The sequence below is a fragment of the Saccharibacillus sp. O23 genome (genome assembly GCF_002205895.1).
In the GTDB taxonomy this organism is placed as follows: domain Bacteria; phylum Bacillota; class Bacilli; order Paenibacillales; family Paenibacillaceae; genus Saccharibacillus.
Genome location: NZ_NJDE01000001.1, coordinates 1 through 115,343, shown reverse-complemented (window position 1 = coordinate 115,343; position 115,343 = coordinate 1). Strand labels below are relative to the sequence as shown.

General features: G+C 57.5%; 92 protein-coding genes and 6 tRNA genes. 73 read left to right on the top strand and 25 right to left on the bottom strand.

The features are described 5' to 3' along the window. Positions 1-33: 33 nt before the first annotated feature. Positions 34-996, bottom strand: a complete 963-nt coding sequence (locus CDO73_RS00495; RefSeq protein WP_088486523.1) for a D-2-hydroxyacid dehydrogenase — start codon at positions 994-996, stop codon at positions 34-36. A gap of 193 nt (positions 997-1,189) precedes the next feature. On the opposite strand from CDO73_RS00495, the gene CDO73_RS00490 reads away from it, so the two are divergent. Further along, positions 1,190-2,056 (top strand): YihY/virulence factor BrkB family protein, encoded by an 867-nt coding sequence (locus CDO73_RS00490; RefSeq protein WP_088486522.1) that lies wholly within the window; start codon positions 1,190-1,192, stop codon positions 2,054-2,056. A gap of 90 nt (positions 2,057-2,146) precedes the next feature. After that, positions 2,147-2,788, top strand: a complete 642-nt coding sequence (thpR, locus tag CDO73_RS00485; RefSeq protein WP_088486521.1) for an RNA 2',3'-cyclic phosphodiesterase — start codon at positions 2,147-2,149, stop codon at positions 2,786-2,788. 134 nt (positions 2,789-2,922) lie between these two features. Here thpR and CDO73_RS00480 read toward each other — a convergent pair whose 3' ends face one another. From CDO73_RS00480 to CDO73_RS00470, 3 genes are all read right to left on the bottom strand, one after another. Then, positions 2,923-3,381 carry an AraC family transcriptional regulator gene (locus CDO73_RS00480; RefSeq protein ID WP_088486520.1) on the bottom strand — a complete coding sequence of 153 codons (459 nt, stop codon included), beginning with the start codon at positions 3,379-3,381 and terminating at the stop codon, positions 2,923-2,925. A 533-nt stretch (positions 3,382-3,914) separates the two neighbouring features. Continuing rightward, entirely contained in the window at positions 3,915-5,045 is a 1,131-nt protein-coding gene (locus CDO73_RS00475; RefSeq protein WP_088486519.1) for an anti-sigma factor, read from the bottom strand. Next, positions 5,042-5,620 carry an RNA polymerase sigma factor gene (locus CDO73_RS00470; protein WP_088486518.1) on the bottom strand — a complete coding sequence of 193 codons (579 nt, stop codon included), beginning with the start codon at positions 5,618-5,620 and terminating at the stop codon, positions 5,042-5,044. The genes CDO73_RS00475 and CDO73_RS00470 overlap by 4 nt, the downstream gene beginning before the upstream one ends. A gap of 574 nt (positions 5,621-6,194) precedes the next feature. Between CDO73_RS00470 and CDO73_RS27035 the strand changes: the two genes are divergently transcribed. The 13 genes from CDO73_RS27035 (at position 6,195) to CDO73_RS00405 (ending at position 23,109) form a co-directional block, all read left to right on the top strand. After that, positions 6,195-7,121 (top strand): cell wall hydrolase, encoded by a 927-nt coding sequence (locus CDO73_RS27035; RefSeq protein WP_088486517.1) that lies wholly within the window; start codon positions 6,195-6,197, stop codon positions 7,119-7,121. Positions 7,122-7,341: 220 nt separating this feature from the next. Further along, on the top strand, positions 7,342-8,025 hold the full coding sequence (locus CDO73_RS00460; RefSeq protein ID WP_088486516.1) for a metal-dependent hydrolase: 684 nt from the start codon (positions 7,342-7,344) through the stop codon (positions 8,023-8,025). A 205-nt stretch (positions 8,026-8,230) separates the two neighbouring features. Further along, entirely contained in the window at positions 8,231-8,812 is a 582-nt protein-coding gene (locus tag CDO73_RS00455; RefSeq protein ID WP_088486515.1) for a TetR/AcrR family transcriptional regulator, read from the top strand. 137 nt (positions 8,813-8,949) lie between these two features. Further along, entirely contained in the window at positions 8,950-11,391 is a 2,442-nt protein-coding gene (locus tag CDO73_RS00450) for a YhgE/Pip domain-containing protein (protein ID WP_088486514.1), read from the top strand. A gap of 939 nt (positions 11,392-12,330) precedes the next feature. Beyond that, positions 12,331-16,923 carry a glutamate synthase large subunit gene (gltB, locus tag CDO73_RS00445; protein ID WP_088486513.1) on the top strand — a complete coding sequence of 1,531 codons (4,593 nt, stop codon included), beginning with the start codon at positions 12,331-12,333 and terminating at the stop codon, positions 16,921-16,923. Between the two features lie 176 nt (positions 16,924-17,099). Next, a complete protein-coding gene (locus CDO73_RS00440; protein WP_088486512.1) occupies positions 17,100-18,053 on the top strand; it encodes an ABC transporter ATP-binding protein in 954 nt (317 codons plus the stop codon). Further along, positions 18,046-18,837: an ABC transporter permease gene (locus CDO73_RS00435; RefSeq protein ID WP_088486511.1), complete on the top strand. Its 792-nt coding sequence runs from the start codon at positions 18,046-18,048 to the stop codon at positions 18,835-18,837. Before CDO73_RS00440 ends, CDO73_RS00435 begins: the two co-directional genes overlap by 8 nt. Positions 18,838-19,118: 281 nt before the next feature. Continuing rightward, positions 19,119-19,328, top strand: coding sequence for a DUF6199 family natural product biosynthesis protein (locus CDO73_RS00430; RefSeq protein WP_088486510.1), 210 nt, complete (start codon positions 19,119-19,121; stop codon positions 19,326-19,328). Positions 19,329-19,442: 114 nt separating this feature from the next. Beyond that, positions 19,443-19,961 (top strand): tRNA (adenosine(37)-N6)-threonylcarbamoyltransferase complex ATPase subunit type 1 TsaE, encoded by a 519-nt coding sequence (gene tsaE / locus CDO73_RS00425; protein ID WP_088486702.1) that lies wholly within the window; start codon positions 19,443-19,445, stop codon positions 19,959-19,961. Further along, on the top strand, positions 19,948-20,835 hold the full coding sequence (gene tsaB / locus CDO73_RS00420; protein WP_088486509.1) for a tRNA (adenosine(37)-N6)-threonylcarbamoyltransferase complex dimerization subunit type 1 TsaB: 888 nt from the start codon (positions 19,948-19,950) through the stop codon (positions 20,833-20,835). Before tsaE ends, tsaB begins: the two co-directional genes overlap by 14 nt. 108 nt (positions 20,836-20,943) lie before the next feature. Next, positions 20,944-21,471, top strand: a complete 528-nt coding sequence (gene rimI, locus CDO73_RS00415) for a ribosomal protein S18-alanine N-acetyltransferase (RefSeq protein ID WP_088486508.1) — start codon at positions 20,944-20,946, stop codon at positions 21,469-21,471. 5 nt (positions 21,472-21,476) lie between these two features. Beyond that, a complete protein-coding gene (gene tsaD, locus CDO73_RS00410) occupies positions 21,477-22,556 on the top strand; it encodes a tRNA (adenosine(37)-N6)-threonylcarbamoyltransferase complex transferase subunit TsaD (protein ID WP_088486507.1) in 1,080 nt (359 codons plus the stop codon). Positions 22,557-22,623: 67 nt separating this feature from the next. Further along, complete coding sequence (locus CDO73_RS00405) at positions 22,624-23,109, top strand: hypothetical protein (protein ID WP_088486506.1); 486 nt, start codon at positions 22,624-22,626, stop codon at positions 23,107-23,109. A 447-nt stretch (positions 23,110-23,556) separates the two neighbouring features. On the opposite strand, the gene CDO73_RS00400 is transcribed toward CDO73_RS00405, so the two are convergent. Beyond that, positions 23,557-25,515 carry an ABC-F family ATP-binding cassette domain-containing protein gene (locus tag CDO73_RS00400; RefSeq protein ID WP_088486505.1) on the bottom strand — a complete coding sequence of 653 codons (1,959 nt, stop codon included), beginning with the start codon at positions 25,513-25,515 and terminating at the stop codon, positions 23,557-23,559. Between the two features lie 218 nt (positions 25,516-25,733). Between CDO73_RS00400 and CDO73_RS00395 the strand changes: the two genes are divergently transcribed. The 6 genes from CDO73_RS00395 (at position 25,734) to CDO73_RS00370 (ending at position 31,562) form a co-directional block, all read left to right on the top strand. Continuing rightward, the gene (locus CDO73_RS00395) at positions 25,734-26,354 is read left to right on the top strand and encodes a 5-formyltetrahydrofolate cyclo-ligase (RefSeq protein ID WP_306437500.1); all 621 of its coding nucleotides are present in this window, start codon (positions 25,734-25,736) and stop codon (positions 26,352-26,354) included. 188 nt (positions 26,355-26,542) lie between these two features. Beyond that, on the top strand, positions 26,543-27,028 hold the full coding sequence (locus tag CDO73_RS00390; RefSeq protein WP_088486503.1) for a MogA/MoaB family molybdenum cofactor biosynthesis protein: 486 nt from the start codon (positions 26,543-26,545) through the stop codon (positions 27,026-27,028). A 280-nt stretch (positions 27,029-27,308) separates the two neighbouring features. After that, positions 27,309-27,590 carry a co-chaperone GroES gene (gene groES, locus CDO73_RS00385; RefSeq protein ID WP_088486502.1) on the top strand — a complete coding sequence of 94 codons (282 nt, stop codon included), beginning with the start codon at positions 27,309-27,311 and terminating at the stop codon, positions 27,588-27,590. Between the two features lie 68 nt (positions 27,591-27,658). After that, a complete protein-coding gene (gene groL / locus CDO73_RS00380; protein WP_088486501.1) occupies positions 27,659-29,287 on the top strand; it encodes a chaperonin GroEL in 1,629 nt (542 codons plus the stop codon). Between the two features lie 192 nt (positions 29,288-29,479). Continuing rightward, positions 29,480-30,418 (top strand): AraC family transcriptional regulator, encoded by a 939-nt coding sequence (locus CDO73_RS00375; RefSeq protein WP_088486500.1) that lies wholly within the window; start codon positions 29,480-29,482, stop codon positions 30,416-30,418. Positions 30,419-30,596: 178 nt separating this feature from the next. After that, complete coding sequence (locus tag CDO73_RS00370; protein ID WP_088486499.1) at positions 30,597-31,562, top strand: SDR family oxidoreductase; 966 nt, start codon at positions 30,597-30,599, stop codon at positions 31,560-31,562. Positions 31,563-31,722: 160 nt separating this feature from the next. Here CDO73_RS00370 and CDO73_RS00365 read toward each other — a convergent pair whose 3' ends face one another. After that, entirely contained in the window at positions 31,723-34,029 is a 2,307-nt protein-coding gene (locus CDO73_RS00365) for an Ig-like domain repeat protein (RefSeq protein WP_088486498.1), read from the bottom strand. Between the two features lie 180 nt (positions 34,030-34,209). Then, entirely contained in the window at positions 34,210-35,058 is an 849-nt protein-coding gene (locus CDO73_RS00360) for an AraC family transcriptional regulator (RefSeq protein ID WP_088486497.1), read from the bottom strand. 217 nt (positions 35,059-35,275) lie between these two features. Between CDO73_RS00360 and CDO73_RS00355 the strand changes: the two genes are divergently transcribed. From CDO73_RS00355 to CDO73_RS00345, 3 genes are all read left to right on the top strand, one after another. After that, positions 35,276-37,348, top strand: a complete 2,073-nt coding sequence (locus tag CDO73_RS00355) for a beta-galactosidase (RefSeq protein ID WP_088486701.1) — start codon at positions 35,276-35,278, stop codon at positions 37,346-37,348. 276 nt (positions 37,349-37,624) lie between these two features. Continuing rightward, positions 37,625-39,955, top strand: a complete 2,331-nt coding sequence (locus CDO73_RS00350; RefSeq protein WP_088486496.1) for an EAL domain-containing protein — start codon at positions 37,625-37,627, stop codon at positions 39,953-39,955. Positions 39,956-40,182: 227 nt separating this feature from the next. Continuing rightward, positions 40,183-40,782, top strand: a complete 600-nt coding sequence (locus CDO73_RS00345; RefSeq protein ID WP_256972496.1) for a restriction endonuclease — start codon at positions 40,183-40,185, stop codon at positions 40,780-40,782. Between the two features lie 142 nt (positions 40,783-40,924). Here CDO73_RS00345 and CDO73_RS00340 read toward each other — a convergent pair whose 3' ends face one another. From CDO73_RS00340 to CDO73_RS00325, 4 genes are all read right to left on the bottom strand, one after another. Beyond that, the gene (locus tag CDO73_RS00340; RefSeq protein ID WP_088486494.1) at positions 40,925-42,892 is read right to left on the bottom strand and encodes a beta-glucoside-specific PTS transporter subunit IIABC; all 1,968 of its coding nucleotides are present in this window, start codon (positions 42,890-42,892) and stop codon (positions 40,925-40,927) included. 258 nt (positions 42,893-43,150) lie between these two features. Then, positions 43,151-43,981, bottom strand: coding sequence for a BglG family transcription antiterminator LicT (gene licT, locus CDO73_RS00335; RefSeq protein ID WP_088486493.1), 831 nt, complete (start codon positions 43,979-43,981; stop codon positions 43,151-43,153). 275 nt (positions 43,982-44,256) lie between these two features. Further along, entirely contained in the window at positions 44,257-45,696 is a 1,440-nt protein-coding gene (locus CDO73_RS00330) for a 6-phospho-beta-glucosidase (protein ID WP_088486492.1), read from the bottom strand. A gap of 181 nt (positions 45,697-45,877) precedes the next feature. Continuing rightward, positions 45,878-46,414, bottom strand: a complete 537-nt coding sequence (locus tag CDO73_RS00325) for a CGNR zinc finger domain-containing protein (RefSeq protein WP_088486491.1) — start codon at positions 46,412-46,414, stop codon at positions 45,878-45,880. A 160-nt stretch (positions 46,415-46,574) separates the two neighbouring features. On the opposite strand from CDO73_RS00325, the gene CDO73_RS00320 reads away from it, so the two are divergent. Both CDO73_RS00320 and CDO73_RS00315 read left to right on the top strand, forming a co-directional pair. Then, positions 46,575-47,867 (top strand): MFS transporter, encoded by a 1,293-nt coding sequence (locus tag CDO73_RS00320; RefSeq protein WP_088486490.1) that lies wholly within the window; start codon positions 46,575-46,577, stop codon positions 47,865-47,867. Positions 47,868-47,958: 91 nt separating this feature from the next. Continuing rightward, positions 47,959-49,020: a Gfo/Idh/MocA family protein gene (locus CDO73_RS00315; RefSeq protein WP_088486489.1), complete on the top strand. Its 1,062-nt coding sequence runs from the start codon at positions 47,959-47,961 to the stop codon at positions 49,018-49,020. A 228-nt stretch (positions 49,021-49,248) separates the two neighbouring features. Here CDO73_RS00315 and CDO73_RS00310 read toward each other — a convergent pair whose 3' ends face one another. Continuing rightward, positions 49,249-49,929: a GntR family transcriptional regulator gene (locus CDO73_RS00310; RefSeq protein ID WP_088486488.1), complete on the bottom strand. Its 681-nt coding sequence runs from the start codon at positions 49,927-49,929 to the stop codon at positions 49,249-49,251. A 214-nt stretch (positions 49,930-50,143) separates the two neighbouring features. Here CDO73_RS00310 and CDO73_RS00305 point away from each other — a divergent pair, with 214 nt between their 5' ends. Next, the gene (locus CDO73_RS00305; protein WP_088486487.1) at positions 50,144-50,491 is read left to right on the top strand and encodes a thioredoxin family protein; all 348 of its coding nucleotides are present in this window, start codon (positions 50,144-50,146) and stop codon (positions 50,489-50,491) included. 34 nt (positions 50,492-50,525) lie between these two features. After that, positions 50,526-50,840 carry a thioredoxin gene (gene trxA / locus CDO73_RS00300; RefSeq protein WP_088486486.1) on the top strand — a complete coding sequence of 105 codons (315 nt, stop codon included), beginning with the start codon at positions 50,526-50,528 and terminating at the stop codon, positions 50,838-50,840. 95 nt (positions 50,841-50,935) lie between these two features. On the opposite strand, the gene CDO73_RS00295 is transcribed toward trxA, so the two are convergent. The 3 genes from CDO73_RS00295 to CDO73_RS00285 form a co-directional block, all read right to left on the bottom strand. Then, positions 50,936-53,821, bottom strand: a complete 2,886-nt coding sequence (locus CDO73_RS00295) for an S-layer homology domain-containing protein (protein ID WP_088486485.1) — start codon at positions 53,819-53,821, stop codon at positions 50,936-50,938. Between the two features lie 399 nt (positions 53,822-54,220). Beyond that, positions 54,221-56,809: a DsrE/DsrF/DrsH-like family protein gene (locus tag CDO73_RS00290; protein WP_088486484.1), complete on the bottom strand. Its 2,589-nt coding sequence runs from the start codon at positions 56,807-56,809 to the stop codon at positions 54,221-54,223. Continuing rightward, positions 56,806-57,120 carry an ArsR/SmtB family transcription factor gene (locus CDO73_RS00285; protein ID WP_088486483.1) on the bottom strand — a complete coding sequence of 105 codons (315 nt, stop codon included), beginning with the start codon at positions 57,118-57,120 and terminating at the stop codon, positions 56,806-56,808. The genes CDO73_RS00290 and CDO73_RS00285 overlap by 4 nt, the downstream gene beginning before the upstream one ends. A gap of 245 nt (positions 57,121-57,365) precedes the next feature. On the opposite strand from CDO73_RS00285, the gene CDO73_RS00280 reads away from it, so the two are divergent. From CDO73_RS00280 to CDO73_RS00265, 4 genes are all read left to right on the top strand, one after another. Then, complete coding sequence (locus tag CDO73_RS00280; RefSeq protein ID WP_088486482.1) at positions 57,366-59,735, top strand: glycoside hydrolase family 31 protein; 2,370 nt, start codon at positions 57,366-57,368, stop codon at positions 59,733-59,735. A 124-nt stretch (positions 59,736-59,859) separates the two neighbouring features. Then, positions 59,860-60,096 carry a YkuS family protein gene (locus CDO73_RS00275; RefSeq protein ID WP_088486481.1) on the top strand — a complete coding sequence of 79 codons (237 nt, stop codon included), beginning with the start codon at positions 59,860-59,862 and terminating at the stop codon, positions 60,094-60,096. 173 nt (positions 60,097-60,269) lie between these two features. Then, on the top strand, positions 60,270-61,235 hold the full coding sequence (locus CDO73_RS00270) for a 3'-5' exoribonuclease YhaM family protein (protein WP_088486480.1): 966 nt from the start codon (positions 60,270-60,272) through the stop codon (positions 61,233-61,235). Positions 61,236-61,427: 192 nt separating this feature from the next. Further along, positions 61,428-62,069, top strand: a complete 642-nt coding sequence (locus tag CDO73_RS00265; RefSeq protein ID WP_088486479.1) for an NAD(P)-dependent oxidoreductase — start codon at positions 61,428-61,430, stop codon at positions 62,067-62,069. A gap of 542 nt (positions 62,070-62,611) precedes the next feature. On the opposite strand, the gene CDO73_RS00260 is transcribed toward CDO73_RS00265, so the two are convergent. Genes CDO73_RS00260 through CDO73_RS00250 form a run of 3 tightly spaced genes read right to left on the bottom strand, consistent with a single transcriptional unit; the run spans position 62,612 to position 65,596 of the window. Beyond that, positions 62,612-63,535, bottom strand: a complete 924-nt coding sequence (locus CDO73_RS00260) for a glycine betaine ABC transporter substrate-binding protein (RefSeq protein WP_088486478.1) — start codon at positions 63,533-63,535, stop codon at positions 62,612-62,614. Next, on the bottom strand, positions 63,535-64,401 hold the full coding sequence (locus CDO73_RS00255; RefSeq protein WP_306437495.1) for an ABC transporter permease: 867 nt from the start codon (positions 64,399-64,401) through the stop codon (positions 63,535-63,537). Before CDO73_RS00255 ends, CDO73_RS00260 begins: the two co-directional genes overlap by 1 nt. Further along, positions 64,376-65,596, bottom strand: a complete 1,221-nt coding sequence (locus CDO73_RS00250) for a quaternary amine ABC transporter ATP-binding protein (protein ID WP_088486477.1) — start codon at positions 65,594-65,596, stop codon at positions 64,376-64,378. The genes CDO73_RS00255 and CDO73_RS00250 overlap by 26 nt, the downstream gene beginning before the upstream one ends. A 431-nt stretch (positions 65,597-66,027) precedes the next feature. Here CDO73_RS00250 and CDO73_RS00245 point away from each other — a divergent pair, with 431 nt between their 5' ends. The 8 genes from CDO73_RS00245 (at position 66,028) to CDO73_RS00210 (ending at position 74,269) form a co-directional block, all read left to right on the top strand. After that, entirely contained in the window at positions 66,028-66,588 is a 561-nt protein-coding gene (locus CDO73_RS00245) for a GbsR/MarR family transcriptional regulator (RefSeq protein WP_088486476.1), read from the top strand. Positions 66,589-66,810: 222 nt separating this feature from the next. Continuing rightward, positions 66,811-68,019 carry an alanine racemase gene (gene alr, locus CDO73_RS00240; protein WP_373446875.1) on the top strand — a complete coding sequence of 403 codons (1,209 nt, stop codon included), beginning with the start codon at positions 66,811-66,813 and terminating at the stop codon, positions 68,017-68,019. Positions 68,020-68,183: 164 nt separating this feature from the next. Next, positions 68,184-68,465 (top strand): CopG family ribbon-helix-helix protein, encoded by a 282-nt coding sequence (locus tag CDO73_RS00235; protein WP_018975910.1) that lies wholly within the window; start codon positions 68,184-68,186, stop codon positions 68,463-68,465. A 3-nt stretch (positions 68,466-68,468) separates the two neighbouring features. Further along, on the top strand, positions 68,469-68,819 hold the full coding sequence (locus CDO73_RS00230) for a type II toxin-antitoxin system PemK/MazF family toxin (RefSeq protein WP_088486474.1): 351 nt from the start codon (positions 68,469-68,471) through the stop codon (positions 68,817-68,819). A 327-nt stretch (positions 68,820-69,146) separates the two neighbouring features. Then, positions 69,147-69,836, top strand: a complete 690-nt coding sequence (sdaAB, locus tag CDO73_RS00225) for an L-serine ammonia-lyase, iron-sulfur-dependent subunit beta (RefSeq protein ID WP_088486473.1) — start codon at positions 69,147-69,149, stop codon at positions 69,834-69,836. Next, a complete protein-coding gene (sdaAA, locus tag CDO73_RS00220; RefSeq protein ID WP_088486472.1) occupies positions 69,833-70,771 on the top strand; it encodes an L-serine ammonia-lyase, iron-sulfur-dependent, subunit alpha in 939 nt (312 codons plus the stop codon). Before sdaAB ends, sdaAA begins: the two co-directional genes overlap by 4 nt. Before the next feature lie 164 nt (positions 70,772-70,935). After that, positions 70,936-71,895: a TRM11 family SAM-dependent methyltransferase gene (locus CDO73_RS00215; protein WP_088486471.1), complete on the top strand. Its 960-nt coding sequence runs from the start codon at positions 70,936-70,938 to the stop codon at positions 71,893-71,895. 160 nt (positions 71,896-72,055) lie between these two features. Continuing rightward, entirely contained in the window at positions 72,056-74,269 is a 2,214-nt protein-coding gene (locus CDO73_RS00210; RefSeq protein WP_373446872.1) for a Tex family protein, read from the top strand. A gap of 164 nt (positions 74,270-74,433) precedes the next feature. Here CDO73_RS00210 and CDO73_RS00205 read toward each other — a convergent pair whose 3' ends face one another. Together CDO73_RS00205 and CDO73_RS00200 are read right to left on the bottom strand one after the other, a co-directional pair. Beyond that, positions 74,434-74,910: a hypothetical protein gene (locus CDO73_RS00205; RefSeq protein WP_088486470.1), complete on the bottom strand. Its 477-nt coding sequence runs from the start codon at positions 74,908-74,910 to the stop codon at positions 74,434-74,436. A gap of 153 nt (positions 74,911-75,063) precedes the next feature. Continuing rightward, a complete protein-coding gene (locus tag CDO73_RS00200) occupies positions 75,064-76,563 on the bottom strand; it encodes a serine hydrolase domain-containing protein (protein ID WP_088486469.1) in 1,500 nt (499 codons plus the stop codon). Between the two features lie 161 nt (positions 76,564-76,724). Here CDO73_RS00200 and CDO73_RS00195 point away from each other — a divergent pair, with 161 nt between their 5' ends. The 6 genes from CDO73_RS00195 (at position 76,725) to CDO73_RS00165 (ending at position 78,301) form a co-directional block, all read left to right on the top strand. Next, positions 76,725-77,195: a SprT family protein gene (locus CDO73_RS00195; protein ID WP_088486698.1), complete on the top strand. Its 471-nt coding sequence runs from the start codon at positions 76,725-76,727 to the stop codon at positions 77,193-77,195. Between the two features lie 431 nt (positions 77,196-77,626). Then, positions 77,627-77,702, top strand: a tRNA-Asn gene (locus CDO73_RS00185). Between the two features lie 7 nt (positions 77,703-77,709). Next, positions 77,710-77,801: transfer RNA gene (locus CDO73_RS00180), tRNA-Ser, on the top strand. A 204-nt stretch (positions 77,802-78,005) separates the two neighbouring features. Then, positions 78,006-78,077, top strand: a tRNA-Glu gene (locus CDO73_RS00175). Positions 78,078-78,080: 3 nt separating this feature from the next. Beyond that, positions 78,081-78,156: transfer RNA gene (locus tag CDO73_RS00170), tRNA-Lys, on the top strand. A gap of 62 nt (positions 78,157-78,218) precedes the next feature. Then, positions 78,219-78,301 (top strand) — tRNA-Leu (locus CDO73_RS00165). Positions 78,302-78,321: 20 nt separating this feature from the next. Here CDO73_RS00165 and CDO73_RS00160 read toward each other — a convergent pair. Together CDO73_RS00160 and CDO73_RS00155 are read right to left on the bottom strand one after the other, a co-directional pair. Then, positions 78,322-78,585 (bottom strand): hypothetical protein, encoded by a 264-nt coding sequence (locus tag CDO73_RS00160; protein ID WP_088486467.1) that lies wholly within the window; start codon positions 78,583-78,585, stop codon positions 78,322-78,324. A gap of 4 nt (positions 78,586-78,589) precedes the next feature. Continuing rightward, positions 78,590-78,847, bottom strand: a complete 258-nt coding sequence (locus CDO73_RS00155) for a hypothetical protein (RefSeq protein ID WP_088486466.1) — start codon at positions 78,845-78,847, stop codon at positions 78,590-78,592. Positions 78,848-79,022: 175 nt separating this feature from the next. On the opposite strand from CDO73_RS00155, the gene CDO73_RS00150 reads away from it, so the two are divergent. Beyond that, entirely contained in the window at positions 79,023-79,406 is a 384-nt protein-coding gene (locus CDO73_RS00150; RefSeq protein ID WP_088486465.1) for a helix-turn-helix domain-containing protein, read from the top strand. A 61-nt stretch (positions 79,407-79,467) separates the two neighbouring features. Here the strand turns inward: CDO73_RS00150 and CDO73_RS00145 are convergent, their stop codons facing one another. Next, positions 79,468-80,121, bottom strand: a complete 654-nt coding sequence (locus tag CDO73_RS00145; RefSeq protein WP_088486464.1) for an urease accessory UreF family protein — start codon at positions 80,119-80,121, stop codon at positions 79,468-79,470. Between the two features lie 290 nt (positions 80,122-80,411). On the opposite strand from CDO73_RS00145, the gene CDO73_RS00140 reads away from it, so the two are divergent. Both CDO73_RS00140 and uvrA read left to right on the top strand, forming a co-directional pair. Continuing rightward, positions 80,412-80,494 (top strand) — tRNA-Leu (locus CDO73_RS00140). Between the two features lie 270 nt (positions 80,495-80,764). Next, positions 80,765-84,619 carry an excinuclease ABC subunit UvrA gene (uvrA, locus tag CDO73_RS00135; RefSeq protein ID WP_143536038.1) on the top strand — a complete coding sequence of 1,285 codons (3,855 nt, stop codon included), beginning with the start codon at positions 80,765-80,767 and terminating at the stop codon, positions 84,617-84,619. Positions 84,620-84,707: 88 nt separating this feature from the next. Here the strand turns inward: uvrA and CDO73_RS00130 are convergent, their stop codons facing one another. Beyond that, a complete protein-coding gene (locus CDO73_RS00130; protein ID WP_088486463.1) occupies positions 84,708-85,187 on the bottom strand; it encodes a glutathione peroxidase in 480 nt (159 codons plus the stop codon). 168 nt (positions 85,188-85,355) lie between these two features. On the opposite strand from CDO73_RS00130, the gene CDO73_RS00125 reads away from it, so the two are divergent. The 14 genes from CDO73_RS00125 to CDO73_RS00060 all read left to right on the top strand — a co-directional run bounded on the left by CDO73_RS00125 (position 85,356) and on the right by CDO73_RS00060 (position 98,707). After that, positions 85,356-85,778 (top strand): organic hydroperoxide resistance protein, encoded by a 423-nt coding sequence (locus tag CDO73_RS00125; RefSeq protein ID WP_088486462.1) that lies wholly within the window; start codon positions 85,356-85,358, stop codon positions 85,776-85,778. Between the two features lie 182 nt (positions 85,779-85,960). Further along, positions 85,961-86,233, top strand: coding sequence for a hypothetical protein (locus CDO73_RS00120; RefSeq protein WP_088486461.1), 273 nt, complete (start codon positions 85,961-85,963; stop codon positions 86,231-86,233). A 160-nt stretch (positions 86,234-86,393) separates the two neighbouring features. Further along, positions 86,394-86,876 carry a thiol-disulfide oxidoreductase DCC family protein gene (locus tag CDO73_RS00115; RefSeq protein WP_256972493.1) on the top strand — a complete coding sequence of 161 codons (483 nt, stop codon included), beginning with the start codon at positions 86,394-86,396 and terminating at the stop codon, positions 86,874-86,876. A 27-nt stretch (positions 86,877-86,903) separates the two neighbouring features. Then, positions 86,904-87,515 (top strand): suppressor of fused domain protein, encoded by a 612-nt coding sequence (locus CDO73_RS00110; RefSeq protein ID WP_088486460.1) that lies wholly within the window; start codon positions 86,904-86,906, stop codon positions 87,513-87,515. 165 nt (positions 87,516-87,680) lie between these two features. After that, entirely contained in the window at positions 87,681-88,856 is a 1,176-nt protein-coding gene (locus CDO73_RS00105) for a P-loop NTPase family protein (RefSeq protein ID WP_088486459.1), read from the top strand. Continuing rightward, positions 88,853-90,130 (top strand): TadA family conjugal transfer-associated ATPase, encoded by a 1,278-nt coding sequence (locus tag CDO73_RS00100; RefSeq protein ID WP_088486458.1) that lies wholly within the window; start codon positions 88,853-88,855, stop codon positions 90,128-90,130. Before CDO73_RS00105 ends, CDO73_RS00100 begins: the two co-directional genes overlap by 4 nt. Before the next feature lie 14 nt (positions 90,131-90,144). After that, on the top strand, positions 90,145-91,005 hold the full coding sequence (locus CDO73_RS00095) for a type II secretion system F family protein (RefSeq protein WP_306437498.1): 861 nt from the start codon (positions 90,145-90,147) through the stop codon (positions 91,003-91,005). 14 nt (positions 91,006-91,019) lie between these two features. Further along, positions 91,020-91,898, top strand: a complete 879-nt coding sequence (locus tag CDO73_RS00090) for a type II secretion system F family protein (RefSeq protein ID WP_179218421.1) — start codon at positions 91,020-91,022, stop codon at positions 91,896-91,898. Between the two features lie 39 nt (positions 91,899-91,937). Then, positions 91,938-92,156, top strand: a complete 219-nt coding sequence (locus CDO73_RS00085) for a Flp1 family type IVb pilin (RefSeq protein ID WP_088486456.1) — start codon at positions 91,938-91,940, stop codon at positions 92,154-92,156. Between the two features lie 14 nt (positions 92,157-92,170). Then, positions 92,171-92,887: a TadE/TadG family type IV pilus assembly protein gene (locus CDO73_RS00080; RefSeq protein ID WP_088486455.1), complete on the top strand. Its 717-nt coding sequence runs from the start codon at positions 92,171-92,173 to the stop codon at positions 92,885-92,887. 105 nt (positions 92,888-92,992) lie between these two features. Continuing rightward, positions 92,993-95,239 carry a hypothetical protein gene (locus tag CDO73_RS00075; RefSeq protein WP_143536037.1) on the top strand — a complete coding sequence of 749 codons (2,247 nt, stop codon included), beginning with the start codon at positions 92,993-92,995 and terminating at the stop codon, positions 95,237-95,239. 19 nt (positions 95,240-95,258) lie between these two features. Then, the gene (locus tag CDO73_RS00070; protein ID WP_088486453.1) at positions 95,259-96,215 is read left to right on the top strand and encodes a TadE/TadG family type IV pilus assembly protein; all 957 of its coding nucleotides are present in this window, start codon (positions 95,259-95,261) and stop codon (positions 96,213-96,215) included. A gap of 67 nt (positions 96,216-96,282) precedes the next feature. Continuing rightward, entirely contained in the window at positions 96,283-96,798 is a 516-nt protein-coding gene (locus CDO73_RS00065) for an A24 family peptidase (RefSeq protein ID WP_088486452.1), read from the top strand. Between the two features lie 13 nt (positions 96,799-96,811). Further along, the gene (locus CDO73_RS00060) at positions 96,812-98,707 is read left to right on the top strand and encodes a DUF6382 and FHA domain-containing protein (RefSeq protein ID WP_088486451.1); all 1,896 of its coding nucleotides are present in this window, start codon (positions 96,812-96,814) and stop codon (positions 98,705-98,707) included. A 106-nt stretch (positions 98,708-98,813) separates the two neighbouring features. Here CDO73_RS00060 and CDO73_RS00055 read toward each other — a convergent pair whose 3' ends face one another. After that, positions 98,814-99,710 carry a TIGR01777 family oxidoreductase gene (locus CDO73_RS00055; protein WP_088486450.1) on the bottom strand — a complete coding sequence of 299 codons (897 nt, stop codon included), beginning with the start codon at positions 99,708-99,710 and terminating at the stop codon, positions 98,814-98,816. Positions 99,711-99,954: 244 nt separating this feature from the next. Here CDO73_RS00055 and CDO73_RS00050 point away from each other — a divergent pair, with 244 nt between their 5' ends. From CDO73_RS00050 to CDO73_RS00005, 10 genes are all read left to right on the top strand, one after another. After that, entirely contained in the window at positions 99,955-101,082 is a 1,128-nt protein-coding gene (locus CDO73_RS00050) for a deoxyribonuclease IV (RefSeq protein ID WP_088486449.1), read from the top strand. A gap of 96 nt (positions 101,083-101,178) precedes the next feature. Continuing rightward, the gene (gene purU, locus CDO73_RS00045; RefSeq protein ID WP_088486448.1) at positions 101,179-102,078 is read left to right on the top strand and encodes a formyltetrahydrofolate deformylase; all 900 of its coding nucleotides are present in this window, start codon (positions 101,179-101,181) and stop codon (positions 102,076-102,078) included. 347 nt (positions 102,079-102,425) lie between these two features. Beyond that, on the top strand, positions 102,426-104,843 hold the full coding sequence (locus CDO73_RS00040; RefSeq protein WP_088486447.1) for a DUF7408 domain-containing protein: 2,418 nt from the start codon (positions 102,426-102,428) through the stop codon (positions 104,841-104,843). Beyond that, positions 104,840-105,769: an ABC transporter ATP-binding protein gene (locus tag CDO73_RS00035; RefSeq protein ID WP_088486446.1), complete on the top strand. Its 930-nt coding sequence runs from the start codon at positions 104,840-104,842 to the stop codon at positions 105,767-105,769. Before CDO73_RS00040 ends, CDO73_RS00035 begins: the two co-directional genes overlap by 4 nt. Next, positions 105,766-106,764, top strand: a complete 999-nt coding sequence (locus CDO73_RS00030; protein ID WP_088486445.1) for an ABC transporter permease — start codon at positions 105,766-105,768, stop codon at positions 106,762-106,764. Before CDO73_RS00035 ends, CDO73_RS00030 begins: the two co-directional genes overlap by 4 nt. Before the next feature lie 110 nt (positions 106,765-106,874). Next, positions 106,875-108,566, top strand: a complete 1,692-nt coding sequence (locus CDO73_RS00025) for a phage tail tape measure protein (RefSeq protein ID WP_088486444.1) — start codon at positions 106,875-106,877, stop codon at positions 108,564-108,566. Positions 108,567-108,605: 39 nt separating this feature from the next. Continuing rightward, positions 108,606-109,595, top strand: coding sequence for an AAA family ATPase (locus tag CDO73_RS00020; protein WP_088486694.1), 990 nt, complete (start codon positions 108,606-108,608; stop codon positions 109,593-109,595). Then, positions 109,592-110,494, top strand: a complete 903-nt coding sequence (locus CDO73_RS00015) for a DUF58 domain-containing protein (protein ID WP_088486443.1) — start codon at positions 109,592-109,594, stop codon at positions 110,492-110,494. Before CDO73_RS00020 ends, CDO73_RS00015 begins: the two co-directional genes overlap by 4 nt. A gap of 64 nt (positions 110,495-110,558) precedes the next feature. After that, positions 110,559-112,526, top strand: coding sequence for a vWA domain-containing protein (locus CDO73_RS00010; RefSeq protein WP_088486442.1), 1,968 nt, complete (start codon positions 110,559-110,561; stop codon positions 112,524-112,526). Continuing rightward, on the top strand, positions 112,510-115,302 hold the full coding sequence (locus CDO73_RS00005) for a VWA domain-containing protein (protein WP_256972492.1): 2,793 nt from the start codon (positions 112,510-112,512) through the stop codon (positions 115,300-115,302). Before CDO73_RS00010 ends, CDO73_RS00005 begins: the two co-directional genes overlap by 17 nt. Positions 115,303-115,343: the final 41 nt, after the last annotated feature.

Sequence of the window (115,343 nt, the reverse complement as noted above, 5' to 3'; positions counted from 1 at the left end):
TATAATATAGGCCGTGAATCCCGCGTCTTCGTTTCAGTATTTCTTGGAGTAGTCGACCAAGTTGCGCGGCAGCGTCTCGCCCCGTACGTAAGCTCTCAGGTTGTCGACGAAAATCTCCGCCGCCCGCTCGTCGTAATGGTCGGTGTTGCCCGCCACGTGCGGGGTCAAGATTACGTCTTCGCGTTTCCACAGCGGATGGTCTTCCGGCAGCGGTTCTTGTTCGAAGACGTCCAGCGCGGCGCCGGACAAGCGGCCGGAATCGAGCGCTTCGATCAACGCGTCGGTGTCGGTGCTCGGTCCGCGTCCCACGGTAATGTAGATCGCGCCGCGTTTCATGTAAGCGAAGCTGTCGCGATTGAAGAAATGGCGCGTCTCGTCCGTCAGCGGCAGGATATTCACGATCACGTCGCCTTTGGCGAACGCTTCTTCGATGCCGTCCGTCTTGTACATCTCGTCGAAATGTTCTTCGGAACGTCCCGAATGGCGCACGCCGATCGTGGTCATGCCGAACGCTTTCGCGACGCGCGCCGTGGCCCGTCCGATATGTCCGGTTCCGACGACCACCAGCGTGCGGCCGTGAATCTCGCCGTAGAGGCCGTTATGCGCTTCGCCTTTTTCCCATTTGCCGCGTACTTGACTGCGAATGTTGCCGTCCAGATTGCGCGTCATCGCCAGCAGCACCGCGAAGATATGCTCGGAGATCGGAATCGCGTGCACGCCGCCGGAAGTGGTGAGCGATACGCTTTTTTCTTCGAAACGGTCCATCGGGAAATAATCGACGCCGGCCGACCAAGACTGCACCCATTTGAGGTTGTCGCTGCCTACGGCTTCTTGTTCCAGATCGCGGTTCCAACCGACCAGAATCTCGGCTTCGCGAATCTGCTTCGCGGTCGCTTCTTTCGCCTTTACGGTCTTCAATTCGTAGTCCGGAGCGATCTCGCGGATCTGCTGCTTGTACTTCTCGTCAAATTCGTAGAACGTCAATATCGTCGGCATGTCCGCTGTTCCTCCTTCGTTTTCGAAAAAGCTCTCCTTCTTATCTTAGCAAAGTTTGTTCCGTAAATCTTCCGAACCCGGGCAAAGGACAGAGCGAGCAGGCAGAAAACGGGTATAATACGCATAGAGCGGGCCGAACGCGATAGAGGAATAAATGCAGGCTTCGGACTCGAATATCCGGAAGGAGCGGTTTATGATCGCAAAATATATCGTGTACGCCGTCGACTTCGGATACCGGATGTACATTCGGATTCGCGACGACGAGGTGAGCGGGATCGGCGCGCAGCTCGCGTATTATCTGCTGCTGTCGTTTTTCCCGTTTCTCATCTTTCTCGTTACGCTGGTCGGCTACGTCGACTTGTCGATCGACGAGATGATGGAGCTGGCGCGCCAAGTCGTGCCGGGAGCGGCGATGGACACCGTGGAAAATATTCTCGGCGAAGTCACGCAGGGGAACGGCACGCTGCTGTCGATCGGGATGATCGCCACGCTGTGGACCGCTTCGCGAGGCATCAACGCCGTGATCAAAGGCCTCAACAAAGCGTACGACGTCGAAGAAAGCCGCAAATTCTGGCAGATTCGCCTCGTTTCGCTGCTGTCCACGCTGGTACTCGGAGTCGTGCTGCTGGTCAGCGTGCTGCTGCTTGTCTTCGGACGGTGGATCGGCGATCAGCTCGACCGGCTGCTCAGTTATCCGCCGGGTTTCCGGCAGACGTGGGATCTGCTGCAATACGTCACGCCGCTGGTCGTGCTGATCGCGGTGTTCACCGCTTTGTATTGGATCGCGCCCAATCGGCAGATCAAGATTCGGGAAGCGCTGCCGGGCGCGGTCTGCGCGACGATCGGCTGGGTTTTGACTTCGCTGGCTTTTTCGTTCTACGTCAACAACTTCGGCAACTTCACCAAGACGTACGGCAGCCTCGGCGGGATCATTATCCTGCTGACTTGGCTGTATCTCAGCTCGATCATCGTGATGGTGGGCGGAGAGATCAATGCCACGCTGAAAGCGGGCAAGAACGATCGGCGAAGAGGCCTCGCGGCGCAGGAGCCGAAATCTTGAGCGGAAGAATGATGTGCGCAGGAAACGGACAAGATCTTCGGCTCGGGGAAAAAGGAAAGAAAACGAGGAACAGGGAGGAGGCAAGCGGCGATGGCGGAAAAAGAAGAGCATTCGAAAAAGCGCGGCGATTCGCAGGCGGATAAGCCGATTATCCGATCGGACGCGAACGAACCGAAACCGCGAATCTTCGTCGCGGTTCCGGTCGGAGAAACGGCGGCCGCCGCGCTCTACGATTGGGCGCGGACCGCTTTCGGCGAAGCGGCGTTTCGCCGCTGGACGGATGTGCGCGATTATCATTTCACGCTCAAGTTCTTGGGCGATGTCGAAGCCGATCGCATTCCGGCGATCGCGGACGCGCTGCGCGCGGCGCTGGCGGGCGAGACGCCGTTCGCCCTGAACCTGCTCGGCGCGGGCACCTTCGGCCTGCCCGAAGCGCCGCGCGTGCTGTTCGCCGAGCCGGACGAGGGCTCGGCGGACCGGCTCGGCCGCTTGGCTGCGGCGGCCGAAGCGGCGCTCGCGCCGCTGGGGTTCGGCCCGGAAAAGCGCGGCTTCCGGGCGCATTTGACCCTGGCCCGCAAATATGCGGCGGGCCGCGAATTCGAGCCGTCGAAGCTGGCGGCGGCTCCGGCCCTGACCGCCGGGACCGCGGACCGGGCGGTGCTGTACCGGACGCGCATGCACGAGCGTCCCATGTACGAGCGGATCGCGGAGTTCCCGCTCGGCGGAAGCTGAGCCGTCGGGCGGGAACTTCTGAGGCGCTCGCTGTCTTTGCGCGAGCAACCGTCTCGCGCGATTAAAACGCGCCTCGGACTATGCCCTGTCCGGCAGAAATATTCAGCCCGCTCCGCTTTTTTCGAAACGGGCGTTCATATCCGGATCGGCACGCAAAGCTCGCACCAATCTTCGCGCAGCAATTTTTCCGCATAACGCTCGACGGTCGGCTTGTTTGCGATCTCGCAGCCGCCCGCCTGCAAAGCCGGCAGAATCTCGTTCCAAGCCTGCCGGACGCCTTCTGCCGTGTGGGCGATCCGGAATACGGCATACGTTCCGCCTTCGAATATTCCCGATTGAAGAGGATCGGTTTCATCCTGCTCAAGAACCAGATCGGTCGCGATGCAGGCGTCGTAACGGCACGCTTCGGGCGCCGTCGTGCGCGGATCGTCCTGCGGAATGCCGAACAGAACGGCGTTTCCTTCGAGCAGCCCGCGTTTTTTCGCCCACTCCTTCAACCGCTCCATCGTTTGTTTGTTCTCCGGCCCGTAAGGGCCTGTTCGGCGTACATAGACGATCGGAGTCTCTCCCCATGTTTCTACTGCAAATTCCATTCGTTTCTTCCTTTCCGCAGCCTTAGTGCGCCGCAGATCAAGCCTAACATGCTATAAAATGATTTGCTTATTTGATTGCCCATGAATAAAAAGATTCGAAATATGTATGCAAACGAAGAAGGCGGGCGAGAGGCGGCGGCAGTTTGCAAGGCTAACGGATCGTCATTCCTTTAGAAGCGGGATTCGCGTCCCGATAAATTTCTAACGGAATCAGATGACGCTTAGCGGGGCAGAAGAAGCGAAATTTCCGCAAAAAAGCGGATTTTCGAACGTTAAGCGTTCTCTCGTTCCGTTAGGAATCGAAGAGCGCCGATTCGGCACGCTAAGCGTCGCTGATTTCCGTTAGCGCGAGTTCGTTTCGCTCGCCAAGCTGCTGCTTGCGTTCGCAAAAGCGTATGCCTATGCAAAAAAGTTTATTTTTTAGCAGGCCGACCGCGTTCCTCCTTGCAAACAGCAAAAGCCCCGAGTCGCTTCTCCATAAGAGAAACGACTCGGGGCTTTCCGTATTCGAACTTCGAAGCGGCTGCGGGCGGTTACCCGTTCAGCGCTCCGACCAAGACTTTGCGTCCGCGCGGTTGATCGCCTTCGGCGTCCGGCTCCAACGTGATCGCGACCATTTCGTAATCGCCCGGCTGCATCGTGTAAGACAGCGCGCCGCTGCCGCTTTTGGACATGAACGTTCCGGCATTGATCGGGTTGCCTTCCTTATCGATCAACCAGACCTGATACGCTTGGCTGCCGCTAAGCTCCGGCAGTTCGGCGGCCTGCACGAGCAGATGCGTACCCGTATCGTCGCGAACCATGGAAGCCGTTCCCCAAGCCTGCGGATCGTCTTCCATGCCGGCCAGCGCAACGGTGCGATCGACTTCCGCTCCGACCGTCGGCTCTTTGACCGAATCCAACTGCTGCTGCATCGCGGTCATGTCGGCATGCATATCGTTCAGCTCGCCGCGCAGTTGGGCCGAATACACGCCCAGCAGGATCGCCGCCGCGGCCATTACCGCCGCCGCGCCTGCCCAGAGCGCGCGTCCGCTTCTTGCGCGGGTCGCCGCGCGCGCTTGCCGAACATCTTCTATGCCCGCGTCGGTTCCGCGAGCCTCCGCGCCGCTCTGCGTTTGAGCGAAATCTCCGGCCGGGCTGCCGTTCGCCTCGCTGCGCCGCGGTACTTCTTCGTTCGCGGCTTCCGCCGCGTTTCCGATCGCTTCCGCCGCGCGGCGAGCTTCGCCGGCTTCGATGCCCTGCCGTGCTTGTTCCAGCAGCAGCTCGGTTCCGCCGTCTTCAAGACGCGGATCGCCGCTTTGCGCCGTGCCGCCTGTTTCGATCTCGCCCTGCCGCTTGGCAGGTTCCCCCGAGACGTCCGCCGGCTTCGGCTCTTCGATCGGCTGCCCGACCGGTGTATCCGGATTCCCCTTGCTTGCGTCGCTCGTCGACTCGCTCCCTTTCAGCACGTTAGCCAAGATTCGGCTTTTCATGCCGGTAGGGGGGGAGACCGGCGCCGCGGTCGAAGCCAGCAGGCCGACCGTGTCGCGCAGAGCGGCGACGCGCAGTCGTTCGTCGATGTCTTCTTGCAGATAAGCTTCGTATTCGGCGATTTCCGCTTCTTCAAGCCCGCCGAGCGCGTAAGCTTCGGCCATTTCCTGCATTAATTCTTTGCGTTCGCTCATGCCCGAGATTCCCCCCTTTCCATTCCCGATAACCGTTTATGCAGCTGCTTCAAGGCCAACCTCACGCGGCTCTTGACCGTTCCGAGCGGAATGCCGTATCGCTCGGACACCTCCTGCTGCGTCAAACCGTTGAAATAAATCCATTCGATGACTTGACGTTGTTCGTTTCCGATTTCGCCGAGCGCGGCCCAGACCGATTCGCCTTCCAACGTTTGCTGAACCAGCTTCTCCGTGTCGGACTCGGTGTCCGCGATGGCGTTCAAATGTTCGTCTTCTACCGGAACGGCCGAAGCCCGCACGCTGCGTCGGCGAATCATATCGATCGAAATATTGCGCGCGAGCGCGAACATCCAACTCGACAGTTTGCCGTGCGACGAGTCGTAACGCGCCGCGTTGTTCCAAATGCGCAGGAACAGTTCTTGCACCGCTTCTTCGGCGGCCATCGCATCGTTCAGCAGCCGATACGCGAGCGCGTATACGGGCCGTTCGTAGAGATCGTACAATTGTTCGAGTGCTCCCGCGTCCCGATCCGCGATAAGCCGAATCAGACGCAGGTCTTCCGATTGTTCGTTCATCCAGGAGCTCCTCTCGATATTCATGCTCCTATTATACCGTTCGCAAAATCTTTTGCTATGGATGACTCTAAAAGTAAACAAATTTCGAACGAAACAAAATAAAGCGGGGGTTTTACAGATAAACCCATAGCAGACAGTCGAGCAGAGCGAACGTAAGGGATCGGACCCGGCATTGCTTTGGATGAAATTGGATATTTTCGGCACTGAAAGACGTTCCGGTTCATCGATGTTTCAAAAAAAGATTACAGCTGTTCCAAACAGAAATCCAAAAAAAGGAAAACGGTCGAAGAAAGCCCGTCATTACGCGAAAAAAGGCGTTTTCTTCGCTTGCGAAAACGTCGATTCGGCCGGATGCGGGAGAGGGTCGAAGGGAAGAATCGAAGAGGGCTTTCCTGAAAAAAGATGAAAATGCTCATGATTTGCGTTATAATAGCGTTTGTGCATTTTTTCAGTTGGTACTTTCACGTATTAGGATTGCCAAAAAAAAGCGAACATGCTTTCGGACAAAAGAGGATTCAAACTCTTTTGGAACGGTTACATAGGAATGAAGTATGCCGAAAGCTAGGAGGACACTATGGAACAACTCAAAAACAATCGTTGGGTCGCGCTGCTGGTCGGCGTGATCTTGATATTCATTTGCGCAGGGACGGTATGGGCGTCGAACGGAGGCGTGTCGTCTCATGCGGAAGCGGCAGGCGCGAGCTTGGGGACTTGCGAACTGACCGAAGTCGTCTTCGACGACGCGCTTCACCCGGAAAATATATTAAGGACCGCCGCTTGGACGCAGCAGGAAGAGCAGAAATCCGACTCTTCGGCGGACAAGCAGAGCGGCAAGAACACCGCCGGCGAAGAAAAAGCGACCGTTTCTTCGAAGTCCGCTCCATCCGTAGTTTCTTCATCCGCAGCATCTTCGAAAGCTCCCGACAGCGGCGTTTCGGACACGAAATCCGTCGCTCGGAAACAGGCTGCGCCCACGTCTGGTTCCGCTCAAAAAAATAAAGCCGCAGCCGCTGCCGATCAGAAGGCAGCCGTCAAAAAAGCGGCAACATCCCATACTCCCCCAAACCGATTGTTTTTCACGAAGACCGCGATGCTCAGCCAAGCTCAAGCTTCCAAAGCGACTTGGACGTATACGCTGTCCGATCAAGACCTCATTCTGCTGCAGCGTATCGTTATGGCGGAAGCGGAAGGCGAGCCTTATGCAGGCAAAGTAGCCGTCGCCAACGTCGTCTTGAACCGGCTTCGGTCTGCCAATTATCCCGATACCATTCGAGACGTCATCTATCAGCGGTACCAGTTCTCGCCTGTGCAGAACGGCCGTTTCGACCGCGTAAAGCCGTCCGCGGACTCGATCAAAGCAGTAGCCGAAGCGCTTAACGGACGCAAAGAAGTCACGGACGATACGTATTATTTCGTGTCTCTGGAACTCGCGACCGACATGACGATTCCGAATACCCGGACGCCGGTCAAGAAGATCGGTCACCATACGTTCTTCAAGTAAGCGAAGAACCGGAGAACCGCGAAACGACAAGAAAACAGAGCCGGACCTCGAAGCGTTCAGCCCCCGATCTCGAATCAACGAATCATGGCGAATTTGGTATACATACTCTCGCGCGTTATAATGAAACGGAAGAAGAGGTATCCAGAATCGACGCCTGCGACCGACGGGACTTCCATGTCTTGCGGCAGGACAATTCGAACGGGAAGGGAGCATTTCGTTTATGAAAATTACGTATCTCGGACATTCCGCGCTGCTCGTAGAAGGCGGAGGCAAATCGGTCATTATCGATCCGTTCTTGACCGGCAACCCGAATTCCGGCGTCAAACCGGCCGACATCAAAGTCGACGCGGTGCTGCTGACTCATGCGCACGGCGATCATTTCGGCGACTGCATCGGTATTGCCCAAGCGAACGATTGTCCCGTAATCGCTCCGGTGGAACTGGCGAATTATTGCATGGAACACGGCGTGAAGACGGTGGGCATGAATATCGGCGGTTCGCATCAATTCGACGGTTTCAAAGTCAAATACACGCTGGCGTTCCACAGTTCTTCGCTGACGGTAGGCGACCGCGTGATCTACGGCGGCGAGCCGGCGGGAATCCTGCTGACGATGGGCGACAAGACGCTTTATCATGCCGGAGATACGGCGCTGTTCGGCGACATGAAGATCATCGGCGAATTGAACAAGATCGATCTGGCGGCGCTGCCGATCGGAGACTTCTTCACGATGGGACCGGAAGATGCGGCGATCGCGGCTCAATGGGTGCAAGCGCCTAAAGTGCTGCCGCTGCATTACAATACATTCCCTGCGATCGAACAAGACGTGGACGCTTTTTGCGCCAAACTTCAAGAAGCAGGCATCGAAGGCATTGCGCTCAAGAATCGGGAAAGCGTCGAGATCTAGTAGCTTTAGGCTTGACAAGGTACTGATCGGCGTCTGCCCAATCGGCAAACGGTCCTTTCCGTTCTAGCGGGAAGGACCGTTTTTCAATGAATCCGCATTTGTTGCACAAAAGTATTGCTATCCGGAAAACAGTGTGATAGATTAAAATTGACCGAATGACCATATTATATTTTTAGTCAATTTTAGTAGAAAAAGGAGGGGGAATATGGCTGTCGTCGACCGCCGCGAGCAAGTGCTTCATGCGGCTGCCCAGTCGTTTTCGCTGTTCGGTTACAAAGCGACCACGATGGACCAGGTTGCGAAGATTGCCAACGTGGGCAAAGGGACCATTTACACGTTTTTCGAAAACAAAGAAGAACTGTTCGACGAGATTCTGCTCGGCGCGATCCGCGAGCTGCGTCACAGGGCCGAAGCGGAAATTCATGCGGAACGTCCGTTTTTCGAAAATGTCTATCACGCGCTCGATACGATCGTGGAATTCCGCGAAGAACACGAATTGTTCCTGAAGTTGTCCCAAGAGCTGAGAGACATCGGGACGCCGCAGGCGAAGGCCGCTTTGTTCAAAGTCGAGAGCGTCGTTCTGCAATTCCTCGAACGTCTGATCCGCGAGTCCATGGACAAAGGCGCGATCCGCGAAGGGAACGCCGAGGTGATCGCTTTCGGAATCTTGAAGCTGTTTATCGCGATGACTGTGGAATGGGAAATGCACCATCCGCCGATGAGCAAAAAAGAGCTGAAAGAACATGTCTTCACTTTTTTAACACAAGGCTTCACCGCCGCCCCTTAAGATTCGTCGAGGGCGACGTGCCTGCTGGAGAGGCGGGCCGTTTTTTTGTTCTAAAATGACTATTTGATCAAATTAGTCATTCGGTTCTGTTGATGCTTGCGCAAAAAGAGAAGAATGAACTCAAGGAGAGAAACGAAGTGAAATCTTTAGCCGTATTTTTCAGCGATTTGAAAACGCATCTGAAGAATCCCAAAATTCTGATCCCGATCATCGTGGTGCTGTTCATCCCCGTGCTGTACAGCGGCTTGTTCCTGACGGCATTCTGGGACCCGTACGGCAAGATGGACGAGATTCCGGTCGCGGTCGTCAATCTCGACAAAGGCGCCGAGTATGACGGCGAGAAACTGCAAGCCGGACAAGATCTGGTCGACGAACTCAAGAAGGACGGATCGTTCGATTGGAAGTTCGTCAGCGCGGACGACGCCGCTCGCGGAATGGAAGACGAGACGTATTACATGCGGATTACCGTTCCCGAAGATTTCTCGCAAAAAGCGACCACCGTGCTCGACAAGCAGCCGGAAACGGCCAAGATCGAGTTCTCGCCGAACAAAGGCTATAACTTCCTGGCCGGCCAGATCGGCGAGACGGCGGTCAAAGAAATCAAATCCAAAGTCTCCGAAGCCGTCACCAAGACCTATACGGAGAAACTGTTCGCCAAGCTCGATACGATCTCCACGGGCTTCAGCGATGCCGGCGAAGGCGCGGGCAAACTGAAAAACGGAGCCGGCGATCTGGGCAGCGGAGCCGGCGAACTCAAAGACGGCGCGGGCAAGCTCAAAGACGGGCTCGTCCAAGCCGGCGACGGAGCGGTCGCGCTCAAAGACGGCGCGGGCAAGCTCGAAGACGGGACGCTGCAGTTGAAAGCCGGAGCGGCGACGCTCCAAGAGAACCTCGACAAATTGGCGGTCGGCGCGGTCAGCCTGCAAAACGGGCAGGGCAAATTGAAAGCCGGCGCCGCTCAATTGACGACGGGAGCCGGAGCGCTGAATACCGGCGCGCAGAAGCTCGCGGGCGGTCTGAAGCAATTGTCCGGCGCGAACGGCACGATCGAGCAAGGCGCCGCGCAGCTGTCGCAGGGCGCGAGCCGGCTTAGCGCGGGCATCGGCCAAGCTTCCGAAGGCGCGGGCAGCCTGCGCGACGGATTGAAACAAAGCGCGGCAGGCAGCGCGCAATTGAAAGACGGGTTGGCCGCTTCCAGCGCGGCCAGCCAACAAGTGACGACCGGCGCGAAAGGCGTGGCCGATGGATTGGAACAGCTTCTTCAAGCCGCTCCGCAGTTGGCGCAAAGTCCCGATGCGCAAAAGCTGCTGGCGACGGCCAAAGCGGTTGCCGCGGGCAGCGAGCAGTTGAGCGAAGGTCAAACGAAGCTCAGCGCGGGCGCGCAGCAGCTCGACGGCGCGCAGCAGAAACTGCTTGCCGGAGCGGAACAGCTTGCCGCGGGCGGCAGCAAGCTTCAAGCCGGCGCGGACAGTCTGACTGCCGGCGGACAGAAGTTGGATGCCGGAATCAAGCAGTTCGGCAGCAAGCTGAACGAAGCCGCCGCAGGCGGCAAAGCACTGAGCGACGGTGCGGCCAAGCTTACCGCAGGCGGCAAGCAGCTCGAAACCGGCCTCGGCCAAGCGCAAACCGGCGCGGCCCAGTTGGCTTCCGGCGCGCAGCAGCTGAGCGCGGGAGCCGGCAAACTCGGCAGCGGCGCAGGCGAGCTCGCTTCGGGAGCCGCCAAGCTCGGCGCGGGAACCGAGACGCTCGCTTCGGGCGCGGTCCGACTGCAGGACGGAGCCGGCAAGCTCGAAGACGGCGCAGGCAAACTGCAGGACGGAGCCGGTAAACTGCAAGACGGTTCCGGCGAACTGCAAAGCAAGCTGACTGACGCGGCAGCCGAAACGTCGGACGTCAACAAAGGCGATGCGAACGCGCAGATGTTCGCCGCTCCGGTCGAACTGAACGAGACCGTCTACCACGACGTGCCGAACTACGGTACGGGGTTCGCGCCGTACTTCTTGTCGCTGGGCTTGTTCGTAGGGGCGCTGATCTCTACGCTGGTCGTTCCGCTGCGCGGATCTTCCGTCGCCAAAGCGACGGGGTGGAACCGTTTCGTCAGCCGTTTCCTGTCGTTCTTCGGCATGAGCGTGCTGCAATCCGCGCTCGCGATCTTGGTTACGCTGTTCATGTTGAAGCTCGAAGTGCAGAGCGTGCCTCTGTTCGTCTTGTTCACGTGGGTGACCAGCTTCTCGTTCACGATGATGATCCAAGCTTTCGTGACTTGGCTGGATAACCCGGGCCGATTCATGATGCTTCTGCTGCTGATCTTCCAACTGACGACCAGCGCGGGCACCTTCCCTCTGGAACTGATTCCGGATTGGATGAAAGGCTTCAACCCTTGGATGCCGATGACCCACACCGTAATCGGCTACAAAGCCGCGATCTCTACCGGCGTATCCGACGTCGTCTGGCATCAGACGATCCTGATGGGCGCGATCGGCGTCGTCTTCCTGCTGCTGACGCTGTTCTACTTCGTCCGCGGACGCGACGTGCGGACCCCGGAAACGAGCGTGAGCACAAAGGCCGTTCAAGCTTAAGCTTGACGGCTTGATGCACATTCGATGTATAACGAATGTCCAATGCTCGATGCAAGCAGCCCCTGCGAAGAAATCTCGCAGGGGCTTTTTTTGTTTCTATAATAGCTTTCGCTGCCGCCTTCGGCGTAGCCCTCTTTTGAACTTCCCCTCCTTCCCTAAAGCGGGAGATTTCTCGCCCGCCTTACGGAGAAAAGTTCTTTTTGCCAAGAAAAGCGACAGGTCCCGTAGGGGAGGTCTGTGGAGGAATGGAATGTTCGCCTTTGAAATCGGGAAATCTCATCATAAAAGTCCAATCCAATTTCCCGATTTCAACAAGCGACCGAAACAGACCTCCCCGAAAGGGACCGCCCGAGCTTTTCCCAAACCGAACAGGAACTTCCTCCCCGCCGAAACCCAAAGAGAAACCTCCCGCCGCCCCGTAACGTTTGCATATTTTGCATCATTCATTGGACAAATCGTCTCAGGCATAGGCAAAGCGTAAATTTTGTCGTATAATGACTCAAAATCATGCTGGCCTCGTTCGGAATTCAAGGCGAATGGCGGTTCAGTCTAATTCGATGCATCAATGCGCTAATGCTTCTCCGCGAAATAAATTTTTATAGGGCGGATAAAAGATTTAAATTGCACGCCGTGGAAGCTGAATGTTACAATGGGGGAACTAAAATCCAACTGCGAACCCGCGGAAGGAATGGCTTGCAGGCCGAACGACGTTCGGAAAACCTTGGAATGATAAGGTTTTCGAAGACGGTTCGGCCGCCTTGTCGGCTGATTCCGGGCGGGATGTGGAAGACTGCTTTTCGAGCCCCAGGTAACCCCGCCGGGTGCGAAAAGCAGTCTGTTCTCTTATATCTGCGGCTTTTCGGTGGCCTGCCTCGCGCAAGCACCTTTTATCTCTTGTCGGGATGAACGAATTTCATTATGGAAAGGTTGTTTGATGAAATGACTGGATTGCCTCCGAAACAGGGTCTATACGATCCGCAGTTCGAAAAAGACGCCTGCGGCATGGGCTTTATCGCCAATATCAAGGGAACGCCTGCGCACGATATCGTCAGCAACGCTCTGACGATGCTCGAAAACATGGAACACCGGGGCGGCCAAGGCGCCGAACCGAACTCCGGCGACGGAGCGGGCATCATGCTCCAACTGCCTCATTCGTTCTTCGCGTCCCAAGATCTGGGCTTCGAACTGCCGAACGAAGGAGAATACGGCGTCGGCATGCTCTTCTTGTCGACCGACGATAAGATCCGCGCGCGTCACGAATACCTGCTCGGCGAGATCATTCAAGCCGAAGGTCAGAAGCTGCTGGGATTCCGCACCGTACCGACCGACGACAGCACGCTGGGTTACTCCGCGAAGGCCGCCAAGCCTTGCGTACGCCAAGTGTTCATCGGACGCGGCGAAGTGATCGGAACCGACGATCTGGCGTTCGAACGCAAGCTGTACATCATCCGCCGCCAAGCCGAGATGTCGATCCGCTACGCGGAAGGCGAAGGCGCGGAATCGTTCTACATTCCGAGCTTGTCGAGCCGCAAGATCGTCTACAAAGGCATGTTGACCACGGCTCAAGTCGGACTATTCTACCCGGACCTGCGCGACGAGAACATGAGCTCGGCCATCGCGCTGATCCACTCCCGCTTCAGCACCAACACGTTCCCGAGCTGGGACCGTGCCCACCCTTACCGTTTCATGATCCACAACGGCGAGATCAACACCATGCGCGGCAACGTCAACTGGATGCATGCCCGCCAAGCGCTGTTCGAGAGCGAAGTGTTCGGATCGGACCTCGACAAAGTAAAACCGGTCATCAACCCGGACGGTTCCGATACCGCGATGTTCGACAACACGTTCGAATTCCTGTACTTGAGCGGCCGCTCGCTGCCTCACGTCGCCATGATGATGGTGCCGGAGCCGTGGAGCAAGCACGAGACGATGGACGATACCAAGAAAGCCTTTTACGAATACCATAGCTGTCTGATGGAACCGTGGGACGGACCGGCGGCGATGGCGTTCACGGACGGCGTGCAGATCGGCGCGATCCTCGACCGCAACGGCCTGCGTCCGGCGCGTTACTACGTGACCAAAGACGATCTCATCATCCTGTCTTCCGAAGCCGGCGTACTCGATGTTGCACCGGAAAACATTCTCTACAAAGACCGCCTGCGTCCGGGACGTATGCTGCTGATCGACACGAAGGAAGGCCGCATCATTTCCGACGAAGAAGTGAAAGCGCAGATCGCGTCCGAGCAGCCGTACCGCGAATGGCTCGACGAACATATGATTAACCTCGACGAACTGCCGGAAGCGCCCGAAGCTCTTGCGCCGAAGCACGAGAACGTGACGCAGCTGCAACTGTCGTTCGGCTATACGTTCGAAGAACTGCGCAAGACGCTCGAACCGCTGGCGTCGACCGGCATCGAAGCGACCGGCTCGATGGGTTACGACGCGCCGATCGCCGTGCTGTCCGACAAGCCGCAGCGTTTGTTCAACTACTTCAAGCAGATGTTCGCGCAGGTCACCAACCCGCCGATCGACGCGATCCGCGAAGAGATCGTCACTTCGGCTTCCACGGCGATCGGAGCGGAACGCAACCTGCTGCTGCCGGAACCGGAAAGCTGCCGGATGATCGCGCTCGATACGCCGGTACTCTCGAACGAAGATTTCGCGAAGATCCGCCATGTGCACCGTCACCGTCCGGGCTTCCGCGCGATGACCATCCCGATCTTCTTCGAAGCCGCTCGCGGAGCCGAAGGCCTGCGCGACGCGCTGGACGAGATGTGCAGAGCCGCCGACCGCGTCATCGAGAAAGGGCATAACATCCTGATCCTGTCCGACAAAGGCGTGGACCGCGAGAATGCCGCGATCCCGGCGCTGCTGGCCGTTTCGACCATGCATCACCATTTGATTCGTCTGGGCACGCGGACCAAAGTGACGCTGCTGCTCGAATCCGGCGAACCTCGCGACGTGCACCATTACGCGCTGCTGCTCGGCTACGGCATCAGTGCGGTCAATCCGTATCTGGCGTTCGAGACGCTGAAAGATATGATCGCGCAGGGCATGCTGAGAGGCATCTCGCACGAGAAAGCGGTCAAGAACTATATCAAAGGCACCACAAAAGGCGTCGTGAAGATCCTGTCCAAGATGGGCATCTCCACGATCCAATCGTACCGCGGCGCGCAGATCTTCGAAGCGGTCGGCTTGAAATCCGAATTCGTGGACCGTTACTTCACTTGGACCCCGTCGCGGATCGGCGGCATCGGCCTCGAAGAGATCGCGTTCGATACGCTGCTTCAGCATAACCGCGCGTTCGCCGACAAAGAAGGTCTGGACAAAGTGCTGGATTCCGGCGGCGAATACCAATGGAGAAGCGACGGCGAAGAACATTTGTTCAATCCGCAGACGATCCACCTGCTTCAGCAGGCGGTTCGCACGGGCGATTACGAAGTGTACAAGAAATACGCGCGCCTCGTCGAAGGCGAGTCGAAGAAGCATCTGACGCTCAGAGCCCTGCTGAACCTGAAGCCGGTCGGCGAGCCGGTACCTCTGGAAGAAGTGGAACCGATCGAGAGCATCATGCGCCGCTTCAAGACGGGCGCCATGTCGTTCGGTTCGATCAGCAAAGAAGCGCACGAAGCGCTGGCGATCGGCATGAACCGCGTCGGCGGCAAGAGCAACACGGGCGAAGGCGGCGAAGATCCGGCGCGCTTCGTTACGGACGAGAACGGCGATTCCCGCCGCAGCGCGATCAAGCAGGTCGCTTCGGGACGCTTCGGCGTCACGTCGAACTATTTGGTCAATGCCGACGAGATTCAGATCAAGATGGCGCAGGGCGCGAAGCCGGGCGAAGGCGGACAGCTTCCGGGCCGCAAAGTGTATCCGTGGGTCGCGGAAGTCCGCGGTTCGACGCCGGGCGTAGGCCTGATCTCGCCGCCGCCGCACCACGACATCTATTCGATCGAAGACTTGGCCGAGCTCATCTATGATCTCAAAAACGCCAACCCGCGCGCGGATATCAACGTCAAGCTGGTCTCCGAGGTGGGCGTCGGCACGATCGCGGCCGGCGTAGCCAAAGGCCGCGCGGACATTATCCTCGTCAGCGGCTACGACGGCGGTACGGGCGCTTCGCCGCAAGGTTCGATCCGTCACGCGGGCATGCCGTGGGAACTGGGTCTGGCCGAAACGCATCAGACGCTGATCCTCAACAACCTGCGCGACCGCGTCGTGCTGGAGACGGACGGCAAGATGCTGTCGGGACGCGACCTCGCGGTCGCCGCGCTGCTCGGAGCCGAAGAATACGGCTTCTCGACCGCTCCGCTGATCGCGGTAGGCTGCATCATGATGCGGGTCTGCCAACTGGATACGTGTCCGGTCGGCGTGGCGACGCAGAATCCGGAACTGCGCAAGAACTTCATGGGCGATCCGGAACATGTCGTCAACTTCATGAAATTCGTCGCTCAAGACGTGCGCGAGCTGATGGCTTCCTTGGGCTTCCGCACCATTCAAGAGATGGTCGGACGCACGGACTGTCTCGACGCCGTGGACGCTTCGCACCATTGGAAGAAGAAAGGTCTGGATCTGACGCCGCTGCTGCACGTGCCGCAGCTTCCGGAAGGAAGCGCGCCGTTCCGCACGCAGACGCAGAACCACGGTCTGGAACAGACGCTCGATATGCGCGAACTGCTCGCCGCCGCCGCTCCGGCGCTGGAAAACGGCGAGAAGGTCGAAGCTTCGTTCAAGATCACGAACGTGGACCGCGCGACCGGCACGATCCTCGGCAGCGAAGTGACGCGCAAATACGGCGCGGCCGGCCTGCCGGACGATACGATCAAGCTGCATTTCACCGGCTCCGCGGGTCAAAGCTTCGGCGCGTTCGTGCCTAAGGGCATCACGCTCGAAGTCACCGGCGATTCCAACGACTATGTCGGCAAAGGCCTGTCGGGCGGCAAGATCATCGTCAAGCCGGACCCTCGTTCGACCTTCAAGTCGGAAGAGAACATCATCATCGGCAATACGGCGTTCTACGGCGCGACCGGCGGCGAAGCCTATATCAGCGGCATCGCGGGCGAGCGCTTCGCGGTTCGGAACTCCGGCGTGAAAGTCGTCGTCGAAGGTACGGGCGACCACGGCTGCGAGTACATGACCGGCGGACGCGTGGTGGTACTGGGCGAGACGGGACGCAACTTCGCGGCCGGCATGTCCGGCGGCGTGGCTTACGTCTATGACGGTTCGGGCGATTTCGTCAGCCGCTGCAACTTGGAGATGGTGCTGCTCGAGACGCTGGAAGACGCGGCCGAGAAAGAAGAAGTGCGCGGCATGATTCAACGTCACGCCGAACTGACCGGCAGCAGCGTAGCCAAGCTGATCCTCGACGGATGGGAACAAACGTCGAGCCGCTTCGTCCGCGTCATTCCGAAAGACTACAAGCGGATGCTCGAGCAGATCGAGAAAGCGGAATCGACCGGCCTGACCGGCGAAGCCGCGCTGCTCGCCGCTTTCGAAGCCAATATGCGCGAGCTGGCGCGTACGGGCGGCTGATTGCGGGACTCCTTCGCCGCCAGCAAGACCGATTTCACAACCAGCTTTTCATGATCGATGAAGCCCGTTCGTTTCTTTTCGGAGAAGCGGACGGGCTTTTTTGCCGTAAAAATAAGGATGAAGCCGTCGACTTATGTTACATTGGAATGAAGTTCAGCGATTGAGGAGGCGATAGCATGGAAGCGATCGATAAGCTCGGGAAACATCCGGAGCCGAAACGCGCAGGCGAAGAACCTGTCGTCCGTTTCGAAAACGCGGTCAAAAAAATCGGCAGAAAAACGATTATCGAAGGATTGACGCTTAACGTGCCGGCAGGGCAGGTGTTCGGCTTTCTCGGACCGAACGGCTCGGGCAAAACGACGACCATTCGCATGATGACGGGGTTGATGGCGCCGACGGCCGGAGACATCAAAATCTGCGGGCGAAGCATTACGCGGGAATTCGAAGCGGCGATCTCGCAGGTCGGAGCCATCGTGGAAAATCCCGAGATGTACGCTTATTTGAGCGGCTACCGCAATCTGCTGCAGTATGCTCGGATGCGCTCGGACGTAACGAAGCAGCGGGTTGACGAAGTCGTGCGCTTTATGGGCTTGCAGAACCGGATTCACGATAAAGTATCGACGTATTCGCTCGGCATGCGTCAGCGTCTCGGCGTCGCGCAGGCGATCCTGCACAAGCCCAAACTGCTGATCCTCGACGAGCCGACCAACGGTCTCGATCCGCAGGGGATTCGCGAGCTGCGGGATTATTTGCGGACGTTGGCGCAAAACGACGGCACGACCGTATTCGTGTCCAGCCACCTGCTCAGCGAAATGGAGCTGATGTGCGATTCGGTCGCGATCATTCAAGCGGGCAAACTGATCGACGTGCGCGATCTGCATGCCGAAACGGATACGGAAACGGCGATCGAGACCGAATTCGACGTGGCGCGGATCGAAGAAGCGATCGGCCTGCTCGGCGGCGGAGAAATTCGCGGCGGTCGTCTGGTCATCCGCACGAACCGCGAAGGGATCGCCGAGACGAATATGCGCTTGGTGCAGGCGGGGATTCCGGTGTACGGCATTCGCCCGTTGACCCGCTCGTTGGAAGATCAATTCCTGGAAATGACGGGAGGCGGACAGATTGTTTGATTTTTTCCGGTTGGTACATAACGAAAACATCAAGATTTATTCGCGCGTGCGGACTTGGGTCATGTTCGGCATCGTGCTGCTCACGTCGCTGCTCATGCCGACCTTGTTCTACTATATAGGCAGCGGCCTCAGTATGTGGTCGGCGATGAACGCGCTCCAACAGTTCTGGTTCCTGCCGACGGTCTTCGCGATCGCGATCGCCGGAGACTCGGTCGCGGGAGAGTTCTCGCGCGGGACGATCAAGCTGCTGCTGATCCGGCCGTGGAGCCGCATCAAGATCCTGCTGTCCAAATACGTCGCGGTCGTCTTGTTCCTGCTGGCCGTATACGCGGTGTTCATCCTGCCGGCTCTGCCGCTGTCGGCGCTCATATTCGGAACTTCTTCGGCATCGGATATGTCCGACAGCCTGCTCGGCGGATTGGCAAGCAGCATGGCCGACGAGTTCTGGCTTTCGCTGCTGCTGCGGATGATCTCCGGCCTGATGTACGCGACGATCGCGTTCTTGTTCTCGGCGGTATTCCGCAGCAATTCGCTGGCGCTGTCGCTGACCATGGTCATGATGTTCGTCGGTGGTCTGATCACCCTGATCATCAGCCCGGCCAAATACGTGATCGGCCGCTACGTGCTGTTCGCGAACCTGAATTTGACCCAATACGTCTATGCGCCTTCGGGCGAGTACGGCGTCATGTCGCTCGGCTTCTCGCTGAGCGTGCTGGCCGTCTATTATGTCGTATTTCTGGTCATCGCGTTCTGGGTCTTCCGGAAACGGGACGTGGCGGCTTAACCGGAAGCGCGTAAGGTCCGGTCCTATTGGAAACGAAAATCCCGATCGGGCGCTGCGAGTACCCTTTCAACTCTTAATCGCAGGTTTGCCATTTCCTGAAATGCACGCGCTTCTTGTGCGATTCAGGGGAGCGTATTCCTCCCTTTAATGTTGATAAGGTACGTGGCGCTTTCCGATCGGGATTTTGTTCGAGTTCGCTGCGGAGCGTGACCGAAATCATGCTCGCGGCTCGGCAAAAACGTTATGCTGCTTTTGCAAGACACATGAAGGAGGAAAAAGAAATGCCTACCGGGTTTATGATTGTCGTCAACGCGTTTATGATCGTCTGGATTCTGTTGACCGTCTGGGTGATCGTAGCGCCCAAATCGTTCTGGAAAATCACGCAGAGCTGGAAAGCCACCCGAGAGCCGAAGCCTGCTTATTTCGCGATGATGCGGGTATTGGCCGCTCTCCTGCTGGTAGGCGCCGTTACGCTGTGGAACGGAATCTGATTCCGGCGAAGTGTTGGCGTCGATTCCTTTGCGCGCTATAATGAAGAAATCAACAAATCCGCAAGGCCGCCCGGAGCGGCCGCAGCCGGACAGGAAGCGAAGGTGGAACGAAGCGTGCAAGCACAAGAAAGCTCCCGCCGGGAGTGGATCTCTCGCGGCGAAGCGGATACGGTGGAACTGGCCGGATATTTCGCCGAACTGTCGCAGCCGGGAACGGTCATTACGCTTGACGGCGATCTCGGCGCGGGCAAGACCCGTTTCTCGCAAGGCTTTGCCGCCGCGCTGGGCGTCAAAGGCGTGGTGAACAGCCCGACTTTTACCCTGATCAAAGAATATCAAGGCAGACTGCCTCTCTACCATATGGACGTCTATCGGATCACGCAGGACGAGGCGGAAGATCTGGGCCTGGACGAATATTTCGAAGGGGCCGGCGTGTCGCTGGTCGAATGGGCTTCGCTTATCCCCGATCTGCTGCCGCCCGCAAGGTTGAGCCTGCGGATCGAACATGCGGGCGAAAACGGACGAATCGTCCATTGCGAAGGCATCGGCGCGCCGTATGCCCGATGGGTAGCGGATCTGCCGCGGCAGCAAGAATCGAATCAGAATGGAGAACCTGAAGATGGAAAAGCATAACCGGCCGCAGGGCCGGATTCTGGCGCTCGATACTTCGAGCGCCGCGCAAGCGGTAGCGGTAATCGACGAGAACGGCGTCTTGTTCGAAAGCAATAGTCCGGCCGAACGCAACCATTCGGTGAATCTGATGCCGGAGATCGAACGCGCGCTGCGCGAATCCGGCACGGACAAGCGCGAACTGGGCGGAATCGCCGTAGGCATCGGCCCCGGCTCGTACACCGGCGTGCGTATCGCCGTCACGACGGCCAAGACGCTGGCTTGGGCGCTGAAGCTGCCGGTGGCGGTGGTATCGAGCCTCGAAGCGCAGGCGGCTTCCGGGTTGGAGACGGCCGCTCCGCAAGGGCGGGGTTGGATCGTGCCGCTGGTGGACGCGCGGCGAGGGCAAGCCTATACGGCGCTGTTCGCGTCGCCGGCCGCAGGCGGAGAGCATGCGGCGGCTTCGCCGGACCCAGCCGCCGAAGAACGGCAAGAAGCGGCCGCGACTACGTCCGCGCCGGCCGCTCCGCCAGCCGGGCCATTCGCCCGGCCCGCGCTGGAGCGGCTGGCCGACGACGCGATCCTGCTCGTCGGCGATTGGACGGCCGCGATCGCCGGCCGCCTGCAAGAACTTCCGGCGGCGGAGCGGCCGGATTACGTCTTGTTCACCGGCGAGACGGCGAAGCACGCCGAGACCGTGCGCGGGCTCGCCGAGCTGGCGGGACTCCCGCAAGAGCGGGTGCTGCTGCAGGACTGCGCGGCGGAAGGCCGCTGGATCGGCGCGATCGGCGCGCGCAAGCTCGCCGCCGGCGAGACCGCCGAACCGCACGGCCTGCTGCCGAACTACACGCAGGTGACCGAAGCGGAAGCGAATTTGCTTCGCCGCGACAAAGCCTGAGCGGACACGCCGTCTGCGCGATTTGACAGAAAGTCCGACGCCGCCTCCGGCGAGGCGGCGCTTTGCCTAACTCAACGATCAATCCTACAGGAGAGGGGGCCGCGCTCCATGCAGCACCAAGAAACCGACCCGTCGCAGCCTTCGGGCCGACCGTCCGTGACGTTCCGTGCCATGCGGCTCGAAGACATTCCCGACGTGATGGTCATCGAACACGAATCGTTTTCGCTTCCGTGGACGGAGCAGGCGTTCCGCAGCGAGATGACGCTGAATCATTTCGCCCGTTATCTGATGATGGACGCGGACGGCGTTCCGGCCGGCTATGCGGGCATGTGGACGGTCGTCGACGAAGCCCATATCACCAATATCGCCGTGCGTACGGCGTATCGCGGGCGCAAGCTCGGCCAACGCTTATTGTGCGAACTGCTCGATCAGGCTCGGGAGTTGGGACTCGAACGCGCGACGCTCGAAGTGCGCGTCAGCAATCGGGTCGCCCGGAATCTGTATACGAAGATGGGATTCCGCGAAGTCGGAATCCGCAAAGGCTATTACTCCGACAACAACGAAGATGCCGTCATCATGTGGGTCGATCTGCATGAACGTACGTGGACGGACGGAACTACGGAAGGATGCGTATAACAACCATGAGTATCGCAACGCAAAAGAATACGGAAGGCACCGACGGCGAAGCCGTATATATATTGGCCGTAGAGACGAGCTGCGACGAGACTTCGGTCGCGATCGTAAAGAACGGCCGCGAAGTGCTGGTCAATCTGGTCGCGAGCCAGATCGAGACGCACAAAGCGTTCGGCGGAGTCGTGCCCGAGGTCGCTTCGCGCCAGCACGTCGAATGCATCACGCTGCTGATGGAGCAGGCGATCGCGGAATCGGGCCTTGCGCCGGACGAATTGACGGCGATCGCCGTGACCGAAGGGCCGGGGTTGGTCGGCGCGCTGCTGGTCGGCATCATGGCGGCCAAAGCGCTGGCGTTCGCGCTGGACAAACCGCTGATCGGCACGCATCATATCGCGGGACATATCTATGCCAATCGATTGATCGGCGAGATCCGATATCCGGCGATCGCGCTGGTCGTCTCCGGCGGTCATACGGAAATCGTGCGGATGGAGAGCGAAGGGTGCTTCGAAGTGATGGGGCAGACGCGCGACGACGCGGTCGGCGAAGCTTACGACAAAGTAGCGCGTTCGCTCGGATTCCCGTATCCGGGCGGTCCTCACGTCGACAAGGCGGCGCAAGCGGCCGAGTCGGCCGTTCCGCTGCCGCGGGTATGGCTGGAAGAAGGCTCGTACGATTTCAGCCTCAGCGGACTCAAATCCGCGGTGCTGAATCTGGTCAATCAGAGCAAGATGAAAAGCGAAGAGATCGACGCGGGCGGCATCGCGCGCGGGTTCCAAGAATCCGTCGTGGAAGTGCTGGTCGGCAAAGCCGTCCGCGCCGCGCGCGAATTCGGCGCGAAGCAGCTGCTGCTGTGCGGCGGCGTCGCGGCCAACGGCGGATTGCGGAGCGCGCTGGCGGCGCGCTGCGAAGCCGAAGACATTCCGCTCGCGATTCCTCCGCTGAAATACTGCACCGACAACGCCGCCATGATCGGCGCGGCGGCTTACGTCAAATGGAAGCACGGCGAGATCAGCGACCTGTATATCAAAGGCGAACCGGGCATGTCGCTGGAAGCATGGTCCGTCGGACAAACGGCGGCGCTTTCGTAAAGCGATACGTTCGGCATCGCTTTTGAGAAGCGGCGCGGACGGACGGAAACGCGGGAGGCATGGAAGCATGGATATCAAAGCCAGGATCGGACGGATCGACGCCGGGACTTACGCGGAAGCCGGAACTTTGGCAGAATGCGCCGAAACGGCAGGGCGGTTGACGTTCGACGCGCTGCAAGCGGAAGCGGACGAGTCTTGGAACGGGGGATCGACGCTGACGTTCACGTTCGATTATCCGGCCCATGTCGTTAACGTCTCGTTTTCGTCGGAAGGCCGTTATTTATTCGACAGCATGGTTTTCGAACCGGAAGCGGCTTCCGACCTGCCTCCGTTTCCCCGCACGAGCGGCGAGATGGACGAAGCGCTGTCGCGGGGAGAGCGGAGCGCCGAATGTTTCCGGTTGACCGACGAAACGGTATATTTGCTGCCGAGCGGCGCAACCGTCCATTACGCGGGCGAAGAAGCGCAAGCGCCGCTCGTCCGAATCGCAGGCATCTTCCTCGATGTCGAAAAGACGCGCGCTTATCTGCAAAAGCTGGCGTCGGCCGTTTGAGCGTGGTACGAAAATAAAAGAAGCGTCCGAAAAAGCGCATGCTGCTTGCGCTTCTTCGGGCGCTTTTTTGCTGCCGTTTTGCGTAAATCGCAAGTAAAAAGCTGTCCTTTTCCGCATAGCGAGTTAACGCATATTTTACCTTCGCTTGTCAATCCCTGAATAATCTTATCCACATATCCCCTGCGAATTGTGGGTAAACGCTTCAAGTCCTTGCCTGGTGCTCTTTCTTGTTTGTCTGCAAAAGGGGATATGTTTTTCAAATCGAGGGTTACAAATCTGTGGATAATGTGGATAGAAAAGTGGATAAAATTGGTTCGAAGTCGGAAAAGGCGTTTTAGAGCGCAAAAAACCGGCCGAAACGGCCGGTTAGCAAGCAAATCATCCTGCTCGAATGTGGATAAGACGGTGGATAAAGGGGATAGCTCGAAAAGGTCCTTGACAAAAAAATTATTCGGCCGCCAAAGTCTCCCATTCGTCGTAAGCCGCCGCAAGTTCCGTTTTATGCGTATCGATCGCGGACTGGCGTTCTTGGATCGCCATATAATCTTCGTAAATCTCCGGAAGTGTAAGCTCCAGTTCAAGAGCGGCTACGGCGCTCTCCAGCTCGGCGATCGTCGTCTCCAGCTGTTCCATCCGGCGCTGACGGTTCCGTTCTTCGCGTTTGGCCTGTTTGCTTTCTTCGAACGAAGCCTGCGCATTCTTGGATTCGTCGGCCGAAGCGGCTTGAGCCGAAACGGACTTGGATTTGTCGGCGGACAAAATCAACGCTTCGCGCGCGATCTCTTCCAGCTCCTGCTTTTTCTCCACGTAGTCGTCGTAGTTGCCCAGATAGCCGGTAATGCCGTTCGGACTCAGTTCGATCACGCGCTCGGCCATCTTATTGAGGAAGTACCGGTCGTGGGAGATGAACAGCAGCGTGCCATCGAAATCCAGCAGCGCCGATTCGAGCACTTCTTTGCTGAACAAATCCAGATGGTTGGTCGGTTCGTCCAGAATGAGCGTATTGGCTTCGAGCAGCATCAGCTTCGCGAGCAGAACGCGCGCTTTCTCGCCGCCGCTGAGCGCCGCGACCCGCTTGAGCACGTCTTCGCCGCTGAACAGGAAGTTGCCGAGCACCGTGCGGATCCGGGCTTCTTCCATATGCGGATAGGTGCCCCACAGTTCTTCCAGCACGGTATTCTTCGGGTTGAGCGTATCTTGATCCTGATCGTAGTAACCGATCTGGACTTTCGCTCCCCAGTTGATGCGGCCTTCGTCCGGTTTGAGCTTGCCGATCAGCGTCTTGAGCAGCGTCGATTTGCCGACGCCGTTCGGACCGATCAAGGCGACCGTCTCGCCGCGGCCGAGCGCGAACGAAGCGTGGCGGAACAGCGGGTCTTCTCCGTCGTAGGAGGCGGACAGCCGATCGACTTGCAGGACGTCTTTGCCGGACGTATAGGCGCTCTGGAACGAGAAGTTCGCTCGTTTGAGGTCGCCGGCCGGGCGGTCGAGCCGATCCATTTTCTCCAACGCTTTGCGGCGGCTCTGCGCCCGTTTGGTGGTCGAAGCGCGGACGATGTTTTGCTGAATGAACGCTTCCATCTTCGCGATCTCGCCCTGCTGTTTCTCGTACTGTTTGAGATCCGCTTCGTATTCGGCGGCTTTCAGTTCGGTATAACGGCTGTAGTTGCCCGTATAGCGGCGCGCCCGGTGGCGTTCGATCTCCACGATCGCGGTGACCGTCTTGTCGAGGAAATAACGGTCGTGGGAAACGATCAGAAGACCGCCTTCGTAGCTTCGCAAATAATCTTCCAGCCATGTCAACGTTTCGATATCCAAGTGGTTGGTCGGTTCGTCGAGCATGAGCAGGTCGGGCGCTTGAAGCAGCATTTTCGCCAGCGCGAGCCGAGTCCGTTGTCCGCCGCTCAGCGTCGAAACGACCGTGTCCGGTTCGAAGTCGCCGAAGCCCATGCCGTGCAGCACGCTGCGGATCTTCGTTCCGATCTCGTAGCCGCCGCGGTCGCGGAACCAGTCGGAGCGCATGGCGTAACGGTTCAGCAGATCCTGATATTCCTTGCTTTCTTCGGAATGCGAAGAACCCTGCGTGATCTCCAGTTCCATATCGCGGATTTCCCGTTCGGCGTCGAGCAGGTCGGCGAAGACGTCCAGCATTTCTTCCTGAATCGTCCGGTCCGACTGCAAGCCGCTGTTCTGGGCGAGATAACCGATCGTCGTTTCTTTGTTTTTGAAGATCTGGCCTTCGTCGTAAGACATCTCGCCGGCCAAGATCTTGAGCAGCGTCGATTTGCCCGCGCCGTTCACGCCGACGAGACCGATGCGTTCGCGCTCCAATACTTGAAATGTAATGCCTTCCAGAATGCTCTGGACGCCGTATCTTTTGGCGATTCCCGTTGCTTGCAGCAGCATGATTTTCGAGTCCTCCGTGCTTTTGATTAATAGGGGTCAGTGTTTTTATTCTACATTAATGCCGAGTAAAAACCAAAACGGCGGCGTCATTTTTCGCGAAAAAAGCGTCGATACGGTTTCGGCATGCCCGGAGCGGTGGTTATTTGCGTTAAACAATGATAAACTTGTGCATGTGAGAACAAAAAAGAGAACAACAGACATAACGGGAGGCGAGCGGCATCGAACCGATACCGAATAAGGCGGCGCTTCGACTCCTTATGGAACAAGCGAGAGCGGGTCTGTCCGAAGAAATTCGGAATTCGGCATCCTCCGAAGTCTGCCGCTCGGCAGCCGATCGGCTGGATACGCTGAGAGAACGCAAAGGCCGGCCGCTCGTCGTGCTCGGCTATCTGCCTTATCGGGGAGAACTCGAGATTCGGCCGCTGCTCGAAGAATGCCGGCGGCGGGGCGACGTCGTGCTTGCGCCGCGCATCGAGCGGGGAACCCGCTTTATGCGGCTGCTCGAGATGCGCCGCGCGGAAGACGAGGAACCGGGCAGCTGGGGCATTCCCGAACCGAAAGCCGAGCTGCCGGAGTGGCCGGAAGAACGGCTTGCCGAGATCGACGTCGCGTTCATTCCGGGTCTGGCTTTCGATCGCAAAGGCGGACGAATCGGCTACGGCGGCGGATTCTACGATCGGCTGACTGAACGTCTCGAAGCGTGCCGGGCGAAACCGCTGCTCTGGGCGTTGGCTTACGACGAGCAGATCGTCGAAGAAGTCCCGATGGAACCGCATGATTTTCGCTCGGAGCTGTTGATCGTTCCGAGCGGGACGACGAACACGACGGACCGCATCTGATTCGTTTCCGGTCAAGCTCGCGCGAATCCGGAGGATGACACATAGATAGGGCAGGACGCCGTTCGGAAGGCGGAAGATTGTCGCGAACGCGAAGGAAGAGGGAGGTCGGCGCAGGCCGAACCTCTCGCGCAAGCAAACGGCCGGAGGGCCGGGAGCAAGAAGAGCGATGGACGAGAAGAGGTGACCTCATGCTGTGGAAAGTGGCAATCTTGACGGCCAGCGATAAGGGAGCACGAGGCGAGCGGGAAGATACGAGCGCGCAGGTGATCCGTGAGCTGGTGGAAGAAGAAGTGGGCGGGGAAATTATCGAATACCGGATCGTGCCGGACGAATCGGACGAGATCGTGGCGGCTTTGATCGAAATGACGGATTATTTTCAAGCGGACTTGGTCCTGACGACCGGAGGAACGGAGCTGGCCAACCGCGACGTGACGCCGGAAGCGACCAAGCGGGTCCTCGAGCGCGAGGTTCCCGGGATGGCGGAAGCGATGCGCATGACCGTTATGCAGAAAAATCGTTCGGCGATGCTGTTCCGCGGAATCTGCGGAATTCGCGGCCGTTCGCTGATCGTCAATCTTCCGGGGACGCCAAAAGGCGTGCACGAACATCTGGCGGCGATCATGGACCAACTGCCGGAAGCGCTGCTCATGGTAACGGGGCAGTATCGGCAGTAAGCGGATTCTTCGGTTCGGCCTTAGCGGCCGTCCGAAGAGGCGTACAGGATCGGCTCGGGCGGGCGGAATGCCCGGCATAGCCGGAATGCAGCTTCCGATATAGGCGCCGCACAAGAAGGACGACCCGCGCCGCGGGGGTGTCTTTTTTTGTGAGAAGGGACTTGAAATTTTGCGCGGAGACTAGTAATATAAGACTTGGCTGTTAGCACTAGACGCTGTCGAGTGCTAACAATGAAGAACCACCTTACATCATTAACATTTTACAAGGAGGCTATTTTTCATGATCAAACCGTTGGGTGAACGCGTACTCGTAGAACCGATCCAGCAGGAGGAAACGACTTCGTTCGGCATCGTGCTTCCGGATGCTTCCAAGGAGAAACCGCAGGAAGGCAAAGTCGTTGCCGTAGGCAGCGGCACGCTGAAAGACGGCGTTCGTACTCCGCTCGAAGTTCAAGAAGGCGACCGCGTCCTGTTCTCCAAATACGCCGGCACCGAAGTGAAATACGAAGGCAAAGAATACCTGATTATGAAAGAAAGCGACATCCACGCCATTCTGGCTTAAGTGTCACCCTTACACATAACCGTTTTACCGAATCCGATCATTCATATTACCAGGGAGGTTATTCGATAATGGCTAAAGATATTCTGTTCAGCGAAGAAGCTCGCCGTTCGATGCTTCGCGGCGTCGACGCACTGGCTAACGCGGTAAAAGTAACGCTCGGACCTAAAGGACGCAACGTGGTGCTGGAGAAAAAATTCGGCAGCCCGCTGATCACGAACGACGGCGTAACGATCGCGAAAGAAATCGAACTGGAAGACGCGTTCGAAAACATGGGCGCGCAGCTGGTTAAAGAAGTCGCGACCAAAACGAACGACGTTGCCGGCGACGGCACGACGACCGCTACGGTTCTGGCTCAAGCGATGATCCGCGAAGGCCTGAAGAACGTAACGGCCGGCGCTAACCCGATGGTCGTGCGCAAAGGCATCGACAAAGCGGTCAAAGCAGCCGTTCAAGAACTGCAAGCGATCGCGAAACCGATCGAAGGCAAACAGTCCATCGCTCAGGTTGCGGCAATCTCCGCGGCTGACGAAGAAGTTGGACAACTGATCGCGGAAGCGATGGAAAAAGTGGGCAAAGACGGCGTTATCACCGTCGAAGAATCCCGCGGATTCGCTACGGAAATGGAAGTCGTGGAAGGCATGCAGTTCGACCGAGGTTACATCTCCCCGTACATGATTACCGACACCGACAAGATGGAAGCGGTTCTCGATAACCCTTACATCCTGATCACCGATAAGAAGATCAACACGACGCAGGAAATCCTGCCGCTGCTGGAGAAAATCGTGCAGCAAGGACGCGCCCTCGTCATCATCGCGGAAGACGTGGAAGGCGAAGCGCTGCCGATGCTCGTGCTGAACAAACTGCGCGGCACGTTCAACGCGGTTGCGGTCAAAGCTCCGGGCTTCGGCGACCGTCGCGAAGCGATGCTGCAAGACATCGCGGCTCTGACGGGCGGCCAAGTGATCACCGAGAAGCTGGGTTTGGAACTGAAGGCGGCAACGCTGGATCAACTGGGTACGGCTCGTCAAGTGCGCGTAACCAAAGAAAACACGACGATCGTGGACGGTTCGGGCGACAAAGCCGATATCGATGCGCGCGTCAACCAAATCCGTTCGCAGCTGGAAGAAACCACTTCCGAGTTCGACAAAGAAAAACTGCAAGAGCGTCTGGCTAAACTGGCCGGCGGCGTAGCGGTTGTCAAAGTCGGCGCGGCTACGGAAACCGAGCTGAAAGAACGCAAACTGCGTATCGAAGACGCGCTGAACGCGACTCGCGCAGCCGTTGAAGAAGGCATCGTATCCGGCGGCGGTACCGCTCTGGTTAACGTCTACAACGCCGTTGCGGCCGTAGAAGTGACAGGCGACGAAAAAACCGGCGTGAACATCGTTCTGCGCGCTCTGGAAGAGCCGATCCGCACCATCGCGGCGAACGCGGGCGAAGAAGGTTCCGTCATCGTGGACCGTCTGAAAAAAGAACAAGTCGGCATCGGCTACAACGCCGCTACCGGCGAATGGGTGAACATGTTCGACGCGGGTATCGTGGACCCTGCGAAAGTAACGCGTTCCGCTCTGCAAAACGCGGCTTCCGTAGCGGCTATGTTCCTGACGACCGAAGCTGTCATCGCCGACAAGCCGGAACCGGCAGCACCAGCTGGCCCGGATATGGGCGGCATGGGCGGTATGGGCGGCATGATGTAAGACGGGTTTTACGAACCCGGAATCGTTTCGGGCAGCTCTGATCGGGCTGCCTTGACCGATCCCATAACCGGCCTCGATCGGGGAGGCCGGTTTTTTGGCGTTTCAAGACAGACGGGGTCCGTTGTATACTAAAGACGAACGCTTCTCTTCAAGTTTGTACCCAATCGATTCTATAGGAGCTGCTGCCGAACCATGTTGAAATCGGACGAAGAGAAAACGAAAGCCGAGCAGGCTTCGGCCGCCACGAAGCGATTGGCCCGTCTGCTCGAACGCCATGCCCGGCAGGAAGGCACGACCGAAGCGCCGATTCCCGGATTGTATTTCAATCGGTATTCGAGAAACCAACCTTCCGATTACAAACATACGATGTATTGGCCGACCGTCGGCATTGCCGCGCAGGGCAAAAAGGTGATCAAGATCGGCGATAAAGTCGCCGAATACAGCGGTTCGCGCATTCTGGTCGCGCCCGTCGCGCTGCCTGTCGGCATTCAGACGATTCAAGCCAGTCCCACGGAGCCTTTTCTCGGCATAGGCGTCTATCTGGACCCGCAAAAAATCGCCGCTTTGGTTCCGCAGGTGTATCCGGACGGACTGCCTTCGATCGGCCGACGCAGCGCCAACTACGTCTTGGACGGCGAGCCTGCTTTGATCGACGCCGTCGCCCGGCTGGTGGCATGTCTCGACGAACCCGGCGACGGCAGATTGCTCGCTTCGCTGGCGGAGAACGAGATTTTTATCCGCCTGCTGCGCAGCCCGATCGGCGTCTACGTCGCCGAGACCGTGCTGAACGGATCGGACGCGCAGCGCGTCGCCAAAGCGATCGATTGGCTGCGCGACCATTTCGCCGAATCGCCGAAAATGTCCGAACTCGCGGATATGGTGCATCTCAGCGAGTCCTCGTTCCGCGAATATTTCAAGTCGGTCACGTCGATGAGTCCGCTGCAATATCAGAAAGCGCTGCGCCTTCAAGAAGCGCGTCGGTTGATGCTGGCCGGCGAACGGGATGCCGCTTCGGCGTCCCGGCTCGTCGGATATATCAGCGATTCGCAGTTCAGCCGCGATTACAGCCGGTTCTTCGGCAGTCCGCCGAGCCGGGATATCGCCAAATGGAGAACGGGACGTTCTTCGTGAATCTTAAGCGCAAGGTTCGACGAACCGTTTGACCCGAAGATCGGCCGCCAGAGCCGCAGCTTTCGAGCTGCGGCTTTTCGCGTTGTTTTTTCGTCGAATCGGACAATAAGCGGCGCGAAACGGTCAATGATTCGGTCGTCCGGCCGTCTATACTGGAGCGTATAAGGAGGATGATGAAATGCGTGTTTGGGTAACGGGAGCAAGCGGTTTTATCGGATCGGCGGTCATTCGCGAATTAGTGGAGAACGGGCATCAAGCGAGCGGGCTGGTGCGTTCGGCGGAAGCGGCCGAACGGTTGGAAGCGTCGGGCGCGAGAGCGGTACGCGGGTCGATCGAGCAGACGGATCTACTGCGCAAGGAAGCGGGCGAAGCGGACGCGGTGGTGCATACCGCTTTTTATCATAAGTTCTCGCATGCCGGGCTTTCCGCCAAACTGCGGATCATGCTGGGCGGCAGCCCTGCGCGAATCCCTGCCCGCTTTATGCAGACCGCGATCGAGACGGACCGGCGGGCGATCGAAGCCATGGGTACGGCACTGTCCCGGCGCAGCGGCGCGCTGACGATCGCCATGCCGACGATGACGCTCTCGCCGGGCCTACTTGCGACTGAAGATGCGGCGGGAGACGTCTCGTCGGTCGGAGGCGGCCGGGTGGTGTCGGAGAAAACGCTGCTGGCGCTGGCCGATCGGGGCGTGCGCGCTTCGTTGGTACGGCTGCCGCCGATCGTGTACGGAGCGGGCGACTCCGGCGGACTGCTGCCTTCCTTGATCGCGATCGCGAAGAAGAAAGGAACAGCGGCCTATGTCGGCGAAGGACTCAACCGCTGGTCCAGCGTTCATCGGCTCGATGCGGCGCGATTGTTCCGAATGGCCGTCGAGCAGGCCGAAGCCGGAACGAAACTTCATGCCGCGGCCGAGGAAGGCATGGCGTTCAAGGAGATCGCGGAAAATATCTCGAGACACGCGAACCTGCCGCTCAAACGGCTGGAATCCGCGGAAGCCGACGCTTATTTCGGTTGGTTGTCTGCGTTCGCGGCGGCCGACAATCCCGTTTCGTCCGCGTTGACCCGGCAAAGATTGGGCTGGGAACCGACGGAGCGCGATCTTAGGCAGGAGATGGAGCGGGGGCATTACTTTTCGAAATAACATCTCGCAGCCTGCAAACGAGAACAAGAAAACAGCCTGCCGAAGATAAACATCGGCAGGCTGTTTCGCGTTCAAGCAGGTGAAGCGGAGGCGGAACAAGTTCGGCGGTTTTCGTTTCGGCCTACTTGTTCATATGGGGCGAAAAATGCGCTTTTCGCGCTTAGTTCAGCTTCTCGAGCGCGGCCTTGATCGACGGGCTCAAGCTGTACGTCTTGATAATGGTCTCGATCGCTTCGGCGCGCGTCGCGCCGCTGTTCGGATCGAAGTTTCCTTCGGTTTTGCCTTCGAAGATGCCGAGCGCCGTCGTTTTCTTGATCACATCGGCCGCATAGACGCCGTCGAGATCGGAGAACTCGACTTTCGACGTATCGACGCTCAGAATGTTCGCGTTCAGAACGCGCGTGATGATCAGCGCCATTTCCTGACGGGAAATCGTCTGATTCGGACGGATCGTACCGTCTTCGTAACCGGTCAGTACGCCGACCGCTACGAGTTTCTTGAGATTGTTCGAAGACCAATGGCCTTGAATATCGCTGAACTTCGCGAAATCGGCGTCGTTCATGTCAACTTGGCGCGAAGCCATGCCGACGAATCCGCGTTCGATCATGGCGGCGAATTCGGCGCGCGTGATCGCTTCGTTCGGTTCGAATCCGCCGTTCGGATAACCGTTGATTACGCCGAGCTTGGTTAACTTTTCGATCGAAGGAAAAGCCCAATGCTGAGCGACGTCTCCGTAAGTCACGGATGCGAAAGAACTGCCTTTCGACAGAATATCCGCAGTACGGACTTCGACGCCGGCGATAACGTTGCTATCCGCGCTGACGACCCGACTTCTGAAAATATCGTCCGGATTTTGACCTTCTTCTATTGTTTTAGGCGATTCCGCCGCAGGTTTTTCTTCCTGAACCGGAACGGCCGGAGCCGTGGGAACCGGAGGTTGAGCAGGAACGTCAGGAGTCGTATACGGCGGATCGTAAGACGGGATCGGGTTCGGAGTCGGAACCGGGACTTCCGGAGCCGGACTGCCGCCGCTAGCCTGAACGACTTGAATCATCGCCTCGGAGGTACTGTCGGCGATTTCGTATCTGCGGTCGCCTGTATACTTGGCCGTGATCGGATGATCGCCGACGCTGAGATCGCTGGTCGTGAACGAGCCTTGCGCGACCCCGTTAGCCACGCCGCCCGGCGTCATGGCGATCGTAGCCAATTCTTTCGTTCCGTCCATGAGGATCACGCTGCCCGCGATATCCCGAGTGAACTGCGGATCGGTCTTGACGCGAATATCGAACGTGACCGACTCGCCGAACTTGGACGGATTGCGGTAACTCGTCACTTTGGTTACGGTCGGATGTTCCGTCGGCGCTTCCGCAAGTTCCCGTACCGATTGCGTCAGCGGAGCGGAAAGACTTTTGCCGAATTTGGCGTCTCCGTTATATTCGGCGGTAATCGGATGATCGCCGATTTCGAGGCTGCGCACGGCCAGATAAGCGAAATCAGGATGAACGGGATCTTCGCCGACTTCCGCCGTTCCGAGCACTGTAGTGCCGTCTTTGAACGTTACCGTACCCGACGGATAAGAATAATCGCCGTTTACCGAATCTCTGGAGACTCGAGCGACGAACGTGACAGGCTCCCCTTCGGAAGCCGGGTTGCGCGTGCTCGCGACGCTGGTCGTCGTTTGACGAAGCGAAGGATTGGCGCCCCCGCCGTTTGCGGGAGCGTTAACGACTTGAGTCAAAGTTTCCGAAATCATATCGTTCAAGTCGTAACGCGTATCGCCGTAATATTTGGCAGTGATAGGATGGCTGCCGACGCTTAATTTATCGGTCGTAAAACTAGCCTTGGCATCCCCGTTGGAGACGCCATCCGGCCACATTGCAAGCCGGGCCAATTCCGTTTCTCCGTCCATCAAGATTACGCTGCCCGAAGGATTGCCGCTCCGGTCTCGGTCTAAACGAATATTGAAGGTAACCGAGTTGCCGTAATTGGAAGGGTTAAGAAGGCTGGTAACCGTAAGCTGAGCGGAAGTTTGGAAAGAAGGTTCTGCCGAATCCCGGACGCTTTGCGCGAACGGCGCCGTCTCGGAAGGGGCATAAGTCGTGCTGCCGCTGTACTTCGCGACAATCTGGTGATCTCCTTTGTCCAAATTCGGCACCATGATAAAAACTTCACGCGGACGGGTTACATCGGTTCCGAGCCTTCCGCTTCCTAGTTCGACCCCGTTTTCCGTGAGAGTTACCGTTCCGGAAGGCATGCCCGAAGAACCTTCTACGGTCGCCATGAACGTGATCGGTTCGCCGGCTGCCGCCGGATTACGCGTGCTCGACAAGGTTACGTTTGCGGTAGCGAGCGTCGTGTTTCCGTCTGTCGGGGACGTACTTTCGTCTGCATAAACGGTAGAGGTCGATACGACCATCAATACCGCAGTAAGCAGAATGCTGACTTTCTTTTTGAGCGATAATAACATCTGCGTACATTCCCCTTTATCTGGTTGTAGGTTGCTTGCCTGCCGCCGTATCGAATCGTCGGCAAGCAAGCAGCAAGAGATATTATCGTCAAAATTGCTTGCTTAGTAAATACTAAATATCGATAAAAGGTAACTTTTTTCTGTTTACGAGCAAAATTTATTCGCTCGCACGACTGGCGTTCAAGTTCGTCTGCTCACCCGAAACTGCTCCGGCGTCATCTGCTCCACTTTTCGGAAGCATTGGATGAAGTAGCTGCTCTGCGAAAAGCCGGAAGCCGCGGCGATCTCGCGCACGGTCAGCGTAGTCGAGACGAGCAGCTGTTTGGCATGCAGCACGCGGGCTTCCAGCAGATAGGCGCTGGGCGTGCGGTTCATGAGCTGGTGAAACTTGCGGCTGAAATAAGGGACGCTGTATCCCGCCAAAGCGGCGACTTCGGCCAGCGACAGCGCCTGGTCCGTGCAGCGTCCGCGAATATAGTCGGCGGCCGCAAGGATGCCCGGCACCGACGGGTCGCGAGACTCGGCCAGCGGCGTCGCGTCGGCCGCGAGACGCAGCAGCAGTTCGTACAGCAAAGCGGAAGCTTCGGCTTCGCGTCCCGGATCGAAGCCGCGCCCGAGCTGCAAAAGCCGTTCCATGCAAGCGGAGACGAGGGAAAGATCTTTCAAGCGGAACAGCCACGGTTCGCCGAGTCCTCGCGAGCCTAACAGCCGATCCGCGGCGGCACAAGAGAAATGCACCCAACGAATATTCCACGGATCGTTCCGGTCGGCGGCATAACGCTGCTCCGTAGCCGGCCCGTACAGAAAGCCCTCGCCTTCGCGAAGCTGGAACGAACGGCTGCCGCAGCGAACCGTGCCTCGGCCGCCGAGCACCAGATGCAGATTATACAAACGGTTCAATTGAAGATCGTCGCTGCGCGCCGGGCGATCCACGGCATGCTCCGGACGATCGCTGTAGCCGCCGACGAAGTCGGGATAACAGACGTAACGCTCCGAGGACGGAGCGGGGAAAAAGAGATGTTCCTGCATGACTGCACTCCTTTTTGCATGAGAAGGAATTGGTATTTGCTAGCTCCAGCGTATCAAATAAACAAGCCTCACGGATCGATTCGATCGCAAAAAAATGATATCGGCGCAAGAATTCGTTATATCCTGCCGAAGCGAAGCCGCTTACAATCGAAGAGAAGATCGCGCAGCCGGAAGCGGCGCGCGACGCAGACCGACGAAGAAAACGGAGGCTTCCAGCATGGTTAAAACGCTTGCGATCGAGACGCTGAAACTGGGCGTTTGTTATTATCCCGAACATTGGTCCGAAGAATTATGGGAAGACGATTTCCGCCGCATGCGGGAGATGAACATCTCGACGATCCGCGTCGGCGAATTCGCTTGGGCGCTGTTCGAGCCGGAAGAAGGAAGGTTCGATTTCGCGTTATTCGACCGCGCTCTGGACGCCGCGCATCGGCACGGATTGCAGGTCATTATGGGCACGCCTACGGCGACTCCGCCGGCTTGGCTGACGCATCGTTATCCGGAGGCGTTGAACGCGGCGCAGGACGGCACTTTATACCGTCACGGCATGCGCCGCCATTATAACTACAACAGCCCGAAATATCGGGAACTCTGCGCGATCATTACCCGGGAAATGGCCGAACATTACAAAGATCACCCGGCGATCGTAGGTTGGCAGCTCGACAACGAATTCAACTGCGAAACGAACGTCTTCTATTCCGAAGCGGATCATGCCGCGTTCCGCGAATGGGCCAAACGCAAATACGGCACGCTGCAAGCGCTGAACGAAGCTTGGGGAACGGTCGTCTGGAGCCAGATCTACAGCGATTGGGAGCAGGTCCATCTGCCGCGCCCGACCGTCGCCGATTCGCCGAATCCGCATCTGGCGCTCGACGAGAAGCGGTTCATCTCGGACAGCGTGATCGAATTCGCGCGGATTCAGGCAGAGATTCTGCGCGAGGTCGCGCCGAATCATTGGATCACCACCAACGGCTTGTTCGGCCATCTGAACAGTCATGCGCTGACGAACGAACTGCTGGACTTTTTCTCGTACGACTCGTATCCGCAGTTCTCGACGATTTTCCCCGGCGAAGAGAAGCAGCCGCTGCTCGACCGCAAATGGAGCTTGAATCTCAGCGCGGTACGCGATATCTCGCCGAACTTCTGCATCATGGAACAGCAGGCGGGACCGGGCGGCTGGGTCAACCGGATCGAGATGGCTTCGCCGCGTCCGGGACAGCTTCGATTGTGGACGTACCAGTCCGTGCTGCACGGAGCGGATCTGGTCCTGTACTTCCGCTGGCGTACGGCGACGGTCGGCACGGAAATCTATTGGCACGGGCTGAACGATTACCATAACCGGCCGAACCGGAGAGTGCGCGAAGCGGCGAGCGTGGGACGCGAATTCGCAGAGATCGGAAGCCGGATCGCGGGAACCGCTTATAAAGCCGAAGTCGGGATTCTGCGCGATTACGACAACGAATGGGACGGCGAACTGGATGTCTGGCACGGTCCGCTGACCTCGCGCAGCGTCAATGCTTGGTTCAAGCGGCTGCAATACCGGCATATTCCGACGGATTACGTCTCCGTGCAGGAAGCCGATCCGGAGAAGTTGCAAAGTTACAAACTGCTCGTTTACCCTCATGCGGCCATCTTGAGCGAAAAGACCGCCGAGCTGCTGCGAGCTTATGTCGAAGGCGGAGGCAAGCTGGTCTTCGGAGCGCGTACCGGATACAAAAACGATCACGGGCAATGCCGGATGCAGCCGCTCCCGGGCCCTGTCGCCGAGTTATGCGGCATCACGGTGGAGGATTTTACGTTAATCAAAGGAACCGTTAAAGCCCCGCTGCTCCGTTGGAGCGACGGAGATCCTGCCGAGGCGCAAGAAGAGATGTTCGCCGAAGCGTTTAACGATATTTTGCAGGTCGAAGATCCGTCTGCGGAGGTCGTAGCGGAATATGCGAGCGACTACTACGCGGGAAGTCCGGCCTTGACCCGTCGTCGGCACGGAGCGGGGGAAGCCTGGTATTACGGGGCGGCGTTCGGCGAAGCGGGCGTCGACGGTCTGCTGGACCGGCTTGCGGTGAACTCGCCTGCGGATTCGTGGCTTCGTCTTCCGCAGCAGGTCGAATTCGGGATTCGCGAAGGCTCGGACGGCGAACGTTACGCGTTTCTGCTGAATTACGGAGCCGAACCGGCATCGATCCGGATCGAAACGCCTTGCGCCGAACTGCTGAGCGGCGAAACGATCGAAGGCGATACGGAACTGCCGGCTTACGGCGTGATGATCTTGCGGCGTCAAGGCGACTGAGTTCGCTGTACACCGGAATCCCGGTTAAGAACGTATCTGGATTCGATCGGCTGAACGGTAATCTTAGACTTTTCCCGAGTTCGCGTTCGCGATGCCGGGAAAAGTTTTTTGTCATGAATGCAAAGCTAACTCTCCCCGCTGCGCCGGTCGATTTTGCTTGCCTTATCTTTCATTTGCGTGCATCCGATAAAAAAAATACCTGGTTTTCGGTAAGCCTTTGCATCGACAGGCGGAAATTATGGTATTTTGAGGAGAGAACAGCAAAGCGAAAGGTAGATGACCATGGCCGAGGGAAAAGGCAAAGCGAAACGGCAAGAAGAGGCCTCTCGCAGCAGCAAGGTTACGAGAAAGACGGACGCGAACGGCGCAACGATATGCCGGGAAGACTCTTTTGCTTCGGATCCGAACGAGCTTCCGTCTTCATCCGTTGCTCTCCTTGCGGAGGAGCAGCAAATTTATCGTTCCCTGTACGCATACAGTACCGATGCGGTTTTTCTTCTGGACGCCGAAGGCCGCTTTCTGGACGTCAATCCGAGCGGGGAACGCATGAGCGGCTACAGTCGGGAAGAGTTGTACGCAACGGATTTCAATACATTCATTTTGCCTTCCGATACGGAGAAAGCCGACGTCAATTTGGAGAAGGCGCTTGCGCAGCGGTGCATGGCGAGGACGGAATTTTCTTTTCTCGCGAAAACGGGAAGAACGGTTACGGTGGACTCTACCGTCATTCCGATTCTCAAAAACGACGAAGTGGTCGGCCTTCTCGGCATCTCGCGGGATATCACCGAGAAGGTGCGGTCGGTCCGGGTTCTGGACGGACAGAATCTGGTGCTCGAGATGATCGCGAAAGACACTCCGCTCGAACAAACGTTGGACAGCCTGCTGCGTTTGGCGGAATATCAGACGGGCTCGATGTGCTCCATCCACAGATACAACCACGAGAGCGGGACGCTGACCAATCTGGCAGCGCCGAGCCTTCCGGAAGATTACGTGCGCGAGGTCGAAGACGTGCAGGCCGGCGAACGGGGCGGCTCTTGCGGGGCTTCCGTCCTGCGCAGGGAGATCGTGATCGTGGACGATATCGAGCAGAGCGAATTATGGGGAGAATATCGGACGGTCGCGCTTCAGAACGGGCTTCGGGCCTGCTGGTCGCTGCCGCTGATCGACGGGCGAAACGAAGTCATCGGCACGTTCGCCATGTATTACGAAGAAAAGAGACTGCCGACCGAGCGGGAAATGGAGCTGATTCGCAAGACGGGATATCTCGCCCGGCTGGCGATCGAACAAGACCGGGCCAACGCGCTGATTTACCGGATGGCTTACCACGATATCCTGACCGGACTGCCGAACCGCCGAGCGTTCCAAGAAAAGTTAAGCGAATCGATCCGGATCGCGAAAGCGAAAGAACGGAAGCTGTCCATTCTCTATTTCGATCTTGACCGGTTCAAGACGGTAAACGATTCGCTCGGACACGGCGCGGGCGATCTGCTGCTGGCCGAAGTCGCGGAACGGCTAAGACGTTCGCTCGGTCAAGAGACTTTTATCGCGCGGCACGGAGGCGACGAGTTCGTCGTGCTGTTCGAACACGATCGCGTGCCGGAGACCGAAGCGGCGGCGCAGCGAGTGCTGGATACGTTCGTCGAACCGTTCGAAGTCGAAGGATACGAGTTGTTTATGACCCCCAGCGTAGGGATCAGTCTATACCCCGAGCACGCGGAAGACGCCTCGATGCTGCTGCACCATGCGGATTCCGCCATGTACAAAGCCAAAGAAGCCGGAAAAAGTACGTATGCCGTCTATGAACCGCAGGGAGAAAGTCGCGAAGGCGCGCGCATTCTATTGGAGAACGATCTGCGCAAGTCGCTGGAGAAAGGCGAACTCGAATTGTACTATCAGCCGCAGCTTTCGTTGTTCCCGAACCGGCGGATCGGGGCGGAAGCCCTGCTTCGCTGGCATCGCGGGCAATCCGAATGGGTGCCTCCGAGCGAGTTCATTCCGCTTGCCGAAGAAACCGGTCTGATTCTGCCGATCGGGGAATGGGTGCTGCGAACGGCCTGCCGGCAGGGCAAACGTTGGATCGACGACGGATACGAACCGTTCGTCATGGCGGTCAACTTGTCGCCGAGACAGTTCAGGCAGCGCAATCTCGTCGAGATGGTTCGCGGCATTATAAGCGAGACCGGTTATCCGCCGGAATATCTGGAATTGGAAATTACCGAAGGCATGACGCTCGACGTGGAAGCGGCTTCAGAGAAAATGCGGCAGCTGCGCGAGCTGGGCGTGCAGATCTCGATCGACGACTTCGGCACGGGATACAGCTCGCTCAATTATCTCAAACAGCTTCCGATTAGCCGCTTGAAGGTCGATCGTTCTTTCGTCAGCGATATCGAGAGCGATCCGAGCAACCGCGACATCGTCAAAGCCATTATCTCGATGGCGCATAATCTGAAGATCACGGTCATCGCGGAAGGCGTAGAGAGCGCCGAACAACTGCATTTTCTGGAGGATAACGGCTGCGACGAAGTGCAAGGTTATTTGTTCGGACGCCCTGTTCCGGCCGACGAATTCGAGCGGGGCATGGACCGGCAGGCAGCGCCGAAACGGTAGAGGAACGTATAGGAAAATACGAAGAAAAGGACCGCTTTGACAGGGTTCTTTTTTTGTTTTGCTCGGAAAGAAAGCCGTGATCGCAGATAAGCTCGATGATCTGGACGATTCATACATTCTAGTATTTTAATTTCTTCAAAAGGGATATAAGGAAGGAAATTCTTTCCTTGCGCCGAATAAAGATGAAGGTACAGCAAGTCAGCATTCGAGACGGCGGAGGGGTTCAAGTGGCGAGAAGAAAAAGCAAAGCCAAACAGCAGGAAGAATTTTTGCAGGGCGTGACAGGGTTAGCGGCCGTGGTGCCGGGATTGGCGGTGCTGCATTTTACGAAATCATGGCAGATCGCCGCTGTGGCAGCGGGTATCGGATTGGTTGCAGCGATCGTGATCTTGATCAATATCGCCGCGGCAAGAAACGCGCGGCTTAAACGTTCGGGCATTGCCGAGATCGACGAGATGGACGGCGTGAAGTTCGAGCAGTACCTCGGTCACCTGTTTCGCTCTCAAGGCTACAAAGCCGAAGTTACGCAGGCCGTCGGCGATTACGGCGCGGATCTGGTATTAACGAAAGAGAATCGCCGTATCGTCGTACAGGCCAAACGCTACAAGAAAAACGTAGGTCTTAAAGCGGTGCAGGAAGTCCAAAGCGCCAAAGCGCATTATCGGGCGAACGAAGCTTGGGTGATCACGAACAGCCAGTATACGGAACAAGCCCGCAAGTTGGCCCGTTCCAACGGCGTTCGGTTGATCGCGCGCGACGAACTGATCGAGATGCTGTTGGCAATGAAAGCCCGAAGCCAGACGGCAAACCGGAAAACGAGCGCTTGAGTCCGAATCCGGCGCTTCCCGAATAAAAAGATGGGTATTCCTTGTTCGTTCGATATGAAAAAAGCCGCTTCCTCGTAGGAAGCGGCTTTTGATATGGCCGGAATGAACAGCCGGTCGAGACGGATTCGGGCGGGAGCGCGAGTTAAGCGCTCTGCTTCGAACCGCCCGTGCCGTCTCCGTCCGCATCGCGGTTCGGAATCGTCTCCAGCAGCTCGTCGCCGGCTTGAACCGGCCCCTGCTGAAGCGCGAGCACGTCCTCGTAATCGAACGTATTGGTCACGATGACCGGCGTGACGGTCGGATAACCGGCGGCGCGGATCTGCTCGATATCGAACTCGAGCAGCAGTTGTCCCGCTTTGACGCGGTCGCCTTCTTGGATATGCGACGTGAAATGCTGCCCGTCCAGTTTGACGGTGTCCACGCCGACATGGACCAGAATTTCCGCTCCCGTGTCGGAGACCACGGCCAGCGCGTGCTTTTTCTTGAACGCGACGGTTACGGTACCGTCGAACGGCGCTACCACGCGACCGACGCTCGGCTCGATCGCCACGCCTTTGCCCATCGCTTCGGCCGCGAAGGCCGGGTCGGGCACGTCGGCCAGAGGCACGACCGTGCCGCTCAGCGGGCTCAGCGCCGTCTCGCCGGCCGCGCGGGCCGTTACCGGCGCGGAAGCCGCAGTTCCGGCCGATGCGCCGGCACTTCCTTTAACCGGCTGATCCGCCGACACTTTGCCGCCGTCGCCTTCTTCGACCGGATCTTTGAAGCCCAGAATGTAAGTCAGCGTCGCGGAGATGACGAACGAAGCAACGATCCCGATGATCAGGGCCGGGAAACCTTGTCCGCCCGGTCCGTAGAAAATCGGCAGCGTCAGCAGGCCGGGAGCGCCGGAAGCGAAAGCTTGCGTGCCGCCTTGCCCGATGATCGCGCCGCCGACCGCGCCGCCGATAATGCCGGCGATAAATGGACGTTTCAGCGGAAGGGTTACGCCGTATACGGCCGGTTCGGTGATGCCGAACAGCGCGGACAGCGTCGCGGAAGCGGACAGCGTTTTGAGCTTTTTGTTTTTGGTCTTCAGCATGACGCCGAACGCCGCGCCGGTCTGCGCGAAGACGGAAGCCGTCGCCGCAGGTTTGATGCCGTCGCGGCCGTAGACCGCGATGTTATTGATGAACACCGGCACCAGCCCCCAGTGAACGCCGAAGATGACGAGCAGCTGCCAGCCTGCGCCGAGGATCGCGCCTGCGATCAGCGGGCTGAACGAGAACGCCGCGAGCAGGGCATCGGCGATGCCGTTGCCGACATAGACGCCGAACGGTCCGAAGATCAGCAGCGTCAGCGGCACCATGATCGCCAGCGACAGCATCGGCGTGATGAAGTTCTTGACGCTTTCATGGATCACGCGGTTGAAGAACTTTTCGAGCTTGCTCATGACGATGACGGCCAGAATGATCGGAATGACCGTCGAAGAATAGCTCATCATGACGACCGGAATGCCGAAGAACGTGACCGGCGTCTCCGCGCCGTTCAGCGCCGTGATCGAAGGGATCAAGAGCGCGCCGGCGACGGTCATCGCGGTGAAAATATTGCCGCCGAACTTGCGGGCCGTCGTGACGGCGAGCAGCACCGGCAGGAAGTAGAACAAGCTGTCGGCCGCGCCGAACAGGATGATATACGTCGAAGAAGTCTTGGGCAGCCAGCCGAGGTTATCGGCGATCAGCAGCAGGCCTTTGAGAATACCCGCGCCGGCCATGACGCCGAGCAGCGGCGCGAAGATGCTGGAGATGACGTCGATCACGGCGCCGAAGCCTTTTTTGCCCGCCGAAGCTTTGTCGTTCGACTTTTCGCCGTCTTTGGATTCGCTCAGGATGCCGGATACTTCGCCGATCGCGGCGTAGACTTCCGGAACCTTGTTGCCGACGACGACTTGGAACTGCCCGCCGCTTTCTTTGACCGTGATGATCCCGTCGGTTCTGCCCAGCAGTTCTTTGTCCGCTTTGGCATTGTCTTTCAGCGTGAAACGAAGCCGCGTCGCGCAGTGGACGAGCGAGACCACGTTGTTTTCTCCGCCGACACCTTGCACGATGTCCCGAGCCAACTTTTTGTAACTCATAACCTGCACCCCCAAATATTTTCTCGATATGAACATTTTGGATGATTTTGACAAACAAAAAACCTAAGCCATGAGAAAGAACAGGGACAGATCCCGTCTTTTCTCATAACTTAGGTTTTGCCTGCATCACCAGTAACAATCCCGATTGACGTGTATGCAATTTGGATGTGTCTAGAATATAACGCTTTCAAACGCTTGTCAACGCATACATCGCAAAATTTTAACTTTTTTTTCGCTCGACCGGATGTCTCGATAGGTTTAACGATTGACGACCCGCTCCAGATGGACGGTCAAATACAGCATTTCTTCGTTCGTCAATTCGTGATCGTATTCTTTCGACACGAAATTGCGGATTTTCTCCGTGCATCTTGCCGCTTCGGGATGTTTTTCGCGGATCGCGTCGTAGAGATGGTCGTAGTTGTTCTCGTAATGCGCGCCTTTGAATACCCGCTGCGCGAAAAATTTGAGGTGGGTGATAAAACGGAAATAGCTCAGCGATTCTTCGTCGAATTCCGTTTTGAAATGGTATTTGACGATATTGATGATCTGCTGCATAAATTTCGTAATGTTCATCGTCGTCGAGACTTCTTCGTTCATCTCCGCGTTGACGATATGGATCGCGATAAACGCCGCCTCGTCTTCGGGCAGTTCCAACTCCAACTTCTCGCGAATCTGATCCAGCATGCGCAGGCCGATCCGAAATTCGTCTTTGTAGAGCTGCTTGACCTCCCACAGCAAAGCGTTCTTGATCTCGATCCCTTCGCGGTGGCGCTCGATCGCGAAATTGACGTGGTCGGTCAGCGAGACGTAGAGATTCTCGTTCAGCTTGCGGCCGAGCGTTTTCTTGGCGTAGTCGATGATTTCTTCCACGATGACGATCAGTTCGATCGGCACTTCGCGCAGCAGCATCTTGAAATTGTCGGTCGTCTGCTGATTCTTCAAAGCAAACACTTTCTGCACGTTGCGTTCGTCTACCGTATCCCCCGGTTTCTTTTTGAACGCGATGCCTCGCCCCATCACGACAAGTTCCGTTCCGTCATTCTGATACACGCTGATCACGTTATTGTTGATCACTTTGGCGATTTTCACGCGGCATCCCCCTCGCTCTCTGTCTGTTCCCCTATTGTAAAATACAAAAAACCCGAGACACAACAAAAGATGCAAGACCCGATGTCCGTATCATGAGGGGCTCGCTTGTGGCGTCTCAGGTTTTGCCTGCATTATCGGCAGTAACAATCCTGTGCAAGTGATTTGGTTACAACCAGTTTAAGGCGGCAGGGTAGGTTTGTCAACGCTTTCAGCACGGGAAAAAGCAGCTTCGAAAATCGAAGCCGCTTCTTTGTCGCGTCTGTATGCTCGCCAGTTTACCCTTCCAGATCCGCGCCGCGCGAAGCGATCGTTTTTTTGTACCAATCGAAGCTCTTTTTCTTGGAACGTTCGAGCGTGCCGGCGCCCGAGTTGTCGCGATCGACGTAGATGTAGCCGTAACGTTTGCGCATCTCGCCGGAAGACGCGCTGACGATATCGATCGGGCCCCAGCAGGTGTAGCCGAGAATGTTCACGCCGTCTTGAATGGCTTCGCCCATCGCGGCCACGTGGCGTTTGAGATAGTCGATCCGGTAATCGTCGTTGATCGTCCCGTCTTCTTGCGGCTCGTCGTGCGCGCCGAAGCCGTTCTCCACGACGAACAGCGGTTTCTGGTAGCGGTCGTGAAGCTGATTCGCGGTAATGCGCATGCCCAGCGGATCGATCGTCCAGCCCCATTCGGACTTCGCCAGATACGGGTTGGCCACGGAGCCGAACACGTTGCCGCTCGTTTGATTTTTGTTGACTTCCGGATCGGTGCTGGTCGTGCGGCTGGAGTAATAGCTGAAGCCGATATAGTCGACCGTATGATTTTTCAGAATCTCGGCGTCGCCGTCTTCCATGACGATGTCCAAGTTGTTGTCGCGGAAGAACCGTTTGGCGTAACCCGGATATTCGCCGCGCGACTGCACGTCGATGAAGAAGTAGGATTCGCGGTCTTTTTCCAGACCTTGATGCACGTCTTCCGGATTGCAGGTGTACGGATAGAAGCTGCCCGCGGCCAGCATGCAGCCGATCATGGCGTCCGGCGCGATCTCGTGGCAGGCTTTGACGGCCAACGCGCTCGCGACCAATTGATGGTGCGCCGCTTGGTATTTGATCTGCTCGACGTTGTCGCCTTCTTCGAACGTCAGGCCCGCGCCGAGGAACGGCAGATGCAGCAGCATATTGATCTCGTTGAACGTCATCCAGTATTTGACCTTGTTTTTGTAGCGTTCCAGCACGGTCTTGGCATACGTCTCGAACAGGCCGACCAGTTTGCGGTGGCGCCAGCTTCCGTATTTGTCGACCAGATGGATCGGCACGTCGAAGTGGGCGAGCGTCACGACCGGCTCGATGCCGTATTTGAGCAGCTCGTCGAACAGATCGTCATAGAATCGCAGGCCCGCTTCGTTCGGAGCCGCGTCTTCGCCGGTCGGGAAGATGCGCGCCCAAGCGATCGAGACCCGCAGGCATTTGAAGCCCATTTCGGCGAACAGCGCGATGTCTTCTTTGTAGCGGTGGTAGAAATCGATCGCTTCGTGCGACGGATAGAATTCGCCTTCGAGCGGCGTCAGCGAAGGGACGCTGCCTTTCATGATCGCGCGGCGTTTGTCGCCGGTCGGCAGCAGATCGACGACGCTGAGGCCTTTGCCGTCTTCGAGATAAGCGCCTTCGGCCTGATTGGCCGCGATCGCGCCTCCCCACAGGAAGTTTTCCGGAAATGCGTAGTTGGTCATATCGGTTCCCCTTTCGGATTTCGGATTCGGGCAAATAAAAAACCTGAACGGACCCGGCTGCGCGTGTACGCGAAACGAGTCGGTTCAGGTTATGCCCATAAGGTAACATCCCTAAGAAATGATTCGATTGATATTCAAACTGTAGCAAGGAAACCAAGCGCTGTCAATTTGCCGCCTCTATTCAGTGTTTATCGCGATGCCGTCTGACCCGCGCCACGTTTCCGCAGGTGTCGCTGCTGCACCACTGTCGGCGGCCGTTTTTCGTTTCGTCGTAGAATACCCATTTGCATACGCTGTTGCGGCAGATTTTGACTCGGCCGATCCGCCGATCCGCCAGCAAATCCGCGAAAGACAAAGCCGCTTCGGCCAAAAAAGCTTCCCAATCCGCCGCGGCAGGGGTATAAGCCAGCTCGTAACCGTCGCCGCTGCGAACCAGATCCGGCGTTCTCGGCGAACCGGCCATATAAGCGTTAAGCCGCGCCAGTTGATCGTCCGCGACCGGTTCGCCCGCCGTGGTACGGTCTAGCATTTCCCGCAGCAGCGCGCGCAGCGTTTTGAGGCTTTCGATGCCGCGTTCGTCCGGAGAAACGGAGACCGACCAATCCGACAAGAACCTTCCGAGCCGATCGGGACGGTCCAATCGGTCTTCGGATCGTTTGCCCAGATGGTCGTACCACATCGAATTGACCAGTTCGACGGCCAATATGCGCCCGTTCATTTCGTTTCGCCTCCCGAATGTTATCGTTGCTTTTGTTCAGTTTAGCATGTAATGTGTAAAAAACAAATAATGCGTTACATGATCGGTTTATTTTTTTGCGTTCATGTAATGCTTAAATATAATTTAGAACATTACTTTATTTCGAGAACGGAGGACAGCCATGAACACGAAAAAGAGGCGCGGAGCGACGGGATTGACGAGGAACAAAGATTTTGCCGTATTCTGGTTCGGGGAAACGTTGGCGCTGTTCGGAGCCCGAATCACGGCGCTGGCGATCCCGCTGGTTGCCGCTTTGACGCTCGGCGCGACGCCGTTTCAGATGGGCATGCTCAACGCGGTTCAGATTCTGCCTTATCTGCTGCTGGCTCTGCCTGCGGGCGTCTGGATCGACCGAACGCGCAAGCGTCCGCTGATGTTGGCGGCCAATCTGGTCCGCGCGGCGCTGCTCGCTGCGATTCCCGCGGCGTATGCGCTGAATCTGCTCGGCATGCCGATGCTGTACGCGTGCGCGTTCGGCATCGGCGCTTGCACGCTGCTTTTCGATTTGGCTTATCAGACGTATCTGCCGTCGCTGGTGGGCGCGGACCAACTGGTGGAAGGCAACAGCAAATTGGAGATCAGCCGTTCGGCGGCAGAGATCGCCGGACCCGGGCTGGCCGGCGCGTTGATCGGGGTATTGGCCGCGCCGTTCGCGATGGTTGTCCACTGCGCGATGCTGCTGGTTTCCGCGTTTTCGATCGGGATGATCCGGCGAAGCGAACCCATGCCCGAACCCGCGCCTCGTCAAGCGGGAAGAATGGCCGCCGAGATCCGGGAAGGCATGGCCCTCGTGTTCCGCAATCCTTATCTCGCGGCGGTAGCGGGAGAAGCGGCGACCTATAACTTTTTCAGTCAGGTGACGTGGTCGGTTCTGATTCTGTATATCACGCGCGAGTTGGGCATCGGAGCGGCCGATCTCGGTCTGATCATGGGCGCGGCCGGAGCCGGATCGATTCTCGGTTCGTTGACGGCCGGCCGGCTGGCGAAACGCTTCCGGCTCGGTCCGGTCATCTGCGGATCGATGCTGCTCGGCTGCGGCGCTCCGCTGCTCGTTCTGCCGGCTTGGGGTTCCGGGCCGATTTCGTCGGCGCTGCTGTTCGCTTCTTTTTTCCTGAGCGGTCTGGGCATCGTGATCTCCAATATTCATGCGGTCAGTCTGCGGCAGACGGTGACGCCCGGACGTCTGCTCGGACGGATGAACGCGAGCTACCGCTTCGTCGTGACCGGAGTCGCGCCCGTAGGAGCGCTGTTCGGCGGATTCCTAGGTTCGGCATTCGGCTTGCATGCGACGCTGATCGTCGGCGCGATCGGCACGCTGCTCGCGTTGATCTGGATCTTCCGCTCGCCGATTCCGGGGTTGGCCGCTCTTCCTCGGACGGAATCGGGCGAAACCTGTCACAAAACGATCAAATAATGCTAGCGCTTTCTTGGTTCAGTCCTATATATTAAGGTTTGTGGGACGACTTCTAAATTTGTAAGGATGCAGAGGAAAGGAAGACAGGCATATGACTAACGAAAAAACGTACAATCTCGTCATCGTCGGCTTCGGAGGAATGGGCAGTTACCACGTTCAGTTGATCGACCAAGCGGAGGGTATCGTCGTGCGCGGCGCTTACGATCCGATTCCATACCGGGCGGAACTGGCGAGCAGCCGGGGCATCCGGGCGTACGAAAGTTTCGAAGCGGTGCTCGAAGACGACGAAGTCGACGCGGTACTGATCGCGACGCCGAACGACGTACATAAAGAGCTGTCGATCGCGGCGCTTCGCGCGGGCAAACATGTGATCTGCGAGAAGCCGGTTACGGTAAACGGCGCGGATCTGCTGGAGATCGTGCAGGCGGCCGAAGAAGCCGATCGCGTGTTCACGGTTCACCAGAACCGCCGCTGGGACGAAGACTTCCTGATGATCAAAGACCTCATGGCGCAGAAAAAAATCGGCGAAGTCTTCCATCTGGAATCCCGCGTGCAAGGCGCGAACGGCATTCCGGGCGACTGGCGTCAGCTTCAGGCTTACGGCGGCGGCATGCTGCTCGACTGGGGCGTCCATCTGCTCGACCAACTGCTGCTGCTCACCGACAGCAAGATCGAGAGCGTCTATGCCGATCTCAGCTATATTCTGGGCACCGAAGTGGACGACGGCTTCACCTCGATCATCAAGTTCAAAGACGGACTGACGGCGGTCATCGAAGTCGGCACGACCAACTACGTCAAGCTGCCGCGCTGGTATGTCAAAGGAACCGAAGGCACCGCGGTCATTCGCGATTGGGATCTCGGCGGAGAGATCGTGACGCGCAATCTCGAAGTCGAACATGTCGAACCGAAACCGATCCAAGCGGGCAAAGGGCTGACCAAAACGATGGCGCCGCCGTCCGAAGAATCGACGATCCGCCGTCCGTTCGAGAAGTTCGAAGACTTGTCCGATGGCTTCTATACGAACTTTGTCGCGACGTTGAACGGCGCTTCAAAGCAGGCCGTGCCGAACGATCAAGTGCACCGCGTGCTGACGCTGATCGAAACGATCTTCGAAGCGGCGGAGAGCCGTTCGCTGATCGTGCGGGAGATCTAATCCGGACCGGAGTCCGCAAAAAAGTTTGTCGGAAGCGGCGAAGAAACTTCGACCGTTCGGACAGCGCAAAAAAAGAGGCCTCGCTCGTCGAGTGCCTCTTTTTGTCGTGCGCATACGGCGGATCTTGAACGATAGAGCGTCTCGGCGCGGCTTCGAAGACGGCTGCGAGAGCCGATGAACCCGCGATCCGCGCGAATGCCCGATCCGATCGCGTCCGATCATGTCCGTTCAGGACTGCCGGACCAGATTCAGCAGCAGCGGAACGTCGCGGGTCGATCCGACCGTAATGATCGTTTTGCCGGCTTCGTCGGCGAATGTCTTCATTTTCTCGGCCAGATCGGAGCGGGTCACGATGATGTCCGATTCCCGGATCGCTTGGATCGCGTCTTCTTCCGGCAGCGCGGAGATATCGACGCTTCGAATCTCGGCGGACGTCAAGCGTCTGATCTCGTCCAGATAGAACACGCAGGAACTGTCTCTACATTCGATGAACAAATAGCGAGGCTTCTTTTTCGGTCGCTGCCCGAATAACTGCACGTAAGCGAAGCCCGACAGCAGCAGATCGTCGACGGCCAGATCCGCTTCGCGCGCTTCTTCGATCATTTTTTCGACGAACGAGAAATGAGTGTTTCGTTCTTTGAAACGACGGATGTCTTCGGCGTCCGCGACCCGCGTTCCCCGGCCTTTTTGCATATGCAGCAGACCGTCTTCTTTTAACTGCGCGTATACGCTTTGAATCGTATTCCGGTTGATCGAGAGCTGGTCCGCCAACTGATTGGTGGAAGGCAGCGAATCGCCCGGTTGAAGCAGATCTTTGCCGATCAACCATTTGACCTGCTCTTTGATCTGCACGTGAATAGGCAGGGGAGAGTTCGGATCGACTGTGAACAGAGCATCGGAAGTTCCCATAACGGCTGCACCTACTTTCTTAATTACCTATTGATTTAGATATTTAAAGTGTAAAAAAGAAACGTTCAAAAATCAAGTTAAGGCGTTGAAAAGCGCCGTAGAACGCCTCTTGACAATTTGCTTCGACAGGATTATTCTATATACATAAATGATTATTTAACTAGTTAATTGAAGTGTGAGTCGATTCGAATTCCGTCGGAACAGGAGGATCGGAATGAAAGAAGTTCACGAATTGAAGGACGTCGGCGAAGTCGAGGATTTTCTGCGCGAACATGCTTTAAGTTTCTTGTACGTATCGACGCCGGATTGCAGTACTTGTCATGCGCTGCTGCCCAAGCTTCGCGAACTGCTGGCCGATTATCCTTCGATCCGGTTCGGGCACGTCGATGCGACGCAAGTCGAAGAAGTCGCCGAACGGTTTCTGATTCTCGCGGCTCCGATCATGCTGCTGTTCGTCGAAGGGCGGGAGTATCTGCGGGAAGATCGTTTTGTCCGCTTCGGCCCGCTGCAAGAGAAGTTGGATCGCATTTATAAAGCTTATCAAGAAGTGCCGCAATCTTAATGAACGATAATCGATAGATACGGAGGAATGAATCATGACAGTTACGCATACGACCGATCAGACTTTTATGGAAGATATTCAGAACGGCTTGACGCTGGTGGATTTCTGGGCTCCGTGGTGCGGACCCTGCCGCATGATCGCGCCGGTATTGGACGAGCTGGCCGGCGAACTGGGCGACTCCGCCAAGATCGCTAAGCTTAACGTGGACGAGAACCCCGGCGTATCGAGCGCGCTGAAAGTCATGAGCATCCCGACGCTGATCCTGTTCAAAGACGGCCAACCTGTCGAAGGCGTAGTCGGCGTGCAGAGCAAAGCGGCGTTGAAACAGTTGATCGAGAAGCATCGGTAAGCGGGTTTAAGGTAGTTTGTCGAGAGAATAAAAGCGTCAGCTTCCCGTGAGGGCGGCTGACGCTTTTTGTGTTGCGGAGAGGAACTGGACGAAGGTTATTCGACCAGAGCAGGAATGTAGGCTTGGCTAGAGAAAGAAGGTCTCAAGCCCGAAGGCGATATTAAATCACTGGTGAACGGAATCAAATAGAATCCGGTAGAAGGGATATTTGCACCCTCTCCCAATGTTAGCGTGAACTTTCTTCCGTACGCAGGATGGTAAGGCATGACTTCTTCCGTAGTCAGAGTCGCCCCTGTTCCGAAAGTATAGGAAGCATTGCTCGGATTTCTTGTCAAAGCCGCTTCCAAATTGGGTAGCATGAAGAGGTCCACATTTGTCAGCGGTTTGTTCAATTGATCCTGAGAGTCATACTTCCATACAAAGTTGTTAAGCGTGAATGTAAGTTTGTCTCCCGCATCATATTTGTAAGGATCCGAAGCCCCATCGGAATTTTGCTGTTGGGTAACGGATAGAATAGCCGGCCATGTCTTTTCGATCGAGAAATACGTGACGGTCTTCTGGCCTGCTCGATCTTCGACCGTAAGTTGATAAGATCCTTCTGCCGAAATCTCGCTGCCTAACGTATAACCTTCAACCGGATACGAATAAGAATTTGCCGTATAATCCAGACCCGTTTGCGTGGAGCGCATTAGCTTAACGGATGCGATATCCGTATCGGTCGAGAGCGGTGTAAGGCTGGAATCCGAGAAGAACTGATCAGCCAACGCTTTTACGGGAACTCCGCTGATCATCGGCGCTTGATCGACTTGCGGACCGCTTCCTTCGGATAATTTTTGATCGAAGAACAGGTCGGCATCCGCGCCGTCGATTTTAAGTTTTGACTGGCTTCCGGTCGTTCTGGATACGATCTTGAACGTATAAGGGCTATTCAATTCGGCGACCGCTCTCGCTTTGCCGCGCTCTAATTGCGTATTGATCGCACTGGTCAGTTGTTGAATATCCTCATAAATCCAATTCAATTTCACTGTGGTGGAGAATGTACCGTCATCGACTCGGAACGATTTGTTTTGCGCTTTTTGATCTTGTCCGAAATATTGGCCTTGCGCGAAGAATCGCGGATCGCTATTTTCGGTAATACGAATTTTTTGAGCAGCTCCCAATTCATTCGTTCGCAGTTCTATCTTGTTCTCATAACGGTTGGTTACAACGTTCATATTCATTTCACGCGCATTCAATGCCAGAGTTAGAGCTAGCGCGAATTCTTCGATATTCGCATATTTTTGAGTGAAATAGATCGTCGCTAGATGACCGTCGGCCAACTCGATTTCGATCTTTGAGCTTCGGTCCGTGACGATCGAAGGAGTATAAGTCGTTTCCGCGAGAAAGTCGCCTACGTTTGTTCCGCCGAAGAACAGCTTTCCTTCGTGATCGAGCGACTTCCGAGTGACCGTGAATGTAGTCGTATCGGAACCGAGAGCAGCCTGAGCATCCACTTGAGTTAGTATCAACTGCCGATTAATTTCCTGAACCAGATCATTCGTCGAGTTAAAGGCTTGGTTCAGGGTGATCGTGGCGGTAGAAGAACCGTCGTTGACCGTGAATGTTTTGGTGTTGTTCGCAGTAACGGTTGTCGTGGATTGAGACGAAGAGAAGAACTGGCTTACTTTTGGTCCCGATAGTTTTATGGTTTTACCAGGATCAAAGTCTTTGGCAGTTAGCGATAGCGTATGGTTTTCCGAATCAAAGGTGACATCGATTAGCGGCGGAGAGTCTTCAGATTGAAATTGGGTATTGATGAAGTTTATAAGTCCTTCTGAGCCGCTAACCTGATGATCCAACAGAACATAAGCAGAGGAAGAACCATAAGTCAAAGAAAACTCCAGATAATCGCTCCCGCTGAAATTGAAATCGGTAATCGGTAAACTGGTCAGCTTAGCTTTGGTTCCTTGGACCGAAAAATCAAGATTTGTTAACGATTTAGAGGTAGCGGAAGCCGGAGCCTTATCGATGCTAAAGTCCAGATCCGCCGCCGAGATGGGTTTGCTTATGACGCTTGCCGGTTCGTTGAAAAGATCGTGGTAATCCAACACGTTGACCGTGCGGCTGACCGCGACAGCCGGCAGTGATTTTTCGGCCGGCGGCGTGACGGGCATCGTCACCGGAGGAGTCACAGGCGTCGTCGATCCGCCGCCGGAAGCCGGAGCCGGATTCGCTGGGGTGACGGCAGGCGGAGTCTTCGTTCCGTTCGGCACGACTGTTCCCTGCACGGTCGACGTTCCCGTTGACGTCGGAGTTCCGGGTGCGGTCGAAGTGCCGTCGCCGCTGCTCGTTTGGGCCGCCTGCTGTTTCTGCGTATGTACGCGAACCGCGACCATAGCCGCTTCTTGGCGATTGGCGGTAGCCGTCGCGCCGAAAGTCGACCCGCTGCCTGTCATCAGTCCGGCTTTGAGCGCGGCGGCTACATAACGTGCGGACCAATCGTGAATGGTTGCGGCGTCATCGAACCGATTCAACGACGTCGTATCGTTCTCGAGCGGGAGTTCCAACGCTTTGACGATCACGATCGCCAATTGTTCGCGCGTCATCACCGCTTGCGGATCAAATTTGCCGTTTCCGTAACCTTGCATGATACCGGCTTTGAGTGCGGCTTCGATATAAGCTGCGCTCCAAGCCTTCGAATCGACATCCGAGAACGAAGAATCGGCTGCAGTCTCGAGAGGCAAGTTCAGCAATTGAACCAGAATCTTCGCCATTTCCTGCCGCGTGATCTGATCGCCCGGACGGAAGTTCCCCTGGGCATCTCCTTCGAACAGTCCCAGAAGCTTGGCTTGCAGGATCGAATCGCGCGACCACGCGGAGGCTTGATCGAGGTCGTTAAATGCTGGCGTTGCGGCCGAAGTCGTGTCGGCGCTTACGGACAGCGGGCTGATGATGCTCGTTGCGGCCAATAAAGAAGCCATCATTTTTTTGGAAAATCTCAAAACGTTGTTCCCCCTGTAATCTGAAATGCGGAGTGAATTTCCGCTATTTGTCTTTGAAGCTAGATACTTTTATACCAGAAAAATCGGAACAAGTCAGCAAGTATTTTGTTTTCGATAATTTTCCGGTTTTTCAGAGGGAAATAAAGTTTTATCGTACTAACCCGAAGCTTATAACGGCAAGCCAAAAAGACTTCTCGCCCTTTAGGCCGTGTACGCAAACTTAACGATGTGCATCTTTAGCCGCCTTTTCGCCCTCCACTACGTCAGTGTTCCTCGACGTGCCCCGGCACGCCTTCAGAACCCTTCCTTGTTGAGAACAAAAATCCGTCCAAATCTGCTTCCTTCGAAGTTTGCGTACACGCCCTAGCGAAAAGTCTTTTTTTGATGCTCGATCCTATTCTAAATAAACAAATTATGATTCGCCATTGATGCCTGTCCCAGATAATACCCGACTCCGCCGATCCGGACTTCGTCCATCAGTTCTTCCTGCCGGATGCCCATCAGGTCCATCGACATCTGGCAGGCGACCAGTTCGACGCCCTGCTCGGCGGCGCTGCGAATCAGCGATTCCAACGAGTCCACATGGTGATTCTTCATCAAGCCGCGGATCATCTTCGGTCCGGCTCCCATCATATTCATGCGCGACAAGCCGAGTTTGCGGCTGCTTCTCGGCAGCATCAGATCGAACATGCGGCCCATCGCAGACTTGGATACCTTCTGACGTTCGGGCTTGCGAATGACATTTAAGCCCCAGAAGGTGAAAAACATCGTCACTTTGCGTCCGCTGGCCGCCGCGCCGTTCGCGATGATGAACGAAGCGATCGCTTTGTCCAGATCGCCGCTGAAGACGACCATCGTGCTGGCCGGATCGGCCGGGGCCGCGAGCGGCGAAGAAGAAACCGAAACGTTTTTCGCGTCCTGCTTCGCGAGCACCGCTTCGATCGTTCCGCCTTGTCCGCGTTCCAATCGAAGCAGCGAGGAACCGGCCATGCCGGCCCAAGCTTTGATATCTTCGTAAAAGCCCGGATCGGAAGCCTGCACGCGCAGCGTTTGCCCGTTTTCCAACGCGTCCATCGCTTTTTTGACCTGCATCAGAGGGCCCGGGCAGCTCAAGCCGCGCGCATCCAACTCGCGGTCGATCTTTCCGGAAGATTCGCTCGTCAGGTGCGCCGGCTTCGCGGATACAAGAGGCGCCTCGCTTCCGGACCGCGCAGGCTGCGCGTCGCCGTTCGACGTCTGCCTCTCTAAAGCGGAAGCCGCTTCAACAAAAGGGAGCGCTTCGCCGCTTCCGCCGCCGCTACCGCGACCGTTGTCGCCGGTCGGTTCCGGCAGCGGAGCGGGTTTGAACCGTGCCTGCCGGTACGTCTTATATCCGCCGCTCAAGTTGCGAACGTCGAACCCGTGCTGCCGCAGAATCTGCGAAGCGGTGTAGCCGCGCAGACCGACTTGGCAGTAGGCCCAGATTTCTTTGGACGGATCGAGTTCGTGCAGCCGATCCCGAAGTTCGTCGACCGGAATCGAGACCGAGCCGGGAATACGTCCGCCGCGGTGTTCCAATTCGCTGCGAACGTCCAACAGAATGGACTGCTCCGGATTGCGCTGGGCAAGTTCGTCGTACGAGAAATTGCGCGCGCGTCCCGCTACGATATTTTCCGCGGCATAACCGGCCATGTTTACCGGATCTTTGGCCGAAGAGAAGGGAGGGGCGTAGCTCAATTCCAGCTCGGTCAGATCGCCGACGCTGCCGCCGAAACGGATCGCGACGGCGATGTCGTCGATCCTCTTCTCCACGCCTTCGTAGCCGACGGCCTGCGCGCCGAGCACTTTGCCTTCCGGCGAGAACAGCAGTTTGAGCGCGATCGCGCTTGCTCCCGGATAGTAGGAAGCGTGGGAAGAAGGATGAACGATGACGCTCCGATAATCGACGCCGAGCCGCTTGAGCGTTTTTTCGCTGCTGCCGGTAGAAGCGCCTGTCAGCTCGAACACTTTGATCACCGACGTGCCCTGCGTTCCTTTGTAGACCGTATCCAGTCCGGCGATCCGGTCGGCGGCGATCCGTCCCTGCTTGTTGGCAGGACCCGCCAGCGGAACGGCAGTCGTGAATCCGTGCACATAGTCCTGTACTTCAACGGCATCTCCTACGGCATAGATATGTTCGAAGTTGGTTTGCATCGCTTCGTTGACCCGGATATGCCCGCGCGGCCCCAGTTCGATTCCGCTGCCCTGCAAGAAACGGGTATCCGGCGTCACGCCGATCGCGAGAATGACAAGGTCGGCCGATAATACGCGGCCGCCGGCCAATTCCACGCCTATGCCGCTTTCCCCCGCCGGACGGAAGCCCTGCACGCGCTGCGAGAACAGCAGTTTGACGCCGTGCTGCTCCATCTCCTGCGCGAGCGAAGCCGCCATCTCGGGATCGAACGGCGCGAGAAGCTGGTCGTTACCTTCGAGCAAAGTCGTATCGAGTCCCGCTTCGATCAGGTTCTCCACCATCTCGACGCCGATAAAGCCGCCGCCGATCACGATCGCCGAACGCGCGCCGCCGGACGTCACTTTCTCTTTGATCTTGTCGATATCCGGAATATTGCGCACCGTGTAGATCGAAGGAAGGTCTTTGCCCGGCATATCGGGAACGACCGGACGGGCACCCGGAGACAGGATCAAATCGTCGTAACTTTCTTCATAGAGGCCGCGATCGGCGCTTTGTACCTGAACGACGCGTTTGTCCGGATCAACGGCGATCACTTCGCTCTGCGTGCGGACATCGATTCGAAAACGCGACCGCATGCCTTCGGGAGTCTGCACCAGCAGGCGTTCGCGTTCGGCGATCGATCCTCCGATATAATACGGAAGCCCGCAGTTGGCGAACGAGATATAAGGTCCTTTTTCGAACATGATAATTTCGGCTTGTTCGTCCAGTCGGCGCAGACGCGCGGCGGCCGAAGCGCCTCCGGCCACGCCGCCCACGATCAATACTTTTTTGCTCACGATTCGCACTCTTCCTCTCCGAATAGAACGTTCACGATCGCTGCGATGCGCGGATCGGCGATCACGTAATACACTTCCAGACCGTTTCGCTCCGCCGAGACGATGCCCGCGCCGCGAAGTTTTTGCAGATGTTGGGATACGGTAGACTGCGGAAGGCCGAGGCACTCCTGCATATAAGAGACGTTGCATTTCTGTTTGCGGATCAACCCGCGCACGATGCACAGGCGGATCGGGTGGGCCAGCGCTTTGAGCAGTTCGGCGGGTTCGTCGAATGCCTTAAGATCGCCGCTGTCGAAATCGGGAAGCGTCATTTTATCACCTCTATATCGTTATATTAGAATAATACGATATAGTGTGGAAGGTGTCAACTCCCTCCGCGACGTTCGGTCGAAAGCGCATTTTCGCTCGCCTGATTCCTGCGGATTTGACAACGCTCCCATTTTGCTGCAAGGTAGGGAGAGAAGCGTGAACTCTTTAACGCAAACGATTGCACAAAGTGAGTTGTCTCTGATTGAGGCAAGTCGTCAAAAGTCGCTAAAAGGAGGACAACAAGCAGATGTGGGGTAAACGGACAGGATACGAAAAAGAAGGGCGACGGGTTAAGCTCGGGTTCGAGAGCGGAGAAGGATGGATCGAGGTCGTGAATCCGCGGGTGGTCCATGTGTTTGCGCCGCTGCATACCCCCGAACCGAAATCGCGCGCCGTGGAGCAGCCGAATCCGGCGTTCGAAGACTGCGAGTACCGGGTCAGCGAGCGGGACGGGCAGCTCGAGATCGCGACGGACGAACTCGTGGTGCGCGTCTACGATCATTTTTACGTGGATATCCACGATGCGGCCGGAACGCCGATCTGCCTCGATTACCGCGGCGGACGCGATCCGTTCCTGCGCCGCGGCAACGTCAGCATCGCGGAAGGAGAAGGACACGAAGCGATGCGCACCAGCGGCCATCACAAGATCGAAGTACTCAAAGCGATGGAAGGCGGCGAAAAATTCTACGGACTGGGCGACAAGACCGGACCGCTGAACAAACGGGGCTACGAATACGAGATGTGGAACACCGACGATCCGTCGCCGCATGTCGAGAGCCACAAAGCGCTGTACAAAAGCATTCCGTTCTTTATCACGTTGAAAGAGCGGGCGGCGTACGGACTCTTTTTCGATAATCCGTTCAAGACGTTCTTCGATCTCGGCAAAGAAAATTCCGCGTACTACTACTTCGGCGCCGACGACGGGAATCTGGACTATTATTTCATCTACGGTCCCGAAGTCAAAGACGTGGTCACGCGCTATACGGCGCTGACCGGACGCACGCCGCTGCCGCAATTGTGGACGCTGGGCGCGCATCAATCGAGATGGTCGTACGCGCCGGAGTCGAGAGTGCTGGAAGTGGCGGAGAAATTCCGTGAACACGATCTGCCGCTGGACGCGATCCATCTGGATATCGACTATATGGACGGCTACCGGGTGTTCACTTGGGACAACGAACGCTTCCCGGACCCGGCGGAGCTGACCGCGAGACTGCGCGATATGGGGATCAAGATCGTCACGATCATCGACCCCGGCGTCAAAAAAGACAAAGGTTACCGCATCTACGACGAAGGTCTGGAAAAAGGCTATTACGCGACCGACAAAGACGGCGTGACTTACGTGAACAGCGTCTGGCCGGGCGACTCCGTCTATCCGGACTTCTCCGACGAGCCGGTTCGCAGTTGGTGGGCCGATCATCAGAAGATCATGCTGGACGCGGGCGTCGCGGGCATCTGGAACGATATGAACGAACCGGCGAGCTTCACCGGACCGCTGCCGGACGACGTGCAGTTCAAGAACGACGGCCGCCCTGCGGACCATCGCGAGATTCATAACGTCTACGGCCATCTGATGTCGCAGGCGACTTTCGACGGGATTCGCGAAGCGAGCGGCAAGCGGCCGTTCGTGATCACTCGGGCGGCATACGCGGGCACGCAGAAATATTCGACCGTCTGGACCGGCGACAATCAGAGCTTCTGGGAGCATCTGCGGCTGTCGATTCCGCAGCTGATGAACCTCGGTCTGAGCGGCTTCGCGTTCAGCGGCTGCGACGTCGGCGGTTTCTCGCACGACTGCACGCCGGAGCTGCTGGTGCGCTGGGTGCAGGTCGGCGCGTTCAGTCCGCTGTTCCGCAATCACACGGCGATCGGCACGCGCGATCAAGAGCCGTGGGCTTACGACGAAGAGACGCTAGACGCGTACCGCAAAGCGATGAAGCTGCGCTATCGTCTGCTGCCGTACCTCTATGACCTGATGCGCGAGGCGGAGAATACGGGGATCGCGCCGCTGCGTCCGCTAGTGCTCGAATATCCGCATGACGAACAGGTGCACGAGATCGACGATCAATTCTTGTTCGGCAGCCGAATTCTCGTCGCGCCGATCGTCGAGCAGGGCAAACGTCATCGGGCCGTCTATCTGCCGGAAGGCAAATGGTACGACGACCGAACCGGCGAACTGCTGGAAGGCGGCCGTACGATTCTGGCTGAAGCGCCGCTCGACGTCTGCCCGATCTACGTCCAAGCGGGCACGCTGCTCCCGGCTTATCCGGACCGCAAATACGTCGGCGAGCGCAAGATCGACGAACTGCTGCTCTACGTCTATCCCGGCAGCGGCGAATATACACATTTCGAAGACGACGGCGAGAGCTTCGCTTACCGCGACGGCGACTATAACGAATACCGCTTCAGTCAGGCCGAGACGGAACAAGGTCTTGCGCTGCGATTGGAAAAAAGGCATGCCGGATACGCAGACGGTTATACGATGATCCGAGTGGCCGTGCACGGCGTCGAAGCCGCATCGGTCACGCTCGACGGACAGCCGGTCGAATTCGAAACGGCGGACGGCAACACGGAACTGCTGGTTCCGGCCGAAGGCGGAGAGATCCTGCTGAACGCGTGATCCGAACCGCGCGGCGATCGGAGATTGCCGACTCGGTTTCAGAAGCGGGCAAAACGGGGAAATGGATGACGGATGACGAGGAGCTTCTCCTCGTCCAAATCATTCATTTCCGGAGGTGCCGATCATGGCCAAGATTGCTGTAGAAAAACCGTTTGCGGATATCAAAGAAGCGCTGGAAGAACAAGGATACGAAGCGGAGCTGTTCGAAAGCGACGAAAATATCAGCGGATTCGATCTTGGGGTAGTACGCACGTTGAATGACGGCAACGTCGACCAATTCGACTTCCCGGTCGTCAGCATCGACGGCATGTCGATCGATGATGTCGTGGCGCGGGTGCGTCAGGCTCTCGAACAGGCCTGATCGTCGGGTTTGTCGGCTCTGCGGCGCAACGGACCGTATTTGTTTCGGTTCGCGGCCGCAGAGCTTTTTACTTTTTACATATTCGGAGCCGTTCGCGTTTTGTTCCTGAGCGGCAAACCTATATAATAGAAGAAAGGGATACGCTCCCGGACACAAATTCTTGGAGGAACGCAATGAAAACGATCAAGGAATTTATTGAAGGCGACGACATTACGGGATTCTACCTGTTGAAATCGGCCGAGTTGAAGCAAACCAACTCCACGCCGCCGAAAGATTATTTCGATATGGTATTGGCGGACGCGAGCGGAGAGATTCCGGCGAAGCTGTGGGACGCGAGCACGACGGACAAAGAAACGTTTTTTGCGCCGATGCTGGTAAAAGTACGCGGAATCGTGCAGAAATATAGAGAAAAGCCGCAGTTCAAAGTCACGAAGCTGCGCGCGGCCGAGCCGGACGACGGCTATACGCTGACCGATTTTATTCGTTCCGCTCCGGTACCGCCGAACGATCTGGTCTATACGATCAAGACGACCGCGGCAGGCATCGCCGATCCGGATCTGCGCCGCATCGTCGATTACTGCATCGAGAAAGTCGGCGACAAGCTGATGCATTACCCGGCCGCCAAAGGGATGCACCATGCGTTCTACGCGGGTCTGGCTTACCATACCGTGCGCATGTTGGAGCTGGCCGAGTTCATCTGCAAGCAGCGTCCGTTCCTGAACCGCGACCTGCTGCTGGCGGGCATCATTCTGCATGATATCGCCAAGACCGAGGAGATGACCGCGGAACTGGGCGTCGTGTCCGAATACAGTTTCACGGGCAAACTGATGGGCCATCTGGCGCTGGCTTCGACTTGGGTGACGGAAGCGGCGCTCAAGCTCGAGATGGACCCTTCTTCGGAAAAAGTGATCTTGATGCAGCACTTGATCCTCGCCCACCACAACAAAGGCGAATGGGGCAGCCCGGTGCAGCCGCAAACGGCCGAAGCGATCGCGCTGCATTATATCGACCAACTCGATGCCAAGCTTCAAGCGGCGGAAGACGCGCTCGATATGATGCCGGACAACGAAGAATGGACCGTGCCGCTGCGCGTACTGGAAGGCAAAGCGCTGTACCGCGGACCGAAAGATCGGGCATAATCGGATAAAAATACGAAGATCGAATCAAGAACAAGCAGTCTGCCGCAGCGGGAATTCGTTGGCGAACAGGCTGCTTGTTTTTTTGAATAAAAAAGAGAGTTGACAAAGCAATCTTATTGTAACTATAATAGTTACAAATGAACGGGCGAGATCGAATCCCGCTCGAATCTAATATCAATGGAGGTTTTATCTATGAAAATCGCAGTTATCGGCGCAACCGGCAAAGCAGGCAATCTGATCGTGCAGGAAGCGAAGTCCCGCGGACATGAAGTGACGGCGTTCGTGCGCAGCGCGTCCAAATTCAACGAAGAAGGCGTAGCCGTCGTCGAAAAAGACGTGCTGAGCCTGACTTCCGAAGACGTTCAAGGTTTCGATGCCGTGGTCAACGCGATCAGCATGCCTCCCGGCCAAGAATCCGGTCACGTCGAAGCGGGCCGCAAATTGATCGAAGCGTTCAAAGGCGCTCCGGAATCCCGTTTGATCGTCGTCGGCGGCGCAGGCAGCCTCTACGTCGACGACGCCAAGACCACTCGTCTGGTCGATACTCCGGATTTCCCGGACCTGTATAAGCCGACCGCTTCCAATCAAGGACAGAACCTGTTGGACCTGCAAGCGTCCGAAGGCTTGAAATGGACGTTCGTCAGCCCGGCCGCTTTCTTCGACGCCGAAGGCGCCAGAACCGGCAGCTACCAAGCCGCAGGCGACGTGCTGACCGTGAACGCCGCAGGCGACAGCTATATCAGCTACCCCGACTATGCCATCGCGATCGTGGACGAGATCGAGAACGCCGAACACGTGAACGAACGCTTTAGCGTGGTGGGGGAGAAGGCCTAACACCTTGCTTGGAGCGTTAACAGCCGGGGGAAGCTCCAGAGAAAACTCGTTCCGGTCGCGTGTTGTAATCGGGAAGCTATGATTAGGATTTGCAAGGAGGCTTCCCGATTACAAAGGCGAACATTCCATTCCTTCACTGAGTTTTCTCTTTCGCTTAGCGGCTGTTGAAGGCATTCGGCCTTCTTTTATAAAAATATAAAAAAAGAAAGGACGCGATCTGAGTGAGATCGCGTCCTTTTTGTTGGACAATTCGCTTTGTTGAGTAAGGCCGTTAGGCGGAGTGAGGGGGTTCAGTGTAGGAGCTACAGACTTTCGGAGAAAGTCACTTCGGAAGCGTAAGCTTAGTTCGCCTTTGAAACCGGGAAATTACATTTTGATCTAATCAAAATTTCCTGGTTTCAACAAGCGACCTCAAGACTTTCGGAGAAAGTCACATCGGAAGCCTACGCTACGAACCCCCTCACGGAGCCGCCCCAGGCCTTCCCCCACGAACAGGAATTGCCCAACAAAAAAGCGATCCCACGAAAGGATCGCTTCCATTCTTACTTCCCGTCCACCAAATCCTCGATCGACGAAGCTTCGACATAAGCCGGAACCACCAGACCCGTTTTCACGCCGGTCATGTTGGCGCCGAGGTCTTCGACTTTGTCTTGATATTTCGCCCAGTAGTCGGCGTGGGTCAGAGGCAGCCACGCGGCGAGACTCGCGTCGGCATCGCCTTGCGCGACGCCCAGCCACATCGGGCCGGCTTCGACTTCGAGCAGCTTGACGTCGTAGCCGAGTTTCTCTTCCAGCACGTACTTCGCCAGATTGGTGCTGGCGACTTCCGAATCCCAGTTCACCAGAGCCAGCGTGATGCTGTCTCCGCTGACCGGCGAGATGCCTTTGGTCCATTCCGTGATCCGGTCCGGATGCGCTTCGGCGAAATCGGCGGCCGCTTCGGCCGGATCGGTTCCGTCTTGGATGGCGATCATCATCTCGCCCATCTCGTCTTCGTTCCAAGCGAAGTTGTCGAGGAACTGATAAGCTTCCGGCTTGTCGGCTTTGAGACCCGTGCGGGCGATCGTATGAATCTCTTCCGCTTCGCCGAACGATTTTTTCGGATCCTCCAGATACTTCAGATCGTATTTCGCGAACATCCAGTGCGGCGTCCAGCCGGTCACGATGATCGGTTCTTTTTTGCGGATCGCTTTATCCAGCGTGGCCGTCATGGCCGAGCCGGAGCTTTCCAGCAGCGTCCAATCGTCAAGACCGTAATCGTCGATCGCTTTTTGCGCGGCGGTCATGATGCCCGCGCCGGGATCGATGCCCGTGATCTTATGGGAGACTTGGTCGCCGAGCGAAGAATCCGAACCCGACGCGCTCGAAGAGCCGCCTCCGTTCGAGGAGCAGGCGCCGAGTACGAGCACCGCGGCGAGACTGGTCATTCCGAGCCATTTCTTCGTTCCGAAAGTAAACTTGTTCATTACGCATTTCCCCTTTTCCGATTAGGTTTGAAGATATTTTGCGACAGACGGTCGAGTACGATCGCGAGTACGACGACGGCGAGACCGGCTTCGAAGCCTTCGCCGATATGCAGCTTGGTTACGGCGCGGTACACTTCGACCCCGATGCCCTGCGCGCCGATCATCGAAGCGATGACGACCATCGACAGCGACAGCATGATCGTCTGGTTGACGCCGGCCAGAATCGTCGGCAGAGCCAGAGGAAGCTGAACTTTGAACAGTTTCTGCGCGCCGGTCGAACCGAACGCGTCGGCGGCTTCGACCAGTTCGCCGGAGACCTGCTTGATCCCGAGCGTCGTAAGACGGATGGTCGGCGGGATCGCGAAGATGATCGAAGCGATGACGCCAGGCACGACCCCGAGACTGAAGAACGTGACGGCCGGCAGCAGATACACGAACGCCGGCATCGTCTGCATAAAGTCGAGCAGCGGCGTGATAATGCTTGCGGCCGTGCGGTTTTTGGCGCACAGGATGCCGATCGGAATCCCGACGATGATCGAGATCAAGCCGGAGGTCAAGACCAGCGCCAGTGTGTTCATGGTCGCTTCCCAATACCCCAGATTCCAGATCAACAGGAAGCCGAGCACGGTGAACAGCGAGAGTTTCCATTTGCCGGCCAGATAAGCGATCGCGGCAAGAATCACGATAAACAGAATCGGATGCGGCGCCATGAAGATGTCGGTGAAGAAGTTGACGATGCCTTCCACGCCCGTCGCGATTCCGTCGAACAAGCCTTCCAGATGGATGCCCATCCAGTCGACGGCCGTATCCACCCAATCGGCGATCGGCAGTTTAGGCATCTCAGCCGATATGAGTTTGTTCAGCATGGATCCGACCTCCTTCGTTTTCGACTTCTCCGGCCATCGCGCCGAGCAGGCTGCCGCGAACGACGACGCCCATCAAACGGTTGTCCGCGTCCACTACCGAGATCGGCAGAGGCGAGGTGCTGCTTTGTTCGAACATGTCGCCGATCAATTTATCCGGCGGCGAAGTCGGACATTCCGGAATCAGAATATCTTGAATCGACAATTTTTCTTTGGCGGCGCGCGAAGCGTCTTCGGCCGTGATCGCGCCGAGCAGACGTTTGCTTCGGTCGATCACGAACAAGTTCGAGACGCCGCGTTCGCGCATCAGTTCCAGCGCGACGCGCGGACCGCGGTCCGGCGTAATCGTCTCGGGACGGCGCATGACATGGGAAGCGGTGAGTACTTTCGACAGATCCACGTCTTCGACGAAGCGCTGCACGTAGCCGTTGGCCGGTTGGATCAGGATTTCTTCCGGCGTGCCGATCTGCACCACTTCGCCGTCTCTCATCAGGGCGATGCGGTCGCCGATGCGAAGCGCTTCATCCAAATCGTGCGTGATGAAGATGATCGTTTTTTTCATTTTCTCCTGCAGATCGAGCAGTTCGTCCTGCATATCGCGGCGAATCAGCGGATCGAGCGCGCTGAACGCTTCGTCCATCAGCAGCACTTCGGGATCGTTGGCCAGCGCCCGAGCGAGACCGACGCGCTGCTGCATGCCGCCGCTGAGTTCGTCCGGCATTTTGTCTTCCCAGCCTTTGAGGCCGACCAGTTCCAGCGATTGTTTCGCTTTTTCGTGCCGCTTGGACTTTTCGACTTTCTGAATCTCCAGCCCGTATTCGACGTTATGGATCACGCTGCGGTGCGGGAACAACGCGAATTTCTGGAACACCATGCTGATCGTTTTGCGGCGCACTTCGCGCAGCTGCTCGGCGTTCATCTTCATGATGTCTTTGTCATGGATGAGGATCTGTCCGGCGGTCGGTTCGATCAACCGGTTGAACATGCGGACGAGCGTGGACTTGCCGCTTCCCGACAATCCCATGATGACGAAGATTTCGCCCTGCTCGATATCCATGTTCACCTGGTTGACGCCGACGGTGATTTGTTTCTCTTTGGCGAGTTTCTGTTTGTTGTAGCCTTGCTCCAGAAGCTTAACGCCCTGAGCGGCATTAGGTCCGAACAATTTGCTTACGTTGCGAATGCTGAGTATCGGCATTTCGTTCACCCCTTTTATATATTCGAAAAAGATTGCGGCGATTCTTTATATATAGTAGAAACGCCGCGGCTTCATGCAGGAGGAAAGCGGCGGCCGGATAAAAAGCCGGGCTTTCCGAACCAAGCGAGCTGCGTAATCCCAACGTCCTAAATTGTAACAATACACTATTTTCTTTTCAACCTTCATATCCGTACGTTAAGTTCGTACAGAAAAAACTGTACAAAGTTATGATCGAGAATGCTCGAAATTACGCCTAAATGCTCGCTTTTTGAAAACTTTACAATTGACGAACCTTCTCCTAGAATAAAAAATGACAAATCGTGCGCTCAGCGCGCCGCGGCGCGCAAGAGCAGGTGCATCAGGCGCCGACGAACAGAATATTCAATCGATTCGAACGTATAAATAGTACGAAATCTAAGGAGGTTTCAGGCATGAGCTTGGACCAGAAGCCATGGAGCGAAGAAGAACACGAGACGGTTCAACGCATTCGCAAACGCGTGATCGAAGTCGTGGGAAGGAACATGGAACTATACGGCGTGACTTTATCGACGGGCCATCTTTACGGGCTGCTTTTTTTTGCCGATAAACCGATGACCCTCGACGAGATGGGACGCGAGATGCAGATGAGCAAGACCAGCATGAGTACCGGCGTCCGAACGCTGCTCGATCTGAAAATGGTCAATAAGGTCTGGGAAAAAGGGTCCAGAAAAGATCTCTACGAAGTCGAATACGACTGGTACCAGACGTTCACCGATTATTTCGCCAACGAATGGAGAAAAGCGGTCGAAAGCAACCTGCAAGTGATGCGCCGCGCGATCAAAGAGATCGAAAGACTGCTCGAACAACCGGAGACGGGAGAGTTTACCTCGGAAGTGCTGAAGAAAGATCTGGACAAAATCCGTCACGCGGAGAAGTATTACCGCTGGCTCGACCGGCTGATCGACGTCATGGAAGACGGAGAGATTTTCGACTTGGTGCCCAGAGAAAACTGAATCGGTTCGCAAAAATGCCCGCCCGGTACAATTCCGCTTTAAAGCGCGTGTCTAAAAAAGCCGGTGCGGGTAATCTTTTGAGGTAGGCGGATTTCGTCTCTGGTCTTTATTTCGCGCGAGATTCTTCGGCCTTGTGGACCGGTCTGCTAGCATTGACAGCCCCGCTCTTCGAGCTTACGCTGGAATTACTAAAATTTACGTTCAAAGGTGGCTGTTTTGCCCATGCAGTATCGTCCTACTCAAGCCGTCGTGGATCTGGATGCGCTCCGCGCCAACTACGAGGCTTTTCGTATGCATCTTGATTCTTCGACCCTGTTGTTAGCCTGCGTCAAAGCGAACGCCTACGGGCACGGAGCGGTGGAAGTCAGCCGCGAGCTGGAACGGTTGGGCGCGGATTATCTGAGCGTCGCGTTCTTGGACGAAGCGTTGGAGCTTCGCCAAGCGGGCGTTAACCTGCCGATTCTCGTGTTGGGTTACACGCCGCCGGAAGGCCTTGCGCTCGCGCGCGACCATGACGTCACCATCGCGCTGTTCAGCGACGAAGTGCTCGACGCGGCTCGCTTGATGGGCCGTTCGCCGTCCGGACGCCGTCTCAAGGTCCATATCAAAGTGGACAGCGGCATGGGGCGTCTCGGACAGATGGCCGGACCCAAAGCGACGGCTTTCGTCAAACGGGCGCTCGAAGTGGATACGATCGAAGTCGAAGGCATTTTCACGCATTTTGCCAGAGCGGATGAAACCGACAAAACCTATACGCTGGACCAATACAAGGCATTTCACGGCACGACCGACGCGCTTGCCCAGGAAGGCATCAACATCCCGTTGATACATACCGGCAACAGTGCCGCCGCGATCGACACACCGGGGTTGTCTCCCAAGATGGTTCGAATCGGAATTTCGTTATACGGCCTTTATTCTTCCTGCGAAGTCAATCATGCCGTCGTGAAGCTCAAACCTGTCTTGACGCTCAAGACCCGCGCGGTCTTCGTGAAAACGCTCGACCGTCCGATGGGCATCAGTTACGGATCGCTCTATACGGCGGAAGCGGGCGAGCGGATCGCGACGCTGCCGATCGGCTACGCCGACGGCTATTCGCGAATGCTCGGGGGCAAAGCGGAAGTGCTGATCCGAGGGCGCCGGGTTCCGGTGACCGGAACGATCTGCATGGACCAGTGTATGGTGTCGCTCCAATCTTTCGCGGACGCGGAAGATATCCAAGAAGGCGAGGAGGTTGTCCTGCTCGGCAGCCAGTCCGGCGAGGTGATCCCCGCGGACGAGATTGCCGACAAACTGGGAACCATCCATTACGAAGTGGTATGCATGCTCGCTCACCGGGTTCCGCGCATTTATATGCGCCGAGGCGCGATTATTGCGGAATCCAACCCCCTTTTGCAGGCACAAAAAGAGGTCTCCCAAGCTCTGTCCGAATAAACTGTGAAGAAATAGGCTGTACGGATGGCGGATTGTAAGCTATAATGGGTGGCAGCATAGGTGATATACGCATCGTATATACGCTTTTTCAACAGTTCCCGATAAAACGGCAGACCCGTAACTGGAACCGTTGAGGGGTATAAGCTCATGGGGGTGGACGAACGGTGGCGAACTTGCAAAGCACCAAGAGAGTGATGATCAGCTTGCCCGATCATCTTCTGCAAGAAGTGGATGGGATTGCAGCTTTGGAAAATTCCAATCGCAGCGAACTGATCAGGCTGGCAATGAGACAGTATCTGGTCGACCGGAAGAAGCGGTATATCCGCGAGTCGATGCAGCAGGGATACATGGAGATGGCCCACATCAATTTGTCGATGGCTTGTGAAGCTTTTCATGCGGAGGAAGACGCAGACATCACTCTGGTTCGCTTAGTAAGCGGGGTGTAACTATTGATCGTTAAACGCGGTGACGTATTTTTTGCGGACCTATCGCCGGTGGTAGGGTCCGAGCAGGGCGGGGTGCGTCCGGTTCTGGTTATCCAGAACGATATCGGCAACCGCTTCAGCCCTACGGTCATCGTCGCGGCGATTACCGCCCAAATTCAAAAAGCAAAGCTGCCGACCCACGTGGAGATCGATGCCAAGACGCACGGATTCGATCGCGATTCCGTCGTGTTGCTCGAACAGATTCGAACGATCGACAAGCAGCGCCTGACCGACCGGATCACGAGACTCGGCGAAGAGACGATGAAGCGGGTGGACGAATCGCTTCAGATCAGCCTGAGCTTGGTCGATTTTTGATCCGGAGCTAAGTCGGCGCCGCGCAAGCGGCGTTCAAGCGGGAAGCTGTGCCTGCAAGCCGGGCTGAAATCTCGCGACAAACGAAAAAGGAGCACGACTGTGCGAAGATTCGCGCGGCGGCTCCTTTTTCGTTTTTTGCGTGCGATTAAGCAATTAACCTGACATAGAGCTGACGAATAGACTTTCTTGCGTTATCGAAGTAATGCAAACGAGTCGACGGAAGCCGAGAACCGGTGTAAAATAGCCTGTGAAGCTTGAAATAGACAGGAAAACGTTGGATTCACGGAATCGGCGATTGATTATTGAAGAAGCGAGGAGAGCTTGCAGATGCGTTTTAAAAATGTGTTTTCCATTATAGGACCTTCCATGGTCGGTCCTTCTAGCTCACATACGGCGGGAGCGGTACGGATCGGTCTGATCGCCAGACAACTGCTCGGCGAACAGCCGGCCGGCGTGAAGATCGCTTTGTACGGATCGTTCGCCGACACGTATTGGGGACACGGAACGGATCTGGCGTTGGCGGGCGGCCTGCTCGGCTATGCGACGGACGACGCGCGGGTAGCCGACGCTCTCGAAGAGGCGCAGCGCAGAGGCATCGAGATTACGTTCGTCAAAGGGGTAGGACTCGCGCCTCACCCGAATACCGCCAAGCTCGAATTGACGACTGCCGACGGCCGTAAAGCGCAGGTCGTCGGCGCTTCGATCGGCGGCGGGAATGTCGTCATTCACGAGATGAACGGATTCGATATCCGGTGCAGCGGCGAGTATCCGACGATCGTCGTTCTGCATCATGACCGGCCGGGCGTGATCGCGTCGCTGACGGGCGTGCTGGGCGGGAGCGGCACCAATATCGGATATATGGGCGTGGACCGCAAAGGGCGCAGCGCCGAAGCGATGACGGTCATGGAACTCGATACGGTACCGAGCGCCGAACTGCTGGAGAAACTGCGGCGGATCGAAGAAGTCAAAGAAGTGACCGTGATCGACTTGAACAGCAGGGAGGCGGACAGCGAATGAGATTCCGGACACTGAAAGAACTGGCTAACCTCAGCATGGAGGAAGGCAAAAGTCTGGCCGAAGTCATGATCGAAGATCAAGCGGCGGAAACGGGCGTGCCGCGCGAAGACATTATCGCGCAGATGGCCGACTATTACGAGAAAATGAAAGAAGCGGTACGCCGCGGTCTGACCGAGCCGACCACGTCGCGCAGCGGGCTCAGCGGCGGCGACGCGGTGAAAGTGCTCGATCTCGTCGAGAACGGCACGCCGTCTTCCGGCGATCCTTCTTCGCGGGCGATGGCGTACGCCTTGGCCGTATCGGAGGTCAATGCTTCCATGGGACGGATCATCGCGACGCCGACGGCCGGTTCGTGCGGCATCATTCCCGGCGTGTTCGTCAGCTCGCAGGAACGTTTCGGCTGGAGCGACGAACATATGGTCAACGGGTTGTTCGCGGCCGGCGCGATCGGTTACGTGATCGCGAACAACTCGTTCATCTCCGGCGCCGAAGGCGGATGCCAAGCCGAAGTCGGTTCGGCGATCGGCATGGCGGCCGGCGCGCTGGTCGAACTTCGCGGAGGCAGCGCGGAACAAGCGATGCACGCGGTCGGACTCGCGCTCAAGAACACGCTCGGCCTGATCTGCGATCCGGTAGCGGGACTCGTCGAGATTCCTTGCATCGTGCGCAACGGGCTGGGCGCGGTCAACGCGCTCGCGGCGGCCGATATGGGACTGGCGGGAGTTCGCAGCGCCATTCCGTCGGACGAAGTCGTGAGCGTCATGTTGGAAGTAGGCGCGGCGATGCCGAGCGGACACCGCGAGACGGGGCAAGGCGGTCTGGCGCAGACGCCGACGGGACGCAAGTTGACCGAAGGGCTGATGAAAGGGCGCAAACCTTTGCAGCCGGAAATTGAAGAACCTTCCGCGGAAGAAACGGTTAAGACGGCCGAGTAGAGGGCGCTTCCGGATTTCGTGCAGGATGAAGGTTTCGTTCGGAAATTTGAAAGAATCGGGATCTGGCGCGGCAGAATAAGCGGAGCGGACTACGGCGTTAAGAACGGCCGGACGCTTCGCTTTTTTGCGGCCGACGAAGGTCTTCGGTGCATAAGGAGCCCAATATGGAAAAAGAACGCGAAGCGCATCCGGTGTATATTTATCCGTATGCCTGTCATGAAGACGAACGTCCGTTATGCGAATTGGAGCTGTGCGTCCTGCTGGATGCACCGGTCGGAGAGCGATACGTGCGTTCGACGCGCGCGATCGATCCGTCGCGCAGTCCGTTCGCGCACGGGCGGCTAAGCGTCGAACGCCGGGCGGCGAGTCTGGAAGAGATCGCGGAAGCCGCCGCTTCGCTCGAATTGAACGGCCGGACGTTCAAGCTGCGTTATATCGAAGCGGACGGAGAAGCGGATTACGCCGAGCGGCGGCGGATCGAGCGTCTGGTCGGCGCGCGATTTCGCGGAAAAGCGGAGATGAAGCGGCCGGAATGCCTCTACGGTCTCGCTTATGTCGACGGCGAATGGCTGCTCGGCGATTATACCGAGAGCGAGTCCGTCTGGCTGCGGCATAACGATAAGCCGCGTCATTATTCGACGGCGCTCGGGACGCGCACGGCACGGGCGATCGCCAATATCGCCGTGCCGAAACCGGAAAACGTGCATGCGGTCGATCCGTGCTGCGGAATCGGCACGGTATTGATCGAAGCCAAGTCGATGGGCATCCGTATGGACGGTTTCGATCTGAATCCGCTGGCGGCGATCGGGGCCAGAGAAAATCTGGCGTTCTTCGGCCTGCCCGGAGACGTGGTCGTCGCCGATATGCGTAAGCTCGAAGGGCGTTACGATGCGCTGGTGCTCGATCTGCCGTATAATCTGTGTTCGGTGCTGACGGTGGGCGAACGGCTGGAGATGCTGAGCGCGGCAGAGCGATTGGCGGGGCGCTGCGTGATCGTGGCGACCGAAGATATCGAAGCCGAACTCGCTGAAGCAGGGATGAAGGCCGCGGAACGCTGCGTAGTGCGCAAAGGGAATTTCGCGCGCTACGTCTGGCTGTGCGTTCGTCCTGCCGCGATCGAATGAACGGCGGATACGGATCAGGTTCGACATTTCGGTTTGCGAAAAAGAACGTTCGTCTGTCATAATAAGAACACCGTTTTTCGCGGCGCGCATGCCCGCCGCGAACGAATAGCCGGTCCGCTTACGCGGTCCGGGAAACAAGCAGCAGAGAGAGGGAGATTTTGTGTCGGATCTGGAACTGAATGCCGGTAGCGGATCGTCCGAGATGACGGCTGCCGAACGCGAGACCATGTTCCGCCGTACGGCGGATACGCTCGGAATTGCGGCCAAGCAGGTGAAAGCGGCGGTGTCGCTGCTCGACGAAGGCAATACCGTACCGTTTATCGCGCGTTATCGCAAAGAAATGACCGGAGAACTGGACGAGAACCAGTTGAGAGATATCGAAGAAAGCGTGCAGTACGCGCGCGGACTGCATGTTCGCAAGCAGGAAGTGCTGCGCATCATCGACGATCAGGGCAAATTGACGGAAGAGTTGAAACGTTCGATTCTGGAAGCTTCCAAGCTTCAGCAGGTCGAAGATTTGTACCGTCCGTTCCGCCAGAAACGCAAAACGCGCGCCAGCGTCGCCAAAGAAAAAGGGCTGGAACCGCTGGCGGAGTGGTTGATGAGCCAGCCGGGACGCGCGGACATCGACAAAGAAGCCGCGCGCTACGTCTCCGAAGACAAGGGCGTGGCTTCGGCGGAAGAAGCGCTGCAAGGCGCGCTGGATATCGTGGCCGAGCAGATCGCCGACGATGCCAAGATCCGGACTTGGGTGCGCACGTATACGATCGATCAAGCGATTCTGGTCACCGAAGCGAAAGACGCGGCGGCGGAATCCGTGTACGAAATGTACTATAATTACCGCGAACTGGCGAAGAAAATGCCGCCGCACCGGATTCTGGCGATCAACCGCGGCGAACGCGAGAACGTGCTGAAAGTCTCGCTGGAGACGGACGCCGCTCCGATGCTGCGTTATATCTCCAGACAGATCGTCAAAGGATCGTCGCCGGTCCATCCGCTGCTGGAGAAAGCGATCGAAGACGCGTATAAGCGCCTGATCGCTCCGTCGATCGAACGCGAAGTACGCGGCGAACTGACCGAAAAAGGCGATGCGCAGGCGATCTCGATCTTCGCGGGCAATCTTCGCAGCCTGCTGCTTCAGCCTCCGGTACGCGGCAAACGCGTCTTGGGCGTCGATCCGGCGTTCCGGACCGGCTGCAAATTGGCGGCGCTCGACGAGACGGGCAAATTGTTGGAAGTCGCGGTCACCTATCCGACGCCGCCGCGCAGCCAAGTTCGCGAAGCTTCCGAGAAATTCAGCGAACTGGTCGAGAAATACGATCTGGAGCTGATCGTGATCGGCAACGGCACCGCTTCGCGCGAGACCGAGCAGTTCGTCGCCGATTGGATCGCGGGCCATGCGGGCCGCCGCAAGCTCGCTTATCTGATCGTTAACGAAGCCGGAGCCAGCGTCTATTCGGCTTCGAAGACGGCTCAAGAAGAGTTCCCGGATCTGGACGCCGCGGAGCGCAGCGCCGCTTCGATCGCCCGCCGGGTACAGGACCCGCTGGCCGAATTGGTCAAGATCGATCCGAAAGCGATCGGCGTCGGCCAATACCAGCACGACGTGTCGCAGAAGCAGCTCGAAGGCCAGCTCAAGGCGGTCGTCGAGTCTGCCGTTAACCATGTCGGCGTTGACGTCAATACGGCTTCGCCTTCGCTGCTTGCTTACGTCGCGGGCATCAACCAGACGACCGCGCGCAATATCGTCAAATACCGCGACGAGAACGGTTCGTTCGGCAGCCGCGCGGAACTCAAGAAAGTGCCGCGTCTCGGCGCGAAAACGCTGGAACAATGCGCGGGCTTCCTGCGTATCGAAGGCGAGAATCCGCTCGATCGCACGCCGATCCACCCGGAATCGTATAAAGTCGTAGACCGTTTGTTCAAAGAACTGCGCGTGACGTCCGCCGATCTCGGCACCGTGAAGATGCGCGAAGCGCTGGAAAGCGCGGACGTTCAGGCGCTGGCCGACAAGCTGGAAGTCGGTCTGCCGACGCTCAAAGACATCATCGAAAGTCTGCTGCGTCCGGGCCGCGACCCGCGCGAAGAACTGCCGGCTCCGATCTTCCGTACCGACGTGCTGAAGATCGAAGATTTGCAGCCGGGCATGGAACTGCAAGGAACCGTACGCAACGTGATCGATTTCGGCGCATTCGTCGATATCGGCATCAAAAGCGACGGTCTGGTGCATATCTCGCAGCTCAGCAAGAACTTCGTAAAGCATCCGATGGACGTCGTATCCGTCGGCGATACCGTGACGGTCTGGGTGCTGAACGTGGATCAGAAAAAAGGCCGCGTCGGATTGACCATGCGCGGTCCGGTCGAACAGGGTTAAGGTCGGGAATCGTCCGAATCGGATTCGGCTCCCGATCGATCGAAAAAGGAAAAGCAAATGCGAAAAAATCCCCGAAGCGCCGCAGCTTCGGGGATTTTTCTTTAGAATCCAAAAAACGTTTGTTTTTCGAATGTCTTTCGACTTTTCAGTACGCAGCGGAAGTCTTACGACTTCTTCAGATCTTGAAGCGTCACGCAGTCGGAGACGACCGTCTTGCCGTTCTCCGAAGAGAACAACAACCGTTCCGAGCTGGAATAACGATCGCCTCTCGAATCGGCGTAGGTATAGTTGATTCGCATTCCATGCCCGTCCGGTTGAATCGAATAAGCGGCTACCCAAGGGCTTGACCCGCGAATAACCGTGTTATCCGGATCGCCCGTGTCATTGGACTGCGCTTCGCGGAAAGCCGTCAGCATCTTTTGGCTCATAACGGCGGTACGAAGCGAACCGTCGCGCGTTTTCCAGCCTTCCGCCCATTCTTTAGCCAAAATAGCCGTTTGCGGAGGAGACTGAGGCGAAGACGGCAGCGCGGCGTTATTGGGGGCGTTGTCGAACCAAGAATTCGTGCCGACCGCCAACAGGGTTACGCATAACAGCGCGAGTATCCCTCCGAAGATCTTATTGCGGATCGTTTTGTGCATAGCTATTGTCCTTTCGTTCGAGATCGAATCGCGGATTTCCGCGAGCGAAGCCGCAGACTCTCCGCATATCCTCTACAAGTAAGGACGACTGCGATCCGGCAAAAGTTCGAAACAGTCCGGAAAAGATTTCGGTCGTCGGCGAGATCAGTGAGATCAGTCGCCTTTGACCGCCGATTCCGCTTGTCCGCCGATCCGCGATTCTTTGAGATGCAGCTCGGCGCTGCCGAGTTCGACCAATTCGATCCGGTCGCCGTCGAAAGCGGCCGTCAGATTGAGCAGGTCGGGTTCTGCCGCAGAACGGGTCGCGATGCGCAGCGAACCGTCTTCGCCGCGGCCGTAGGAAGCGTAAACCACGCCGTTATCCGGCGCGAACACGCCTTCGCCGGACAACGCCGACGGCTCGTTCTTGCGCCATGCGCCCGCGCCGCAGCGCAGCGCGATCTCGAAGGTCGCAGGCCCCTGCGGCGTCTTGTCCGCGCGGCCGTGAAGCTCGACGAGGAGCGAACCGTCCTCGTCTGCGGTAAATCTGGCGGCCGTCAGCTTCAGGCCGACCGCAAGTTCGCCGTCCAGCCGATACGTCCGGCCGGACCAAGATTCGTCCGCCGGCGCCGCGCCCTTCGGCAGCGGCGCGTGTTCCAGCGCCTTCAGCCGCTTAGCGGCCTCTTCGCCGGCTGCGCTCGGCGCCAGCGGGGCGTCCTGCATCGCCGGCAGCAGATGCGCCCAGACCTCTTCCAGCAGTTCCTGCGTCCGGGAGATCGCGGACGTCAAGACCACGACGGCTTCCTGCTCCGGCAGGACCACGCAGAACTGGCCGAACGCGCCGTCGGCGCGGTAAGCGCCGTGACGGCACACCCAGAACTGGTAGCCGTAACCGCGCGACCAATCGCCGCCTTGGTTGTCTCCGTTTTCGATACGTTTCGACGACGCCAGTTCGACCCAATGTTCAGTGACCAGACGCTGGCCGTTCCACATGCCTTTTTGCAGATACAGCTGTCCGAACTTGGCGAGGTCTTCGCTGGCCAGCTTAAGTCCCCAACCTCCGGTCGTAAACCCTTGCGGGCTGACCTGCCAAGTCTTGCGCTCGATGCCGAGCGGGCCGAACAAGCGGGGCTCCAGATAATCGACGACCTTTTGTCCGGTCAACGTCTGGAGAATGACCGACAACATGTAGGTCGCTCCGCTGCTGTAAGCGAACACGCTTCCGGGAACGTTTTCGACGTCGGCGGCCAAAAAGATTTTCGCCCAATCGGCATCGGGCTCCGTACGCGCTTTTTCGAGCGGATCGACCTTCTGGCCGGTACCCATGGTGAGCAGATCGTGTACCGTCATCTTCAGCAGGTTGGGATGCGGCTCGGCAGGCATGAGATGAGGCAGCAGATCGGCGACCTTGTCTTCGACGCTCAGCAGTCCTTCGGAGACGGCGATCCCGACGGCCGTGGACGTGAAACTCTTGCTGACCGAATACATGGCATGACGGTCTTCCGGCGCGTGCGGCGACCACCAGCCTTCGGCGACGACTTCGCCGCGCCGAAGCATCATGAAGCTGCGCAGATCGAATTTCTCACGAGCGACGGCGTCGAGGAAATCGACGATGCCTTGAGGATCGACGCCGGCTTCTTCGGGCCGACGGCGGGGAAGGGTGTGGGTATTCATCAAGTATGTACCTCCGGAAATGGAATAAAGGATATCGAAAGACTCCGCTTGCGCATAACCTTTCCTTGACAGTGTAGTCCAAGTTCAAGTTACAATTCAATAGAACGACTTTATTGTCGGCTATAAGAAAAAGGAGAACAAGCATGCAAAGCGAACGCTACATGACCGACGAAGAACTTCAAGAATGGATCGAACGCGTGTCGCTCGAACATTTCGGCATTCCGTTTCGGCATCGGGCTTTTTTTAACGGCAGATTACGGTCGACGGGCGGGCGTTACGCGCTGCGTTCGCACCATATCGAGATCAATCCCCGCCAGCTCCGCGAACACGGGCCGGAAGAGGTCGAAGGCATTATCAAACACGAACTGTGCCATTACCATCTGCATATCGCCGGGCAAGGCTACCGCCATCGCGATGCCGATTTCAAACGGCTGCTCGCCAAGGTAGGCGGAAGCCGTTACTGCCAAGCGCTGCCCGATCAAGCCAAACGAACGCTTCCTTTCCGCTACAAGCTGACCTGTTCCGCCTGCGGGATGGAATACAAACGCAAACGCCGGGTCGACGCTTCGCGTTACCGCTGCGGCCGCTGCGCCGGGAAGCTGCGGCTGGCGGAATTGAAGCCGGAGAGCTGAAGATGACGAAACTTTCGTTTTTCGGCCGGAGAAATGCGTTATAATAAGAAAAGGCGATCCGCGAAGGAAGCCTAACTTAATCGGTCGAAGCTTCGCGAAGTTTCGATAAGGAGGACTCGAGCATGGCCAAGTCGGCAGCCAAGAAGCTGCGCGAGAAACGGATTCGGGAAGGCAAGACGGACGTTTCCGCGCTGAGAAGCCCGTTCGCTTCGGCGGACATGAGAACGCGCACCACCAAGACCAAACAAGAAACGATCGGTCGAATCAAACACAAACAGGACGTATACAGGAACCCTGATTTCACCGGAGGTGATCGAGGTTCCTTTTGTTTTTCGGCGGAAAAAGATATTTTTCGAAAAAAGACGGGAAGAGGGGTTGACGAAAAAGTCCTCGCATGATAAATTATATCTTGTTGAAACGATAACCAATGTTCCCTGATAGCTCAGTTGGTAGAGCACTCGACTGTTAATCGAGTTGTCACAGGTTCGAGTCCTGTTCGGGGAGCCATTTTTATGGAGAGATACCCAAGTGGCTATAAGGGGACCCTCTGCTAAGGGGTTAGACTGCGTTAGCGGTGCGAGGGTTCGAATCCCTCTCTCTCCGCCATTTTCGTTTCGAACTTCATTCATTTACATAGCTCGACGAGAAGAAGGACCTGAGAAGGTTCTTCTTTTTTTTGCGAAAAAAGCCGGAAATTCATGCTTCTATAAAAAATAAAATTAATTTTAAAAAAAGGCTTGCAATATACCAAAGATATTTGCTATACTCTTACTTGTGCTTGAGCGAGTGAAGTTGTCGCCGAGAAGATAAGGCCCGTTGGTCAAGGGGTTAAGACACCTCCCTTTCACGGAGGTAACAGGGGTTCGAATCCCCTACGGGTCATATGAGCCATTAGCTCAGTTGGTAGAGCACCTGACTTTTAATCAGGGTGTCGAAGGTTCGAGTCCTTCATGGCTCACCATTTCCTTTTTATCCTCAGACGGAAATGGCGATGAAGATTCACGAAGTGGATCCTTTGAATATGCGGTAGTGGTGGAATGGCAGACACGCTATCTTGAGGGGGTAGTGGGTGTATACCCGTGGAGGTTCGAGTCCTCTCTACCGCATACAAGCAAACGCAGACTCCTTACGGAGCCTGCGTTTTTTGTTGCTGCACGAATCGCCGAGCTTCTTCGCTTTTTTGAAGCCGGTTGGCGATCCGTGCATACTTCGGGTACAGCTGCCGAATGCAATCCGGACAGATGTCGTGCGTCAAGGTGGCGTCTTCGCATTCGCCCGGCTCGGGGCGACGCCAGCCATCCGCCAGACGTATGCGTTCGCAATGGGCGCATGCGCTGAGCCAATCGCCAAGACGGCTCGAGCGGGCAGACGACAGCGGCGATTCGGACATTCGATTACCTCCTTGCGCCTACGGCTTCCGAATCCTGGTAGCGGGATTGAACGGAGCCGGGATGATTCTCGGAAGACAGCCCGAGCAGTTCGGAGACTTGCTTGCGGTAGCGTGCGGCTTTGCGGCTGCCGTTGATCAGATTGGACAAGCGCGAGGGCGGAATGTCGTGCAGCTCGCAGAACGTTTTCTGGTCCATCTCGAGTTCCGCCAGGCGCCGTTTGATTTCCCAGCCGAACGGGGTGATCGCTTTTTTTCTATGCAACGTAACGCTCCTCCTGTTCACACGCAAACGGATGAATTATAATCGATTAAGGGCGAATGAGGGATCATTTACCATAAAACCAATTATATACGCAAATACGTAAATGTTCAATCGTTTGCTGCGCAAATACGTAATTAAGGTTGAGCAAGAATGACGGGTTGAGGAGGATGGCATTTTGCAGTCGATCTACGAGCGCATCGAGCAGCTTATCAAAAGCAGCGGCATGACCAAAAAAGCTTTCGGCGAACGTCTAAGCATCAGCGCCGGCAACTTGGGAGATTGGCGCAGAGGCAAGTCGACGCCCAGCACGCATAAGTTGATCGAGATCGCGGCCTTTTTTTCGGTGAGTCTGGATTGGTTGATGACGGGGAAAGAATGGCATCCGGAAGGGGTCAAAGAAACGGGAGACCGTTATTTTTTTGACGGTGCGGGGCAATCGGATTGCCAAGACGATCATTTGACGGAACAAGAGAAAGCTTTTATCCGCGAATACAAAGAGTTTGCGGCCTATCGTCGGCGCCGAAGCGGACAGAACGGCTCGGAAAATTCGGATACATAACGGCGCGAAGACGATCATGCGGATCGCGCTCGGCACGGAAAAACGCTCCGAAGCCTCGGCTTCAGAGCGTTTTTTGGATAGGCGCGTCGTATAAACTGTCGTATTCCGGGGAAGCAGGCGCATCTGCCGTTCGAACAAGCGACCAACGAAGCGAGATGTCGTCGATCATCCGCATCAGCAATTTGCGGCGGCTGACGTCGTCGAGTTCGAGCAGCCGCGAGCAATGCTCGACGTACAGCGTCGCGTGATGATACAGATAAGCGGCCGCGGCTTCGGAACGTTCGATCTCCAGATGGAAATTGATCCAAGCATAGAAGGTAGCCGGGCAACCGAACGCGGTTTCCGATTGGATCGCTTCCGCGAGAGGCGCGAAGTTCATCCACGGATACAGCGATTTCGAGAGCTTCAGCAGTTTGCGGCCCGAGCGCCGCATCTCCGTATCGATATCGTTCGGGCAGGTCCGGGTCCGGAGGCTGCGATCGATACGAAATACGCTTGGAAGATCGCCCTGCGCCAACGCGGCATAGAGGTCTTCGATCGCGCGTCCTTCGATATGAGCCAGACGCGGATGAATGTAAGCTTGCATGACTTCCTCGAACGCTTCGATGCAGCCGAGCTTTTTGCCGTTCAAGTCTTCTTTGATGCAGCCGACCGGGGACGGGGTTGCCGATTCCAGCAGAGTCATGTAGCTGAGCAGCTTTTGTCCGCTGTGCATAATGCTGCGCCTCCTTAAAGGATCGATATATTTTTTGGAACTTTTATGTTAGGTTTGTGGTATTTCTTTCGGTTAAAAAGGTTTTCGTAGGATTTATGACATAAATTATTACACTATACATAGAACTTAGTCAAGAAAAATCGAAAATACATAGGATTCATTGAATTTTACGTTCGAATTATGTTATATAAAGTAACACAAAATACTCATTAGAATTGCTGTTGAAAAAAGAGGTTGACTGCATGCTTGGAACGAAGTAAGATATAGAAGTTGACTCATTCTTTGGACATGCGGTAGTGGTGGAATGGCAGACACGCTATCTTGAGGGGGTAGTGGGTGTATACCCGTGGAGGTTCGAGTCCTCTCTACCGCATAACGAAGAAGCCGGAAGATCCTGATATCGGGATTTTCCGGCTTTTTTAATAGAATTTTCAAATACCTTGACAGATTGACAAGTTTGCGGCCTGTTTTGACTTTTGGGCCTTTTCATATGGTATATTCATGTTGCGGAAACGCCTAAGTCGCTCGTTTAATGTGAATTAATTCACTAATAAAGCGTCTTAAGATCACAAACCGGATACTTAAGGGGAGGATTATACTGTTGAATGAGCATTCGCTCGCCTATTATTCAGAGCATAGCCCTATGTCAGACCCGAAAGAATATCGCACGTTGCTAGAAGACGTCGGTCCCGATCCTGCCGATATGCTCCGAGTCATTCAGGGAGTATTGATCAATCCGAACGAAGAAGAAGAAATCTACGATATCCGCTTATCGCAGCAGCATAAAGCGGAAGCCCATTATCGGACTGTCAAGGAAATGCTCGAGCGAATCAACAACATGGATAAGGCGCCTCTTTCGATACCGCGCAAACCGGCAGAACGCTTGTCCGCAACTTACCGGCACTACGCTCTATTATTGGTCTCGATGCTGCGCAGCCGTCATATTCCGGCCAGAATGCGTGTAGGTTATTCCCGCTATAGCCCCGAAACCATGAATGAAGATCGATGGATCGCCGAGTACTGGAATGCCGAGCAATCGCGTTGGGTGTTCGCGGATCCTTCCGTAAGCGACGAATATCTGGAGTTCAACGAGCTTTATGACCTCGATCCTCTGGATATTCGCGGAAATGAACAGTTTATCACAGCAGGCCGAGCTTGGAAGGCGACAAGAAGCGGCCTTCTTAAAGCGAACGAATTCGGATATAAAAAGTTTCGCGGCATGCGCATGATCCGCGGCAGTCTGCTGCACGACTTGGACGCCTTGAACAAAATCGAGTTGCTGCCGTGGGACTTCTTCGGAGAATTGATCGCCAAAGACGAAAAAAAGCTCACGCGCGACGATCAAACTTTGTTGGATCGGATTGCCGAGCTGACTTCCCGTGTAGATCGGAATTTTGAAGAAATGCAAGCCGAGTATGAAGAACTGCCTTACAGCCTAACCGTACGCTCCAAGATGCGTCTAATAGGAAAAGGCGAAGAGGGTAAAGAAACGGCGTACAGTCCTATAGGTTCGGCAAGCGACCTGTTGATGAAACGGAATAAGCATGAACAACCGTTATCTGCGAGTTCGCACCCGATAGAGAATAAATCGATAACGGATCGTTTTTTTGCGTCGTCTGCGCCTGCCGAGACGAATACGGAGCATATTCGGGTGAAAGGCGCAAAGCAGCACAATTTAAAAAATGTAACCGTTACGATTCCGCATGCCAAATTTGTCGTAATCACGGGAGTAAGCGGCAGCGGGAAATCGACTTTAGCTTTCGACATCATCCATGCAGAAGGGCAGCGCAGATATTTGGAGCATTTCGGCAGATCCACGACCGTTCCGATGGAGAAGCCGAATGTCGAGCAGATCTCGGGATTAAGTCCTACCGTTGCCATCGAGCAAAAAACGATAGGGTCCAATCCAAGATCCACGGTCGGAAGTCTGACGGATATTTTCGACTATCTGCGGCTGCTCTTTTCGCGCGTCGGGACTTCTCGCTGCCCGGAGTGTCGGCGCAAGCTTGAAGTCATAACGCCCAATCAAATGGTAGAGACCTTAAAATCGATACGCGGAGAAACCGAAATCCGGCTATCCGCCCAGCTATCGCCGACAAACGAAAAAGCGATGCAGGCCTTACGTAAAAAGGCTTCCGACCGCGGACTTCACCGTATTCTGTATCGAGGCGAACCTATCGATTGGAAGGACAAGGAAAGCCTTTCAAGACTTGTCCAAGCGAAGTCCTCTTTTGAACTTGTGATCTCGCGGCTGTCCCGAAACGCTTCTCCGCAAGAAGCGGATCGTTTGGCAGCGGACGTCGAAACGGCGCTTGATTTCGGAAAAGGCGTCGTGTTGGTGACTTTGGATGAAAAGAAGTCGTTCTTTTTATGCGCCCGTCCTATTTGTCCTTACTGCGATCTTGTGTTTCCCGAATTGACGCCGCAAGTTTTCAGTTCCAACAATCCGAGCGGAATGTGCCCGGAATGTAACGGTCTAGGAGTCAAATTGAACGTGGACGCAGACAAGGTCATCGCCGACCCCGACCTCTCTTTGTTGGACGGGGCTTCGCCTTGGTATGGAACCTTACGGCAGTACAAACGTTCGGGAAACTGGATGAAAAGCGAAATTATCGCTTTGGCGGAGGCTTGGCATATTGATTTGGAATTGCCTTGGAAGAAGCTTCCCGAGCGCTTTAGAGAAGCGGCTTTTCAAGGAATGGGGGAAGAGCAGGTTCGTTTTGCTTATGAGATGGAGAAGCGGGGCAGAATCGGCGAAATCGTCCGGCCGGTGTTCGGGATCGTTCATCATATCAACCGTCTTTTCCGAGAAACCCAAGCAGAGAATGTCCGGCAGCAGCTGCTGGAGTTTATGAGCGAGAAGCCTTGTCCATTGTGCAAAGGGGAAAAACTGTGTCCGGAAGGAAGATCGGTATCGGTCGGGCATGTTCGTTTTCCGGAAGTTTCTCGGATGACGATCCAAGAGGTGCAGGATTGGATCGTCGGATTGCCGCATCGATTAAGCGCAAGGGAGCTGGAGATTTCCGGCGATCTGCTTCGCGAATTGTATGTCAGGCTGCGTTCGCTGCTAGAGGTTGGCCTGCATTATTTGTCTTTGGAACGGACGGCGCCTACCTTGTCCGGAGGCGAAAGCCAAAGAATTCGTCTGGCTTTGCAATTGACCGGCGGACTGATCAATATGTGTTATGTGTTGGACGAACCGTCTACCGGCCTGCATCCGAGGGATCATGCCGCGATGATTCGAACCCTGCAGAAATTAAAAGAAGCGGGAAATACCGTGTTGGTCGTCGAACATGATGCCGCAACCATGCGTGCTGCCGATTGGATGATCGATATGGGGCCCGGAGCCGGCATTTTGGGCGGTCAGGTTATTGCGTCGGGAACGGTTCAAGAGATTATGAATCATCCGACTTCGGCAACCGGACAATACTTGAGCGGCAGACTGGCTGTTCGGCCGCCTCGTTTATCTTCCCGCCGCGAACCGGCAGGATGGCTGACGATCAGAAATGCCCGGATGCACAATGTGAAAGGGATTGACGTAGGGATGCCTGTCGGCGTATTGACCTGCGTGACCGGCGTAAGCGGTTCGGGCAAAAGTACGCTTGTCTCTCGCATTTTTTCTCCCGCTTTATCGGCTGCGATCGAACGCAAAAGCCAGACCGGGATGCAGTCTCACTCGACCCTCGAAGGCATCGATCAGATCGACAAAGTCATTACGATTGACCAAAAACCGATCGGGCGCACGCCGCGTTCGAACCCCGCGACTTATGTCGAGGTATTCGACGAAATCCGCAAATGTTTTGCGGACTTGCCCGAAGCCAAGGCGGCCGGATATAAAATCAATCACTTTAGTTTTAATTCCAAAGGCGGCAGATGCGAAACTTGCGAGGGTCACGGCAAAAAGAAGATCGAGATGCATTTCATGCCCGATGTATGGGTGACCTGCGCCGACTGCCAAGGCAAACGCTATAATCCGAAAACGCTCGAGATGAAATACAAAGGGTATTCGATATTCGACGTGCTGGAAATGGATGTAGGCGAGGCGTCGAAAGCATTCGCGGAGGAACCGGATATCGTACGCGTCTTGCGCGTGCTCGAGGAAGTCGGGTTGTCTTATATCAAGCTTGGGCAGAACGCGCTGACGCTCAGCGGCGGCGAAGCCCAGCGGATCAAACTCGCCAAAGAACTAAGCCGGGCGGATACGGGAAGAACGGTTTATATTCTGGACGAACCGACTACGGGACTGCATTTCTCCGATGTTCAAAAATTGGTGAATCTGCTTCATCGTCTGGTGGATGCCGGAAATACGGTCATTTTGGTTGAACATAACATGGATGTGATCCGATCGGCCGATTGGATCATCGATATGGGACCCGAAGGCGGAGACGGCGGAGGTCAAGTGGTGATCGAAGGAACGCCTGAGGACGTGTGCAGCTGCGAAGAGAGTCATACCGGTCGTTTCTTGCAGCAAGAAATGGAATCGGGGGTATATCTGTAAAGGCTGGCTTCGACCTACCGCATCACGAAGAAGCCGGAAAATCCCGATTACAGGGTTTTCCGGCTTTTGGTTTGAAGATCGAAGCGAATCAACCCAGCAGCTTCTCGATATCTTTCTCGAGCTGGTCGGGCGACGTTTGCGGAGCGAAGCGTTTGACCGGTTTGCCTTCTTTGTCGATCAGGAATTTGGTGAAGTTCCATTTGACCGACTTCGATCCCATCAGGCCGGGCGCTTCGTCGCTCAGGTAGCGGAACAGCGGGTGCGCGTTGTCGCCTTTGACGTCGGTCTTCTCGAACATCGGGAACTTGACGCCGTAGTTCAATTGACAGAATTCCAGAATCTCTTCGTTGCTGCCCGGGTCCTGCTCCATGAATTGGTTGCTCGGGAAGCCGAGAATCTCCAAGCCGCGGTCGTGGTACTTGTCGTAAAGTTCCTGCAAACCTTGGAACTGCGGCGTGAATCCGCATTTGCTGGCGGTGTTGACGATCAGGACCACTTTTCCGCGATAATCGGACAGCTTGACTTCTTCGCCTTTGGACGTGCGGGCTTCGTAATCGTAAACGGACATTTTCGTGATGCCTCCTTCAAGAAAATGATTACTCTCTCTTTGATTGTAAGCAATTTAATTGAGTTTTGCAATTCGTTTTTCGTTTCAATCGTATGCTGTTTGCTTTATAGATTACATAGTTTGGCAAAAGGGCTATGGCTCAAATTCCATATGAGGAGTGAAGGATACATGGAAGCTCTCTACACGGCAAAAGCGACAGCACGCAGAGGAGGAAGAAGCGGGGTCGTCGAATCGGCGGACGGCGCGCTGAACCTGCAACTTTCCGTACCGAAAGGTCTGGGCGGGGGCGGAGGTACCGGCACCAATCCCGAAGAATTGTTCGCGGCCGGCTACAGCGCCTGCTTCGAGAGCGCTCTGGCGAACATCGCGCGCAAAGAGAAGATCGATATTCCGGATACCGAAGTCACCTGCCATGTTCATATCGGCAAAGACGAGTCCGATGGCGGATTCAAGCTGGCGGCGAAACTCGAAGTGCGGATTCCGGGTCTCGACCCGGACAAAGCCAAAGAGCTGGTCGAGAAAGCTCACGATTTCTGCCCGTACTCCAAAGCGACTCGCGGCAATATCGAAGTGGAACTGAGCGTGGTCTAAACCCGAAATTCGCGCAGGCCGAAAGTCTTCCCCGCAAGGAGGACTTTCGGCTTTTTTCGTCGCCGTAACGAGGCGCCCGGCGCGGTTGACACGAAGGGTGAAATTCATTAAGCTATATAAGCACGCGACATGGGCGGAGCGTTCGTCCCATGACGAATCTATGAATAACGGGTGATATGAATATGGCTTACAGACCGAAAGTCGTAGGTGTAGATAAGGCCGGAAGCAATGACAAAGACGGACTGTACGAATTCGTCGTACATCTGGAAGATGGCACGATGTGCCGCGTCTTCTACAACCGTTTTCCGGAGTGGAAGCTGACCAACGTCAGCCGTCTGCTCAAGACGCCGTGCCCGATCTGCCGCAAAGACTACATCTGCAACTGCTTCGACAAGTTCAAGGGCGAGCTCGACGCGCAGCTTAAGGACGGAAAAATCGAGCAAGCTTTGGCTTAATCGAAGGCGAAGGGAAACGCAACGGCGTTTTTCGCGTTGAATAACGAAACAGCGGACGTACGGGACTTTCCCGAGCGTCCGCTGTTTTCTTTTCGGCGGGAAGGTTAAGGGTATGGCAAGAGCGGCAATGCGAAAAGGCTGCCAATGAAGGAGGGCTAACATGGATACGACGAACGCTACGATCGAGACTTCGACTGCCTCTTCGGCAGCCGTAAGCGAACGGGAAAAAGCGCAGGGACGCATCGTGCTGATCGACGGGGTATGCCATTTTTGCCAAGGAGCCGTTCGGTTCATCGTCAAACGCGATCCGCAAGGCCGGTTCAATTTCGCTTCGCTGCAATCGGAATTGGGCGGAGAGTTGGCCGGCGGAGTCGGGTTCGAAGCATCGGGCGAGCCGAATACGCTGGTCTTGATCGAAAACGGCAAACGTTACGTGCGTTCGACCGCGGCGCTGCGGATCGCCCGCAGGTTGCGGTTCCCGTGGCCGCTGCTGTATGCTTTGATCATCGTGCCGCGTCCGCTGCGGGATGCCGTCTACCGCTGGATCGCGCGCAATCGCTACCGTTGGTTCGGCAAAGACGACACCTGCCCGATCCCGCCTCCGGGCGTGCGCCGGCGGTTTCTGGATCAGAATCCTTCTTGACCTTTAAGAACAGATAGGAGAATCTTTATGCAGACCAAGTTCGGAACCGGCGCGGAATTGGAATTCGATATTCGGCGCACCGTTATTCTCTCGGCGTACCTGAAACATTGGGGCATGCCGGAATGGCGGAAAATCCTGTTCGATCCGGACGGCGAGGCCCGAATCGAATTGTATTATTTCCCTGCAAGTTCGGAAGATGTTCCGGCTCGCTTCGCCACGATCGGGTTATCCGATTGTCGGTACGACGTTTCGGGCGACCGTATTGATTCGGAATGGGTGCTCGCGTTGGAGTCGGACTTAGGCGGCGAGTCTTATGAAAGAGTATTCGATTATCTGGCCGATCTGCTGGTGCATCATATTCGGCATGCGGCGGGATCGGCGCTGCCGCGCCTGATGCCGCCGAGTTTGCTCGCCCCCGAACAGTGGACGGCTAAGGCTCTGCTGCTGGACGAACCGCGCGGAGAAGACGAGGAGCTGGAATCTTTCATAGTCGGCGATCGGCGCGTTTCTCTGGTCTGGGCGCTGCCGATCACGCCGTCGGAAGCCAAACGCGTCTCGGAAGAAGGCATCGACCGTTTCGACGAATACGCGGAAGCTTCGGATGATTCGCTGATCGATCCCTGCCGGCCGGACGAATAGAAATTTCTTGACGAAGATCAAAAAGGGTCTTGCCTGCTTGCCGGACTCTGTGCTATTGTGAGGTCAAATGAATGACGTACGGCGGAAGCACCGCTCCTGACTTACCCGACGGGTAGGTTTGCGAGCGGTGCTTTTTTGCGTGCGTGAAAAAGGAGGAGACCGGAGATGCGCAATCTGCAAATGATGCTGGCGGCGTCGGACGAGCAGTATATCGAGCCGTTTCTGCTCTACAGCCGTACCGGCGAGTTCGCGAAGCGGGTGAGCGTGCGGGCGTTTTCGAAAAAAGAAGCTTTTTTGTCTGCTATGGAAGCGGCGCGTCCGGATTTGGTATTGGCCGAGCCTGCTTTTCTGGAAGCTTGGCTGAAGACGGACGGCAGCCGAAACGTGTCTTGGGCGGTGCTGGGCAGCAAGGAGGAGGCAGAGCTTCTGGGCGGACCTTGCCTTCAGCCTTATCAACCGCTCAATCTGCTGCTGGCGGCTGCGCTGGACTTGGCGGGCAAAGAACAATTTTCGGCAGGTGCTTCGGTCGTCGGCGTTCAAGTGATTGCCGTTCATTCGGCATCGCCCGGAGCGGGCAAGACCAGCGTGGCGTTGAATCTGGCGAAGCAGTTGGGCAATCGCGGGCTGCGGACGTTCTACATGAATCTGGAGACGCTCGACAGTTCGGCTTCGTTTCGGGGCGCGCCGAATATGTCCGCAGCCGAAGGAAGCGGACTGCCGGAGCTGCTATACGATCTGAAATCGGCAAGAGAGAAGCGGGAGGTCTGCCGCTCGCCGTTGTCCCGGTACGCTTTTTTTCAAGAGAAATTGAAGTCCGTCTCCTTCCCGCCGCTGGATCGTCCCGACGAACTGCTGCAGATGGACGAAGAAGACGCGGCGGCGCTGATCGATTACGTGGCGGCCGGCGGAAGCTGCGACATCATCGTGGCGGATACGGATACGGAGAACCACGAACGTCTGCGGGCGCTGCTGAAGCGGGCGGACCGCGTGCTGTGGCTGCTGACCGACGATCTGCTGCATTTGCGGAAAACGTCGGGGTGGATGGATTACGAGGAGAGCCGGCATCCCGAAGAGTTTCGCGCTCTGCTCGCCAAAAGTTCGTTCGTGGTCAACCGCTACGGCGGACGCTTGGAGAACGCGCTGCCTCGGCCCGAACTGCGTCCGTCCGCGTTTCTGTCTTATATTCCGTCGTGGAAGTTTCTGTCGAGAGAAGACGTGCTGCTCGGTTCGCCGATCTTCCAACGGGATATTCTGGCGTTGTGCGAACAGCTCGGCATCGGGGAGACGCGCGAACGCGTGCCGGCGGGAGACGCGGCAGCCTATTCCGGTGATCGGCGATGAAGCGGACGGATCTCGACGCGTCGGCGTCCGAAGAACTGTTCCGAAGCCTGCGCGCCGAAGTGCGTTCTTCGCTGGACGTCACGCAGTCCGCGGACGACGGGGAGCTGATGCGGCTGATCGAACGCCGCGTGCTGACGGACGAACGGGCGCTCAGAATGACCTCCGGCGAAAAAAGGACATTGGTCCGCCGGGTATACGATTCGTTTCGCGGATTGGATATTCTTCAGCCGCTCGTGGACGACCGGACCGTGACGGAGATCATGATCAACGGGCATACGGAGATTTTTATCGAGCAGGACGGGGAAGTGAAGCAGCTTCCGCAGGCGTTCGAATCGCGGGAGAAACTCGAAGATATCGTGCAGACGATCGTCTCGGGCGTCAACCGGATCGTCAACGAATCTTCGCCGATCGTCGACGCGCGGCTCAAAGACGGCTCGCGGGTCAACGTGGTGCTGCCGCCGATCGCGCTCAAAGGCCCCACGATGACCATCCGGAAATTTCCCGAGAAGCCGATGACGATGAGCGATCTGGTGCGGCGCGGCGCGCTGGACGAAGAGTCCGCGGAGTTCCTGAAGACGCTCGTTCGCAGCCGGTACAACGTTTTTATCAGCGGAGGAACAGGCTCGGGCAAAACGACCTTCCTGAACGCGCTCTCGCAGTATATTCCCCCCGACGAGCGGATCATCACGATCGAAGACTCCGCCGAGCTTCAGATCGTGACCGTGCCCAATCTGGTCTCGCTGGAGACGCGCAACGCGAACGTGGAAGGCAAAGGCGAGATCTCGATCCGAGATTTGATCCGTTCGTCGCTGCGGATGCGTCCCAACCGGATCGTCGTGGGCGAAGTGCGCGGCGCGGAAGCGCTGGATATGCTGCAAGCGATGAATACCGGGCATGACGGGTCGTTATCCACGGGCCACGCCAACAGCGCGCGCGATATGCTCAGCCGTCTAGAGACGATGGTGCTGAGCGGAGCCGATCTTCCGGTCGAAGTCGTGCGTCAACAGATCGCGTCGGCGATCGACGTGTTCGTCCATCTGTCGAGGCTGCGCGATCGCTCGCGGCGGGTGATGGAGATCAGCGAAGTGGTCGGCATGAGAGACGGGCAGGTCGAACTTCGGCAGTTGTTCCGTTTCGAGGAAGACGGCGAGCGGGAAGGGCGGATCGTCGGCGGACTGCGTCGGCAGTCGGAACCTCTGGTGCATACGGAGAAACTGCGGGACGCGGGCATCGCCGCTTGGCGCGAAGTCGCCGGGCTGCCTGAAGGGGGGTGAATGTATTGCTGCGTATGAACGCGGGCGGGGCACGCCGATCGGCAGCCGGCCAAAGCGCGAAAAGCAGGCCGAAACGCGGCAGGCCGCCGGCCGGCAAAAGGCAAGGTCCGACGAAGAGTTCGAACGGCAAATTGCGGGACTACACGACGTATCGGCTTCAGCCTTACGAAAAAGTGCTGTCGATCTTGATTACGGCGGTCGCGCTCTATCTGGTCGGCATGATCTTCTACAAGTTGTGGCTGCTGGCGCTGCTGTTGACCTTGCCTGCTCTGAAAGCGCCGAAGTTCTGGCAGAAGCGGCAGATCGAACGCAAGCGCACGCTGCTCAAGCTGCATTTCAAGCAGGCCTTGTATTCGTTGTCTTCGTCGATGGCCGCCGGGCGTTCGGTGGAGAACGCGTTTCGCGAAGCGGCCAAAGATCTGGAACTGCTGTATCCCGGCGGAAGCAGCGACATGATCCGCGAACTGGACATCATCACGACGCGGCTGGAGTACGGCGAACCGATCGAATCCGCGCTGCTCAATTTCGGAGAGCGGGCGCAGATCGAAGACATCGACAACTTTATCGACGTGTTCGTAACCTGCAAACGCACAGGCGGCGACTTGATCGAAGTGGTGCGGCGCACGTCGACGGTAATCGGCGAGAAGATGGATATCCAGCAGGATATCTCGGTCATGATCGCGCAGAAAAAATTCGAATCGAATATTTTGCTCGCGACGCCGTTCGTTTTTATTCTGTTCATCAACGCTTCGTCTCCGGAATTCATGGCTCCGCTGTACGGAACGCCGATGGGCATCGTGTTGGCGACCGTCGGGCTCGGCCTGCTGTTTCTGAGCGCGTGGCTGATGGCCAAATTCACCAATATTCAGATCTAGAGCGGAGGAGAAGCATGATCGTAACAGGAATTTCGGGAGCGATTCTGATCGGCCTCGCAGTCCTGCTGTTAACGGCTTCCGTCAAGCGCACGCAGGCGCATAAACAGATCGCCGCGCTGCCGATGGAAGGAATTCGCTTGAGGAGCTTGCTGCCGCCGATGCTGGTGCTGACGGAGCAAGCGCGGATCGCCGCACGTTTCCCGATCTTTTTCCACAAGCTGCAATCTTCGGTCCAGCGCGGCGAAGGACTACGGGGAAGCGCGGAACGCACGATGCTGTTTATGGCCCAGATGCTGCTATATACGCTGCTGCTGCTGGTCTTCGGCTGCGTCATGGCGATCGCGAACGGCGGTTCTATCGCTTGGCTGATCATGGGATGCGTGCTGGCTGTCGTTCTTCCTTTCGCGCTGATCAAAGATCTGGCTTCCAAAGTCAAGCAGCGCGAAGAGAAGATTCTGCTGGAGCTGCCCGAGATGTTGAACAAAATCGTGCTGCTGGTCGGCGCGGGAGAAACGGTGCAGCAGGCGATCTTCCGCTGCTCGCAGCAGAAAGAAGGCAGCGACCATCCGCTCTATAAGGAACTGGACCGGATGGTGACGGAATGCCGCAGCGGCGATCCTTTTCATCAAGCGTTCGAGCAGTTCGGCAAACGCTGCGGCGTGCAGGACGCGACGATCTTCGTCACGACCGTGCTGCTGAACCATAAACGCGGAGGCGGCGAATTCGCGATGGCGCTGCGCGATTTGTCGAGAACGTTGTGGGATAAACGCAAAGCGATGGGACGGATTCAAGGGGAGAAAGCTTCGTCGAAACTGGTCTTTCCGATGGTGCTGATCTTGTTCGTCGTAATGCTTATGGTCGGCGGTCCGGCGATGATGCTGATTCAGATGTAAGACAAATTAAAAAATAGAAGATACAGAGGAGGATTATCGATGCTGCAAGCAATCGGAAAGAAAGTTAAAGGGTTCTGGAAAGAGGACGAGGGGTTGGGGACGCTGGAGATTATTTTGATTATCGCGGTTACCGTAATTATTGCATTGATCTTCAAAACGCAGCTTACCACGTTGATTAAGGACTTGTTTGCCAAACTTACGAATCAAACAGGAAAGTTTTTCCAAGAAGTCGATCCTTCCAAATCGGGCAATCAATAAGTGGAAAACGTCCTGTGAACGACATGCGGAAAGCAGATATTTCTCGATTTCGATATTTTCTTCGCGACAACCGAGGCAGCTTTACGGTCGAATCGACCTTCGTGCTGCCGATCGTCGTTCTGACCGTCTTCATGATCTTGATGCTCTGCATGTACTTTTACCAGAGCGCCATGCTGGTCCAAGCCTCCGCGATTACCTCCGAACGTGCGGCCTATAGCTGGAACAACCGCTACAAGGACGCGCGTACCGGAAGTTTCGAGCAGGACCGCACGGAAGAGCTGTACTGGCGATTGACCGAAGGCCAACTGCTGTCGGCCGTGTTCAGCGGGCTCGGTGGCGACGCGGCGGCGGAGACGATCCGTATTCCCGGCGAAGCCGGAGGATCGCTGACCGCGACCAAGATGGCGAACGCGGCCAAAGAACTTCCTGCGGGCATGGACGGCACCATGACCAGCAAGCGCGGTTTGCTGCATCCGATCACGAGCGTGCTCTATACGCCGCTTAAGCTGGCGCCGATCCAGCGCCTGGCGGGAGATCGCATGGGCGGCTCGCAATATTCGACGGTGGTCGAACCGACCGAATTTATCCGCAATATCGAGCTGATCCGTTATTATGCCGGCAAATTCAAAGCGGACAAAGCGGTGCCAAACAGCGAAAAAGGCGGCGCGGCCGTCGCGATGACGCCGGAGAACGCCGGTGCCCAACTGAGCAAAAAAACGAAGAAAAAATGAAAAACGCAGCGAAGCAAACCGGAGCGTGCATTCGGTAAGGCGTTCCGGTTCGGGGGTGAAGGGTTGAAACGTTGGCCGAAAAAACAGCACGGATGGCGGCCGTTTATGCGGAAGCCTCGTCTTTGGGAAAAAGAACACGGATCGATCACGATTTTTTTGAGTTTGGTGCTCGCTTTCGTATTGGCTTTTGTCGCGATCTTTATCGATTATTCTCGCATGGCGGCGCTCAAAGCCAAAAGCGAGCGGCTGATGCATGCGGCCTCGCGTTCCGTCATGTCCGCGTATCTGCCGAATTTGCAAAAAGATTACGGGTTGTTCGCTTACGGCGAGACCGACCCTTCTTACATTTTCCAGCATGTGCTTGATCAAAGTCTGGAATACAAAGAACGCGAAAACGTTCTGCCAATCATGGACGCGAAGCTGGTCTCCTCGTCTTTGGAACTCAGCCGCGAACTCGGCGATTACGAAGTGTTCAAGACGCAAATTAACGAAGAAATGAAGTATAAAGCGCCGGTCAACTTCGCGATCGAGGTCGTCGGACGATTCAAGCCGATGTCTCAGACCATGAAAGACGCTTCCGGTACGGTCGAAGTGCTGGAGCAGCTGCAGAAGCTGTACGACAAACGCGAAGCCGAACTGGATAAGATGCTGAAGCTGCAGCAGGATGCGGGCAAGCGCACGGACGACTTGGTCGGACGGATCGGCACGGACGGAAGCGGGGATATCGCCGATATTCCGCTGAACGGCAGCGTGTCGACGGCAGCCGATATGGCCGCGCAATATCATGATTATAAAGTGCAGAAGGAGCGCGTATCCACAGACTCTCCGCCTCCCGAGACCGACGAAGAAGGCAAGGAGACCCCCGGATTCTTGGAATGGTTAAAGCTGCTGGCTAACCTGTCTTCGTACGAAACCGGATCGGCCCACGTGACCGCCCAGATCGGGGCTGCCGTGACCCGAGCCTTTCCGCCTCATCAAAGCGAGATGACGCAGGCCGCCGAACATCTGAGCAAAGCCAAAGCTTTGAACGCGGAGATGGACGCCGTGATCGCGACGATCGGAACCCGCAGCGCGGATCAGCCTTACGACGACGTCTCGGCTTCGGATATTCCGGGAGCGGAAGGCGGACCGTCGGGCAGTACGGCTTCCGTACGGGATAAGATGAAGGAATTATCGCTGCCGCCCGAATTTTTCGCCCGGATGGAGCAGCGGATCGCCAAACAAAGCGAAGATTTCGATTGGATGCGCAAAGACGCGGAGCCGCTGAATCAGACGCTCGAACAGGCTTTCGGCGAGACCGGAATGAGCGCGTATACGCTGAAACGCATGGTCATCGCCGCCGGACAGACCGCTTCGGCTTATCACGGCCGGTACGGAAGCGACGGCAGCGTGATCCGGGAGATCCGGACGGAATTCGCGGAGCACCGCAAACATGACGAAGAACGCAAAAAGTTGGAACAGCAAGCGAAAGGCGAACTCAAAAAAGCCAACGAGATCATCAAATTCCTGTCCGCCGCCAAAGGCCATCAAGCCGATTTCGAAGAAGTCGAAAAGTATTATCGAGAAAACCTCGAACTGAACGCGTCCGCGGCTGCGGGAACGGGCAAAGCGTTTGCGGAAGACGATCCTACGGACGCCGGCAAAGAAGCGATGCAGAACATGGACGGGTTTTTCGGCGGCATGTCGGGGTTTCTGGACGCGACCGGCGATCGGCTGCTGCAAAACGAATATGCTTCCGATCACTTCTCGAATTTCGACTTTTCCAAAGTCAAAGCGTTGACGGCTCCCGGCGCCGAACTCGACGGAGAAGCGGCGGCCGAGCTGCTGAGCCTCGATCAGCAAGAACTGGAGTATATCATCTACGGGTTCGGCAATCCCGGAGGGAATATCGCGGCCGCTTACGGCGAGATCTTCGCGATGCGTCTGGCGATCCGGACGATGGAAGCTCTGGTCGATCCGGAGATTCTGGCGTTAGGCAATCCGCTGGTCATTCTGGCGAAAGCCATTCTTCAAGGACTGATCAACGCGGTCGCCGATATGGTGAAGCTGTCCGAGACGGGGCATGTGGAGTTGTCGAACACGCTCAAGATCAAATTGACTTATAAAGACCATCTCCGGCTGTTCTTATTCGCGCATCCGGCCAACGATAACCGCTTGTCGCGCATGCTCGCGCTGATCCGTTTCGATACCGGCATCAATCCGGACGACCATTATACGTATTTGTCCGGCGATGCCGCGATCTCCATGCCGATCTGGTTTCTTCCCGGCGTAATGAAGTCGTTGAAGATCGGCGAAGGAAGTTGGTCGGGCAGCGAATATACGGTGAATTTGCAGGCGGATTATTCGTATTGAACTCGAAAGGAAGCGGCGCATGAAGCGAATATCGAACAAGATCCGGCGGGCAGGCGGCGAACAAGGCAGCATCGTCGTGGAAGCGTCACTGGTTCTGCCCGTTTTTCTGTTTGCTTTTATTTTTCTCGTCTACATCGTGCAGATGACCGCGTATTCGACCGTGCTTCAGACGACCGCTTCCGAAGCGGCGAAGCAGGTATCGGTTCATCTATATCCGGTCCAGATGGCTGCCGATCATTTGAAGAAAACAGAACCGGTCTCCAAAGTGCTGCAAGGCTTCTCGAAGATCTCGTTTAGCGAATTGGCGGACAAATACGCGTCTTCGCTGCCCGAGCCGATCGACGGATGGGTCAAAGAAGCCGCCGCGACCGGAGACGTGCCGCTGCGTTCAATGAAAGACCAGCTTTCTTCGGCCGTGCTGGATCCGGTCATCAAGCTGCTGCTGAAGCCGCTCATTCAAGACGGTCCGCTGCGCGAAGATCGGCTGCATGTTATCGGAATCACTGTGCCGACGACCGGAGAAAGCAATCAGCCGTACTTCGGTGTAGAGCTGACGTACGAACTGCCGCTCAAGGTTCCGTTTACCGGCAAGCCGCTGCTGATTCGCGCCAAAGCCGAAGAACGGGCGTGGATCGGGGATACCGGAGAAGGCGGCGGAGCAGCGGCAGACGCTGGAGAAGCCGGGGAGACCGGTACGGTAACGGTGACTTCGGTGCCGAGTCCGGCTTATCCGGGGCAGCAAGCGACGGTCAGGGCAACAGCAGAACCGGGCGAAAGCGTATCGATCAAAGTCGTCTACAAAAGCGGCAGAAGCACGGCGCGTTATCTAGGACGGCAAACGGCGGACGCGTCGGGTAACTTATCGTGGACTTGGCTGGTGGGAGGCAATACCACGCCCGGCGAATGGTCGCTTGTCGTCGAGTCGGACAAAGGGGCGCTTGCGGAAGCTTCGTTCGAAGTGCGCAAGCGGGAATGACCAAACAGAGACAAGCGGGAATCGATCGGCCGGTAAACGGTAAGAACGACGGAGAGGGGAACGGAAAATGATCGGAATGTTGGCTTATATCGGGTGCGGCGCGTTTTTGACGGCGGCGTTCGTGACGGACGTGCGCAGTCGCAAGATTCCGAATGTCTTGAATCTGGCGTTTATCCTGAGCGGTCTGCTGTATCAAGGAGCGACGGGCGGATGGGAAGGACTGTTGTTCGCGTTGAAAGGAGGCGCGGCCGGCTTCGCCGTGCTGTTCGTTCTATATTTGCTGGGGGCGGTCGGAGCAGGCGATGTGAAACTGTTCGCGGGGATCGGGACTTGGACAGGCATTTTGTTTACGGCTCAGACGCTGCTGTATTCGATCTTGTTCGCGGGAGCGATCGGACTCGGCATTCTGTGCTGGCGAGGAGAAGGCATGAAGCGGATGCGGCAGATGTTTCGCAGTTTGACCGCAGCCGTTTTCCTGCGAAGCTTCGAGCCGATCGCGGCCGAGAGTACCCGGCATCTAACGTTTCCTTTTATGTGGGCGGTGCTGCCGGGCGCGATCGTCGGATACTTCTATTGGATTTAGGGAGGATGGCATAATGCAAGATTGGAGCACCGATTTTATTCAAAGTGATACGACCTACATGGTGCTGAAGAGCACGCGCCGAACGGACGAAGATCGATTGAACCGAGTTCAAGTTCGAATGTTGGCGACTTCGAAGATTCCGCATGTGTTGGATCTGCATGTGAGCGAGGTCGATGCCGAAGCGGAACTGCATTACAATATCGGCGGCAAAAAAATGCTGTCTTCCAGCTTGAAAACGGAGCGCGTGAGCTTGGTCGAGTATTATGCGCTGCTGCTTCAGATCGCGACGGCGCTCGAATACGGCATGACGTATATGCTGAGCCCGAGCGGCTTCGTGCTTCAAGAAGACTACATGTTCATGGACGGTCCGCTGTCGGCAGGAACGGTGTATCTGACCTATATGCCTTTGAAAGAGGCCGCGGAACCGGCACCCGTGCGGGAACGGATCGGCCGTTTGGCCGCGCGCTGGATGGCGGTCGTCGAAGATCTGCGCGGAAACGGCGTACAGCGGATCTTGCAGATGTGCGAACAGCCGGCTTTCTCGCTGCAAGCGCTCAAAGAATTGCTGACGGCTCTGCTCGCGGACAGCGGAAGGCCGGAAGCGGGGAGCGCTTCGACGGCAGCGCAGCCTGCTCGCCGGGATCGGGAAGACAGGAATTCGTTCTACTCGGACCGATCTTCGCAAAGCGCGGCCGCGACTTATGCGGATCGTCCGCTTGACCGCGAGGCCGGGATTCGCAATCGCCCATTCGTTTCGGCGCTGCGAGAGCCGCAAGAGCTTCCGGACGATTCGCGAGGCCGGGCGTACGAAGAGGAAGAATCGGGATTCGGGCGATTGAAAGGATTCGGCCGAACATCGGGCAAAGCGGACAAATCGGCGAACGCCGAACGCAAAGGCCGAAAAAAACAATCGCATGACGAAGAGGCTTTACCGGACGAAGCGATTTCGCAGGGCGGAGCGGAAGAAGAAATGCCGGAAAACAAAAACGGCCGTTTGGTCGTTCCGCTGCTCAGTCTTCTGGGACTGGTCGTGTTGTGGCGCTTCTTATATATGGACAGTCCGGGCAAGATGTCTCTGCTGATCTGCGCGGTGGCGACGCCTATGCTGCTTGCGGTCGCTTATTTGGGGTGGACCGGCAAACTCAAATTAGGCAAATCGAAAACGGAACGTCTTCAAGAAGAGGAAGAAGCCGAAGCGCTTGCGACCGCATGGGGAAATCCTCGCGGACGCGCGCAAGGCGGTCTGCCGGGCGAAGAGACGGATATCGGTGCGGGACGAGAACAGGAAAATCGTTCGAACGAATCGCGGTTTGCTGCGGTTTCGGGGGAATACGAGTATCGAGACGAACAGACATCGTCCGATCGCTCCGTTCCCGGATTCCTGCGTCCGGCTTACGGAGGAATAAGAGAATCCGATCGGGCTTTTGCGGACGCGGTGAGCGAAGACGGCGGATACGGACAAAACCGGCTGCCGGAAGCCGAGGTTCGTCGGTCCTCGGCATCGGCCGGCACGGGCATGCTGATCTCCGGCGCTTCGCAGCCGACGGTGATGCTGGACGATGCGCGAAATCGGACGTCTTCCGGCGGAGAATCGGCGGATTCCCGAACGCGTTATCTGTTGGAGCGCGCGGAGAACGGCGCGCCGTCTACCCGGATTCCGCTGCCGCACGGAAGCTTTACGATCGGCCGTTCCGACGAAGTGTCGCAGCACGTCGAAGAATCGCCCGGCGTCTCGCGCGCTCACGTCGAGATCGAATGGTCGGGCGAGCACTGCCTGATCCGGGATATCGGCTCGCGCAACGGAACGACGTTGAACGAAGAATCGATGATTCCGTACAAAGCCTACGAGCTGCACGAAGGAGATACGTTCAAAATCGCGGGGATCGCGTATACGATGCGCTGCGGCTAGCGGGCTTCATGCCGATCGCGAAAGCGGCGGAAAAGGATCGGAACGATAAAGAGCCTGTTCAGGATTGCGTACTGAACAGGCTCTTTATGATGGAAGCGGATCAAGTTTATTGCTCCAAACTCCGCACCGCTTCGTCCGCATATAAATGAGAGAATCGGAACCCCGCTCGCTGCGCCGCTTGCGGTACCACATGCTGTCCGCCGATTACCATCAGCGACATCTCGCCGAGCACGGTACGCAGCAGCGGAGCGGGAACCGGGAACCAGTGAGGGCGGTGCACCGCGCCGGCGATCGCCCGTCCCAACTGATCTTGGGTCACCGCATGAGGCGCCGCGGCATTGACCGGACCTTCGATGTTATCGTGCGTCAAACAGAATTCGAACAGCGCGGTCAGATCGTCGATATGAATCCACGACATCCACTGCTCGCCGCTGCCGAGCCGTCCGCCGCCCATCAATTTATAAGGAAGCTTCAGTACCGGATAGACGCCGGCTTCCCGGCCGAGCACCAGACCGATCCGCATCTTGACCAGACGGGTATTCGGCATCGCTTGAATCTCGTCCGCGGCGGCTTCCCATTTGATCGACAAGCGCGAAGGGAAATCTTGTCCGCCCGGCGGCGAAGATTCGTCGAAGACCGCGGTTTCCGACGTGCCGTAGATCCCGATCGCGGAAGCTTGAACAAACACGGACGGCGGTTTATTCATGCCGTGCACGGCTTCGATCAATTCCGATGTGGCCTGCAAACGCGAGCTTTCCATTTGCGCTTTGGCCTGCGGAGTCCAACGTTGACTGAGCGAAGAACCCGCCAGATTGACGATGCCTTCGCAGCCGTCGAGCAGCCGAGGGTTTTCGTCGATCTCTCCCCAAGTGAGCGTCGCGACCTTCGAATTTCCTTGAGCCGGTTTGCGCGAGATGATCACTACTTCATGTCCCGAACGCTGCAGTCTTTCCGTTAACTTTTTCCCGATGAATCCTGTTCCGCCGCTGATCGCAACTTTCATATGGCGCCTCCTATTGGGTGATGCAAGTGATTTCTTACCTACATATTAACCGCCGCCGCTCCTTCCATTCAAATTCGGCGATTTTTCGGGATCTGTCGTTTTTCGCCCGTTTATACTCGCGTTTGCAGGTAACAGTTCTGTCTTATCTCCGCTTACCGTGGATTTCTTGCCGTCTTCACGCTAAAATAAAACAAGGTTTGAACGGCTTTTATCGAACGAGCCGCAGACAAGAGGAGGATGAACCATGCTTAAGATCGGCTCCCACGTGTCCTTTTCGGACAAGGGACTGGTGAGCGCGGCGAACGAAGCGGCAAGCTACGGATCGACGTCGTTCATGATATATACCGGCGCTCCGCAGAATACGCGGCGCAAACCGATGGAAACGATGAATATCGAAGAAGGCCTCAAGCTGATGGAGCAAAACGGCGTGTCGGAGATCGTGGTCCACGCGCCGTACATCGTCAATTTGGGTTCTTACAAAAACCATACGTACGAACTCGGCGTCAGCTTTTTGCAGGAAGAAATCCGGCGCACGCACGCGATCGGGACGAAGCAGATCGTGCTGCATCCGGGCGCGTTCACGGACAAAGACGTCGAATACGGCATCGAGCGTATCGCGGCGGGGCTTACGGAAGTGCTGAGCGGCGTGGCGGAAACGGACGTCAATATCGCGCTCGAAACGATGGCGGGCAAAGGTACGGAAGTCGGCCGTTCGTTCGAAGAGATCGCGCGCATTATCGAAAAGGTGCCGAATAACGAACGCCTGACGATCTGCATGGATACCTGCCATATTCACGACGCGGGGTATGACGTGGCCGGCGATTTCGACGGCGTGCTGAAAAAATTCGACGACGTGATCGGGCTGGATCGTCTGGCCGTGATGCATATCAACGACAGCAAAAATCCGGTCGGCGCGGGCAAAGACCGCCATACGCCGATCGGTTCGGGTTGGATCGGCTTCGACGCGATCGACAAGGTCGTCAACCATTCGTCGCTGAGCCATCTGCCGTTTATTCTGGAGACGCCGTGGATCGGCAAAGACGTCAAAACGCAGCGTCCGATGTACGAGATCGAAATCGCGCTTTTGCGCGGCAATGTAGGCGAGCGTTTCGGCGCGGGATTCGCGGAAGACGTCGAGAAGCTGCACGCGTTCTTCGCCAAGCGGGACATCGACCCGCGCGCGTTCACGCTGGACGTCTGGTCCGTGCTCAAGAACGACGCGAAAGCCAAAAAAGCCGATCCGCGCGAACCGTTGGAACGTCTGTACGATCTGGCTCTGGAAGCGTCGGTGCTGCCGAACGCGTCCGAAGAAGACCTCAACAAACGCTTGATCGCCGTGCTGGCGGGCAAAGAAGCTTTGGCTCGTTTCTGAGCCGGATCGCGTTTATCGATTCATACATGCAGGGGAAGCCGCCGGCGGCGCGTCTATTGCGTGGCCGGCGCTGAACAACAAGGAGGATATCGCAACATGGAGCTTCATATCAAAACTGCGGGTGCCGCAGCTCAACAACCGTCCGAAAGCCGGGCGCGCATGCTTATTTCTTGCCCGGACGGTCCGGGGATCGTGGCCGCCGTGTCGCGTTTCTTGTTCGATCACGGCGCGAATATCGTTCAGTCCGACCAATACACGATGGACCCGGACGGCGGCATGTTCTTCATGCGGATCGAATTCGACCTCGAAGATCTGAACGAGAAGCTGGCGGGGCTGGAAGCGGACTTCGCGGAAATCGCGGAACGTTTCTCGATGGAATGGAAGATCTACCGGGCGGCGAAAAAGAAAAAGCTCGCGATCTTCGTCTCCAAAGAAGATCATTGCCTCGTCGAGCTGCTGTGGCAGTGGCAGGCGGGAGACCTTGACGCGGAGATCGCGGTCGTGGTCAGCAACCATCCGGACATGCGCGAATACGTCGAATCGTTCGGCATCGAATACCGGCATATTCCGGTGACCAAAGACAACAAACCGGAAGCCGAACGTCAGCAGCTCGAAGCCGTGGGCGAAGACATCGACTTGATCGTGCTGGCGAGATACATGCAGATCGTGTCGCCTTACTTTATCGAGAACTACCGCAACCGGATCATCAACATCCACCACTCCTTCCTGCCGGCGTTCGTCGGCGGCAAGCCTTACGCGCAGGCGTACGACCGCGGCGTGAAGATCATCGGGGCGACGGCGCATTACGTGACGGAAGAACTCGACGGCGGTCCGATCATCGAGCAGGACGTGCAGCGGGTCAGCCACCGCGACGACGTGCCGGAATTGAAACGGATCGGCCGCACGATCGAACGCGTCGTGCTGGCGCGCGCGGTCAAATGGCATGCCGAAGACCGGATCTTGGTGCATCATAACAAGACGGTCGTTTTCAATTAAATTCGAAAAATCGAAGGCCGAAAACGAAGCGAAGTCTTCGGCCGGATGCCGTTTTCGTCAATTTTCGTAACAAAAGCCTGCCCGGAACCGTCTTACTAGGGGAGAAGTCCGGGCTGCGCACTCCAACTGCATGCTGACGCCGTTATGGCGCAATACCGGCCTGTTGAATTCTTCAACAGGCCGCTGTCGTTGTCGAGGCTGTAAATTTTAGCTATTTCAGGACTTACATCCTTTCAACTCTTAAGGGAGCGTATTCCTGCCTTTAATGTTGACAAGGGACGAGTGCGGGGGCATCGGATATCGAATCCGGCGCTTGCCGCCTAATCGGAGCACGAAAGGGGAATGTTATGTTTGCATGGGTAAAGCGCCGAACGGGAAGCGGCATGGCGCTGCTGCTGTCGATTCTGCTGGCCGCGTCTTTGTTATCCGTCCTGCCGGCTCGCGCCGACGCTGCGGGGAAATCGAGCGACGATGCCGGGCTGCGGGTATCGACCGAGCTGGGTTACGGAGGCAAAGTCAATGAAGGGCGCTGGACGCCGCTTCGAGTGACGTTGACCAGCGATCAAGACCTGTCCGGCGATCTGGTGGTGCAATTGCAGCCTCAGAACGGGATGGGAGAAAGTACATATGTGCGGCGGGTGGAACTCCCGGCGGGCACGGCCAAAGAAGTGACGTTCGCCGTGGCCGGAAGTTCGTATTCGCGCACGACGAGTCTGATCCGGTTCTATCCGGGTTCCGCGGAAAAAGGAAAATCGCTGGAATTCAAAGAAGGTCGGGCTTACGTGTCGAGCTCCAGCCAGTTCGGCGGCATCGTCGGCGTCTTGGCTTCCGATCCCGACACGATGAATTTCCTGAGTCTGGTCCAAGCGAGCGGAACTTCGGTCAGCGTAGTTCCGCTCGAAGCGAAAGACATCGGAAGCGATCCGATGCTGCTCGAAGGACTGGATGTTCTGGTTATTAACGATTTCGCCAGCGATACGCTGAACGAAGCGCAGCTCAAAGCGATTCGCGATTGGGTGGCTCGGGGCGGCACTCTCGTGTTCGGCGGCGGAGCGGGTTACGCCAAATCGTCGGCCGGACTGGAAGACTTGTCTCCGGTCGAAGCGTCGGGAGGCACGGTATCCGTACCGGCGGCTCCGCTGGCCGTAGGCACGGGAGAACCGCTGCAAGCCGGAGCCGCGCTGACGGTGGCTCAAGCCCAATTGAAAAAAGAAGCGGCGGCGAGCTACCTTTCCGGCAACCGGCCTTTGATCGCGTCGATGCCGGTACAGGCCGGCCGCGTCTGGTATGCCGGATACGATCTGGCGCTGGAACCGGCGGCTTCTTGGGCGGGAAATTCTTCGCTCTGGGGCAAGCTGCTCCGCGAGAAGCTGAACGCGAATGCGAATACGGGCGGTATGGCGGCTGCTTCTTCGGCGTTCAATTCCAACTTTTATAACCTGTCGTATACGCTAGACTTCTTCCCGTCGCTGCATATGCCGAAAATGAGCCTGCTCGTCTGGATGCTGCTGATCTACGTGGTCGTCGTGGCGCCGCTGCTCTATCTGCTGCTGCGGAAGTTCGACAAGCGGGAATGGGCGTGGGTGTTTATTCCGCTGATCGCGGTCGTCTCGAGCGGCGCGATCTATCTCGCGGGTTCGTCGGACAAGACGAGCGAGATCGCCCACACTTTGAGTTACGTGACGCTGGACGGCGAAGGAGAAGGCGTGCGGCGCAGCGCGACGGCGCTGTTCGTGCCGAGAGCCGGCGATTACAAAGTCGCATTCCCGGCGGGAACTCGGCTGTCCATGATCGGAACGGACAATTGGATGGGCGGTTACAACGGCGAAGTCAGCGGCAGACTGACCCATTTCGTGCGCGAAGAAGCGGACAAGTCGGAATTGCGCCTCGGGGATATGTCGTATTGGTCGGTCTCCAAATTCTCGGTGGAAGAGCCGGGCAATCAGGAGACGGGAAAATTGGAAACGTCCCTTACGGTCGATGATAAAGGCCAGGTCGTGGGCGAAGTCGTCAATGCCACCGGATCGCGTCTGGACGATGCCGCCGTGATCGCCGGAGGCAAACTGTATAAGCTCGGAACGCTCGAACCCGACGGCAAAGCGACGCTGGGCAAAGGCGCGGCGCTGTCGACCGGTTATTACGATCTGGGCAGTTATTTGTTCCCGGTGCAGACGTCGAACGCGGATCCGTATATTCGCCAACGCTCCATGCTGCAAAACACGCCGGCAAGCGGCGCGCTCAACAGCGGCATGCAGAATGCGTATTTGATCGCTTTTGCCGAAGACACGAACGACAAACTGAACGTCGGCGGCAAGTCGGTCAAAAACGATCGGCTCAGTCTCTATACGCAGCCGGTATCGATCGGTCTGCCGACGAACGGAGAGATCGATATTCCTTACGGCTATATCGGCGGCAGAGTCATTCATACCAATACGACTCAAGTCAACGACGACGGCATGGGCCGGATCGGCGCTTCTCCGGGATCGATGACGCTGGGCTACACGCTGCCGGACTTGGGCCAAGCCAAGTACGAAAAGCTCGATATCCGGATCTCCGGCGGCGTGCCGAAGACGATCTCGGTCGAGATCATGAACGAAAAATCCGGCGAATGGGAAGCGGTCAATTGGAAAGGCGGAGCGGCGTCTCTGAATCAAGCCTCCGATTATCTGGTCGACGGCAATCAGGTCCAATTGCGTATTCGCGTGAACGAATGGACGAGCATGCCGCTGCCGGAAATCGGATTGAAAGGGGCGGTGCAGCCATGATCGAGATCAAAGATCTCAGCAAACGTTACGGCAGCTTTCAAGCGCTGGACAATATCAGCATGAATATCGACGCGGGCACGGTATTCGGTTTCGTCGGTCCCAACGGAGCGGGCAAATCGACCACCATGTCGATTCTGGCGACGCTGCTGCTGCCGGATTCCGGCATCGCCAAAGTCAGCGGGTTCGACGTGACGCGGCATCCGAAAGAAGTGCGCCGCCGGATCGGCTACATGCCCGATTTCTTCGGCGTATACGATCGGTTCAAGACGGACGAATACCTGCATTTCTACGGAGCCAGCTACGGCATCGCGCGCGCCGAACGCGAAAAGCTGATTCCGCAGCTGCTCGAACTGGTCAATCTCTCGGACAAAAAAGACGCTTACGTCGACGGATTGTCTCGGGGCATGAAGCAGCGTCTGTGTCTGGCCCGCAGTCTGGTGCATGATCCCGAAGTGCTGATTCTCGACGAACCGGCTTCGGGTCTCGACCCTCGGGCGCGGATCGAGATGCGCGAAATTCTCAAAGAGTTGAAGCGCATGGGCAAAACGATCATCATCTCTTCGCATATCCTGCCGGAACTCGCGGAAATGGTCGACCAGATCGGCGTGATCGAACACGGCCGCATGGTCGCGCAGGGCAGAGTCTCGGATATTCAGAACCGGATGAGAGTCAACCGGGTGCTGCATATCCGCACGTTGGGAAGGCAGGACGAACTGGCCGAACGTCTGCGGGACGAAAATCACGTCAGCCGGGTGCTCAGCGACGCCAACGGTCTTCAGGTTCATTTCAGCGGGCAGGATCAGGAACAGATGCAGCTGCTGCGCCGCATTCTGGATTGGGAATACGAAGTGGTTTCTTTCAACGAAGCGCAAACGAATCTGGAAGACGTCTTTCTCGAGATTACCAAAGGAGGCGCGGCCACATGAGCACGAAAAACAAATGGGGCAAAGGCGGAAGCCTGTGGATCAATCCGGTGCTGGACAAAGAGTTCCGCTTGAGAATGCGGACGCCTCGGTCGTTCTTCGCGATTCTCGGGTACGTGCTCGTACTGGGGCTGCTGGCGATGGGCTTCATCTACGTGACGATGACCTCGCGCGGCGTGCAATCCGGCATGCGATTCGACCCGTCGACCAGCCGGATGCTGTTCTACGTGCTCAGTATCGCGCAGTTGGTGCTGGTCGCCTTCATGACGCCGGCGCTGACGGCGGGCGTCATCAGCGGCGAACGGGAGAAGCAGACGCTGAACATCCTGCTGACGACCCAACAGAGTTCGTCGGCGATCGTGCTCAGCAAGCTGCTGTCTTCGCTGGCGTTCATGGTGCTGGTGGTGTTGGCGACGCTGCCGGTATACAGCATCGTGTTCCTCTACGGGGGCATCTCGCCTTCGCAGCTCATGTTGGTGTTCTTGTTCTATCTGTTCACGATGCTGCTGCTCGGCGCGCTGGGCATCATGTGTTCGACGCTGTTCAAGCGCACCATCATCGCGGTCATCATGACCTACGGCATGACATTATTCATCTTCGTGGTCACGGGCGTCGCTTATCTGCTCTTCATGGCGGTCGTGCAGCAGAGCTATTACAGCAGCACGCCGCCGCCCGAATACTCGTGGGTCGGATTCGTGCTCGGCTTGAACCCGGTAGGGGCGATGATCAGCATCTTCGAACCGGAGATCTCCAAGCAGGCGTTCCTCGTGAACGGCGGCAATCTGCAGAATCAGGCTCCGATCTCGCTCTGGCTGGAATTCGTTCTGGTCTATGCGGTCGTGATCGCGCTGGCGCTGTGGGTGGCGATCCGGAAGATTCGTCCGGTCGGCCGCAGACGCGACGAAGCAGAGGACGCACCGATGCCGCGGAGCGGGCTCGACGGAAGCGGGGAAGTCGCCGAGATGAAACCCGCGGACGGACGGTCGGATAAAAATTAACAAAGCCGGTATCCGCGAAAAAGACGGTTCGAACGTTCGGCAGCGGACGGTCGAATCGATCGGAACGGCAAACGGAAGCCGGTCGAGAAAACGCAAGGGAGGGAACTGCGATGGAAATGGAGTCGATCAACGCGCCTATCCGGGCGGTTCGGCTGCGCTTGCAGACGATGAAAGCCGGACGCTGGGCGCTGCGCGGATCGTTGGCCGGTCTGGGCGCCGCAGCCGCGCTGCTCGGCATCGCGCGGTTCGTGCCGGTTCCGCATTCGCTCTGGTGGGCGCTGGGCTGCATCTTGCTCGGCGCGGCGGCCGGAGCAGCCGCGGCCTATATCCGGCCGGTCGATACCGCCGAGGCGGCAAAAGCGATGGACCGGGCCGACGCGTCCGGGGAATGCCGGGATCTGATGACGACCGCCCTGGAATTCTCGGACCGGGATTCGACTGCCGCGAGATGGCAGCGGGCTCAAGCGGAAGCCTACGGCCGCGAGTTCGCGGCCGCGCGCCGCGACAGGCTGCCGTTCGTGTGGCCGGCCCGGCGCTTCGCGGGCGGGGCCGCGCTCTTGATCGCGCTCTGCGCGCTGCTGCTCGTTCTCCCGAGTCCGATGGACCGGGAATTGGCGCAGCGGCAGCAGGAACAAGCGATGATCGAAGCGCAGCGCAAAAAGGCCGAGACGTTGGCCGAACAGCTTAAGCAGGCGCCGATTCAGCCGGAGGCCAAAGCGCCGCTCGCGGATTCGGCGGCCAAGCTGGCGAAAGAGCTTGGGAATTCTCGCCGCGCCGAAGAAGCGCTGGACAAGATGGAAGACGCGATGAAAGAGCTGGGCCGCAAAGCCGATCAATCGGCGCAAGAGCAGAAGGCTCTTCAAGATTGGAGCAAAAAGCTGGCCGCGCAGCAGTCGCTCAAACAAGCGGCCGAGCAGTCCGGCGACGTGCCGAAAAGCGCGGAAGCGCTCAAAAACGCCATGTCCAAGCTTAGCGATCAGCAGAAAAAAGATCTGGCGAACGCGATGCAGAGCCTCGCGGAGCAGGCGCCGCAAAGCGGCAAACAGACGGCCGCTCTGCAGGACGCGCTCAAAAAAGCCGCCGAACAGCTGGCGGCTTCGGGGCAGCTCTCGGACAAGCAGATTCAAGACTTGGCCGAGAAGCTGGCCGCCGCGGCCGCCGAATCCGGCGCGCTCGGCGAACAAAGCGAACTGGCCGCTTCCGCCGCGGCGCAGATCGCCAAAAGCGGTCAGCAGATGGCCGGCGACTTGGCGGCCGCAGGCGTATCGGTCTCCGATACTTGGGGCAGCGGCGGTTCGGCCGAAGCGTTGGCCGCCGCGGGCGAAGCGGCAGGTTCTGGCGGAGAAGGTTCTTCCGGAGAAGGCGCGAACGGCTCCGGGCAAAGCGCAGGCAGCGGTCAAGGTTCCGGTTCGCAAGGAAGCGGCTCGGGTTCCGGTCAGGGTTCGGGCAGCGGTTCCGGATCGGGACAAGGCAGCGGCTCCGGATCGGGTTCCGGTTCGGGCAGCGGCGCGGGACAAGGCGGAGGAGCCGGCTGGGGAAGCGGCGGCCGCGAACTCGTCACGACGCCGCGAGATCTGCAAGGATCGGGCAACGTGCAATCCGACAACGGACCGTCGAGCGGCGGCGGAGACAAGCAGAAAGGCGGAACTTCGCCGACGATCGACGGCGTGAGCCGTCCGTACGACGAAGTCTACGGCGAATATTCGCAGCGGGCCAAAGACTCGCTCGGACGCAGCGATCTGCCGCAGAGCGTGCAAGGCTTGGTCGAGAGCTACTTTACCGAGATCCGGCCGGGTTCGTAAGGCGCGAAGAACGAAGATCAACGAATGGGAGGAAAAACCATGCTGGAAGAAACCGATCGCATCGGGACGTGGAGACAAACGATGGAAGACGTGCGCGAAGAGATCGGACAAGTGATCGTCGGGCAAAGCGAGACCGTCGAACAGATGTTGTGGTGCGTGTTCGCGGGCGGACATGCCCTGCTGGAAGGGATTCCGGGGCTAGGCAAAACGATGCTGGTCCGTTCGGCGGCCGACGCGCTGGATCTGCCTTTCTCGCGGATTCAGTTCACGCCCGACTTGATGCCGAGCGATATTACCGGCACGGACGTGATCCATTTCGGCGGAGAAGGCGGAGTGTCCGGCGAATTCCGCCGGGGACCGCTGTTCGGCAGTATCGTGCTGGCCGACGAGATCAACCGCGCGACGCCGAAAACGCAAAGCGCGCTGCTCGAAGCGATGCAGGAAAAGACGGTGACCGTAGGCGGCGTGACGCATAAACTGCCGGAACCGTTTTTCGTTCTGGCGACGCAGAACCCGCTAGAGAACGAAGGGACGTATCCGCTGCCGGAAGCGCAGCTCGACCGGTTCCTGCTCAAACTCGACGTCGATTATCCGTCGCCGGACGAGTTGAAAGAGATCATTCGCCGGACGACGGCTTCGGACAATCGCGCGGCGGTCAAACGCGCCGACGCGGCGGCGCTGCTGGAGATTCAGCGCGGCGCCAAAGAAGTGCTGGTTGCGGAAGAGGTGCTGGATTATGCCGTGCGCCTGCTCATGATGACGCATCCGGCGCAGGCCGAATCGCCGGAATCGGTCAAACGTTACGTCCGGTTCGGTTCGGGACCGCGCGGCCTTCAAGCGATGATCGCGGTCTCGAAAGTCCGCGCGATCGCCAAAGGACGCATGCACGTCTCGACCGGCGATATTCTGGCCGCGGCCAAACCGGCGATGCGCCACCGGCTGCTGCTGAACTTCGAAGGGCAAGCGGAAGGCGTCTCGCCGGATACGCTGGTCGACGATATCCTCGCCCGGCTGGAGAATTCGAGATGAAGGCGGAGGAGCTGCTGAGCGCGGATTGGATCGCGAGGCTGGATCGCTTGACCTTGTCCACGGCAAGGCGCGTGCGCGGCACGAGGCAGGGCAGACGGCGTTCGCGGGAACTGGGCGCGTCGCTCGAATTCGCGGATTACCGCGAATATTCGCCCGGCGACGACGTGAGACGTTTCGATTGGAGCGTCTACGGACGGACGGGGCGCAAAGTGGTACGGCAGTATCTCGACGAGCAGGAACTTCAAGTGACGCTTTATCTGGACTGTTCGCGGTCGATGGAATTCGCCGACGAGAACGGGCCGACCAAGCTGCTGCATGCCGCAAGACTGGCCGCGAGCGTCGGTTACATGACGCTCGCCGCGTACGACCGGCTCGGCGTCTACCGCGTGGACGAGCGAATCGGCGACGGACTGCCGCTGCTGAGAGGGCGTCCCGCGGTGCACCGGCTGCTCGAATTTCTGGCGGCCTCCGAAGTCGGCGGACGGGGAGATCTGGCCGAAGCGTTCGGCGAACGTTCCCGGCTGCCGAGACTGCCGGGCATGACGTGGATTTTCTCGGACTGTTGGACGGAGACGGGCGAGCAGGAGCTGGAAGACGTCATGGCTCGCCTTCAAGCGGCCAGACAGGAAGTCGTGCTGGTGCAGGTCTTGACGAGAGGCGAGATGGAGCCGAAGCTGACCGGCGATCTGAAGTTGATCGACGCGGAGCTGGGCACGGCCAAAGAAGCGGCGCTGACCGGACGTCTCGTCGAAGCTTACGAGCGGGAATTCGCCGCTTACAGAGGCCGGTTGGCCGAGTTCTGTTCCCGCCGAGGGATCGCTTATGTGCTAGCGCCGACGGACGTTCCGCCTCGCGAACTGGTGCTGGGCACTTTGCGCGAAGCCGGACTGGTCCGCTGATGCCGACGGAGCCAAGCAAGCGGACGTTCGGATTCGGCGTCCCTGAAGAAAGGAGGTGCAGCCGATGGGAATCGGTTCATGGGCAGGTCTGTGGTTCGCGCTGGGCATCCCGGCCATTGTGATCATGTATCTGTTCAAACGGAAATTCATCGACACTCCTGTAGCCAGCCACCTGTTATGGCGGCGGGTATTGGAAAATACCGAAGCGAACCGTCCTTGGCAAAAGCTGAGAAGCCGTCTGCTGATGTGGCTGCAGCTGCTCGCGGCGGCCGTGCTCGCTTTCGCGCTGATGCGGCCGTTCCTGTGGGCGGAAGCCGGAACCGGCGGGCATCTCGTGATCGTGGCGGACGTCTCGGCCAGCATGAGTTCGATCTCGGGTTCGGGCGAAGCCGCTGCGGGCGAAGGCGATCCTGCGGCGGAGACTCGGCTGGATAAACTGAAAAGCGGCGTGTTGGCCGATACCCGGCAATCCGACGGCTTGACGCTGATCCGCATGGGCAGCCGTCCGCAGGTGGTCGTGTCCGGCGGCGAAGACCGCGCGTCTTGGGAACGAGCCGTGCGGTCGTTATCGCCGGATTACGGGCGAACGGCTTATCGCGAAGCGATCTCGCTGGCTTCGGCGGTCGCCGAAGGTCAGAAAGACGCCCGAATCGTCGTCTACACGGACGGACAGTGGAACGAACGGACGGACGATCTGCCATTGTCGGTACCGATCGAGATCCGCCGGGTCGACAGCGGGAATTACCGCAACGCTTCGGTCGAGCAGTTCGGGGTGGACGGGAGCGGACGCGCGGTAGGCGTGATCGCCAATACCGGAACGGCGGCGCTAGACGTCTCGGCGGAATTGTCCGGCGACGGTCGTGCGCTGAGCAGCGAAAGCGTATCGCTGCAGCCGGGCGAGCGCCGTACGCTCACATTCGAACGGGCCGAGGCCGCCGAGACGTATCGTTTGAGCTTGACCGGCGCGCCCGACGATTACGCGGCGGACGACGACGCGTTCGCTTTCCCCGAGACGAGCGGCACGGTCAAAGTGCTGCTGCTGTCGAGCGGCAATCTGTTTTTGGAAAAAGCGCTGCAGCTCTCCGGCGCGGAAGTGACCCGGTTGGATCTTTCCGGCGGCGGTGCTTCGGGCGCGGCGGCCGGAAAAGAAGGAGCGTCCGAAACGCCGCCGCTGCCCGAACAGCGTCCCGATCTGGTCGTTGCGGAAGGCGCGATTCCGGCGGCGCTCCGTTCGGGCGAATGGGGACGTCTGCTAAGCGGAGCGGCAGTCTGGACGATCGGCGGCGGCGCGGAAGCCGAGGCTCAACCGGCAGACCGGCGCGTGGAAGTCGCGAGCCATCCGGTTACTCGGTATCTCTCGTTGACCGAACCTTATTTCGGAACGTTGACCGGAGACAAACCGGTCGGCATGACGAGCCTCGTGACCGTCGGAGGCAGGCCCGCGATCGCGGCGGGAACCGAGAACGGCCGACGCGCGTTGTGGTTCGGCTTCAATCTGCAAAGCGGCGACCTGCCGCTGAACAGCGAATTCCCCGTGTTGGTCAACAACGCGGTCAATTGGCTGTCCGGCGGCCGGGGCGGCGGTCTGGGCCGGGCGACTTCGGGAGCGGCGGTCGAAGTTCCGATCGCGGCGGAAGCGCAGAAAGCTTTGTGGAAACCGCTGCAAGGACCGGCGTTCGAAGCCGGCGCGGGCGAAATCCCGGCGGAACAAGCGGCTTCCGGCGGAGCCGCGCCGAGCGCTTCGCAGCCCGCGCCGAACGTGCCGGGACTGTACGCGTTCGAACAAAGCGGTCCCGGATTAAACGACGCGGCGGCTTATCTGCTGGACGTCCGTCCGGACGCTTCCGAAGCGGCGGCGCCGGCGGAGGCCGATCCGACGTTCGGCGCGGCTCCGGGAACGGCCGCCGCGCCGGACGCGACTTCCGCCGGGGAAAGCCGCGGCAGACTGCCGCTGACGATCCCGCTGGCGGCGCTGATCGCCGCGATCATGCTGACGGAATGGGGGGTGTACCGACGTGGGCGTTCAATTTGATCATCCCTGGCTCTTGCTGCTGCTGATTCCGCTGGCGGCGTTCGCCGTATTCGCCATGCGCGGTCCGGCCCGGATCTCGATGTTCCGCCACCGGCTGGCCGCGTCGCTGCGAACGGCGGCTCTGCTGCTGCTCGTGCTGCTGCTGGCCGGCGTTCAGCTCTATACCGTGCAGCGTCAGCACGAAGTGGTCTATGCCGTAGACCGTTCGTCCAGCTCCGACTCCGGCGGCGAAGATCGCGAATGGATCGCTTCTTCCCTGAAAGAAAAAGGAGCGGACGACGAGTATGCCGTGGTCTCGTTCGGACGCGACGCTTCGGCCGAACAGACGATCAGCGCGCAGTCGCCGCTGAGCGATCTGTCCGCCGCGGTCGATCCGGATTATACGAACGCGCAGCGCGCGCTTCAATTGGCTTCCGGCATGTTCGATGCCGGCGATCCGCGGATCGTGCTGATCAGCGACGGCCAAGAAAACATCGGCAGCATGCTCGAAACGGGACGGCTGCTGAAGAATCGCGGCATCGCCGTCGACGTGTTGGAGAAAAAGTCGGAGACCGTGCAGGACGCTTCGATCGATTCGCTGTCGCTGCCCGGCAAACTGTATTTGGGCGAAGCGTTCACGGTCGAAGCGCAGCTTCGCAGCACGTATTCGGGAACGGCCGAGATTCGGCTGTACGAAGATAACGCGGAGATCGGCACTCAGCAGGTCGAAGTCGAGCGCGGCGACAGCACCGTGCTGCTGCAAGGCTTGGCCAAGCGTCCCGGTCTGCACCGTTATCGGGCGGAGCTGACCATGACGGGCGATCGGCAGTCTGCCAATAACGCGGCGTTCGCGTTTACGCGCGTAGCGGGCAGCCCGTCGGTGCTGGTCGTGGAAGGCAAGCCGGGGACGTCGGCGAATATCGTCAACGCGCTGAACGCGGGATTGATCGATACGACCGTGATCGCGCCTCAGGTCCTGCCGACGCAGCTTGCGGATTACGCGCAGTACGACAGCATCTTGTTCAACAACGTCTCGGGCGACTCGCTCGGACAAGCCAAGATGGACCTGATCGAAACGGCGGTCCGCAGCTACGGCATCGGCTTCATGATGAGCGGCGGCGATCAAAGCTTCGGACTCGGCGGTTATTTCGATACGCCGATCGAGCGGGCGCTGCCGGTCTCGATGGAGCTGGAAGGCAAACGCGAGATTCCCGAATTGGGTCTGATTCTGGTGATCGACCGTTCGGGCAGCATGACCGGAAGCAAGATCGAGCTGGCGAAGGAAGCGGCGATGCGCACGGTCGAACTGATGCGCGCCAAAGACACGGTCGGCGTCGTCGCGTTCGACGATCAGCCGTGGTGGGTCGTGGAGCCGCAGAAGCTGACGGACAAGCAATCGGTGCTGGAAAAGATCCAATCGATTCCGAGCGCCGGCGGCACCAATATCTATCCGGCGCTGTCTTCGGCGGCGGACGCGATCAAGGAAGTCAAAGCGCAGCGCAAACATATCATCCTGCTGACGGACGGCCAGTCCGCCGGCGGCGGAAGTTACGAAGACCTGCTGGCCGACTTGGGCAAAAATCAGGTGACCGTCTCGAGCGTAGCGGTCGGTTCGGACGCGGACCGCGGACTGCTCCAACGCGTCGCGGATCTGGGCAAAGGCCGTTTCTACGACGTGCAGGACGAAACGACGCTGCCCGCGATCTTCAGCCGGGAAGCCGTGCTGCTCGCCCGGACTTACGTGGTGGACAAGCCGTTCGTTCCGGCCGTGGCGGACGCGGGCGATTGGGCGCCGCTGCTTGCGGACGGACTGCCGCAGGTCAAAGCGTATATCGCGACCAGCGCCAAGCCTTCGGCGCAGACGGCGCTCGTCAGTCCCGAACCCGATCCGCTGCTCGCCAGATGGCAGTACGGCTCGGGCCGTTCGGTGGCGTGGACCAGCGATCTGACCGGCGAATGGTCGGGAGATTGGATCTCGTGGGACCGGTTCGCCAACGTGCTGACGCAGACGGTCAAATGGACCTTCCCGCAGTTTAGCGCTTCGCCGTACCGGATCGAGACGTCGCTCGCCGAAGGCGGAACGCAGCTCAGCGTGACGGCGGCGCAGCAGGGCGAGGCTCCGCTGCCCGACGAACTGGTCGCTTCGGTCGGAGGCGACGGCGCGGCCGTGGAACCGGTGACGCTGGTCCAGACCTCGCCGGGCCAATATACCGGCATGCTGCCGGTCAGCGACCCGGGTGCTTACCTGCTGAATCTGTCGCCGAAAAGCGCGGAAGCGGTCGAAGACGAACCCGGCCGAGCTTCGGGCACCGAAACGGCGGCCGAAAACGGCACGGAAAGTACCGCTTCGGGCCTGCCGGCTTCGACCGGTACGGGACTCGTCATTCCGTATTCGCCGGAGTACCGCATCGTTTCCGCTTCGCAGGAAGCGGGCGGGCGTCTGGCCGAGCTGGCGCAGTTGACCGGAGGACGTCTGTTGTCTTGGGACGATCCGGCGGCCGTCTACGCGCAGCCGGCGGCTCCGCATAAACAGATGCGGGATTGGACCTCGCTCCTGCTGGCCGTCGTGCTGGCCTTGTGGATCGCGGATATCGCGATCCGCCGTCTGGCCGTTCCGTGGGAACGGCTCGCCGCCGCGCTGGCCGCGCCGTTCGCGGCGGCCCGTCGGCGCGGTTCCGGCGCCGCGGAAAGCGAAGCCGCTCCCGCGGAGGAAGGCGCGATGGCGCGCCTGTCCGCCGCCAAGCGGCGGAGCACGGCTTTCCGAGGCGGCGAGCGAGATCGGCAGAGCGCCCGCTGAGGCAAGAGTTACGACCCCGGCGGGGGCCGCCGACGGATCCA

Excerpts from the sequence above, each read along its gene's own strand:
- CDO73_RS00495 (WP_088486523.1), bottom strand. The coding sequence starts at position 996 with ATGCCGACGATATTGACGTTCTACGAATTTGACGAGAAGTACAAGCAG.
- CDO73_RS00490 (WP_088486522.1), top strand. The coding sequence starts at position 1,190 with ATGATCGCAAAATATATCGTGTACGCCGTCGACTTCGGATACCGGATG.
- thpR (WP_088486521.1), top strand. The coding sequence starts at position 2,147 with ATGGCGGAAAAAGAAGAGCATTCGAAAAAGCGCGGCGATTCGCAGGCG.
- CDO73_RS00480 (WP_088486520.1), bottom strand. The coding sequence starts at position 3,381 with ATGGAATTTGCAGTAGAAACATGGGGAGAGACTCCGATCGTCTATGTA.
- CDO73_RS00475 (WP_088486519.1), bottom strand. The coding sequence starts at position 5,045 with ATGAGCGAACGCAAAGAATTAATGCAGGAAATGGCCGAAGCTTACGCG.
- CDO73_RS00470 (WP_088486518.1), bottom strand. The coding sequence starts at position 5,620 with ATGAACGAACAATCGGAAGACCTGCGTCTGATTCGGCTTATCGCGGAT.
- CDO73_RS27035 (WP_088486517.1), top strand. The coding sequence starts at position 6,195 with ATGGAACAACTCAAAAACAATCGTTGGGTCGCGCTGCTGGTCGGCGTG.
- CDO73_RS00460 (WP_088486516.1), top strand. The coding sequence starts at position 7,342 with ATGAAAATTACGTATCTCGGACATTCCGCGCTGCTCGTAGAAGGCGGA.
- CDO73_RS00455 (WP_088486515.1), top strand. The coding sequence starts at position 8,231 with ATGGCTGTCGTCGACCGCCGCGAGCAAGTGCTTCATGCGGCTGCCCAG.
- gltB (WP_088486513.1), top strand. The coding sequence starts at position 12,331 with ATGACTGGATTGCCTCCGAAACAGGGTCTATACGATCCGCAGTTCGAA.
- CDO73_RS00440 (WP_088486512.1), top strand. The coding sequence starts at position 17,100 with ATGGAAGCGATCGATAAGCTCGGGAAACATCCGGAGCCGAAACGCGCA.
- CDO73_RS00430 (WP_088486510.1), top strand. The coding sequence starts at position 19,119 with ATGCCTACCGGGTTTATGATTGTCGTCAACGCGTTTATGATCGTCTGG.
- tsaB (WP_088486509.1), top strand. The coding sequence starts at position 19,948 with ATGGAAAAGCATAACCGGCCGCAGGGCCGGATTCTGGCGCTCGATACT.
- rimI (WP_088486508.1), top strand. The coding sequence starts at position 20,944 with ATGCAGCACCAAGAAACCGACCCGTCGCAGCCTTCGGGCCGACCGTCC.
- tsaD (WP_088486507.1), top strand. The coding sequence starts at position 21,477 with ATGAGTATCGCAACGCAAAAGAATACGGAAGGCACCGACGGCGAAGCC.
- CDO73_RS00405 (WP_088486506.1), top strand. The coding sequence starts at position 22,624 with ATGGATATCAAAGCCAGGATCGGACGGATCGACGCCGGGACTTACGCG.
- CDO73_RS00400 (WP_088486505.1), bottom strand. The coding sequence starts at position 25,515 with ATGCTGCTGCAAGCAACGGGAATCGCCAAAAGATACGGCGTCCAGAGC.
- CDO73_RS00390 (WP_088486503.1), top strand. The coding sequence starts at position 26,543 with ATGCTGTGGAAAGTGGCAATCTTGACGGCCAGCGATAAGGGAGCACGA.
- groES (WP_088486502.1), top strand. The coding sequence starts at position 27,309 with ATGATCAAACCGTTGGGTGAACGCGTACTCGTAGAACCGATCCAGCAG.
- groL (WP_088486501.1), top strand. The coding sequence starts at position 27,659 with ATGGCTAAAGATATTCTGTTCAGCGAAGAAGCTCGCCGTTCGATGCTT.
- CDO73_RS00375 (WP_088486500.1), top strand. The coding sequence starts at position 29,480 with ATGTTGAAATCGGACGAAGAGAAAACGAAAGCCGAGCAGGCTTCGGCC.
- CDO73_RS00370 (WP_088486499.1), top strand. The coding sequence starts at position 30,597 with ATGCGTGTTTGGGTAACGGGAGCAAGCGGTTTTATCGGATCGGCGGTC.
- CDO73_RS00365 (WP_088486498.1), bottom strand. The coding sequence starts at position 34,029 with ATGTTATTATCGCTCAAAAAGAAAGTCAGCATTCTGCTTACTGCGGTA.
- CDO73_RS00360 (WP_088486497.1), bottom strand. The coding sequence starts at position 35,058 with ATGCAGGAACATCTCTTTTTCCCCGCTCCGTCCTCGGAGCGTTACGTC.
- CDO73_RS00355 (WP_088486701.1), top strand. The coding sequence starts at position 35,276 with ATGGTTAAAACGCTTGCGATCGAGACGCTGAAACTGGGCGTTTGTTAT.
- CDO73_RS00350 (WP_088486496.1), top strand. The coding sequence starts at position 37,625 with ATGACCATGGCCGAGGGAAAAGGCAAAGCGAAACGGCAAGAAGAGGCC.
- CDO73_RS00340 (WP_088486494.1), bottom strand. The coding sequence starts at position 42,892 with ATGAGTTACAAAAAGTTGGCTCGGGACATCGTGCAAGGTGTCGGCGGA.
- CDO73_RS00330 (WP_088486492.1), bottom strand. The coding sequence starts at position 45,696 with ATGACCAACTACGCATTTCCGGAAAACTTCCTGTGGGGAGGCGCGATC.
- CDO73_RS00325 (WP_088486491.1), bottom strand. The coding sequence starts at position 46,414 with ATGAACGGGCGCATATTGGCCGTCGAACTGGTCAATTCGATGTGGTAC.
- CDO73_RS00320 (WP_088486490.1), top strand. The coding sequence starts at position 46,575 with ATGAACACGAAAAAGAGGCGCGGAGCGACGGGATTGACGAGGAACAAA.
- CDO73_RS00315 (WP_088486489.1), top strand. The coding sequence starts at position 47,959 with ATGACTAACGAAAAAACGTACAATCTCGTCATCGTCGGCTTCGGAGGA.
- CDO73_RS00310 (WP_088486488.1), bottom strand. The coding sequence starts at position 49,929 with ATGGGAACTTCCGATGCTCTGTTCACAGTCGATCCGAACTCTCCCCTG.
- CDO73_RS00305 (WP_088486487.1), top strand. The coding sequence starts at position 50,144 with ATGAAAGAAGTTCACGAATTGAAGGACGTCGGCGAAGTCGAGGATTTT.
- trxA (WP_088486486.1), top strand. The coding sequence starts at position 50,526 with ATGACAGTTACGCATACGACCGATCAGACTTTTATGGAAGATATTCAG.
- CDO73_RS00285 (WP_088486483.1), bottom strand. The coding sequence starts at position 57,120 with ATGACGCTTCCCGATTTCGACAGCGGCGATCTTAAGGCATTCGACGAA.
- CDO73_RS00280 (WP_088486482.1), top strand. The coding sequence starts at position 57,366 with ATGTGGGGTAAACGGACAGGATACGAAAAAGAAGGGCGACGGGTTAAG.
- CDO73_RS00275 (WP_088486481.1), top strand. The coding sequence starts at position 59,860 with ATGGCCAAGATTGCTGTAGAAAAACCGTTTGCGGATATCAAAGAAGCG.
- CDO73_RS00270 (WP_088486480.1), top strand. The coding sequence starts at position 60,270 with ATGAAAACGATCAAGGAATTTATTGAAGGCGACGACATTACGGGATTC.
- CDO73_RS00265 (WP_088486479.1), top strand. The coding sequence starts at position 61,428 with ATGAAAATCGCAGTTATCGGCGCAACCGGCAAAGCAGGCAATCTGATC.
- CDO73_RS00260 (WP_088486478.1), bottom strand. The coding sequence starts at position 63,535 with ATGAACAAGTTTACTTTCGGAACGAAGAAATGGCTCGGAATGACCAGT.
- CDO73_RS00255 (WP_306437495.1), bottom strand. The coding sequence starts at position 64,401 with ATGCTGAACAAACTCATATCGGCTGAGATGCCTAAACTGCCGATCGCC.
- CDO73_RS00250 (WP_088486477.1), bottom strand. The coding sequence starts at position 65,596 with ATGCCGATACTCAGCATTCGCAACGTAAGCAAATTGTTCGGACCTAAT.
- CDO73_RS00245 (WP_088486476.1), top strand. The coding sequence starts at position 66,028 with ATGAGCTTGGACCAGAAGCCATGGAGCGAAGAAGAACACGAGACGGTT.
- alr (WP_373446875.1), top strand. The coding sequence starts at position 66,811 with ATGCAGTATCGTCCTACTCAAGCCGTCGTGGATCTGGATGCGCTCCGC.
- sdaAB (WP_088486473.1), top strand. The coding sequence starts at position 69,147 with ATGCGTTTTAAAAATGTGTTTTCCATTATAGGACCTTCCATGGTCGGT.
- sdaAA (WP_088486472.1), top strand. The coding sequence starts at position 69,833 with ATGAGATTCCGGACACTGAAAGAACTGGCTAACCTCAGCATGGAGGAA.
- CDO73_RS00215 (WP_088486471.1), top strand. The coding sequence starts at position 70,936 with ATGGAAAAAGAACGCGAAGCGCATCCGGTGTATATTTATCCGTATGCC.
- CDO73_RS00205 (WP_088486470.1), bottom strand. The coding sequence starts at position 74,910 with ATGCACAAAACGATCCGCAATAAGATCTTCGGAGGGATACTCGCGCTG.
- CDO73_RS00200 (WP_088486469.1), bottom strand. The coding sequence starts at position 76,563 with ATGAATACCCACACCCTTCCCCGCCGTCGGCCCGAAGAAGCCGGCGTC.
- CDO73_RS00195 (WP_088486698.1), top strand. The coding sequence starts at position 76,725 with ATGACCGACGAAGAACTTCAAGAATGGATCGAACGCGTGTCGCTCGAA.
- CDO73_RS00160 (WP_088486467.1), bottom strand. The coding sequence starts at position 78,585 with ATGTCCGAATCGCCGCTGTCGTCTGCCCGCTCGAGCCGTCTTGGCGAT.
- CDO73_RS00145 (WP_088486464.1), bottom strand. The coding sequence starts at position 80,121 with ATGCACAGCGGACAAAAGCTGCTCAGCTACATGACTCTGCTGGAATCG.
- uvrA (WP_143536038.1), top strand. The coding sequence starts at position 80,765 with ATGTCAGACCCGAAAGAATATCGCACGTTGCTAGAAGACGTCGGTCCC.
- CDO73_RS00130 (WP_088486463.1), bottom strand. The coding sequence starts at position 85,187 with ATGTCCGTTTACGATTACGAAGCCCGCACGTCCAAAGGCGAAGAAGTC.
- CDO73_RS00125 (WP_088486462.1), top strand. The coding sequence starts at position 85,356 with ATGGAAGCTCTCTACACGGCAAAAGCGACAGCACGCAGAGGAGGAAGA.
- CDO73_RS00120 (WP_088486461.1), top strand. The coding sequence starts at position 85,961 with ATGGCTTACAGACCGAAAGTCGTAGGTGTAGATAAGGCCGGAAGCAAT.
- CDO73_RS00115 (WP_256972493.1), top strand. The coding sequence starts at position 86,394 with ATGGATACGACGAACGCTACGATCGAGACTTCGACTGCCTCTTCGGCA.
- CDO73_RS00110 (WP_088486460.1), top strand. The coding sequence starts at position 86,904 with ATGCAGACCAAGTTCGGAACCGGCGCGGAATTGGAATTCGATATTCGG.
- CDO73_RS00105 (WP_088486459.1), top strand. The coding sequence starts at position 87,681 with ATGCGCAATCTGCAAATGATGCTGGCGGCGTCGGACGAGCAGTATATC.
- CDO73_RS00100 (WP_088486458.1), top strand. The coding sequence starts at position 88,853 with ATGAAGCGGACGGATCTCGACGCGTCGGCGTCCGAAGAACTGTTCCGA.
- CDO73_RS00095 (WP_306437498.1), top strand. The coding sequence starts at position 90,145 with ATGAACGCGGGCGGGGCACGCCGATCGGCAGCCGGCCAAAGCGCGAAA.
- CDO73_RS00090 (WP_179218421.1), top strand. The coding sequence starts at position 91,020 with ATGATCGTAACAGGAATTTCGGGAGCGATTCTGATCGGCCTCGCAGTC.
- CDO73_RS00085 (WP_088486456.1), top strand. The coding sequence starts at position 91,938 with ATGCTGCAAGCAATCGGAAAGAAAGTTAAAGGGTTCTGGAAAGAGGAC.
- CDO73_RS00075 (WP_143536037.1), top strand. The coding sequence starts at position 92,993 with ATGCGGAAGCCTCGTCTTTGGGAAAAAGAACACGGATCGATCACGATT.
- CDO73_RS00070 (WP_088486453.1), top strand. The coding sequence starts at position 95,259 with ATGAAGCGAATATCGAACAAGATCCGGCGGGCAGGCGGCGAACAAGGC.
- CDO73_RS00065 (WP_088486452.1), top strand. The coding sequence starts at position 96,283 with ATGATCGGAATGTTGGCTTATATCGGGTGCGGCGCGTTTTTGACGGCG.
- CDO73_RS00060 (WP_088486451.1), top strand. The coding sequence starts at position 96,812 with ATGCAAGATTGGAGCACCGATTTTATTCAAAGTGATACGACCTACATG.
- CDO73_RS00055 (WP_088486450.1), bottom strand. The coding sequence starts at position 99,710 with ATGAAAGTTGCGATCAGCGGCGGAACAGGATTCATCGGGAAAAAGTTA.
- CDO73_RS00050 (WP_088486449.1), top strand. The coding sequence starts at position 99,955 with ATGCTTAAGATCGGCTCCCACGTGTCCTTTTCGGACAAGGGACTGGTG.
- purU (WP_088486448.1), top strand. The coding sequence starts at position 101,179 with ATGGAGCTTCATATCAAAACTGCGGGTGCCGCAGCTCAACAACCGTCC.
- CDO73_RS00040 (WP_088486447.1), top strand. The coding sequence starts at position 102,426 with ATGTTTGCATGGGTAAAGCGCCGAACGGGAAGCGGCATGGCGCTGCTG.
- CDO73_RS00035 (WP_088486446.1), top strand. The coding sequence starts at position 104,840 with ATGATCGAGATCAAAGATCTCAGCAAACGTTACGGCAGCTTTCAAGCG.
- CDO73_RS00030 (WP_088486445.1), top strand. The coding sequence starts at position 105,766 with ATGAGCACGAAAAACAAATGGGGCAAAGGCGGAAGCCTGTGGATCAAT.
- CDO73_RS00025 (WP_088486444.1), top strand. The coding sequence starts at position 106,875 with ATGGAAATGGAGTCGATCAACGCGCCTATCCGGGCGGTTCGGCTGCGC.
- CDO73_RS00020 (WP_088486694.1), top strand. The coding sequence starts at position 108,606 with ATGCTGGAAGAAACCGATCGCATCGGGACGTGGAGACAAACGATGGAA.
- CDO73_RS00015 (WP_088486443.1), top strand. The coding sequence starts at position 109,592 with ATGAAGGCGGAGGAGCTGCTGAGCGCGGATTGGATCGCGAGGCTGGAT.
- CDO73_RS00010 (WP_088486442.1), top strand. The coding sequence starts at position 110,559 with ATGGGAATCGGTTCATGGGCAGGTCTGTGGTTCGCGCTGGGCATCCCG.